This window comes from Dyella sp. C9, assembly GCF_003332825.1.
In the GTDB taxonomy this organism is placed as follows: Bacteria; Pseudomonadota; Gammaproteobacteria; order Xanthomonadales; family Rhodanobacteraceae; genus Dyella.
Genome location: NZ_QIRF01000012.1, coordinates 1 through 97,003, shown reverse-complemented (window position 1 = coordinate 97,003; position 97,003 = coordinate 1). Strand labels below are relative to the sequence as shown.

The 97,003-nt window shown below is 66.4% G+C and carries 74 protein-coding genes, 1 tRNA gene and 1 pseudogene; 38 read left to right on the top strand and 38 right to left on the bottom strand.

Annotation, left to right across the window (positions count from 1 at the left end):
- A partial coding sequence (gene hrpA / locus DVU99_RS19965; protein WP_232823612.1) for an ATP-dependent RNA helicase HrpA occupies positions 1-1,969 on the bottom strand: 1,969 nt, incomplete at its 3' end.
- A gap of 279 nt (positions 1,970-2,248) precedes the next feature.
- Between hrpA and DVU99_RS14070 the strand changes: the two genes are divergently transcribed.
- The 5 genes from DVU99_RS14070 (at position 2,249) to DVU99_RS14050 (ending at position 13,577) form a co-directional block, all read left to right on the top strand.
- Positions 2,249-2,716 carry a Dps family protein gene (locus DVU99_RS14070; RefSeq protein ID WP_114240857.1) on the top strand — a complete coding sequence of 156 codons (468 nt, stop codon included), beginning with the start codon at positions 2,249-2,251 and terminating at the stop codon, positions 2,714-2,716.
- A gap of 392 nt (positions 2,717-3,108) precedes the next feature.
- Positions 3,109-5,733: a glycosyltransferase family 2 protein gene (locus DVU99_RS14065; RefSeq protein WP_114240856.1), complete on the top strand. Its 2,625-nt coding sequence runs from the start codon at positions 3,109-3,111 to the stop codon at positions 5,731-5,733.
- A 116-nt stretch (positions 5,734-5,849) separates the two neighbouring features.
- On the top strand, positions 5,850-7,610 hold the full coding sequence (locus tag DVU99_RS14060; protein ID WP_114240855.1) for an autotransporter assembly complex family protein: 1,761 nt from the start codon (positions 5,850-5,852) through the stop codon (positions 7,608-7,610).
- A gap of 10 nt (positions 7,611-7,620) precedes the next feature.
- A complete protein-coding gene (locus tag DVU99_RS14055; protein ID WP_114240854.1) occupies positions 7,621-11,421 on the top strand; it encodes a translocation/assembly module TamB domain-containing protein in 3,801 nt (1,266 codons plus the stop codon).
- 77 nt (positions 11,422-11,498) lie between these two features.
- Positions 11,499-13,577 carry a M13 family metallopeptidase gene (locus DVU99_RS14050; protein ID WP_114240853.1) on the top strand — a complete coding sequence of 693 codons (2,079 nt, stop codon included), beginning with the start codon at positions 11,499-11,501 and terminating at the stop codon, positions 13,575-13,577.
- Positions 13,578-13,662: 85 nt separating this feature from the next.
- Here DVU99_RS14050 and DVU99_RS14045 read toward each other — a convergent pair whose 3' ends face one another.
- From DVU99_RS14045 to DVU99_RS14010, 8 genes and pseudogenes are all read right to left on the bottom strand, one after another.
- Entirely contained in the window at positions 13,663-14,040 is a 378-nt protein-coding gene (locus DVU99_RS14045; RefSeq protein WP_114240852.1) for a DUF6632 domain-containing protein, read from the bottom strand.
- A gap of 53 nt (positions 14,041-14,093) precedes the next feature.
- On the bottom strand, positions 14,094-14,549 hold the full coding sequence (locus tag DVU99_RS14040; protein WP_114240851.1) for a GNAT family N-acetyltransferase: 456 nt from the start codon (positions 14,547-14,549) through the stop codon (positions 14,094-14,096).
- A 27-nt stretch (positions 14,550-14,576) separates the two neighbouring features.
- Complete coding sequence (gene murD / locus DVU99_RS14035; protein ID WP_114240886.1) at positions 14,577-15,920, bottom strand: UDP-N-acetylmuramoyl-L-alanine--D-glutamate ligase; 1,344 nt, start codon at positions 15,918-15,920, stop codon at positions 14,577-14,579.
- An 11-nt stretch (positions 15,921-15,931) separates the two neighbouring features.
- The gene (gene murL, locus DVU99_RS14030; protein ID WP_114240850.1) at positions 15,932-17,305 is read right to left on the bottom strand and encodes a UDP-N-acetyl-alpha-D-muramoyl-L-alanyl-L-glutamate epimerase; all 1,374 of its coding nucleotides are present in this window, start codon (positions 17,303-17,305) and stop codon (positions 15,932-15,934) included.
- 3 nt (positions 17,306-17,308) lie between these two features.
- Positions 17,309-17,704: pseudogene (locus DVU99_RS14025) on the bottom strand (endonuclease domain-containing protein).
- Between the two features lie 90 nt (positions 17,705-17,794).
- Positions 17,795-20,365 (bottom strand): bifunctional aspartate kinase/diaminopimelate decarboxylase, encoded by a 2,571-nt coding sequence (locus tag DVU99_RS14020; RefSeq protein WP_255412918.1) that lies wholly within the window; start codon positions 20,363-20,365, stop codon positions 17,795-17,797.
- Positions 20,366-20,693: 328 nt separating this feature from the next.
- Positions 20,694-22,208, bottom strand: a complete 1,515-nt coding sequence (locus tag DVU99_RS14015) for a fumarate hydratase (protein WP_114240848.1) — start codon at positions 22,206-22,208, stop codon at positions 20,694-20,696.
- A 128-nt stretch (positions 22,209-22,336) separates the two neighbouring features.
- Positions 22,337-22,942: an outer membrane protein gene (locus DVU99_RS14010; RefSeq protein ID WP_157971446.1), complete on the bottom strand. Its 606-nt coding sequence runs from the start codon at positions 22,940-22,942 to the stop codon at positions 22,337-22,339.
- Between the two features lie 389 nt (positions 22,943-23,331).
- On the opposite strand from DVU99_RS14010, the gene DVU99_RS14005 reads away from it, so the two are divergent.
- The 7 genes from DVU99_RS14005 (at position 23,332) to DVU99_RS13975 (ending at position 35,017) form a co-directional block, all read left to right on the top strand.
- Complete coding sequence (locus DVU99_RS14005) at positions 23,332-25,260, top strand: protease pro-enzyme activation domain-containing protein (RefSeq protein WP_114240846.1); 1,929 nt, start codon at positions 23,332-23,334, stop codon at positions 25,258-25,260.
- 379 nt (positions 25,261-25,639) lie between these two features.
- Positions 25,640-27,565 (top strand): protease pro-enzyme activation domain-containing protein, encoded by a 1,926-nt coding sequence (locus tag DVU99_RS14000; RefSeq protein WP_114240845.1) that lies wholly within the window; start codon positions 25,640-25,642, stop codon positions 27,563-27,565.
- A gap of 140 nt (positions 27,566-27,705) precedes the next feature.
- Positions 27,706-29,031, top strand: coding sequence for an APC family permease (locus DVU99_RS13995; protein WP_114240885.1), 1,326 nt, complete (start codon positions 27,706-27,708; stop codon positions 29,029-29,031).
- 51 nt (positions 29,032-29,082) lie between these two features.
- On the top strand, positions 29,083-29,613 hold the full coding sequence (locus DVU99_RS13990; RefSeq protein ID WP_114240844.1) for a (2Fe-2S)-binding protein: 531 nt from the start codon (positions 29,083-29,085) through the stop codon (positions 29,611-29,613).
- Positions 29,610-31,874: a xanthine dehydrogenase family protein molybdopterin-binding subunit gene (locus tag DVU99_RS13985; RefSeq protein WP_114240843.1), complete on the top strand. Its 2,265-nt coding sequence runs from the start codon at positions 29,610-29,612 to the stop codon at positions 31,872-31,874. The genes DVU99_RS13990 and DVU99_RS13985 overlap by 4 nt, the downstream gene beginning before the upstream one ends.
- Positions 31,875-32,087: 213 nt before the next feature.
- The gene (locus DVU99_RS13980) at positions 32,088-34,349 is read left to right on the top strand and encodes a patatin-like phospholipase family protein (RefSeq protein WP_198670333.1); all 2,262 of its coding nucleotides are present in this window, start codon (positions 32,088-32,090) and stop codon (positions 34,347-34,349) included.
- 83 nt (positions 34,350-34,432) lie between these two features.
- Positions 34,433-35,017: a hypothetical protein gene (locus tag DVU99_RS13975; protein ID WP_114240841.1), complete on the top strand. Its 585-nt coding sequence runs from the start codon at positions 34,433-34,435 to the stop codon at positions 35,015-35,017.
- Between the two features lie 95 nt (positions 35,018-35,112).
- Here the strand turns inward: DVU99_RS13975 and DVU99_RS13970 are convergent, their stop codons facing one another.
- Entirely contained in the window at positions 35,113-36,921 is a 1,809-nt protein-coding gene (locus DVU99_RS13970) for a hypothetical protein (protein WP_232823611.1), read from the bottom strand.
- A gap of 177 nt (positions 36,922-37,098) precedes the next feature.
- Positions 37,099-38,031: a hypothetical protein gene (locus tag DVU99_RS13965; RefSeq protein ID WP_114240839.1), complete on the bottom strand. Its 933-nt coding sequence runs from the start codon at positions 38,029-38,031 to the stop codon at positions 37,099-37,101.
- Between the two features lie 408 nt (positions 38,032-38,439).
- Here DVU99_RS13965 and fusA point away from each other — a divergent pair, with 408 nt between their 5' ends.
- Together fusA and DVU99_RS13955 are read left to right on the top strand one after the other, a co-directional pair.
- Entirely contained in the window at positions 38,440-40,479 is a 2,040-nt protein-coding gene (fusA, locus tag DVU99_RS13960; protein WP_114240838.1) for an elongation factor G, read from the top strand.
- 134 nt (positions 40,480-40,613) lie between these two features.
- A complete protein-coding gene (locus tag DVU99_RS13955) occupies positions 40,614-41,132 on the top strand; it encodes a GreA/GreB family elongation factor (RefSeq protein ID WP_114240837.1) in 519 nt (172 codons plus the stop codon).
- A 161-nt stretch (positions 41,133-41,293) separates the two neighbouring features.
- Here the strand turns inward: DVU99_RS13955 and DVU99_RS13950 are convergent, their stop codons facing one another.
- Positions 41,294-41,761 (bottom strand): SET domain-containing protein, encoded by a 468-nt coding sequence (locus DVU99_RS13950; RefSeq protein WP_114240836.1) that lies wholly within the window; start codon positions 41,759-41,761, stop codon positions 41,294-41,296.
- A 190-nt stretch (positions 41,762-41,951) separates the two neighbouring features.
- Here DVU99_RS13950 and DVU99_RS13945 point away from each other — a divergent pair, with 190 nt between their 5' ends.
- From DVU99_RS13945 to DVU99_RS13930, 4 genes are all read left to right on the top strand, one after another.
- On the top strand, positions 41,952-42,434 hold the full coding sequence (locus DVU99_RS13945) for a hypothetical protein (protein WP_114240835.1): 483 nt from the start codon (positions 41,952-41,954) through the stop codon (positions 42,432-42,434).
- A gap of 40 nt (positions 42,435-42,474) precedes the next feature.
- A complete protein-coding gene (locus tag DVU99_RS13940; protein ID WP_114240834.1) occupies positions 42,475-44,250 on the top strand; it encodes an acyl-CoA dehydrogenase C-terminal domain-containing protein in 1,776 nt (591 codons plus the stop codon).
- Between the two features lie 288 nt (positions 44,251-44,538).
- Positions 44,539-45,012: a GNAT family N-acetyltransferase gene (locus DVU99_RS13935; RefSeq protein WP_114240833.1), complete on the top strand. Its 474-nt coding sequence runs from the start codon at positions 44,539-44,541 to the stop codon at positions 45,010-45,012.
- Positions 45,013-45,082: 70 nt separating this feature from the next.
- Entirely contained in the window at positions 45,083-45,793 is a 711-nt protein-coding gene (locus tag DVU99_RS13930; protein WP_114240832.1) for a DUF899 family protein, read from the top strand.
- Positions 45,794-45,799: 6 nt separating this feature from the next.
- Here DVU99_RS13930 and DVU99_RS13925 read toward each other — a convergent pair whose 3' ends face one another.
- The gene (locus DVU99_RS13925; RefSeq protein ID WP_114240831.1) at positions 45,800-46,201 is read right to left on the bottom strand and encodes an ester cyclase; all 402 of its coding nucleotides are present in this window, start codon (positions 46,199-46,201) and stop codon (positions 45,800-45,802) included.
- Between the two features lie 192 nt (positions 46,202-46,393).
- Positions 46,394-47,158 carry a SapC family protein gene (locus DVU99_RS13920; protein ID WP_114240830.1) on the bottom strand — a complete coding sequence of 255 codons (765 nt, stop codon included), beginning with the start codon at positions 47,156-47,158 and terminating at the stop codon, positions 46,394-46,396.
- 256 nt (positions 47,159-47,414) lie between these two features.
- On the opposite strand from DVU99_RS13920, the gene DVU99_RS13915 reads away from it, so the two are divergent.
- Both DVU99_RS13915 and dxs read left to right on the top strand, forming a co-directional pair.
- Positions 47,415-48,020 (top strand): HNH endonuclease, encoded by a 606-nt coding sequence (locus DVU99_RS13915; protein ID WP_114240829.1) that lies wholly within the window; start codon positions 47,415-47,417, stop codon positions 48,018-48,020.
- Positions 48,021-48,276: 256 nt separating this feature from the next.
- Complete coding sequence (gene dxs / locus DVU99_RS13910; protein WP_114240828.1) at positions 48,277-50,172, top strand: 1-deoxy-D-xylulose-5-phosphate synthase; 1,896 nt, start codon at positions 48,277-48,279, stop codon at positions 50,170-50,172.
- Between the two features lie 31 nt (positions 50,173-50,203).
- On the opposite strand, the gene DVU99_RS13905 is transcribed toward dxs, so the two are convergent.
- The 4 genes from DVU99_RS13905 to DVU99_RS13890 form a co-directional block, all read right to left on the bottom strand.
- Positions 50,204-52,288 carry a TonB-dependent receptor gene (locus tag DVU99_RS13905; protein WP_198670332.1) on the bottom strand — a complete coding sequence of 695 codons (2,085 nt, stop codon included), beginning with the start codon at positions 52,286-52,288 and terminating at the stop codon, positions 50,204-50,206.
- 398 nt (positions 52,289-52,686) lie between these two features.
- On the bottom strand, positions 52,687-53,508 hold the full coding sequence (prmC, locus tag DVU99_RS13900) for a peptide chain release factor N(5)-glutamine methyltransferase (RefSeq protein WP_114240826.1): 822 nt from the start codon (positions 53,506-53,508) through the stop codon (positions 52,687-52,689).
- 134 nt (positions 53,509-53,642) lie between these two features.
- Entirely contained in the window at positions 53,643-55,313 is a 1,671-nt protein-coding gene (locus DVU99_RS13895) for a cyclic nucleotide-binding domain-containing thioredoxin-disulfide reductase (protein ID WP_114240825.1), read from the bottom strand.
- A gap of 130 nt (positions 55,314-55,443) precedes the next feature.
- Complete coding sequence (locus DVU99_RS13890) at positions 55,444-56,364, bottom strand: LysR family transcriptional regulator (RefSeq protein WP_114240824.1); 921 nt, start codon at positions 56,362-56,364, stop codon at positions 55,444-55,446.
- A 127-nt stretch (positions 56,365-56,491) separates the two neighbouring features.
- Between DVU99_RS13890 and DVU99_RS13885 the strand changes: the two genes are divergently transcribed.
- The 9 genes from DVU99_RS13885 to DVU99_RS13845 all read left to right on the top strand — a co-directional run bounded on the left by DVU99_RS13885 (position 56,492) and on the right by DVU99_RS13845 (position 66,869).
- Complete coding sequence (locus DVU99_RS13885; protein ID WP_114240823.1) at positions 56,492-57,721, top strand: acyl-CoA dehydrogenase family protein; 1,230 nt, start codon at positions 56,492-56,494, stop codon at positions 57,719-57,721.
- A complete protein-coding gene (locus DVU99_RS13880; RefSeq protein WP_114240822.1) occupies positions 57,718-58,782 on the top strand; it encodes a phosphotransferase family protein in 1,065 nt (354 codons plus the stop codon). Before DVU99_RS13885 ends, DVU99_RS13880 begins: the two co-directional genes overlap by 4 nt.
- A gap of 3 nt (positions 58,783-58,785) precedes the next feature.
- Complete coding sequence (locus DVU99_RS13875; RefSeq protein WP_114240821.1) at positions 58,786-59,475, top strand: histidine phosphatase family protein; 690 nt, start codon at positions 58,786-58,788, stop codon at positions 59,473-59,475.
- A 290-nt stretch (positions 59,476-59,765) separates the two neighbouring features.
- Entirely contained in the window at positions 59,766-60,536 is a 771-nt protein-coding gene (locus DVU99_RS13870; RefSeq protein WP_114240820.1) for an SDR family oxidoreductase, read from the top strand.
- A 15-nt stretch (positions 60,537-60,551) separates the two neighbouring features.
- Positions 60,552-61,340: an SDR family oxidoreductase gene (locus DVU99_RS13865; RefSeq protein ID WP_114240819.1), complete on the top strand. Its 789-nt coding sequence runs from the start codon at positions 60,552-60,554 to the stop codon at positions 61,338-61,340.
- A gap of 13 nt (positions 61,341-61,353) precedes the next feature.
- Positions 61,354-62,370 (top strand): NADP-dependent oxidoreductase, encoded by a 1,017-nt coding sequence (locus DVU99_RS13860; RefSeq protein ID WP_114240818.1) that lies wholly within the window; start codon positions 61,354-61,356, stop codon positions 62,368-62,370.
- Between the two features lie 176 nt (positions 62,371-62,546).
- A complete protein-coding gene (locus DVU99_RS13855) occupies positions 62,547-64,742 on the top strand; it encodes a TIR domain-containing protein (protein ID WP_114240817.1) in 2,196 nt (731 codons plus the stop codon).
- 57 nt (positions 64,743-64,799) lie between these two features.
- Positions 64,800-65,171, top strand: a complete 372-nt coding sequence (locus DVU99_RS13850; protein ID WP_114240816.1) for a hypothetical protein — start codon at positions 64,800-64,802, stop codon at positions 65,169-65,171.
- 15 nt (positions 65,172-65,186) lie between these two features.
- Complete coding sequence (locus tag DVU99_RS13845; protein WP_114240884.1) at positions 65,187-66,869, top strand: hypothetical protein; 1,683 nt, start codon at positions 65,187-65,189, stop codon at positions 66,867-66,869.
- Positions 66,870-67,174: 305 nt separating this feature from the next.
- On the opposite strand, the gene DVU99_RS13840 is transcribed toward DVU99_RS13845, so the two are convergent.
- A complete protein-coding gene (locus DVU99_RS13840; RefSeq protein ID WP_114240815.1) occupies positions 67,175-67,615 on the bottom strand; it encodes a hypothetical protein in 441 nt (146 codons plus the stop codon).
- Between the two features lie 80 nt (positions 67,616-67,695).
- Positions 67,696-69,906 (bottom strand): TIR domain-containing protein, encoded by a 2,211-nt coding sequence (locus DVU99_RS13835; protein ID WP_114240814.1) that lies wholly within the window; start codon positions 69,904-69,906, stop codon positions 67,696-67,698.
- 437 nt (positions 69,907-70,343) lie between these two features.
- Here DVU99_RS13835 and DVU99_RS13830 point away from each other — a divergent pair, with 437 nt between their 5' ends.
- The gene (locus tag DVU99_RS13830) at positions 70,344-71,111 is read left to right on the top strand and encodes a hypothetical protein (RefSeq protein ID WP_114240813.1); all 768 of its coding nucleotides are present in this window, start codon (positions 70,344-70,346) and stop codon (positions 71,109-71,111) included.
- Between the two features lie 131 nt (positions 71,112-71,242).
- Here the strand turns inward: DVU99_RS13830 and DVU99_RS13825 are convergent, their stop codons facing one another.
- The 3 genes from DVU99_RS13825 to DVU99_RS13815 form a co-directional block, all read right to left on the bottom strand.
- Positions 71,243-71,686, bottom strand: coding sequence for a hypothetical protein (locus DVU99_RS13825; RefSeq protein WP_114240812.1), 444 nt, complete (start codon positions 71,684-71,686; stop codon positions 71,243-71,245).
- On the bottom strand, positions 71,683-72,321 hold the full coding sequence (locus tag DVU99_RS13820; RefSeq protein ID WP_114240811.1) for a DUF5671 domain-containing protein: 639 nt from the start codon (positions 72,319-72,321) through the stop codon (positions 71,683-71,685). Before DVU99_RS13820 ends, DVU99_RS13825 begins: the two co-directional genes overlap by 4 nt.
- A 164-nt stretch (positions 72,322-72,485) precedes the next feature.
- Positions 72,486-75,170: a M1 family metallopeptidase gene (locus tag DVU99_RS13815; RefSeq protein WP_114240810.1), complete on the bottom strand. Its 2,685-nt coding sequence runs from the start codon at positions 75,168-75,170 to the stop codon at positions 72,486-72,488.
- 187 nt (positions 75,171-75,357) lie between these two features.
- Between DVU99_RS13815 and oxyR the strand changes: the two genes are divergently transcribed.
- Entirely contained in the window at positions 75,358-76,317 is a 960-nt protein-coding gene (oxyR, locus tag DVU99_RS13810) for a DNA-binding transcriptional regulator OxyR (protein WP_114240809.1), read from the top strand.
- Between the two features lie 22 nt (positions 76,318-76,339).
- Here oxyR and msrA read toward each other — a convergent pair whose 3' ends face one another.
- From msrA to DVU99_RS13795, 3 genes are all read right to left on the bottom strand, one after another.
- Positions 76,340-76,996 carry a peptide-methionine (S)-S-oxide reductase MsrA gene (msrA, locus tag DVU99_RS13805; RefSeq protein ID WP_114240808.1) on the bottom strand — a complete coding sequence of 219 codons (657 nt, stop codon included), beginning with the start codon at positions 76,994-76,996 and terminating at the stop codon, positions 76,340-76,342.
- Positions 76,997-77,072: 76 nt separating this feature from the next.
- Positions 77,073-77,606, bottom strand: a complete 534-nt coding sequence (locus DVU99_RS13800) for an adenine phosphoribosyltransferase (RefSeq protein ID WP_232823610.1) — start codon at positions 77,604-77,606, stop codon at positions 77,073-77,075.
- Between the two features lie 65 nt (positions 77,607-77,671).
- Positions 77,672-77,953 carry a DUF2007 domain-containing protein gene (locus tag DVU99_RS13795; RefSeq protein WP_114240807.1) on the bottom strand — a complete coding sequence of 94 codons (282 nt, stop codon included), beginning with the start codon at positions 77,951-77,953 and terminating at the stop codon, positions 77,672-77,674.
- A 230-nt stretch (positions 77,954-78,183) separates the two neighbouring features.
- On the opposite strand from DVU99_RS13795, the gene DVU99_RS13790 reads away from it, so the two are divergent.
- The 4 genes from DVU99_RS13790 to DVU99_RS13775 all read left to right on the top strand — a co-directional run bounded on the left by DVU99_RS13790 (position 78,184) and on the right by DVU99_RS13775 (position 83,291).
- Positions 78,184-79,977 (top strand): glutamine--tRNA ligase/YqeY domain fusion protein, encoded by a 1,794-nt coding sequence (locus tag DVU99_RS13790; protein ID WP_114240806.1) that lies wholly within the window; start codon positions 78,184-78,186, stop codon positions 79,975-79,977.
- Between the two features lie 24 nt (positions 79,978-80,001).
- Complete coding sequence (locus tag DVU99_RS13785) at positions 80,002-80,559, top strand: nucleoside deaminase (RefSeq protein WP_114240805.1); 558 nt, start codon at positions 80,002-80,004, stop codon at positions 80,557-80,559.
- Positions 80,556-81,287: a TVP38/TMEM64 family protein gene (locus DVU99_RS13780; RefSeq protein WP_114240804.1), complete on the top strand. Its 732-nt coding sequence runs from the start codon at positions 80,556-80,558 to the stop codon at positions 81,285-81,287. The genes DVU99_RS13785 and DVU99_RS13780 overlap by 4 nt, the downstream gene beginning before the upstream one ends.
- Before the next feature lie 153 nt (positions 81,288-81,440).
- The gene (locus DVU99_RS13775; RefSeq protein ID WP_114240803.1) at positions 81,441-83,291 is read left to right on the top strand and encodes a hybrid sensor histidine kinase/response regulator; all 1,851 of its coding nucleotides are present in this window, start codon (positions 81,441-81,443) and stop codon (positions 83,289-83,291) included.
- Here the strand turns inward: DVU99_RS13775 and DVU99_RS13770 are convergent.
- Positions 83,288-85,036, bottom strand: coding sequence for a type VI secretion protein IcmF/TssM N-terminal domain-containing protein (locus tag DVU99_RS13770; protein WP_198670330.1), 1,749 nt, complete (start codon positions 85,034-85,036; stop codon positions 83,288-83,290). The genes DVU99_RS13775 and DVU99_RS13770 overlap by 4 nt on opposite strands.
- 332 nt (positions 85,037-85,368) lie before the next feature.
- Here DVU99_RS13770 and DVU99_RS13765 point away from each other — a divergent pair, with 332 nt between their 5' ends.
- Both DVU99_RS13765 and phnD read left to right on the top strand, forming a co-directional pair.
- On the top strand, positions 85,369-86,055 hold the full coding sequence (locus DVU99_RS13765) for a response regulator transcription factor (RefSeq protein ID WP_114240882.1): 687 nt from the start codon (positions 85,369-85,371) through the stop codon (positions 86,053-86,055).
- A 100-nt stretch (positions 86,056-86,155) separates the two neighbouring features.
- Positions 86,156-87,229, top strand: coding sequence for a phosphate/phosphite/phosphonate ABC transporter substrate-binding protein (gene phnD, locus DVU99_RS13760; protein WP_255412917.1), 1,074 nt, complete (start codon positions 86,156-86,158; stop codon positions 87,227-87,229).
- A 39-nt stretch (positions 87,230-87,268) separates the two neighbouring features.
- Here the strand turns inward: phnD and DVU99_RS13755 are convergent, their stop codons facing one another.
- Positions 87,269-87,793 (bottom strand): DUF3617 family protein, encoded by a 525-nt coding sequence (locus DVU99_RS13755; RefSeq protein WP_157971445.1) that lies wholly within the window; start codon positions 87,791-87,793, stop codon positions 87,269-87,271.
- Positions 87,794-88,149: 356 nt separating this feature from the next.
- Between DVU99_RS13755 and DVU99_RS13750 the strand changes: the two genes are divergently transcribed.
- Positions 88,150-89,586: a HAMP domain-containing sensor histidine kinase gene (locus tag DVU99_RS13750; RefSeq protein WP_114240800.1), complete on the top strand. Its 1,437-nt coding sequence runs from the start codon at positions 88,150-88,152 to the stop codon at positions 89,584-89,586.
- Between the two features lie 99 nt (positions 89,587-89,685).
- Here DVU99_RS13750 and DVU99_RS13745 read toward each other — a convergent pair.
- The 10 genes from DVU99_RS13745 to ybgC all read right to left on the bottom strand — a co-directional run bounded on the left by DVU99_RS13745 (position 89,686) and on the right by ybgC (position 96,921).
- Positions 89,686-89,761, bottom strand: a tRNA-Lys gene (locus tag DVU99_RS13745).
- 60 nt (positions 89,762-89,821) lie between these two features.
- Positions 89,822-90,508 (bottom strand): 7-cyano-7-deazaguanine synthase QueC, encoded by a 687-nt coding sequence (gene queC, locus DVU99_RS13740; RefSeq protein WP_114240799.1) that lies wholly within the window; start codon positions 90,506-90,508, stop codon positions 89,822-89,824.
- A gap of 210 nt (positions 90,509-90,718) precedes the next feature.
- Positions 90,719-91,411, bottom strand: coding sequence for a 7-carboxy-7-deazaguanine synthase QueE (queE, locus tag DVU99_RS13735; RefSeq protein ID WP_114240798.1), 693 nt, complete (start codon positions 91,409-91,411; stop codon positions 90,719-90,721).
- 7 nt (positions 91,412-91,418) lie between these two features.
- Positions 91,419-92,306, bottom strand: a complete 888-nt coding sequence (gene ybgF, locus DVU99_RS13730) for a tol-pal system protein YbgF (RefSeq protein WP_198670328.1) — start codon at positions 92,304-92,306, stop codon at positions 91,419-91,421.
- On the bottom strand, positions 92,306-92,812 hold the full coding sequence (gene pal, locus DVU99_RS13725; protein WP_114240797.1) for a peptidoglycan-associated lipoprotein Pal: 507 nt from the start codon (positions 92,810-92,812) through the stop codon (positions 92,306-92,308). The genes ybgF and pal overlap by 1 nt, the downstream gene beginning before the upstream one ends.
- A 249-nt stretch (positions 92,813-93,061) precedes the next feature.
- Positions 93,062-94,384 carry a Tol-Pal system beta propeller repeat protein TolB gene (gene tolB, locus DVU99_RS13720; RefSeq protein WP_114240796.1) on the bottom strand — a complete coding sequence of 441 codons (1,323 nt, stop codon included), beginning with the start codon at positions 94,382-94,384 and terminating at the stop codon, positions 93,062-93,064.
- An 11-nt stretch (positions 94,385-94,395) separates the two neighbouring features.
- Positions 94,396-95,340 (bottom strand): cell envelope integrity protein TolA, encoded by a 945-nt coding sequence (locus DVU99_RS13715; protein ID WP_114240795.1) that lies wholly within the window; start codon positions 95,338-95,340, stop codon positions 94,396-94,398.
- Complete coding sequence (gene tolR / locus DVU99_RS13710) at positions 95,337-95,774, bottom strand: protein TolR (RefSeq protein ID WP_114240794.1); 438 nt, start codon at positions 95,772-95,774, stop codon at positions 95,337-95,339. Before tolR ends, DVU99_RS13715 begins: the two co-directional genes overlap by 4 nt.
- 15 nt (positions 95,775-95,789) lie before the next feature.
- The gene (gene tolQ / locus DVU99_RS13705) at positions 95,790-96,479 is read right to left on the bottom strand and encodes a protein TolQ (RefSeq protein ID WP_114240793.1); all 690 of its coding nucleotides are present in this window, start codon (positions 96,477-96,479) and stop codon (positions 95,790-95,792) included.
- A 34-nt stretch (positions 96,480-96,513) separates the two neighbouring features.
- Positions 96,514-96,921: a tol-pal system-associated acyl-CoA thioesterase gene (gene ybgC, locus DVU99_RS13700; protein WP_114240792.1), complete on the bottom strand. Its 408-nt coding sequence runs from the start codon at positions 96,919-96,921 to the stop codon at positions 96,514-96,516.
- Positions 96,922-97,003: the final 82 nt, after the last annotated feature.

Below are 97,003 nucleotides of genomic sequence, written 5' to 3'. Positions count from 1 at the left end.
TACGTTTGCATGACTTATATCTGCCGGGCTGGTGGGCTCGTTGATGTGTATACGAGACAGCCCGCTGACCCCGGCCCTCTCCCCGGAGGGGAGAGGGGGAGGTGGTGGCGGCGTCGAGCTTCCACCCCAGCTCCTGCACCACCAGCAACAGCTGCCGGTGCAGTTCGCGCCATTCGCGCATGCGCAGAAAGCTCAGGAAATGCCGGTTGCACCAGTCGCGCAGCTTGGACTGCGTGAGGTCTTCGTGCGCCTTGCCGTACTCACGCCACAGGTTGAGCACGCCGACGAAATCGGACTTGGGATCGGCGAATGCCGCGTGCGCCGCATCGGCCTGCTGGCGCGCGTCGGCGGGTCGCTCGCGCGGATCCTGGATGCTGAGGAAGGACACGATCGCCAGCAGCTCTCGCAGGCTTTGCAGCTGGTTGGCCTCCACCAGCATGCGCGCCAGCTGCACGTCGATCGGCAGCCTGGCCACGGTGCGGCCAATCGGGGTGAGCCGGCGCGCGTCGTCGATCGCGGAGATCTCGGCCAGGCGGCGGTAACCGTCGGCCACCACGCGCGGATCGGGCGCCTCCAGGAACGGGAACTGGTCCACCTCGCCCAGTTGCAGCGAGAGCATGCGCAGGATCACGTTGGCCAGCGAGGAGCGCAGCAGTTCCGGGTCGGTGTAGGCGGCGCGGCCGTCGTAATCGACTTCGTCATACAGGCGATAGCAGATGCCCGGACCCACGCGGCCGCAACGGCCCTTGCGCTGGTCGGCGGCGGCGCGGGAGATCGGCTCCACGTGCAGGCGCTCGAGCTGGCTGCGCTGGCTGTAGCGCTTGACGCGCGCCTGGCCCGAGTCGATCACGTAGCGGATGCGCGGCACGGTCAGCGAGGTCTCGGCCACGTTGGTGGCCAGCACCACCCGACGCTTGGTACCCGGCTTGAACACCCTGTCCTGGTCGCCGGCCGAGAGGCGCGCGTACAGCGGCAGCACCTCGGTCTCGCGGTACTGGCGGCGCGACAGCAGCAGGTGCGCATCGCGGATCTCGCGCTCGCCGGGCAGGAAGATCAGCACGTCGCCGCGCGGGTCGTCGTGGGTGATCTCGTCCAGCACGGCCGCCACGTGATCGGCGCCACCCTGTTGAAGATCCCCTGCCCGCTGTCCGCGTCGCGCGGCCACGTCGTCCACCGAACGCCAGCGCACCTCCACCGGATAGGTGCGCCCCTCCACTGAAACGATGGGCGCGCCCTCGAAGTGCGCGGCGAACCGCTCGGTGTCGATGGTGGCCGAGGTGACGATGATCTTCAGCGACGGCCGCTTCACCGCCAGCCGCTTGAGGTAGCCCAGCAGGAAGTCGATGTTGAGGCTGCGCTCATGGGCCTCGTCGATGATCAGGGTGTCGTAGGCACTCAGCCAGGGGTCGCCCTGCGTCTCGGCAAGCAGGATGCCGTCGGTCATGAACTTCACCAGTGTGCGCTCGGACACCTGGTCGTTGAAGCGCACCTGGAAACCGACCTGGTCGCCCAGCGGCGTGGCCAGCTCCTCCGCCACGCGGCGCGCCACCGAGCGGGCCGCCAGGCGGCGCGGCTGGGTGCAGCCGATCATGCCGGCCTCGCCCCGGCCGGCGGCCAGGCACAGCTTGGGCAACTGGGTGGTCTTGCCCGAGCCGGTTTCGCCCGCGATCACCACCACCTGGTGCTTGCGGATCAGCTCGATGATCTCGTCGGCACGGGCTGTGATGGGCAGCGACTCGTCCAGCCGGATCGCCGGCTTGGCCTCGGCGCGAGCCTGCCGCCTCGCACGGGAGGCCTCGATGTCGGTGGCCAGCGCCGCCAGCTTCTTCTCGTCGAAGCGGCGCGTGAGTTCGCGCCAGCGTCCAAGCAGGCGACCGTAGTCGCGGCTGGAAACCTGGTCGAGGGCCTCGCGCAGCGGACGCAGTCGCGCATCGGCAGGGGCGTTGTTGGAAGCAGGGGATGGGCTCATCGGACCGCACATGATAGCCGGTGGGCGGCATCACAAGCGCCGGCCACCGAGACGCCGCCACCAGCCCGCCGGTTGGGACCACCCGGCAGCGGGGCCGTGGCAGGTTGTCGCTCACGCCTCGCAATGCCGGCGCATCACCACCAGATATGCAGCCGAAGCCCCCGCACCACCCGATAGCCACCGGCTATCAAAGGCATCGGGAGGATTCATTTCACGCGCATGCCGCGCCTGACTAAGCTGGATCCAGGTTTCATCCCCCGCCATCCAAAGGAGCACACCATGGCCATTTCCATCGGCATCGCCAAGAAGGACCGGGAACAGATCGGTCAGCACCTGTCCAAGCTGCTGGCCGACACGTATTCGCTGTACCTGAAGACCCACAGCTTCCACTGGAACATCACCGGCCCGCATTTCAACAGCCTGCACACGATGTTCGAGACCCAATACAACGAACTGTGGCTGGCCGCCGATGAGGTCGCCGAGCGCATCCGCACCCTGGATGTGTTCGCCCCCGGCTCCTACAGCCAGTTCGGCAAGCTCACCTCGATCAAGGAAGAATCCGGCGTGCCGGACTGGAAGGACATGGTGGGCCAGCTCGTCGAGGGCCACGAGATCGCCGCCCACACCTCCCGCGAGGTGATCAAGGTGGCCGACGCGGCCGGCGACGAAGGCACCGCCGACATGGTCACCGGCCGCCTGAAGGAACACGAGAAGACCGCCTGGATGCTGCGCTCGCTGCTCAAGTGAGGCCTGTGGCCCCTTTCTCCGAGGGCTGAAGAAAGGTGGGGTGGGGAGCGAGCGATGCCCCTCACCGGCATTGCGGCGAAAGCTGGCATCCCGCTGCTGTCAGCGCGAAGGGGGTATTGCGGCCAAAGGCACGGGACTCCAGCTTTCGCTGGAATGACGAAGCTGGAGGCTGTCGCCGGGGAGTTCGCCCGGCCCCCCGCCCCAGCCAAGGTGTTCTCCTCACGACTCCTGAACATTTGCAGCCGGGCCTGCAAGCCGCAGCGCTCCGCGCGGACCCGGACGGCCCTGACCTCGGGCTGACCACTCCATCTCCCCTTTATTGAGCGAAAAGCGCCTGATGGTTAAGCTCCTCATGCTTTTCGGCCTCGTGTGAGGCAGCCACGGGGACCGTTTTGAGCGCGACAGTTACCACCCACGACAGCCGGCACCCGCTGCTTGCAGCCATCCTGCTCGCCCTGATCGTGGCGGCCATGAACATCGGTCTCTGGTGGTGGAGCAATCTGCCGCACGGCCCGGAAGACTGGAATGGCCCGATCGGCGGCTTCGCCCTGTCGGCGTTCCAGCGCTACCAGAATCCGCTCAAGAACGACTTCCCGTCCGATGACGAGATCGACGGCGACCTGAAGCTGATCCACCACTACACCTCGCGGATCCGCACCTATTCGACCCTGCAGAACCCGCAGGTGTACCGCCTGGCCGAAAAGGACGGCCTGCAGGTGATGGCCGGCGCATGGATCGACCGTCGCCTGGACAACAACGAGCAGGAAATCGAGACGCTGATCGCACAGGCGCGGCGCTATCCCAACTCGATCAACCGGGTGGTGGTCGGCAACGAAGTGCTGTTCCGCAACGATATCCCGCCCGAGCAGCTGATGGCCTATGCCGACCGCGTGCGCGCCGCGGTCCGCCAGCCGGTGACGATCGCCGAGCCTTGGCACATCTGGGCCAAGTACCCCGAGCTGGCGCAACACGTCGACTTCATCACGGTGCACCTGTTCCCGTACTGGAACGGCATCCCGGTGACCGGCCCGGGCAAGGGCCTGGAGGCGTTCCCGGCCGTGGCGGATGCATTGGGCAGCTACGAAACGCTGCAGAAGATGTTCCCCGGCAAGCCGGTCGTGATCGGCGAAATCGGCTGGCCCTCGAACGGTGACCGCTTCAAGTACGCCGACCCGTCGGTGTCCAACGAGGCGATCTTCCTGCGCACGTGGTTCAACGAGGCCAAGAAGCGCAACATCGACTATTACGTGATGGAGGCGTTCGACCAGCCCTGGAAGGAAAAGCTCTCCGGCCGTACCGAAGCCTACTGGGGCATGTTCAACGCCGATCGCCAGATGAAGTTCCCGTTCACCGGCCCGGTGACCGAGGACACCGCCTGGCCGTGGAAGGCGCTGGCCGCCAGCCTGCTGGCGCTGCTGCCGATGATCTGGTTCGCCAGCCGCTACAGCCGCTTCAAGCTGATGGGCCGCCTGTTCTTCTGCGCGCTGATCCAGCTCGCCTGCGGCCTGATCGTGTGGTCGGCCACGCTGCCGTTCAACTTCTACCTGAGCTGGGTCGACTGGACCATGCTGGTGCTGCTGTTCCCGGCCCAGATCGCGATCCTCGCCATCCTGCTGATCAACGGTTTCGAGTTCACCGAGGTGCTGTGGCGCCGCAGCTGGGTGCGCCATGCCGGCCTGCTGCCGCCCGATCCGGTGGAAAAGCAGCCGTTCGTGTCGATCCACCTGGCCTGCTACAACGAGCCGCCGGAGATGGTGATGATCACCCTCGACTCGCTGGCTGCGCTCAAGTACGAGAACTTCGAAGTCCTGGTGATCGACAACAACACCAAGGACCCGGCGATCTGGAAGCCGGTGCAGGAGTACTGCGAAAAGCTCGGTCCCAAGTTCCGCTTCTTCCATCTGGAGCCGTGGCCCGGCTTCAAGGCGGGCGCGCTGAACTTCGGCCTGAAGGAAACCGATCCGCGCGCCGACGTGGTGGCGGTGATCGATGCCGACTACGTGGTGCGCGAAGACTGGCTGTCGTCGCTGACCGGCTACTTCCACGACCCGAAGGTGGCCGTGGTGCAGTGCCCGCAGGCGCATCGCGACTTCGAGCACAACCGTTTCCGCCGCATGACCGCGTGGGAATACGACGGCTTCTTCCGCATCGGCATGCACCACCGCAACGAACGCAACGCCATCATCCAGCACGGCACCATGACCATGGTGCGTCGCTCGGCACTGGAAGGCACCGGCGGCTGGTCGGAATGGACCATCTGCGAGGATGCCGAGCTGGGCCTGCGCCTGATGCATGCCGGCTATGAGTTGGTCTATGTCGACGAGCTGATGGGCAAGGGCCTCACCCCGGCCGACTTCAAGGCGTACAAGAGCCAGCGCTACCGCTGGGCCTTCGGCGCCATGCAGATCCTCAAGGGCCGCTGGGACTGGATGACCAAGAAGGGCCCGCTCTCGGGCGGCCAGCGCTTCCACTTCCTCACCGGCTGGTTCAGCTGGTTCGCCGATGCGCTGCACCTGATCTTCACCATGATGGCGATCTTCTGGACCGCGGGCATGGTGGCTTTCCCGACCGTCTTCAGCCTGCCGATGCAGCTGTTCCTGATCCCGGTGATCGGCTTCTTCTTCGCCAAGGCGATCTTCGGCATCGTGCTGTACCGCGCGCGCGTCCCGTGCGGCTGGTACGACACGCTGATGGCATCGCTGGCCAGCATGAGCCTGTCGCACGCCATCGCACGCGGCATCCTGCACGGCCTTACCCGCGAGAAGACCTCGTTCGTGGTGACCGCCAAGAGCCGTCGCCTGGGTGGCAGCAACTTCGCCGCCTTCGCACCGGTGCGCGAGGAACTGCTGATGGCCATCGCGCTGCTGTGCTGCGTGGTCGGCATGGGCCTGCGTTTCGGTACCCACTACGTCGAAGGCACACTGTGGATGTTCATCCTCAGCGCCCAGTCGATTCCTTACGTGTCGGCGGTGATCGGCGCATGGATCGCGCACAAGGCCGGCGACAAGGCGGGCTGATCGCGGTCCGCTGCGCGGGGCGTCGTTCACCGGCGCCCCCACCTTGATCGGCTAAGCTTGGGTCCCGCGTGTCATCGGCACGCGCCAGCCACTTCCAGGACGGAAAACAGGACCGCATGCGCCGACTTCGACGCCTGACGCTGCTACCGCTGCTGCTGGCCCCGCTGCTCGCGCACGCGGGCGTGCAGCTGGTGGTGGACGGGGTGGACGATCCGCTGAAGCTGGCCGTCACGTCCGGCGTGGACATCTCCCAGTACGCCAATCGCGACGTGACCGAGGCGCAGGTGCGCCGCCTGTACGGCAAGGCGCTTGAGCAGGCCCGGAGCGCACTGGAGCCCTATGGCTACTACGAGGCCAACGTCCAGGGCCAGCTCGACCCTGTAGGCAACGACTGGCGCGTGACCCTGCATGTGCAGCCCGGCGCGCCGGTAAAGGTGACCGCGGTCGACCTGCAACTGGACGCCACCGCCGCTGCGATCCCGGCGATCCGCCGCGCACAGAAAGCCATCGAGGATCTCAAGGGCGAGGTGCTCAACCACGGCACCTACGACAGCGACCGCGACGCGCTGAGCGGTGCGCTCACCGCCAACGGCTTCCTCGACGCGCGGCTGGTGACGCACCGGGTGGAGGTGAACCGCGGCGAGCGCAGCGCGGTGATCCACCTCGCCTGGCAGGCAGGCCCACGCTATCGCTTCGGCCAGGTGCACTTCGAGGGTTCGCAGTTCCGGCCGGGCTTCCTGCAGCGCTACGTGCCATTCAAGTCCGGCGACTACTTCGCACAGGACAAGCTGCTGCAACTGCAGCAGGCGCTCAACGGCGCGGATTATTTCTCGGTGGTCAACGTGCTGCCCGACGTGGACGACAAGAAGAACGGCGTGGTCGACGTGAAGGTGGAGCTCGTTCCAGCCAAGCGCTCGGTCTACACCGGTGGCCCGTTCTACGGTACCGACACCGGCGCGGGCATACGCCTGGGCAGCGAGCGGCGCTGGGTCAACGATCGCGGCCACAAGTGGAAGAACGAGCTGGTACTGGCGCAGAACCTCAAGACGGTCAGCACGCTCTACTCGGTGCCCATGCCCGGCCCCAACCAGCGCAGCTTCAACTACGGTGCCACCTACCGCGACTCGGACACCGACACCTCGCACTCCAAGACGCTGGAGATCGTGGCCAACGAAACACGCGAGTGGTACGGATGGGTGCGCACCATCGGCCTGCATGCGCTGGACGGCACCTTCACCGTGGGCCTCAAGAGCGGCGAGCCCGACAATACGCCGGGCGTGGACCACGGCCAGAGCAACCTGTTCTATCCGGAAATTTCGCTGTCGCGCAAATCCGGTGACAACCCGATCTTCGTGCGCAACGGCTGGTCGCTCACCTTCGCCGCGCGCAGCACGGTGGGCTCACTGCTGTCCGACGCCCGCTTCAGCCAGGTCACCGCCGACGGCAAATGGATACGCTCGTTCTGGGGCGACAACCGCCTCATCCTGCGTGCCTCGGCCGGCGCCACCTGGACCAATGATTTTTCCGACCTGCCGCCCCAGCTGCGCTTCTTCGCCGGTGGCGACCGCTCGGTGCGTGGCTATGGCTACCAGAGCATCGGCCCGGAGAACGCCTATGGCCGCGTGATCGGCGGCAAGAACCTGCTGGTGGGCAGCACCGAGGTCGAGCATTACTTCACCCGCAACTGGGGCATGGCCGCCTTCGTCGATGCGGGCAACGCCTTCGACGGCACCGACTATCGTCCCAAGATCGGCACCGGCCTGGGCGTACGCTGGCTGTCGCCGGTGGGTATGATCCGGGTGGATCTGGGCACCCCGGTGAACGACTCGCAGAAGCACGGCGTGGAACTGCACGTGGTGATTGGCCCGGATCTGTGAGATCGACGCGATGACCGACGCGACCAACCCACCCTCCCCGGCTCCCGCGCCACGGCCACGGCGGCGCTGGCTGCGCTGGAGCCTGCTCGGCGTATTCGTGCTGCTGGTCGCGCTGGCGTCGTTCGTGGCGTGGCTGCTCACCACCGCGGGTGGCCTGCGCTTTGCAGTGGCACAGACGCAAAGCCTCACCCATGGCGCGGTCAGCGTGCAGTCGGCGCAGGGCCGGCTGCTGGGCCCGCTGGACCTCACCGGCGTCCGTTACGCCGATGGCGAAGGGCTGGAGGTCAAGGTAGCCCAGGCCCACCTGGAATGGCGCGCAACGGCCGCGCTGCGCAAACGCCTGCACGTCACCGTGCTGGATGCGAGCGGGCTGGAGATCACCCTGCCGCCCAGCCAGCCGGAGCCACCGGAAACCAGCAGCAGTCCGTGGTGGGTGCCACCGTTCGACATGGTGGTGGACCGCGGTCATCTCGCCGGCGGACGAATCAGCCGCGGCCAACACCCGATGTTCATCGCCGACCGACTGGATCTGGCTGGCAGCTGGACCGGCCGGGGCCTGGAACTGCGCCAGCTCACCTTGCGCGCACCGGATGGCCAGGTCGACCTGGATGGCACGCTGGTGGTGGCCGGCAACTACCGCGGCGACAACACCACGCGCTTCCGCTGGATGCTCGATGGCACCACCTACGCAGGCCTGCTGAAGGCGCACGGCGACGGCCATGCGGCGCGTGCCGACGTGCAGCTGAGCGAACCCATGGCCGCCCAGCTGCAGTTGCAGCTCGCGCAAACCGGCAACTACGCGTGGACCGCCCGCCTGGACGCGCCGGGTTTCAACCCCAGGCCGCTGTTGGGCGACAGTTCGCTGACCTCGCTGGCGGTGGCGCTGCAGGGCAAGGGCGACCAGCACAGCGCGGAGATCACCGGCCAGCTCGGCCTCAACGACTACCAGCTGCAGCTGCATCCGCTGCGTGGCCACTTCAGCGACGACTTCGACACGCTCACCGTGGACCAGCTGGCCGCCAGCTCGCCGCAGTTCAAGGGCGATGTCACCGCCCATGGCGTGGTGCAACTGGACGCACAACCGCTGTCCGCCGACCTGGACGTGGACTGGAGCGGCGTGGAGCTACCCGAACAGCTCGCCGGCCAGCCCTTGCTCAGCCACGGCAACCTCAAGGCAAGCGGCAGCGTGGACAAGTTCCACGCCGATGGTGCGCTCGCGCTCGGCATGCCGGGCAAGCTCGCCGACATCACGCTCAGTCTCGATGGCAGCCAGCGGCAGATCGACCTGCGCGCATTGACGGTCAAGCAGCCGCAAGGCCAGCTGCAGGCCCAGGGCGCCCTGGTGCTGCAGCCGGACCTCGGCTGGCAACTGCAAGCCACCGCCACTCGCTTCGATCCCGGGCACCTGCTGGCGCAGTGGGACGGTTCACTGGATTTCGACATCGCCTCGCAGGGCACGCTGCCGCAGGGCCATCCCGACGTCATGCTGGAAGTACGCAAGCTGGATGGCCGCCTGCGCGACCGCGTCGTGCATGGCGACGGCAAGCTGCACCTGCCCCCCGAAGGCGTGGTGGAAGGCCAGCTGCACCTGGTTTCAGGCGGTAGCGATGTACGCATCGACGCCAAGCCCGGGCAAAGCAACAACGTCACCGCGCAACTGGCCGTGGCCACCCTGGCCGACTGGCTGCCCGATGCCGCGGGACGCCTGCAAGGCACCGTGCACCTGCGGGGCACCTATCCGCGCCTTGCGGTCGATGCCAACTTGCAGGGGCAGGCGCTGGCCTACCAGGGCCAGCAGGTCGGCAACCTGCATCTGCTCGCCAACGTGCCGGACATCAGCCATCCCGGTGGCAAGCTCGACCTCACCGCCGGCACCGTACAGGCCGGCGGACTCGACTTCAGCCAGGTGAGCGTGCATGGCGACGGTACGGCCGAGCGCCACAGCCTCACGCTCGATGCCCGCGGGCAACCGCTGTCCGCCGAGCTAGCCCTCAGCGGCAGCCTGAAGGGTTCGGCGTGGAACGGCACGCTGTCCACGCTCAACCTCGACCTTGCCGGCCTTCCCCGCTGGCGGCTGCAGCAGTCCACCGCGCTGTCATACAACGATGGCGCCATGTCGCTTTCCGAGCTGTGCCTCACCGCCGGCGAACCGCTGCTGTGCGCCGCGGCCAAGCAGGACAAGGCGGGCAACCTCGATGCCAGCTATCGCCTGCACGGCCTGCCGCTGGCCTTGCTGATGAGCGCCATCAGCACCAGCAAGCTGCCGATGCGGGTGGAAGGTTCGCTGGATGGCAGCGGCAGTGTTCGCCGCAACGCTGCGGGGGCACTCAACGGCAACGCGTCGATCACCTCGGCCAAGGGCTCGATCGCCTATGTCGACCATGCCGACCAGCCGCTGCTCACCTATGACAACCTCGCGGTCAATGCCCAGCTGAGCCCCTCCAGCCAGCGCATCGACATGCGCGCCGGGCTCACCAACAACGGAAGGCTGGACGGCGAGCTCACCATCAACGGCGCCCAGCAGGCCTTGGGTGGGCACGCCTCGCTGCACGTCACCAACCTCGCCCTGCTGGAGATCTTCACCACCTCGGTGGTCAACCCCAAGGGCGCGCTCAGTGGCGAGTTCGGCTTCGCTGGCACGCTATCGCAGCCAGTCATCACCGGGCAGGCCGCACTCAGCGACTTCGCCGCCGAGATTCCGGCCATGGGGCTGAGGCTCAGCCAGGGTCGCATCACCCTCACCACGCGCGATGCGCGCACCTTCCACCTCGATGGCAGCGTGCACTCCGGTGACGGCGACCTGCTGCTGGCCGGCAACGCCTCGCTCGGCGCGGATGCCCAGAGCGTGCTGTCAGTCAAGGGTGCCAATGTACGGGTGGTCGACATTCCCTCGGCCAAGGTGGCGGTGTCGCCTGACCTGTCGCTGCGCCACACGACCGACGGGCTCGACATCACCGGCGCGGTCAGCGTCGACAGCGCCGAGGTGAATCTCGACAAGCTGCCCGGCGCGGGAGCCACCAAGGCCTCGCCCGATGTCGTGGTGGTCGATGCCCCGCAGGCCGAAGACACCGCCACGCAGATGCCGATCACCGCCACCGTCACCGTGCACCTGGGCAACAAGGCGCACCTGGTGGGCATGGGCCTGGACGGCAAGTTGCACGGTCAACTGGTGGTGAGCGAACGCCCGGGACGCGCCACCACCGGCCAGGGCCAGATCCAGGTCGACGGCACCTACAAGGCCTACGGCCAGAACCTGCAGATCGACCGCGGCCAGCTGCTGTTCGCCAGCACGCCGATCGACAACCCCGGCCTCAACATCCGGGCCATCCGCAAGCTCAACCCCAACGCCACCATCGACGATGGGCAGCAGGTGGGCCTCAACATCGCGGGCACGGCGCAGCGCCCGGTGCTCACCGTGTTCTCGCAACCGGTGATGGAGCAGTCCGACGCGCTGTCCTACCTGGTCACCGGCAAACCGCTGTCGCAGGTACGCGGCGGCGAAGGCAACATGGTGGGTGCGGCCGCGCAGGCGCTGGGCTCGGCCACCGGCAACCTGCTGGCCAAGAGCATCGGCACGCGACTGGGCGTGGACGACATCGGCGTCAGCAACAGCGACGCGCTCAACGGCGGGTCGGCCTTCACCGTGGGCAAATACCTCTCGCCCCGCCTGTATATCAGCTACGGCGTGGGCCTGTTCGACCCCGGCCAGGTGATCACCCTGCGCTACCACTTCAACGCACGCTGGAACTTCGAAGCCCAGAATGCCACCGATTTCAGCCGCGCCAGCCTGAATTACCGCTACGAGCGGTAGCCTAGGCCAAAAGTCATGCCCCACCCGCAAGACCCGAGGGTCTATCGTTGTCCCTTTCCCCACCCAGGAGACCGCCCATGCGGCCATTTCGTTGGATTCTCACTGCCGCCGCGCTGACCACCAGCTGCGCGCTGGCCGCTTCGCCGGCCGCCCCCGCTGCGGCGCAGACCCCCGCGCGCAGCGCCAGCGGCGTCGACCTGGCCGGCATCGACCACAGCGTGCTGCCGGGCAATGACTTTGACAACTACGCCAACGGCAACTGGAAGAAGACGGCCGAGATCCCAGCTGATCGCTCCAGTACCGGCGTGTTCCTGCAGGTGTTCCTCAAGGCCGAGCAGCGCAACGCCGACCTGATCAAGAGCGCCGCCGCCAGCAACGCCCCGGCTGGCAGCAACGAGCGCAAGATCGCCGACTACTACGCGGCCTTCATGGACGAGGCCACCATCGAGAAGCGCGGCCTCGCGCCGATCCAGCCCGAGCTGAAGCAGATCGACGCGATCGCCAGCAAGGCCGATCTGGCCCGCGTGCTGGGCGAAGGCCTGCGCGCCGACGTCGATCCGGTCAATGCCACCAACTTCCAGACCGAACACCTGTTCGGCCTGTTCGTCTCGCATGGTTTGGACGACGCCAGCCACAACATCCCATACCTGCTGCAGGGCGGCCTGGGCATGCCCACCCGCGACTATTACCTGTCGCAGGACAAGGCCATGATCGACACGCGCCTGAAGTACCAGGCCTATGTCGCCGCCCTGCTCAAGCAGGCTGGCATCGCCGATGCGGATACCAAGGCGAAGAACATCCTCGACCTGGAAACCAAGATCGCCAAGGCACAGGTCGACATCGTCGACAGCCAGGACATCCACAAGGCCAACAATCCGTGGGCGCTCGGCGACTTCGCCAAGAACGCACCGGGCCTGGACTGGAACGCCTACTTCAAGGCGGCCGGACTGGACCAGCAAAAGATCGTCGACGTGTGGCAGGTGCCGGGCATCAAGGGCCTATCCGCACTGACCGCCAGCGAGCGCCGGCAGACCTGGAAGGACTATCTCACCTTCCACGCCCTCAACGAGAGCGCCGCCCTGCTGCCCAAGGCCTATGCCGACCTCAGCTTTGGCTTCTATGGCCAGACGCTGTCCGGCACGCCGCAGCAACGCGATCGCTGGAAGCGCGCAGTGGCCAGCACCAACGTCTCGCTCGGCGACGCGGTGGGCCAGATCTACGTGAAGAAGTACTTCCCCGCCTCGTCCAAGGCACAGGTCGAGCAGATGGTGAAGAACATCCTCGCCGCGTTCGACGAGCGCGTCGACCACATCGACTGGATGACCCCGGCCACCCGCCAGAAGGCCAAGGCCAAGATCGCCAGCATCCGCGTCAGCGTGGGCTATCCGGAAACCTGGCGCGACTACGGCTCGCTGGAGATCCGCCCGGACGATGCGCTGGGCAACCTGCAACGCGCGCAGAAGCACGAGTACGAACACCAGCTCGCCAAGCTGAGCCAGCCGGTCGATCGCGGCGAGTGGTGGATGACGCCGCAGACGGTGAACGCGGTGAACCTGCCGCTGCAGAACGCGCTGAACTTCCCGGCCGCCATCCTCGAAGCGCCGTTCTTCGATCCCAAGGCCGACGCCGCCGCCAACTATGGTTCGATCGGCGCCATCATCGGCCACGAGATCAGCCACAGCTTCGACAACCTCGGTGCCGAGTTCGACGCGCAGGGCAACCTCGCCAACTGGTGGACGCCGGAAGACCAGGCCCACTTCAAGGCCGCAGGCCAGAAGCTGGTCGAACAGTTCAATGCGTACGAAGCCCTGCCGGGCCTGCACGTCAACGGCCAGCAGACGCTGGGCGAGAACATCGCCGACGTCTCCGGCCTGACCATCGCCTACCTCGCCTATCACAAGTCGCTTGGCGGCAAGCCGGCGCCGGTGATCGATGGCCTCACGGGTGACCAGCGCTTCTTCCTCGCTTTTGGCCAGAGCTGGCGCGAGAAGATCCGCGATGCGGCACTGCGTGCCCGCGTGATCGGCAACGAACACGCGCCGGGCCGCTTCCGCGCCCAGACCGTGCGCAACCTCGATGCCTGGTACGACGCCTTCCAGCCCAAGCCGGGCGAAACGCTGTACCTGGCACCGGCCGATCGCGTGAAGATCTGGTAAGCCAGGGTTCGATCGAGTGATGGGAGCCACGTCTCGCGAGAGGCGTGGCTCTTTCGTTTGGTGGAGTCGCGCGCGGGGTGCGCTCCTACAACCTCGCCGGCCTCGGTGCCAGCACCGCCAGCACGATGGCCAGGATGAACAACGCCGGCACATCGCCCCACAGATGTCCCATGTGGCCCGGGTGACTCAGCGCCTGGACCGCCATGATTCCCCCATGCACCACACTGGACCACACGGCGAACCAGATCAGGCTGAGGTTGGCCAGCGGGTCGCGCGCCGCGCGTATGAGGAATACGCCGAGCGTGGCGTAGACGCCCACGATCATCATCGGGTAGTCCGAATAGCCCTCGTGCCACACCCATCCTGACGGCCAGACCTGCATCAGCGGATAGACGGCCAGGCACACGATGCCCAGTACCACCAGGGCGATACGCAGCAGCTTCAGACGCGACGTCTCGTTCATGGCACCCACCCACGACAGTGGAGAGGCCGCCAGTGTACGCCGGCGCCCGTGCCTCAGAGTTCCCGCGTCATGAAGACGCTGTAGGTATCCTCGACGTAGTCCCCGAATGGGCCACACGGCACGAAACCGAATTGGGCATACAGCGCCCGTGCCGGCACAAAGGCCGCGGGCGCACCGGTTTCCAGGCTCAGGCGGCGATACCCCCGCCGCTTCGCCTCGTCCAGCACGTGCCGCAGCAGGCGCGCCGCCACGCCCTTGCGGCGGTGGTGCATGGAGGTGCGCATGGACTTGATTTCGCCATGCGTGGCATCGAGCTCGCGGAGCGCCCCACACCCCAGCAGCTGTCCGTCTTCCCACACCGTCCAGAAGGTGATCTCCGGTCGCCGCAGCCTGTCCAGGTCGAGCGCATGGATGCTCTCCGGCGGCGAATGCTGCTTCATGTCATCGAGGTGTTCCTGCAGCAGTGCGGCGATTTCGGGACCGCTCAGGTCATCGACGTGTATGTCCACTTGCTCTCCCATCCCGCGCCATGACGCTCAGGCGACACCCAGCCCTTCGATGCCGACGATCTCGTGTCCATCAAAACCGGCCATCTCGGCAAAACGGCGGCCACGTTCGGCGTAATCGTGGAACTGGTCGAAGCTGGGGGCGCCGGGCGACAGCAGGATGGTGCCCCCCGCAGGCGTCAGCACGCGGGCCCGCTCCACCGCGGTCGCCACGCTGGTGGTTTCCTCCACCGCGATGCCGGCCGCGCGCAAAGCCTGCGCGATGCGTGGCCCATTCGCGCCCTGCGCGAGGATGGCGTGCGGGGCATGGGCCTGCATGGCGGTGACGAACTCGCTCCAGTCCAGGCCGCGATCATGGCCGCCGACGATCACCGTCACCTGCTGCCCGGCAAGGCTGCCCAGTGCGGCGAGCGTCGCCTGCGGCGTGGTGCTGATGGAGTCGTTGATCCAGTAGTGCCCGCCCTGCTCGCCCAACGGCTGCAGTCGATGCGGCAGCGGGCGGAAGCTGGCCAGTGAGGGTGCCGCGGCCAGGGCATCGAAACCCATCGCTTCCAGCGCAGCCAGGGCGGCGCAGGCATTCAGGGCGTTGTGTTCACCAGGTGCACGCAGCAGGCCGGCATCGAAGACGGGCTGGGTGCCGCGATGGATCACGCCACCCTCGACATGCCAACCCGGGGCCTGCCCGAACAGCAGCCGATGCGGATGACCCTGCGTGCGTTGCAGCAGCGAGGCTTGCAGGCCATTGACCAGCAACTGGCGCGAGACATCCATCAGCTTGAGCTTGTCGGCGATGTAGCGCTCGCGCGAACCGTGCCAGTCGAGGTGTTCCTCGTACAGGCTGGTGATCAGGCCCAGCTCCACCGGACCGGCCTCGCCGGTCTGGAAGCTGGACAGCTCGATGGCCCAGAGGTCCGCCTGCGTATGCAGCAGCTCCAGCAGCGGCATGCCGATGTTGCCCGCAAGCACCGTGCGCACGCCCAGGCTGCGCGCCAGATGCGCGAGCAATGCGGTGGTGGTGCTCTTGCCCTTGGTGCCGGTGACGGCAACCACGCGGGCATCCGGACGCTCGGCAAACCACAGCGCCGTACCCGACGTGACGCGCACGCCGGAATCCTGCAGCGCCGGTTTGTAAGCCGAAATGCCGGGCGACTTGACGACCACGTCGAAGGCGGCGAGTGCAGCCGCATCCGGCTCTTCGCCGCGCACCTGCAAGGTCGCATCGAACGCCTGCGCCGCATCCACTTCCCCGGCGCTGCAGAACAGCGTCAACGGCAGTTGCGGCAGGCGCGAACGGATCGCCGTGATGGCCGCGCGTCCCTCGCGGCCAAAGCCCCACACCGCCACGCGCTGGCCGGCGAGATCACCGATCCGCAGCGGCGCATCGCTCACGCGAAGAAGGCCAGGGCCGGCTGCAGGCGCTTGGGGATGCGCTGCTCACCCGAGGGCAGCAGCCAGGGCTCCAGCGCCAGTTCATTCACGTCCAGCTGCGGCAGGATCTCGCTGCGGAAGCGCGCCACCAGCGTGTCTTCCTGCCATTCCGAACGCTGGCTCAGCGCATACATCGCGGCGCGCGCCGCGGCGCCCTCGCCCACGCACTCGAACGGCTTGTGATCCTGGTATTCCAGCAGCGCATCGAAGCCGGGCGCGAGGTTCTCGTCGTCGAGCAGGTTGCGCCCGAAGATGGACAGCAAACGCGGCTTGGCCAGGAACGGCGCCAGCGCCAGAAACACAAAGTGGCACTTCGGGCACTGCCCGCACCAGCGATCAGCCGGCTTGGGGCCGAGCAGCTTGAAGTTGCGGTTGCAGCTGGAGAACACGTCGAAGTACGGCGTGAGCCTGGCGAACGCGCGCGTCACCGCCAGCTCCGAATACGGGCGCAGCAACGAGCAATAGTTGAGGTCGGCTGCCACGTGCTCGTGCAGCCAGTCGCCGAGCAGCTGCTCGAAGGTGTAGCCCTTGCTCCACTGGTGGTTCACCTGCTGGCCTTCGTACTCCAGCGTGGCCGCCGAGGCCGAGCGCTCGTTGGCGAAGGCGATGCTGTCGTAGCCGTAGAGGATGGCCGCCACGGCGAGGATGGCCGAGTTCACCGCGGTCACCGGGATATGGCCGTTCCATGCACCCAAGCGGTTGAGTTCGAACAGCCCCGGTGCCAGCTCACGCTGGATGTTGAGCATGGGCAAGCCCGTGCGCTCGGCGCAGGCGGCGATCAGCGGGGAATTGCCGACCCACACGGCGGTGGCCTCACCACTGATGGACTTGATGGCTTCCACCGCCACCAGCGAATCCTTGCCGCCGCCGATCGGAACCAGGGTGCGGGCAGGTAGGTTGAGCTTGGGCGAGATTGGCCCCTCACCCCGGCCATCTCCCCGCAGGGGAGAGGGAGAAGAGGATCGAGGGAAGGCGATGCGGCCACGCAGGTCCAGCCCGTTGCGATAGGCGAACTCGGCCAGGCCGTGCAGGTACAGCGCGTCCAGCAGGTCGGCGGTGGTGGCGTCCAGCGGACCGTCGACCACTTCGATGCGCGGCGGCACGCCGGCCTTGTAGTAGCTGACGCCGGCGATCAGGTGCAGCAGCTTCAGCGCCTGCTCGAAGGCGGCCTGGTGGCCGGCCGGGATCGCGGGGGCATTGGGAAAGCGCACGCGCTCCACCAGCTCCTCGCCATGGTCGAAGCCATACACCAGCTCGGCCACGCCATCGGCATAGCTGCAGCGCACGAAGCGGAATACCTGGGTCAGGCGGGGTTGGATGTGGGTCGTCACGCCTCAGTCTCCATTGCATGCTCCCTCTCCCCTCCGGGGAGAGGGTTGGGGTGAGGGGCCGGGGCTGGCGAGAGCCTCCAGGATCGCCTCGAGCACGCTGTCAGTGGTCGTCAGTACGTCATTGTTCCAGAAACGCAGCACGCGATAACCCTCTTCCTGGAGTTTTCGCGTGCGCGCCTCGTCATAAATCACCTGCTCGCCATGCTGACCGCCGTCCAGCTCCACGATCAGGCCAGCATCGGGACAGACAAAATCGACGACATACAGCCCTATCTCGTGTTACCTGCGGAATTTCCAGCCTTCCAGCCGGCGATTGCGCAGGTGATGCCAAAGTAGCTGTTCCGCATCAGTTTGAGCTGCGCGCAGGCTGCGAGCTCGATCAACATGTAAACGCTTCATCCGTGAGCGTCCTTGATTGTTGCGTTTGGGCGAGCACCCGCCCCTCACCCCAACCCTCTCCCCGAAGGGGAGAGGGAGTGAAAAGCGGGGTTAGTCGAGGATGATCTCCTCGGCCTCGTCACGCAGGTTGTACGGCGAGGACATCACCTTGCCGTACGCGCCCGCCTGGGCCACCAGCACCACGTCGCCTTCCTGCGGCTCCGGCAGGCGGCGGTCGGTGCCGAGCACGTCGCCGCTTTCGCAGATCGGGCCCACCACCTGGAACAGCGCGGTGGCCGGTTCATCCAGCCGGGTCAGGTTGACGATCTCGTGCCAGGCCTCGTACAGCGCAGGGCGGATCAGGCTGTTCATGCCGGTATCCACGCCGAGGTAGCGGATCTGGCCGTTGCCCTTGCCCTTGGTCTGGGTGACCCGGGTCAGCAGCACGCCGGCGTCGGCCACCAGGTAGCGACCCGGCTCCATCCACAGCTTGTAGTGCGGATAGGCGGCCTTCACCTCGCGCAGCACCTTGTCCAGCGCGGCGATGTCCAGCCGCGCCTCGCCCGGGTGCGAAGGCACGCCAAGACCGCCGCCGATGTCCAGGAAGGTGACGCTGCCGATGCGCTCGGCCAGGCTGGCCAGCTGGCTGTACACCTCGCCCCAGTGGCCGTCATCAAGGATGCCCGAGCCCAGGTGGGCGTGCAGGCCGCGCACGGTAACGCCGTGGGTGTCGGCCAAACGCAGGAACGCGTCCAGCTGCTCCACCGGCAGGCCGAACTTGCTGCCGCTGCCACCGGTGCGCACCTTCTCGTGGTGGCCCAGGCCGCGACCAAGATCGAGGCGCAGCACCACTTCCTTGCCGCGGAAAAGTTCACCCCACTGTTCGAGCTGATAGAGCGAGTCAAGCGACAGCGTGGCGCGCGTGCCGAGTGCCCACGCGTAATCTTCCTTCGGCGCGAAGTTCGGCGTGAACAGCAACGGCGCCGATTCGGGCACCACCGCCATCACCGCCTTCAGCTCGCCCGGCGACACGCACTCGAAGCCGAAGCCCTCCTCGGCCAGCGCCTTGAGGATGGCCGGATGGGTGTTGGCCTTCACCGCATAGTGCAGGCGATCCACCGCCGCCAGCGACTTCAGTTCGCGCGCCTGCTGGCGCACCGTCGGCAGGTGGTAGACGTAGCGCGGCGTGGCTTCGGCACCGAGTTTGAGCAGGTCGGCACGGCGCTCCTCGCGCCACCCCGACGCCGCCGGCGGCAGCACCTCGCCGGTGCCGTACAGCGCCTGCCAGCTGGGGCCGAACAGCGCGCTGTCGTCGGTACGCAAGGCACCGGCGGTGATCAGCAGCTCGTGCAGGTGCGGCAGCAGTTCGTCCACCACGTTTTCATCCACCACGAAGGTGAGATTGAGGTTGTTGGAGGACTGCGAAATCATGTGCACGCGCAGCTGGCCGAACTCGGCCAGCACACCTGACAGCGTGTGCAGCATCGAACGCATGCCGCGGCCCACCAGGGTGATGGCGGCGCACGGGGCGATCACCTTCACCCGGCACACCTTGGCCAGGTCGCTGGCCAGTGCAGCGAGCGCGTCCGAATCGAGCAGGTTCTCGGTCGGGTCCAGCGACACCGTCACGTTGGTCTCGGCCGAGCCGATCATGTCCACCGACAGGCCGTGCTGCTTGAACTGCGCGAACACGTCGGCAAGAAAACCGACCTGCTGCCAGATGCCCACCGATTCCATCGACACCAGGGTGATGCCCTTGCGTGCGCTGATGGCCTTCACGCTGGGCGCATGCTCGCGCACCTCGGGGCCGATCAGGGTGCCTTCCAGCTCGGGCCGGTTGGTGTCCTTGATCAGCAGCGGCACGCGGGGCTCGCGCAGCGGCGACAGGCAGCGCGGATGCAGCACCTTGGCGCCGGTGGAGGCGATTTCCTGGGCTTCCTCGTAGTCGAGGCGCTGCAGCAGGCGTGCGCTGGGCACCTGGCGCGGGTTGGCGGTGAACATGCCCGCCACGTCGGTCCAGATTTCCACGCGCTGCGCCTTCAGCAGCGCACCGAAGTACGACGCCGAGGTATCCGAACCACCACGGCCGAGCAGCACGGTACGACCCTGCGACTCGCGGGCGATGAAGCCCTGCGTGATGAACACCTCGCCCTGCGCGGCCAGCCGCGCGTTCAGTGCCGGATCCGGCTTGGCCTCGACCATCGCCGAGAGCAGCTTGGTGCGCTCGTTCTGGTTCGGCAGCGCGATCGCCGCCAGGCAGTCGCGCGCATCCACCCACTGCGTGGGCAGGCCACTGTGGCTGAGGAACGCCGAACCCAACGCGCTGGACATCAGCTCGCCATGCGCCTGCACCAGCGCCGACCACGCCAGCTCGCCGAGCAGCGCGGGGCCTTCGTCGGCCAGCTTCGCCAGCTCGCTCAGGCGGGCAGCCAGGGTATCCGGAACCGCCAGCTGCATGTGATCGAGCAGCTCGTAATGACGCTGTGCGATCGCCTTGGCAGCCTCGATGCGTTTGCCCTTGTCTTCCTGCGCGCACAGCTGTTTGAGTGCGTCGGTGATGCCGGTGAGCGCGGACACGACCACCAGCACGCGGGCGCCTTCGGCGCGGCGGCTGGCAACGAGCTCACGGATGTTCTGCCAGCGCGGCAGGGTAGCGACACTGGTGCCGCCAAACTTCATCACGATCCAGGATGCGTCAGCAGGAAGCGACGCGGGGCTTTGCGGGTTCACGAGTACCTTCAGTGGTGGTTGGGGAAAACAATCGGGCCAGTGTTGCGCCGCAGCAGGTGGAATGCAACCGCCGCGCGCTCGCGGGCGTTTGGATGGCTAAATGCGGGAGAGTATGGGGTGGCAGTACCGGCACCCTCTCCCCTGCGGGGAGAGGGTTGGGGTGAGGGGTCGGACTTGCCTCAGTGGCTAAGGGAGCGAAAGCCTGCTCTAGCAAAGCGTCCGCAAGCACCCGCCCCTCATCCCAGCCTTCTCCCCGGAGGGAAGAAGGAGAAGTGCAGTCTTACGCCACCACCACAGGAATCTTGCCGATACGCGCCTGCCATTCCTTCGGCCCGGTCTGGTGCACCGAGGTACCGGCGGAATCGACCGCCACCGTCACCGGCATGTCCTGCACCTCGAACTCGTAGATCGCTTCCATGCCAAGGTCGGCAAAACCGACCACGCGGCTGGCCTTGATCGCCTTGGACACGAGATACGCAGCGCCACCGACGGCCATCAGGTACACCGACTGGTGCTTCTTGATCGCCTCGATCGCGGCCGGGCCGCGCTCGGCCTTGCCGACCATGCCCAGCAGGCCGGTCTGCGCCAGCACCTGCTCGGTGAACTTGTCCATGCGGGTGGCGGTGGTCGGGCCGGCCGGGCCGACCACCTCGTCACGCACCGGATCGACCGGGCCGACGTAGTAGATGAAGCGATTCTTGAAATCGACCGGCAGCGGCTCGCCCTTGTTGAGCATGTCGACCATGCGCTTATGCGCTGCATCGCGGCCGGTGAGCAGCTTGCCGTTGAGCAGCAGCACCTCGCCCGGCTTCCAGCTGGCCACGTCCTCGCGGGTCACGGTGTCCAGGTTCACGCGACGGCCCTTGCTGGCGTCGTAGGTGAGCTTGGGCCAGTGCTCCAGCGACGGCGGATCCAGCGCAACCGGGCCCGAACCATCCAGCGTGAAGTGCGCGTGGCGGGTGGCGGCGCAGTTGGGAATCATCGCCACCGGCAGGTTGGCCGCGTGGGTCGGGTAGTCCTTGATCTTCACGTCGAGCACGGTGGTGAGGCCACCCAGGCCCTGCGCACCGATGCCCAGCGCGTTGACCTTCTCGTACAGCTCGATGCGCAGCTCTTCCGCGCGGTTCTGCGGACCGCGCGCAATCAGCTCCTGGATGTCGATGTGCTCCATCAACGATTCCTTGGCCAGCAGCATCGCCTTCTCGGCGGTGCCGCCGATGCCGATGCCCAGCATGCCCGGCGGGCACCAGCCGGCGCCCATGGTCGGCACGGTCTTGAGCACCCAGTCGACGATGGAGTCGGACGGGTTGAGCATGGCGAACTTGGACTTGGCCTCCGAGCCGCCGCCCTTGGCGGCCACGATCACCTCGACCGTGTCGCCCGGCACGATGGACATGTTGATGACCGCCGGGGTGTTGTCCTTGGTGTTGCTGCGCTTGCCGGCCGGGTCGGCCAGCACGCTGGCGCGCAGCTTGTTGTCCGGGTCGTTGTAGGCGCGGCGCACGCCTTCGTTGACCATGTCTTCGAGCGACATGGTGGCGTCCCACTGCACGTTCATGCCGACCTTGAGGAAGACCGTGACGATGCCGGTGTCCTGGCACAGCGGGCGATGGCCTTCGGCGGCCATGCGCGAGTTGATCAGGATCTGCGCCATCGCGTCCTTGGCCGCCGGCGACTCCTCGCGCTCATAGGCGGCGGCGAGGTTGGTGATGTAGTCGACGGGGTGGTAGTAGCTGATGTACTGCAGGGCGTCGGCGACGGACTGGATCAGATCGTCTTGCTTGATGGTGGTCATGGCGGCTGCTTCGACTCCGGGGGAAAGGGCGTCGAAAACAGGGGCGTTGACGACGCACAACCCTCTTATTGTGCCGCAAATGGCTCTCGGCCCCAAAAAGACGGCCGCTTGCGCGGCCGCCGGGGACATCAGAAGCGAAACTCTGCCGTCACGGAGTACGTATTTACGCCGTCGGTGTAACGGCCCAGGCGGTAATAGTCGTAACCCACCCCAAGGCTCCACGAACGCGAAAAGTTGTAGCCCACGCCAAGCCCTGCATACCACTGGGTGCTGTCGCCGCTGGAGCGCCACCGGGTGCCGTCGGCCTCATACTTGTCGGTGACCTTCGCCTGGAACCAGCCAGCACGCGCCGAGATGTACCAGGGTGTCTCGAAGTTGTACTTGACCGTGCCGCCCCACAGCCAGCCCTTGGCAGACAAGGTGTCGCGGAAAGGGGTCTGTACCCCCTGGCCGTTGCCACCGATGGCGGAGTAGGTGCCGCGATAGTCAAGCTGTCCGAGATCCACGTAACCCACTTCGGGCCCGAATTGGAATCCGCCGCTGCGCCACAGATAACCCAGTCGCAATGAGCCCTGTGTGTCGGTCTTGTCCGAGGTCGAGGCCCCCCAGGACGGGGAGGTGAACCTCGATTGCCCAACACTTCCATTGACGAAGAACTGCCCGTCCTGCGCAACGGCTGCGCCCGAACCGAGTAAGAACACGGCCAACGCGGCGGCCGACGTGAGCTTTTTCATCAGTGACGTCCTTGCAAGATGTTGTAGGTGTGGCGCAAGTATCTGCGCATCGCAAGAGTATCCATGCCACCTGAACCAAGATTGACGCGACACCTTTTCGGCCTCCCCGCCAAACCGGGTAGGCCAAACGACGTAGTCGCAACTTATTGCGTCACCTTTTCGCCGCGCTGCGCCATTTCGCCATTTCTTGCGCAGTATCATGCACTTCCGTGTTCTTGCGAAAGCCGCTAGGTTCGCTCCACCAGGTCGGAATTTCTTCAGGGGGCCGCCTGGGCCGTGGGGAAGTGATTACGTCCGTACGACTCGTGGCCTAGCCGGCGCACGGGACGGCCCGATGGTGCCGCCCGCGCCTTGCCGGACAGGCCGCATCTACCCTGGAGAGTCTTCCTATGCACATGAAGTTGCACCGCAAGTCGCTCGCAGCCTCCCTCGCCCTCTTGTTCGCCGCCGCGTCAGCTGACGCCCTCGCCGAGGAGGCCAAGCCCACCGTCGATCTGGGCACGGCCAACAACGCACAAGTCATCAACGTCACCCTGGTACTGAGGCTGCACAACCAGGCCCAGCTTGAGGACTACATCCAGCAGACCGTCACACCCGGCAATCCCCACTACCACCAGTTCATAAGCACCAGCGAGTTCGCCAGCAAGTACGGCGCCACCGATGCCGACATCACGCAGGTACAGGCCTTCCTGAAGCAACAGGGCCTTGGCGCCGGCACGGTGCTGGCCAATCGCATGGCGATCCGCACCAGCGGCACGCTTGCGCAATTCAGCGCGGCCTTCCAGACGCCCATCCACACCTTCGTGTCGCAAGACACAGGGCGCTCTTTCCATCGCCCAACCCAGGCGGTGGTGCTGCCCACCGGCCTCACCAACACGCTGCTGTTCGCCTCGGGCCTGAGCAACGAGCGCAAGTACGTGTCGCATCGCGTCAAGCCGATGGACACGACGCAACCGGCGGTCAGCAGCAAGACGCTGGCCCGCAGCACGCTCAGTGCCACGACCACCACCAGCGGCAACCCCACGGCGACCGGTACGCCCGGCCAGTACACCGTGGGTGACGTGGCCAACCTCTACAACATCAATCCGCTGTACGCGCGCGGCGTCAACGGCAAGGGCTCCACCGTCGCCATCGTCACGCTGTCGAACTTCGACCCGGCGGACGCCCAGACCTACTGGTCCGCCATCGGCCTGCCGACCAAGCCCAACCGCATCACGCAGATCCATGTGGACGGCGGTGGCGTCATCGACGGCGGCACCGGCGAAACCTCGCTGGACGTGGAGCAGTCAGGCGGCCTGGCGCCGTTCGCCGATATCCTGGTGTATGACGCGCCAAACGCAGGCAATGGCTTCACCGATGCGTTCATGCAGGCGGTGGTGGACAACAAGGCCGACAGCATCTCCACCAGCTGGGGCCTGCCGGAGGTCTTCAACTTCGCCGCACTGAACGTGGATGGCGCCAGCCCCACCGATACCACCGATGTGGGCGACCTGCAGACCTTCCACCAGATCCTGCTTGAAGCCGCGATACAGGGCCAGTCGACCTTTGCCGCCAGCGGTGACTCCGGTGCCTACGACACCGTGCGCGACCTGGGCCATGGCCCGGGCGTGGGCACGTTCAATTCGCCGCTGACCGTGGACTCCCCTGCTTCGGACCCGTACATCACCGCGGCGGGCGGCACCACGGTGCCCTTCACCTATCACTTCCGCACCGGCCCGACCAAGTCGCTGACCAAGGAGCGCATCTGGGGCTGGGACTACATCCAGAACTACTTCGACACGTACATCGGCAAGGGCGTGGTCGACCTGTTCTCGGTGGGCGGTGGCGGCGGCGTCAGCGTGTACTGGCACACGCCGCTCTACCAGGTATTCACCCAAGGCATCCGCACCAGCGAGAAGAAGCAGACGCTGGCCTATGACGATCCGGTGGCCGGCGAGCAGACCTACCTGGTGTTGCCCGGCGGCTTCCATGGACGCAACGTGCCCGACATCGCGCTGAACGCCGATCCCGAGACCGGCTATCTCTACTACGCCACCTCCGATGGCGGCTTCGGCGCGGAAGGCGGCACCAGCTTCGTGGCTCCCCAGCTCAACGGCATCAGCGCCCTGCTGACCCAGAGCGCCGGCCATCGCATCGGCTTCTGGAATCCGCAGGTGTACTTCCTGCAGAACGTGTTCGGCTACGGCAAGTGGTCCGCGTTCAACGACATCCGCGACGGCGACAACTGGTTCTACGACGGCAAGCAGGGTTACGAGCCGGGCGCCGGCCTGGGCACGCTCAACGTCACCAACCTGGACCTGTTCCTGCGCAGTTTCTAAAACGAGTTCGACCGCTCGCCAGCGGCCGGCCCCCGAGAGGGTGCCGGCCGTTTTCATTGGCCGTATCGCACCGCAATTTTCCGATGAAGCGCACGCATGCGACGGATCAGTGACGCCACATCTTTCGATCGCGCAGCCCGCGCCACAACATGCTGCGGGCACGAAAGAAGTTGACGTTTTTTCTTTTTATTTCAGGTACTTCCACCAGACACAAAGTGGGGTTAGGGTTAATCCGCCAGTGCGGAGGCATCACAGGGGCGCCTGGGCGATTGGGGAGTGATTTCCGATTCTGCGACCCGCGGCCAGCCGGGTGGCGTGACAGCACACGGGGAGTGCGCCACATCACCTGCAAGACCGTTCCCACCCTTGGAGAACGAACATGCGTAACCCGATGCATCGCAACGCGCTTGCAGCTGCGTTGACGCTGGTGCTCGGTGGCGTATTCGCCACTGCAGCCAACGCCGCCAGCGCCGACGCCACGGACCTCGGAGCCAGCAATGCCAGCCAGACCGTTACTGTTACGTTGATACTCAAGCTGCACAACCAGGCGGCCCTGGAAGACTTCATCCAGCACACGGTCACCCCTGGCGATCCGCTCTATCACCAGTTCCTCACCACCGCGCAATTCAGCGCAACCTACGGTGCGACAGCAAGCGAGATCTCGCGCGTGCAGGCGTTCCTCAAGCAGCAGGGCATCACGGCGGGCGCCGTGGCGGCCAACCATCTATCGATCCAGGCCACCGGCACCATCGCCCAGTTCAATGCAGCCCTCCAGACATCCGTACACGATTACCAGTCGGCGGACGGACGGCACTTCCATCGGCCCAATACGCAACCGGTCATCCCGTCCATCATCGCCGACACGCTGTTGTCCGCCACAGGGCTCAGCACGGACGTGAAGCTGCATCCGAATATTGCGCGTGCGGATCACTTCGGCAGCCTGAAGTTGACCAGCAAGACCGCCACCGCCAACAGCAGCGGCAATGGCACCGCCACCGGAATCCCCGAGGAATACACGGTCGGTGACGTGGCCAACTTCTACAACATCAACCCGCTGTACAAAGCCGGCATCAATGGCAGCGGCTCGACCATCGGCATTGTCACCCTGGCCGCTTTCCAGCCCAGCGATGCGTACGCGTACTGGAGCATGATCGGCCTGCCGGTCAAGGCCAACCGCATCACCGTGATCCCAGTCGATGGCGGCGATACGCCCACCGCGGGTGTCGGCGACGACGAGACCTCGCTGGACGTGGAACAATCCGGCGGTCTGGCACCCCAGGCGAACATCCGCGTCTACGAGGCGCCCAACGTCACCAATGGCAATTTCATCGACGCGTTCTATGCTGCCGTGTCCGACAACATCGCCGACAGCATCTCGACGAGTTGGGGACAGGCGGAGGAAGACCTCTTCCCGCAATTGAATGGTGGCGTCGACGAGACTGGCGTACTGCAGGCCTTCCACCAGATCTTCCTCGAAGCCGCCGCACAGGGCATCTCGCTGTTCGTCGCTTCGGGAGATTCGGGTGCCTACGAATTGGTACGGGAAGGACTGGCCGCCCCCACCTACAGCACGCCGCTGACAGTGGAATCTCCCGCCGACGATGCCTATATCACCGCGGCCGGCGGCACCACGCGCCCCTTCAGCTACAACATCACCTATTTCTTTGGCTCGGGCGGCGGGCCGACCGCGTCGATCAAGCAGGAACAGGTGTGGGGCTGGGACTATATCGCCAACTACCTCAACGCCTACGACCCAACGCCCGGCGGCTGGAAGCAATACCTCTTCAGCTCCGGTAGCGGTGGCGGCGTCAGCATCTACTGGCAGGAACCGTCATACCAGCGCGCCACCCAGGGCATCCGGCGCAGCGAACCGAACCAGTCGCTGGTCTACTACGGTGGAAGCAAGCCGGAGACGATCTTGACGCTGCCGGGGAATTTCGCCGGGCGCAACCTGCCGGACATTTCCCTGAATGCCGATCCCGAAACCGGCTATTCGGTCGTCGACACGGTGGACTTCGCCGCGCCAGGCGTCGCCTATGGCTATGGCGGCACCAGCTTCGTCGCGCCGCAGCTCAACGGCATCACCGCGCTGCTGAGGCAGAGCAACGGTCACCGCATCGGCCTGTGGAACCCGCAGGCGTACCTGTTGCAGAACTTCTTCGGCTACGGGGCGTACTCGTCCTTCAACGACATCAAGGCCGGGGACAACTGGTACTACTACGGCATACCCGGGTACGAGCCGGCCGCAGGCATCGGCACGCTCAACGTGGCCAACTTCGACCTGTTCCTGCACAGCGGTTTCTGACGGCCGCCGCAGGCTGAGCTTGACCGCTGGCCGGCGGCCCGTCGCCGGCCAGCGCCGCGGAACGCCCGCCCGGAACGGAGGGCTTGCCGCTGGACGATCCACCCGCCATCCTCGCCCGAGATTTCCGCAGCGGGTATTCCATGAGCGACACCTCGACGTCCGGCGGCTACGTGCGCCGCCTCCGCCCTTGGGACGCGGCCATGATCGTGGTCGGCGGCATCATCGGCGGCGGCATCTTCCTCAACCCGGGCATCGCCGCCCAGCGCACCGAATCGGGCCTGGCGCTGCTGCTGATGTGGGTGGGCGCCGGCGTACTGACCCTGATCGGCGCACTGTGCTACGCCGAACTGGGCGCTCGCCGCCCGCATGCGGGCGGCAGCTATATCTACCTGCGCGACGCCTTTGGCCCGCTGGCGGGATTCCTGTTCGGCTGGACCATGCTGCTGGTGATCTATTCGGGTTCCAGTGCAGCCGTGGCGACCATCTTCGCCAGCTATGCGGCATCGGTGTTCGGCCTGCCACCGACCATCGCCACGCCACTCGCGGCCGGCGCGCTGGTGTTCGTGGCGCTGATCAACCTGTTCGGCCTGCGCCTGGGCGCACAAGTGCAGAACCTGTTTACCCTGCTCAAGCTGCTCGCCGTCGCCGTGCTGGTGGTGTGCGGCCTGTTCCTGGCGGGTGCCGGTGGCCGCGGACTGCTGGGCACCGACCCGCAGTTCGCGGATGTCGGCTTCATGGGCGCCGCCCTGCCGGTTTTGTTCGCCTACTCCGGTTTCACCTACCTCAACAACCTGGCCGGCGAAGTCGCGGAGCCGCAGCGCACCCTCCCACGCGCGCTGATCATCGGCATGCTGCTGGTGATCGCCGCCTACGCACTGGTCAACCTGGCCTATCTCGCCGTGCTCGGCCATGCCGGCCTGGCTGCCAGCCACACGCCGGCGGCCGACGTGATGCAGCGGGTATTCGGCACGGCGGGCGCGAAGCTGATCGCCATCGGCATCGCCATATCCACGCTGGGCTTCTGCAACATCACCCTGGTGGCCGGCGCGCGCGTGCTGCAGGTCATGGGCGAGGACGGGCTGTTCTTCCGCAGCGTGGCGCGGCTCCATCCGGTGCACCGCACACCCAATGTCGCGCTGCTGCTGCTCTCGGGGTGGGCCGTGGTGCTGGTGCTGTCCGGCAGCTATGGCCAGTTGCTCGACTACGCCACCTTCGGCGACTGGCTGGCCTGTGCCGTAGGCGTCGGCACCTTGTTCTGGTATCGCCACAAGGAGGGCAGCCAGGCCAGTTTCCACGTGCCCGGCTACCCCCTGCTGCCCCTGATCTTCATCGCCACGGTAGGCCTGGTGGTGGTGCAGAGCCTGCGCGCCAGCCCCCAGAACACCGGCATGGGACTGCTGATCATGGCCGCCGGCATCCCCGTCTACGTGATCTGGCGACGCCTGTTCAGCCGCGTCACCTCCTAAGCAGCGCCCTGCAATGCCACAATGGACGGATATGGAAGGAGGCTTTTCCCGATGGCGCACGCGCAAGACCAGATCCTGACGCCCACACCTAGCAACACCATCGTGCCGGAGAAGGTACGCGAAGGCGTGGATCTGGAGATCAATGGCAGGGCCTACCGCCATACCGGCGACGCACAGATGCCCCTGCTGTGGTACCTGCGCGACGTGCTGCGCCTGACCGGCACCAAGTACAGCGGCGAGCACGGCGAAGGCGGCTTCGACCTTGTGCTGGTCAACGGCAAACTGGCTTCGGCCACGACCGTGCCGGTGGCCGAACTGGCGGGCAAGTCGGTGACGACCGTCGAGGGCCTCGTTGCGGCGGACGGCAAGCTTCACCCGGTGCAGCAGGCGTTTGTCGACGAAGACGCCATCGGCTGCGGCTACTGCACGCCGGGCTGGCTGATCGCCTCGGTGGACTTGCTCAACCGCCACCCGCAGCCCAGCGACAGCGACATCGACCAGTTGCCCAACCTGTGCCGCTGCGGCTGCCAGACCCGCGTACGCCGTGCGATCAAGCGCGCTGCCAATGGAGGCCGCGCATGAGCGTCCGCAACGATCACCCCTCCCTCCCCTCGCGCCGCCGCTTCCTGCAGGTGCTGGCCGGCACGGCCGGTGCCCTGATCGTGGGCATTCCGTTGGCGGACGCGGTGGACGCCCCGGTGCCGGCCTCGCTGCAGGGCGACACCCTGTATGGGCTGGGCGCCTATGTGCGCATCGATGCCGACGGCAACGTGGTGATCGGCGCGCGCGATCCGGACACCGGCACCGGCACCGCCACCTCTTTGCCCCGCATCATCGCCGATGAACTCGACGCCGACTGGACCCGGGTTACCGTGGTGCCGCTGGGACTGGGCGTCGAGGACAACAACGGCAAGCCACACTGGACCTATGGCCACCAGACCAGCGGACTTGGCGACTCGATCCCGGCGGCCTGGGGCGACCTGCGCGAAGCCGGTGCACTGGCGCGCTGGCTGCTGTTGCAGGCCGCGGCCCGCCGCCTCGGCGTGCCCGCCGATCGCCTGCGCTGCGAGGAAGGCAACGTCATCGCCCCGGACGGCCGCCGCATCGGCTATGGCACGCTGGCCGATGCCGCCGCCAAGATCCCCCCGCCGGATGCACCGGTGGCGCTCAAGACACCGGATCGCTACACGCTGATCGGACAGCCCGCCGGCGATGTGGACGCGCGCGCCATTGTCACCGGCCAGGCGATCTACTCGTTGGACAGCTACGCCGGCGACACCGTCGTCGCCGTGCTCACGCACTGCCCATGGGTCGATGGCAGCGTGGAGAGCCTGGACACCACTGACACTCTCGCAGTGAAGGGTGTGCTCAAGGTGGTGCAGCTCAAGCCGGAAGCCGGCGTGCCGCTCGGCCAGACCGTGCGCGCGCCCTCGGTGGCCGTGCTGGCGGAGAATACCTGGGCGGCCCTGCAGGGGCGCGCCAAGCTCAAGCTGCAATGGAAAGCCGGCAGCCAGACCGAAAGCAGCGCCTGGTTCGAGCAACAGGCCACCGATGTGATCAACGACAAGGATGCCGCGCCCACCATGCGCGTGCGCGACGATGGCGACATCGATGCCGCCGGCAAGAAGACGGCGCGACGCGTGGAAGCGATCTACGTGCAGCCCTGGCTGGCGCACGCGACGGCCGAGCCGATGAACTGCCTGGCGCGCATCGACAAGGATGGCGCCTCGCTGGTGGTGCCCACCCAGGCGCCTCAGCGTGCGTGGCAGGTGGTGCAACGCCTCACCGGTCTCTCGCCCACACAGATCAGGATCAGCGTGCCCCGCGTAGGCGGTGGCTATGGCCGGCGCCTCGACCACGACTATGTTGCCGAAGCGGTAATGCTGGCCAAGGCGGTGGAGAAGCCCGTCAAGCTGATGTGGACGCGCGACGAGGATCTCACCCAGGACTACTACCGATCCGCCTGCGTGCACAAATTCAGTGCCACGCTGGACGCCAAGCGCCAGGTCGTGACCTGGAGCCAGCGCATGGCCAGCGCCTCGGCGCTCGCACAGCGCGGCATGGCGGACAACCGACTGTGGACTTCCGAGGTGGATGCCCACCAGTTGCCGGCCGGCCTGGTGGCCAACCTGCGCAGCGACTGGTATTCGCTGCCCTCCGTCATGCCTCGCGGCCCGGCCCGCGGCATGCCGCATCTCAGCAACGCCTTCGCGGTGGAGAGTTTCGTTGATGAAATTGCCCACTCGCTGAAGGAAGACCCGCTGGTGACGCGCCTGCGCCTGATCGGCGAACCGCGCATGATCCCGCTCGGCGACGGCCGCACGCTCGACACCGGTCGCCTGATCAACGTGCTCCAGCTGGTAGCCGATCGCATCGGCTGGAAGAACTGGCTGCATACCGTCAACGGTTTCGGCATCGCCTGCTGGCACGTCGATGGAGCCTACGTCGCGCACGCCGTGGAAGCCTCGCTGCAGGGCAATCGCCTGAACATCGAGCGAGCCATTTGCGCGGTCGACGTGGGTCGCGTGATCAATCCCACCGGCCTGGAAGGCCAGGTCGCCGGCGCCACGCTGGATGCGCTGTCCACCGCACTCAACCTGTCCATTACCTACAAGGACAGCCAGGTGCAGCAGCATGGCTGGAAGGATTACCCGCTGGCCAGCATGGCGCAGCTGCCCGACACCACCGAAGTGATCCTGGTGCCGGGCGACCGCGATCCCACCGGCGCGAGCTTCCTCGCCATGCCGACGGCGGCGCCGGCACTCGCCAACGCGGTGTTCCGCGTCAGCGCCGTGCGGGTGCGCCGCTTGCCGCTGATGAAGGAACTGTTGCGCATGCTGTAAGCATCGGGATCTGTCGAATGACAGTCCCCATGCCGCGCTTCCGCGCAAGTCATGCAGGACCTCACGCCAGCATAAAGCGTGAGGGAAATGTGTAGGCAATACGACGAGCCGATGTCCGTCGGGCATCACGTGCGTTGCACCGCCGAACTGACATAGGATGCGTCGGGGCGGCGATTCCCGATGGCCGTCACTCTCGGGCCAAAGGGACCATCAATGCGCCATCCCCTCGCACTGATCGCCTTGCTGTCACTGTGCATCTGCTTGCCCGTGCAGGCACAGCAGCCGACCGAACCGACTGGCGCACACGCAACACCGTGCATCGGACTGGTGCTAGGCGGCGGAGGTGCGCGCGGCGCCGCGCACATCGGCGTGCTGCAGGTGCTCGAGCGCGAGCACATTCCCATCTGCCGCATCGCCGGCACCAGTATGGGCTCGATCGTCGGCGGCATGTACGCCGCGGGATACAAGCCGCTCGAACTGCAGGACATCATCACCACGCTCGACTGGAATGAGCTGTTCTCCGATGACCCGGCGCGCGAAGAAATGCCCATGCGCCGCAAGGACGCCGACTTCCGCTACCTGCTCAATTTCGAGGTCGGCTACAAGAACGGGCACATCATCACCCCCGCCGGCGTGGTGCAGGGCCAGAAGCTGCTGCTTTTGCTGCGCAGGCTGCTGATCTCCACCTGGAACGTGCACGACTTCGACCAGTTGTCCATTCCGTTCCGCGCGGTGGCCACCGACATCGTCGCCGGCAAGCCGGTGGTGTTCGGCTCGGGCGATCTCGCCGTGTCGATCCGTTCGAGCATGTCGGTGCCCGGCGCCTTCGCGCCCACCAATGTCGATGGCCAGCTGCTGGTCGACGGCGGACTGATGGACAACGTGCCGATCGACGTCGTGCGCAACATGGGGGCACAACGGCTGATCGTGGTGAACGTGGGCTCGCCCCTGCTGGAGCGCGAGCAACTCAGCAACCCGGTCGCCGTGCTCAACCAGATGGTCAGCGCGTTGATGGAGGAAAAGACCCGGCGCCAGCTCGATACGCTGGGGCCGGACGATATCCTGATCACGCCACCGCTGGGCAACATGAGTGCGGCCGAGTTCAACAAGGGCGCCCAGGCCATCGCCATCGGGCGCGCCGCCGCCGAGGCCGCGCTGCCGCGCCTGCGCGCGCTGTCGGTGGGCCCGGAGCAATGGGCGCAGTACGAGGCACAACATCGCAAGCGCGACTTCGATCCGGGGCTGGTGGCCTTCCTGAAGGTCGACAGCAGCCATACCGATACTGCCCAATACGTCGACGAACGCCTGGCCAAGGATGTCGGCAAGCCGTTTGATCCCAACCAGCTCGACACCCAGATCGGCAGTATCTACGGGCGCGGCAACTACCAGCAGATCGACTATCGCCTGCAGCAGGACGACGACCAGCGCGGCCTGTTGATCATCCCGCGCGACAAACCGTGGGGACCGGTCTACGGCAAACTGGGTTTCGAGCTCAATGACGATTTCGCGGGCCGCAGCGAGTACCTGATCTCCGGCGAGGTCAACGCCACCAACATGAATAGCCTGGGCGCCGAATGGCGCAGCACGGCATGGGCAGGACGCATCGGCGGTCTCGCCTCCGAGTTCTACCAGCCGTTCTGGCAAGGTGCCGGCGGCTACATCATGCCCTACGCGCTGATCCGCAACGAGGAGTTCCCGGTCTTCACCCCCGACGCCAACCAGCAGTTGGCCGAATACCGCATCAAGCGACGTTACCTGGGCCTGGAAAGCGGCTGGTCGCCCATGACCAACTGGCGCATCAGCGCGGCCATCCAGCGTGGACGCGACAGCGGCGACCTGCGCATCGGCAGCCCCACCGAGTTCCCTGCCAGTGAAACCTCCGAATACAGCATGGCCAAGGTCACCCTGCTGTGGGACAACCTGGACAATGCGCAATTCCCCACCAAGGGTGCGCGTGCCAGCCTGGACTACGAGTGGTACCGCCCGTGGCTGGGCGGCAACTCCACGGCCGACGTGGCTCGCCTGTATGCCGACTGGGTGCCGGACTTCGGCCTGGCCGACACCCGCTACCACCTGCTGCTGGGCATCCACGCGGCGAGCACGCTCAACAACCCGAACAACCAGCAGTTCTTCGAGACACAGACTTTCATCGGCGGCTTCCTCAATCTGTCGGGCCTGCCCGAGCGCTCCCTGTATGGCGATCAGTCCGTGCTCGGTCGCGCCGTGCTGTACCGGCGTACCGGCCAGATGGACGCGTTGTTCTCCACGCCCATCTATGTCGGCGCCAGCGTGGAAGCCGGCAACACCTGGGACAGCAAGAGCCAGGTCCACCTCGACTCCCTGCTGTATGCCGGCAGCCTCTTCCTCGGCATCCAGACGCCACTGGGCCCGCTGTTCTTCGGCTATGGCTATGCCCAGGGCGGGCACAATTCGGTCTATCTCACCTTTGGCTCGCTGCTGCGGCCCTCGCCCTAGCAGCGGTTATCGCGCGTCCTCCACGGGGGATGCTTCACAATGGATCGCCGCCCAAGGGGCGATCGACGAGCGGAGTCCATGTCATGAAATCACTACGCCTGTTACTGATCACCTTCTCCCTGGTGCTTGCGGCCTGCGCCACCAACGTGAGCATCACCAACCAATGGCGCGATACCGCCTGGCCGGGACCGCCGGCCACCCATGTGGTGGTGGTGGGCATCTCGCGCAGCGACACCATGCGGCACGTCTTTGAGGACACCTTCGCGCAGCAACTGCAGGCGGCCGGCGTGCAGGCCTCGGCGAGCTATACGCAGATACCGGCAGGCAGCTCCGGTGGCGTGCAGTTGCGCGACCTGGTGAAGAACAGCGGTGCCCAGGCCGTGCTGGTGACGCGCGTGCAGCGCGTCGAGCAAAAGGTCAACGTGACGTCCAGCGGCCCGATGTACGGCGGATTCTGGGGCTGGTACGGCGGCGCCTGGGCCTCGACGCCCGACGTCACCCAGTACGACGTGGTAACCCTGGAAACCAGCGTGTGGGATGCGCGCAGCGAAAAACTGGTATGGACGGTGACGACCCAGGCCATCGGCACCAAGAACGTCGCCAAGGCGACCACCGAACTGGCGCAGACGCTGATTCCCAAGCTGAAGACCGACGGCATCCTGCGCTGATCTTCATCCCGCTGCGTCGACGCAGTCGCCGCAGCCGAACGCGGGGATGAATCCCGCGAGGAGCATCGCGTGCCGCACGACGCGGCATGCGATCTTCAGTGGAACTGGTCGCTGGCCGGCACCCAGGTCGAACCGCTGTGCGCCGGACCCACCGGCGCCGGCACCACGGTGGCATCGGCTTGGCAGCCAGGCGGCAGCGGACCGCCGGATACCCGGGCCGCGGCGCATTGCGCACTGTTGTCGAGCTTGACCGTCGCGATGGTAGGCGCACCGTTGACGGACGGGGGAGGCACCAGCGGGTTGCTCGGCGCCATCTTCATTTTTTCATAGACCACGTCGTCGACCGGCTTGGCCGGTCCGTCGCCGTTGCCACAGCCGAACAACGCCACCGGGAACAGCGGCATCACCACGCACTCCACGCGCACGCCCCGGGGGAGATGGAACGTGTGGCGCATGGTGGTCTTTTCCACGGCATGGCGCAGGGCGGTGTCGATCGAGCTTTCGCCCAGTGGCGTCCAATCCTTGTCGAAGCGCGTCGGCTGATAGCCGATGTTCGGCGTGCCGTGCGACATCACTTCGGTATCGCCATGCGGCTTGAGCTGCACATAGGTGCCGGTCACGCCTTCGCTCGCGTTGCCCTGCCCCTGTCCACCAGACGAGCCGCTACCCTGCCCCGGCGGCAGCGACAGGTTGAGGCCATTCTTGCCGGCGACGGTTGGCGACTGGTTCACCCCGTTGGGCTGGCCGGGCGTACCCGTATCACTGCCACGCGGCGTGGCATTGGGCGCGCTGCTCACACCCTGTTCGCCGCGACTGGGGCTGGCCTCGCTGGCGGCGCCACTCTCCTTGGCGACCGATGCGTTCTGCGCCTGCGCGGCACTGGATGGCGCGGAGGCATTGGCCTGGTTCGGTGCAGCGGGCGCCGGCGTTTCGGTGGAGATCTGCGGGCGCTCGATCGCAGGCTGGTTGTCCAGCGCGATCGCAGTCGGCGCCACGGTCTGCAACTTGGGCGCCTGCGGGCGCTCCATGCTGGGCTGCGACTGGGGCGGCAACGGCACGGCCTCGAGTTCCGGCTCGTCCACACGAATGGCCGGAGCCTCGACATGGGGTTGCTCGCGCGGCACCACGGCAGTCACCTTGTCGGCCTGTGGCTGCAGGTTGACGGTGGGCGCGGCCTGGGCCGGCAGGGGTAGGGCCTGGATTTCAGGCTCCGCCGGCGCGGCGGGCTCCTCCGGGCGCTGCACCTGCGCAATGCTCGGCTGCGTGTCGGCCACCGTGGGCTTTTCCATCGCCACGGTGGGCGGCGCCACCGTCGGCGCCGATTGCGCCGGCATGTCAGGCAGCGCCAGCGAGGCCTCCGGCGGCGGCGGCTGGTTGCCCTCTGCCTGGGGCTTGCGCACGGGCTCAGGCTGGAACTTGGGCGGCACCGGCTTGGACACCGGTGGCGTTTCCAACGCCACCTCCGGCGGCGGCGGAGCCACTGGCACCGGCGCCAGCTGCTCGGTCGGCGCTGGCTTGGGCAAGGTCACCGGCGGCAGTGGCGCGACCGTGATCTGCGGTTTGGGCGCACTGGCCTTGGCCGCCGTGGCGATCACCGGCGTCTGCAACGCCGGCACCGACAGCGGCGACAACTCGCTGTTGGTGCGCGTCGATGAACTGCTCTGGCGCGCCGTGCGCGGCGCGTTGGACGCGTTGCCGCGGTGCACCGGCCCGACCTGCTTCGGCGGCGTGCCGCGCACCGGTGGCGGTGGCGGTGGCTCTTCCTTGTTCTTCTCGATCAGGCGAGCCACCAGTGGCGCGCTGGATTCGTTGAACTCCTCCATCTCGTAGGCGGGCCCGAGAATGGCACCGAACAGGAACACCAGGTGCACGATCAACGCGCCTACCAGGCCGAGGATGCGCATCCAGCGTTCGCGCGGGCGCTCGGCGCGCCGACGACGATAGACGAACGCACTTTCCGCCGCCGACCTGGGCGATGGAAGCGTCACTGTCAGTCGGTCGATGGGTTCCCTCTCCATGGGCGAAGTGTAGCGGGCTGCGTGGGCGTTCTGAGAAGCCCCGCGCAGCTTTTCGCGGACGGCTCAGTTGCCGCCCTGCGACTCCTGCTGGCCAGCCCGCTCACGCATCTCCGCGTCCACCGAACGGGTCGGCGTGTCGACTGGACAGCCCTGCGGCAGCGGCTTGTCGGCGCGGTAGATCGCGATGCACTCCTCCACGCTCGGCGGCTTGGGCTCGGGGCCGCCCGGCGCCAGCGCGGTGGCGGGCGCCATGTTCAGGCGCATGTCACCGCTCTTGGTCGAAGGCGGAGGCGGCGGGTCGCCACCGCAACCACCGGCAAGCGCAGCCAGCGAAACCTTGCAATGGATACGCACGCCCGGGGCGACGTGGAAGGTGTGCTCCACCGTGGTGCTGTCCACCGCGTGCTGCAAGGCGTCGTCCACCGAACTGCCGCCGCCCTGCGACCAATTCTTGTCGAAGCGGGTCGGCTTGTAGGGCACCGGGCTGCCGTGCTCCATGATCTTGCTGTCGCCTTGCGGCCCCCGCTGCACATAGCCGGGGCCTGCCGGCGCCGGGGCAGTGTTCGCCGAGGGCAGCACGGGTTGGCCCGAGGCGTCGAACAGCTGCGGGGTGGGCGCCGCAGCTGCCGTGGCTGCCGGCGCAGGCGCCGGCGGCAGGCTGACTGTCATGGCGTTGCGTGCCGGTGGCTCGTGCACCGGCGGCGGCCTCACCACCGGGCGCGGCGGCGGGGGCGGAGGCGGCGCCACCACTGGCAGCGCCGGCGGCGGAGGCGCCGCCACGGCCGCCGTACGGCCAGCGCTGTTCTGGCGAGGAATCAGGCGGACCAGCAAGGCGCCACTGCGCTCGGCCTGGACTTGCCTGGATGGCAGCTGCCAGCGCAGCTCGCTCCAGGTGAGCCACGCAAACAAGGCGTGCAGCACCAGCACGATGCCCAGGGCCAGCCAGCGACGCCCCCGATTGGGCGGCGACTTGCGCCAGCGCAGCTGATGCAGCATCGCGCGTGTGGGTCCATCGAGGGGCGCCAGGCCGCGCGTGTATGGCCCGGGTGGCGTCCAACGATGGTGTTCGACCTGCTCGGTATGCTCGATGGGGATTCCCTTCTGTCGTACAGGGGGCTTGCCGCACGGCAGCGTCCTGCCATCCGCACGAGGGTGTGGAGACTTCAGCTGACAAGAAAACCGCCCCAGGGGTTCCCCTTCCCCGCACTGCAGCTTGACCCCGCGCGGCATTAGGGAAAGGCTAGCCAGACGGTCGCCCCGACCGAATCCGCCATGACCGCCCCCGCGTCCTGCACGCCTGGACGACCATGACGGCCCGCCATCGTCAGCCGCCAGCGCGGCTTCGTGCGGCGCCGCAGGTCATCGTCGGCACGAATCCGCGCCTCGCCAGAGGAGGGTCGCATCGTGTCGTACAACACGGAAAACATCCGCAACATCGCGCTCGCCGGACATGCCGGCGCGGGCAAGACCACGCTGTTCGAGGCCTTGTTGCATGCCGGTGGCACCATCCAGTCGCAGGGTTCGGTGGAGCGCGGCACCACCCAATCGGATACCGACGAGCAGGAAAAGGCCCGCGGCCACTCCATCGACACCGCCATAGCCAGCGTTTCCTTCGGCAGCAGCCATATCAATCTCATCGACACCGCGGGTTACAGCGACTTCCGTGGCCCGACGCTGTCCGCGTTCGCCGCCGTCGAAACGGTCGCCGTGGTGGTGAACGCGTCCAACGGCATCGAATACGGCACGCGGCGAATGATGGAGCGTGCCAGCGGGCGTGGCCTCGCCCGCGTACTGGTCATCAATCGCATCGATGCCGACGCCGGCCGGCTGGCGGCGCTGGTAGACGCCCTGCGCGACGAATTCGGCCCCCAGTGCCTGCCGGTCAACCTGCCTGCACAGGGCGGCCAGGAGGTGCTGGACTGCTTCTTCCATGGTGAAGGTGCGACCGATTTCTCGTCGCTGGCCGAGGCGCATCAGCGCATCCTTGATCAGGTGGTGGAGATCAACGAATCGGTGATGGGCCATTACCTGGATGCCGGCGAGGACGACCTGAGCCCGCAAGAGCTGCATGACGCCTTCGAGCAGTGCCTGCGCGAGGGGCACCTGGTGCCGATCTGCTTCCTCAGCGCGCGCACCGGCGTGGGCGTGAAGGCATTCCTCGAGCTGGCCGCCCGCCTGCTGCCCAATCCGGCCGAAGGCAATCCGCCGCCATTCCTCAATGGCGACGACGAGGCCATTACGGTGAACGCCGATCCGCGCCAGCACGCGATCGCCGACGTGTTCAAGATCGTCAACGATCCCTTCGTCGGCAAGCTGGGGGTGTTCCGCGTGTGGCAGGGCACCATCCGCCGCGACACGCAATTGTTCATCGACGACAACAAGAAGCCGTTCAAGGTGGGCCACCTGTTCCGGTTGCGTGGCAAGAACCACGAGGAGATCGAGCAGGCCATCCCGGGCGACATCGCGGCCGTGGCCAAGGTGGAGGAGATCCACTTCGATGCCGTGCTGCACGACTCGCACGACGAGGACCGCATCCACCTTCAGCCCATGCGCTTTCCGCAGCCGATGTTCGGCCTCGCGCTCGAGCCCAGGCACAAGGGCCAGGAACAGAAGCTCTCGCAGGCCTTGTTAAGGCTGGCCGAGGAAGACCCCTGCTTCCGCGTCGAACACCACAAGGAACTCAATGAGACGGTGGTGCGTGGCCTCTCCGACCTGCACCTGCGGGTGATGCTCGAGCGCATGAAGGAGCGCTACGGGGTGGAAGTGAACACGCACCCCCCGCGCATCGCCTATCGCGAAACCATCGCCGGCCGCGCCGAAGGGCACCACCGCCACAAGAAGCAGACCGGCGGCGCCGGCCAGTTCGGCGAAGTGTTCCTGCGGGTGGAGCCGCTCGATCGCGGCGCCGGCTTCGAGTTCGTCGACGAGGTGAAAGGCGGCGTGATTCCCGGCCAGTTCCTGCCGGCCATCGAGAAAGGCATCCGCCAGGCCATGGAGAACGGCGCCATCGCCGGCTACCCGATCCAGGACCTGCGCGTGATCGTCTACGACGGCAAGTACCACCCGGTGGACTCCAAGGAAGTGGCCTTCATCAGCGCCGGCAAGAAGGCCTTCCTCGATGCCGTGGGCAAGGCACGCCCCATCGTGCTCGAGCCCATCGTCGACGTCGAAGTGGCCATTCCGGAGGCGAGCGTGGGCGACGTCACCGGCGGCCTGGCGGGCAAGCGCGCACGCATCCTGGGCACCGATTCGCTGCGCGGCGGTGAGCTGGTGATCAAGGCCCAGGCACCGCTGGCCGAGCTGGTGGACTACCCCACCGAGCTCAAGGCCATGACCGGCGGCCGCGGCCGCTACAGCCTGGACCTCAGCCACTACGAGCCGGTGCCTCCGCCGGTGCAGAAGCAACTGGCCGAGGCCTGGAAGCCCCACGTGGACGAAGACTGAAGCCCGCGCCACCGGCCCCCGCGTGGCACCGGCCATGCGGGGCGCAACGGCGTCCCTGGTGCTTGATGCGCGAGAACGACGCCGCCATGTCATGCATGACGATTGCGTCGGCGTGTCCGGCGCCGGAGGTAACGATGAGCCGCGCCTTTGTGAAGGATGCGGACGAGTCGGTTGGCGAACGCCAGCCCGACATCCCGCTGAGTGAGCATCCGAACTACGTGACACCGAACGGGCTGGCGCAGCTGCGCGCGCGGCTGGTGGCCACGCGCGAACGGCGCGATGCGCTGCGCGCCGCCGCCGACACGCTGCCGCAACAGAGCGAACTGGCGGCGGTGGAGCGCGAGCTGCGCTGGCTCAATGCGCGCGTGGGCAGCGCCATCGAGGTGGACCTGGCGCAACAACCGCGCGATCGGGTGGCCTTCGGTGCGCTGGTGACCGTCGAGGGCGAGGAAGGTGAAGCGCGCTACCGCATCGTTGGCGAGGACGAGGCCGATGTGGAGCACGGATTGGTGAGCTACGTGTCGCCACTGGCCGTGGCGCTGCTCGGCGCGCGGGTGGACGACGAAGTCGTGTGGCAGCGCCCTGCGGGCGACCTGATGCTGGAAGTCGTCGCCATCGACTACCCGCCCGATGACCCGGTTCCAAAAATGTAGGAGCGCACCCTGTGCGCGACTGCAACGCCCATCCAGGACCGCTGCATCCGGTGTTCGCGGGCGCAATGAGTCAACGATTCAACAGGTCGGAGAGAGAGGGGCGCCACCCCTGGCCCTGCGGTCGCGCACGGGGTGCGCCCCCACAGAAGGCGGGCGTGGTTTCAGCGCTTGGACTTCAGCAGCGTACCGGTGCAGTTGCTGGAACCGCACAGGCAGGCCCACAGCTTCTTGAGGCGCGCGGTATGCGGCACGTCCAGCGTGATGCCGTAGTCGTAGGTCAGCTCTTCGCCGGGCTTGATGTTGCGGATGGCCTCGATCAGCACCCGGTCCTTGCGCGGATTGCCGTCGGCGCTCTCCTCGATCACCGCCTGGCAGTTCGGGTCGCAGCTGTGGTTGATCCAGCGCGCCGTATTGCCCTTGCGGTTGGCGTCGATCAGGTACTCGTCGTTGAGCGTGAACAGGAACGTATGCCCCGTCTCGCCGCCATCGCCGTACAACACGTCGGCCTCGGCGTGGGTCATCAGCGTGCCCTTGTATTCGATGATCTCCTCGCCCTTCTTGATCGGGGCGACGGCGAAAACGCCATTGCCATGGATGGGCGAGCGACGGGCGACGATACGACGGGTCATTGGCTGGGACGACTGGATGTGGGAACCGGGGATGATGCCTGCTGCGCTGCGCAATGGGAACCTCTGGCGGCAAGCGGGCTCCATCACGCCAGCGTGATCGCACCCCCGGTGAGATCCATAGGGCGGCAGGACCCCGTGACAGACGGCAAGCCCATCCTGCTAAGATTCAAACAATCGTTTGAGGTGACGCATGCGACGACTGCTCCGCTGTGTAGCGCTCGGTGTCCTGGTGGCGGGCCTGGTGGCCTGTGGTCCGCCGCGCAAGAGCGTGTTCCCGCCCACGGTAAGCATCCAGGAGATGACCACGCTGCCAGACGGCCAGTGGCGGGTCACCCTGCGCATCCAGAACAACAGCTACGGCGAGATGGACTTCAACTCGCTCGACGGCGAGCTGAAGGTGGCCGAACTGATGCCGATCCGCCTGCACGCGCGCTTCGACCTGGACATTCCCGCCTTTGCCGCGGACGTCACCCAGTTCAACCTGCTGCCCACGCCGGAGATGACCGCGGCGCTCAAGGCCGCCGCCGTGAAGGGCAGCGCCGGCAGCGTGCCCTACAGCGTCGCCGGTACCGCCAACGCCAAGCCCGAGCAGGAAAAGGCCGCCCGCGATTTCGAATTCCACGGCAACGACTGGCTCTCGCCCGTGCCGGGTATCCCCAACACCTGGCGCTGATCCCGCAGCGCCCCTGCATCACCACCGAAGGAACTTCGCCATGACGATCTACAAGGCCCCGCTCGACGACCAGCGCTTCGCCCTTTTTGACGTGCTGGACGCCGAATCCACCCTGACCAAGCTGCAGGGCGGCGAAGGCCACACGCGCGATCTGCTCGACGCCGTGATCGAGGAAGCCGGCCGCCTGAGCGAAGCCGTGCTTGCCCCGTTCAACGCCAGCGGCGACGCCGAAGGCTGCGTGTACGACAAGGCCACCCAGACCGTGACCACGCCCAAGGGCTTCAAGGAGGCCTTCAAGGCCTTCGCCGAAGGCGGCTGGACCGGCCTGACCCAGGCCGAGCACTTCGGTGGCCAGGGCCTGCCCAACACCATCGGCACCGCGACCACCGAGATCTTCCAGTCGGGCAACCTGTCGTGGAGTCTGTACCCGCTGCTGTCCGAAGGCGCCTGCCACGCGATGGAGCTGCACGGCACCAAGGAGCAGCAGGACACCTACCTCAAGCCCATCGTGGAAGGCCGCTGGACCGGCACCATGTGCCTGACCGAGCCGCAGGCCGGCTCGGACCTGGGCCTGCTCAAGACCCGCGCCGAGCCCGGCGAGAACGGCAGCTACAAGATCACCGGCACCAAGATCTTCATCAGCGCCGGCGAGCATGACCTGGCCGAGAACATCATCCACCTGGTGCTGGCCCGCCTGCCCGACGCACCGGCCGGCAGCCGCGGCATCTCCATGTTCATCGTGCCGAAGTTCAAGGTGAACGCCGACGGTTCGCTGGGCGCGCGTAATGCTGCCGCCGCCGGCGCCATCGAGCACAAGATGGGCCTGAAGGGTTCGGCCACTTGCGTGATGAACTTCGACGCCGCCGAGGGCTACCTGATCGGCCAGCCGCACAAGGGCCTGGCCGCCATGTTCACCATGATGAACGCCGCTCGCCTGGGCGTGGGCGTGCAGGGCCTGGCGCTGTCCGAGCGCGCGCTGCAGAACAGCTTCAACTATGCGCGCGAACGCCTGCAGGGCCGCTCGCTGTCGGGTCCGAAGTTCCCGGAGAAGCCGGCCGACAACCTGCTGGTGCAGCCGGACGTGCGCCGCATGCTGCTGACCCAGCGCGCCATCGTGGAAGGTTCGCGCACCCTGCTGCTGTACACCTCGCTGCAGACCGACGTGGAAGCCCGCGCCGCCGACGAGGCCACCCGCAAGGCCGCCAGCGACCTGGTCGCGTTCCTGATCCCGATCGCCAAGGGCGTGGTCACCGAGCTGGCTCAGGAAAGCACCAAGGAAGCGCTGCAGGTCTACGGCGGCCACGGCTACATCGGTGAAAACGGCGTGGAACAGTTCGTGCGCGACGCCCGCATCATCACCCTGTACGAAGGCACCACCGGCATCCAGGCCGCCGATCTGCTGGGCCGCAAGATCCTCCAGTTGCAGGGTGCCGGCTTCAAGCTGTTCGCCAAGGAGATCCAGGCGTTCTGCCAGCAGCACGCGCAGGATCCGGCCCTGGCTGGCCTGATCGGCCCGCTGGCCGCGCATACCAAGGAGTGGGCGGACCTCACCTTGTCGCTGGCCCAGCGCGTGATGGCCAACCCGGAGGAACTGGGCGCCGCCGCGAACGACTACCTGTACTACTCCGGCTACATCACGCTGGCCTACATGTGGGCACGCAGCGTGGCGGCCCTGGCCAACAGCAGCCAGCAGGAAGCGTTCAAGCAGGCCAAGCGCGACACCGCGAAGTTCTACTTCGCGCGCATCCTGCCGCGTTGCCTGCTGCACAAGGCGGCCATCGAGGCCGGCGTGGACACCCTGCCGGCGATCGCCTGAGGCGGTGTTCGCTTCGCTTGATGCGTGAACGGGCGGCCCCTCGATGAGGGGCCGCCTTTTTTGTGGGGCGTGCTGCCACGTCGCCCGGCTCTGTGCAGGAGCGCACCCTGTGCGCGATGGCTCTGCGTTTCGATGGGTCGCGCACAGGGTGCGCTCCTACAGGGTGGCCGCCCGCCGGCCGGGCTCCATCAGCCCCCCCCAAGGCCCCTCGCACCGAAGGGACTACCATCCCGCTCCCCCAGGGTGTAGAAACGGCAAACCCCTGTTCGCTAGTCCGGTCCAGCCCGCATGAGCGATGCCACCTACCTGATTCGTCTCGCCGAAGACGACGACGATTTCATTCTTGGCCTGGTGCCCCGCTTCGTGGATTTCACCCTGCCGCCCTGGCGGCGGCGGCACGAATGCATCGAGGGCATCCGCAAGGAGTTGTTGCGGCACCTGGAGGAGCAACCCGCCAACAGTTTCGTGTTCGTCGCCGAGGACGACGACGGCGAGCCGGTTGGTTTCATCCATCTGCAGAAAACCCAGGATTTCTTCACCGGGCGCAGTAACTGCCACATCTCCGACCTGGCCGTGGACGAGCAGTACGAAGGACGCGGCGTAGGCCGGGCTCTGCTCGAGCACGCCGAAGCCTGGGCACGCGAGCACCGCTGCCAACTGGTGACGCTGGCGGTTTTTCCCGGCAACGAACGGGCGCGGGCCATCTACGAGAACGCGGGCTATGCCGCCGACCTGCTGAGGCTGGCCAAGCCCGTCCGCTGACAACGGTCCACAGCAGCGGAAGAGACGCTGGGCCGCGGCGCGCGCGGCCACTCGCTGACCGGAGGCTACGATGAGCCAGCCCCTGCATACCGTGCGTTTCCCCGGGGAAAGCCAGGACTATCGCAACGCCCGCGATCGGCTGCTGCGAGCGGAAATCGAACTGCGTCGCCAGGTCGAGGCCACTGCGGCACTGCGCCGGGCACTGCCACCTGGGGGCCTGGTGCCGGTGGATTATTACTTCGACGACGAAGGCGACGCGCCAACGGACACCGATATCGAACGCCAGCTGCGCCTGTCCGACCTGTTCGAGGGCGGCAAGAACAGCCTGATCATCTACAGCTACATGTTCGGTCCCGCGATGGCGCAGCCCTGCCCATCCTGTACCTCCATCCTCGATGCGCTCGACGGCCAGGTGCCTCACCTGCGCCAGCGCATCAATGTGGCGGTGGTGGCGAAATCGCCGATCCAGCGTGTCCGCCATTTCGCCCGGGAGCGCGGATGGCGCCATCTCCACCTGCTGTCTTCGGCACACAACACCTACAACAGCGACTACCACGGGGAAGCAGCGGATGGTCGCCAGATGCCGGCGCTCAATGTGTTCGAGCAACGCGATGACGGCATTCACCACGTGTGGTGCAGCGAGTTGATGTTCGTGCCGGCCGAACCGGGACAGGACCCGCGCCACGTCGACGCGATCTGGCCACTGTGGAACCTGCTCGACTGTACGCCCGCCGGACGCGGCGGCGACTGGCGTCCCAGTCTGTGGTACGAGCGGCACTGAGGGTGATTACGGCAGGGCCAGGCCCATCTGCCGGAACATCGAAGCGGCATCGCGCACGCCCCAGCGGCGCTCGATATGGCCGCCCTTGACCACGAACCACTCCATGGCAATCAACTCATAAGGCTCGCCGGTCACCGGGCCGCCACGGAACGACGCCACCGACCGACCGCGCTCGGTGTAGCGCACCACGACGGCATCGCCTTCGGCCGCAACGGCGTCCACTTCCAGGCAAACCTGGAAGCAACGCACCAGCTCGCTCCAGATCGGCCGTACCGCATCCACCCCGCCCCAGCCCAAGGCACCATGCACCAGCGCATCCGGCGCAAACAACGCGCACACGCCATCAAGGTCGCCCAGGTTGAAGGCGTCCACGTAGGCCATCACCACACGCTTGTTTTGTTCGGACATGCAGCGGCCCCTTGCGGCAACCGCGAAACGACAGGGGACACGTAGGGGGATACGCCAGATTGCCGCCGGCGGCAAGCATATCGCCCGGGCGTTGCCGGTGGCATGTGCGAGCCTCTGCCGAGATGCCCGCCAGTGCCTTGCGCACCAGCGGGGTGGCGTCGCGGTATCGGACGATACCGCGACGCCCGAACGTCAGTTCTTGACGGCGGAAGCCGCTTCCTCAACCTGCTCACGCTGACTGAGACGCAGCGACACGCGGTCGATGTTGTTCAGCGACAGCAGGTGCGCGTAGATCCAGCCCAGCACGCCTTCGCGCAGGAACTCATGGGTGGTCTTCTCGTCCAGCTGGCGCAGCTTTTCCTCGTTGACCACGAACAGGCCATTGAGGTTGATCGACTTGCCGCCCTTCTCGAGGCGAATGTTGCGCGGCTCGAGAAGGTCATGCTTGCGCAGCTGCTCCATGAACCACTGGGTGCGTGCCACGTGCTGCTGGAACTCGCCCAGGAACTTCACGGCATTGCCGAGCATGTCGGTGTCGGAACCGTCTTCCTTGAACAGGCGGTCACCCTCTTCGGTGCCAAAGCCTTCGTAGGCTTCGTCCAGGAATACGGTGAAGTCGTCGCCCTCGGCACCGACCGGCTTCTCGGCCAGCACGAACGGGTAGCGACGGATGAAGGCCGGGATATAGGTGTTCGCTTCCCAGCGGCCATCCGCGTCCACGAACAGGTTCTCGTTCTGGCGCAGGCCCAGCAGGGCCATCGGACCGGCCTCTTCGATGGTCAGGCCACCAAACAGGATCGGCAGATCGCGCGCAGCGGCCGGAAACTCCACGCCGGTAAGCGGCACCGAGTGCACTGCACCGGCGAACTTCAGGTTCGGCAGCGGCTTGATGCGCAGATCCTTGTGCTGGGTACGGTTGAGCGGAACGGGACGCTCATAAAAAAGAACTTCAGCCACGATTACTACCTCTCCCCTGCCGCGCCGGGGTCGCCACCCAGGCTACCCCTCCCAAACCCGGCTCCGGGTCTACAGATGAACGGACACTATATCAGCGCCCGGCGAGCCCCGCGAAGCCCCCCGTCAACGACAGGTTCCCCCTGCCACGACAACCATTTGCGTGTGTTCTGTCATCGATTTGGTCTATCCTGACCACGTTACGAGCATCGTTGCAGCGCCCGAACGTTCACTCCCCTGGGTTGAAGGACGGTTTTGCATGCTGATGGAAGTACCTGGCCGCGTCGTCGACCTGCATTCGACTCGCGTGCTCTCGCTGGACGCCGCTGGCCGCATTCTCGACTGGATCAGCTGGCAGGAAGCCGTCTGCCTCTACGTCCGTGAGGCCGTGGCCTGGACCCTGGGCGACCCGTGCCTCACCGTACACGGCGGCCACAACCGCATCAGCGGGGTACAGAGCATCCTGTCCCTGCACCCGATCATCGCCAGCACCGGCCACTGCCGCGACCATGCGATCGATCCCTCGCCGGCGCTCACCAATACCGCGCTGTTCGCCCGCGACCGCTACCTTTGCCTGTATTGCGGGGAGCGCTTCAGCCGCGGCGAACTCACCCGCGACCATGTGCTGCCGATCTCCAAGCGTGGCAAGGACACCTGGGAGAACGTGGTCAGCGCCTGTCTCGCCTGCAACCTGAAGAAGGCCAACCGCACCCCGCAGCAGGCCAACATGCCGCTGCTGGCCGTGCCCTACCGGCCCAGTTGGGTGGAGCACCTGATCCTCTCCAACCGCAACATCCTGGTCGACCAGATGGAGTTCCTGGTCAATCACCTGCCTCGTGACCGCCGGGCGCAGATGGCGTCCTGAGCACACGGCCATCCGGGCGCCGGCGTCTCCCAGGATCGGGCCACGCCGACACCACGGCTGGCGGGCGGGGCCAGGGGCGGCGCGCCACGGCACCGCTGCGGCGCGGGAAGGCCGGCTGACTATCGGTGCCCACGCGGCTCGCGCAGCCCGCATCAGCGCGGTGTGGCGCCCTTCGGGGTATGCAAGCTGCCGTTCATCCGCAGGTTTTCACCCTGCCGCCCTTGCCCCGCCCTTCCGCTGGGCCAACAATATGCCAATGACCGACCTGTCCCGCTTCCCCCACCTGGCGAACATCGAGACGCCAGCCGACCTGCGCCGCATCCCGGACGATGAGCTCACTGCCGTCGCCGACGAATTGCGCCAGTACCTGATCGAGGCCGTGGCCAGCTCCGGCGGCCATTTCGGCGCCGGCCTGGGCGTGGTGGAACTGACCGTGGCCCTGCACCACGTGTTCGACACCCCGACCGACCGCCTCGTCTGGGACGTGGGCCACCAGTGCTACCCGCACAAGATCCTCACCGGCCGCCGCGACCGCATCACCACCATCAAGAAGAAGGACGGCCTGGCGCCGTTCCCCCGCCGCGAGGAAAGCGAGTACGACACCTTCGGGGTCGGCCACTCCTCCACCTCGATCTCGGCGGCACTGGGCATGGCCATCGCCGCCCAGCGCAAGGGCGACCCGCGCAAGTTCGTCGCCGTGATCGGCGACGGCGCGATGACCGCCGGCATGGCCTTCGAGGCGCTGAACCACGGCGGCGACGTGGAGCCGAACATGCTGGTGGTGTTCAACGACAACGGCATGTCGATCAGCGAGAACGTGGGCGCGCTGACCAAGATGGCCGCGCGCGCCATGTCCAGCCGCACGCTCAACCAGTGGCGCGAGCGCGCCAAGCGCGCCATTCCCAAGCAGTCGCTGTTCGGCCGCTTCTTCAAGCGCTGGGAAGAGCACGCCAAGGGTTTCGTAGTGCCACCCAGCACGCTGTTCGAGGAACTGGGCTTCCATTACACCGGCCCGATCGACGGCCACAACCTCCCGCAGCTGCTCGCTGCGCTGCGCACGGTCAAGGAGCTGCCCGGTCCGCAGCTGCTGCACGTGATCACCACCAAGGGCAAGGGCTACGCCCCGGCCGAACAGGCGCAGATCGAATACCACGCGGTGGGTCCGTTCGACCCACAGGCCGGCCTGGTGAAGAAGTCCGGCCCGTCCAAGCCCACCTACACCGATGTATTCAGCGACTGGCTGTGCGACATGGCCGCCGCCGACGAGCGCTTGCTGGGCATTACCCCGGCGATGCGCGAAGGCTCGGGCCTGGTGCGTTTCTCCAAGGAATACCCGCAACGCTACTTCGACGTGGCGATCGCCGAGCAGCACGCGGTGACGCTCGCGGCCGGCATGGCCTGCGAAGGCGCCAAGCCAGTGGTGGCGATCTACTCCACCTTCCTGCAGCGCGCCTACGACCAGGCCATCCACGACGTGTCGCTGCAGAACCTGGACGTGACTTTCGCGATCGACCGCGCCGGCGTGGTCGGCCCGGACGGCGCCACCCATTCGGGCAGCTTCGACCTGTCGTACCTGCGCTGCCTGCCGCACATGGTGATCATGGCGCCGGCGGACGAGAACGAATGCCGAATGATGCTCACCACCGGCTTCCAGCATCCTGGCCCTGCCGCCATTCGCTACCCGCGCGGCACCGGCCTGGGCGTGCCGCTGCAGCAGGAGCTGGAAACGCTGCCGATCGGCAAGGCCGAGCTGCGGCGTCGCGGGCACGGCCTGGCCCTGCTCAGCTTCGGCGCCATGCTGGCGCCGGCCACCGAGATCGCTGCCGAGCTGGACGCCACCCTGGTCAACATGCGCTTCGTGAAGCCGCTGGACGAGGAGATGATCCTCGAACTGGCACGCACCCACGAGGCTTTCGTGACGCTGGAAGACAATGCCATCGCCGGCGGCGCCGGCAGCGGCGTGGCCGAGTGCCTGGCCGCGCACGGCATCGTCAAGCCGATCCTGCACCTGGGCCTGCCCGACGAGTACCTCGAGCACGGCAGCCGCGACGAAGTGCTGACCATGGCCGGCCTGGACCTGCCCAGCATCCGACGGGCGATCCGCGCGCGCTTCCCGCACCTGGCGGCCTCGCTCAACCAGGTCACCGCCTGACCCGGCGGGCGGCGCAACACGCCGCCCCGCTTTACTGGAACGGTACGTTGAACGAGACGCCGATGGTGCGTGGCGTGGACTGCTGCACCAGCATGGGGCCGCCTAGCGCGGCAAGAAAGTCGATGGCCTGCGCGTTGAGCGTGCCGATCGCCACGCGACGATTCAACGCGTTGCGCATATAGACGTCCACCGCGACCCCATGCGCAAGGCTTACGCCGGTATTGAGGTCGAGCAGGCCAAAGCCCGGCAGGTGAAAATCCGGATCGCTGGCATCGCCCTCGAACCCGGCATGACGCGAACTGGACAGGCGCTCCGTGGCCCCCGCATAGGCGCCATAACCGCCGAGCTCGAACTGGTACCTTGCCGCCAACGTGCCGGCACTGCGCGCCGAATACGGCAACGGCGCGCCTTTGGCGATGCCGATCTCCTCGTCGGCATCGAGGGTCCGGGCGTAGGTATAGGCCCATGACGCACGCAGGTTCCAGGGACCGTTCTGGTATCGGGCGTTCGCCTCAAGGCCGTTTACCCGCGCGTCGCCCGCATTCTGGATGATGGTGTTCCCCAGCGTGTAGGTGAACAGCTGCAGGTTGTGCCACTCGATGTCATAGACATCCGCGCCGATGTCCAGATGACCGTCCAGATGGCTGCCCTTGTAGCCCAGCTCGTAGCTCTGCAACTTGTCCGACCCGAAGGTATCGGAAGGCGCCGCCGGCACCGGTCCCAGCACGCTGGTCAGCAGCGGCGCCTGCAGGCCCCCCGGCCGATAACCGGTGGACGCCCGCAGGTAATAGCTGTGGCTGTCATCCGGCCGATAGGTCGCGGTGAGCATCTCGGTGGTATCGGAGTTGTGCGTGGCCAGGCGGAATCCGCCCGGGCTGCCCGCCACCGGCCCCTGCTGCTGGCTCGACAGCCGCTGGCTGTCGCCGCTGGCTCGCACGCCGGCCGAAAGGTCCAGCGTCGGCACCAGGTGCCAGGTCAGGTCGCCGTAGCCGGCATATTCATCGAAGCGCGAGCTGTTGGCCTGGCTGATCAGGTAGGTCTGGCCAGGCGCCCCGAGGTTGTCGCCGAGCAGCCCATAGTTGGCCCAGACGTCCTCCCGGTTGAGCCACAGCCCGGCCAGCCAGTCGAAGCGGTCGCCCTTGGGCGAGGTGAGGCGGATCTCCTGCGTGGCCTTGTGCACGTCATAGACCGAGTCAACGTACAGGTCGCTCAGCGGCTGCTCGACGCCCAGCTCAGGACCCAGTTCGTTGAGCAGGTCCAGGAAGCCGTTGGGGTAGTCCTGCACACTGTGGTTTTCGAAGTCCTGGTAGGCGCTGATCCAGTTCAGCGTAGCCCAGCCGAAGTCGTAGCCGACGCGCAGCGAATAAAGCTCAAGGGTCTGCGTGAATGGCTCGCGATGGTTGAGCTCCCGATTGTACGGCCCGCCCGAGATGGGCTGGCCCTGCAGGTTGTAGTCGGCCATCGACAAGCCATCCGCGGCGATGCGCTGCGCCGTGCCGCTCAGGTTGATGCTGAGCCGGTCGGTAGGGGTGACCTGCAGTTCAGCGCGCAGCCCCTGCGTATGCGTGCGATCGGCGCCACCCGCCGCCACCGGGCCGACGGCGTCGTACACCCCGGCGGTGTGCTCGTCCACCACGCTCAAGCGCAATGCGGCGACATCCTTCACCAGCGGCATGTTCAACGTGCCGCGCTCGGTGTAGTTCATGCCGCCGTGCTCGGTATGGGAAATGTCCGCGCCGAACGATCCTGATACGCCGCCGGCATCCGGCGGACGCGTCACATACTTCACCAGGCCCCCCATGGAACCTGCGCCGTAAAGCGTGCCCTGCGGACCATACAGGTACTCGATGTGATCCAGATCGAGCAGCACCGGGTCGAGCAGGAAGGTCGCCGATGCGGCGTAGACCGTGCTCCCGCCCACGGGTACGTCATCGATGTAGAGCGATACGGTCGGACTGGTCTGGTTGCCGGTGGACACGCCTCGCATCACCAGCTCGCCCTGGCCGGTGCCACCCTGCGTGGCGAAGAACACCCCGGGCTGGTAGGAGACATAGTCGTTGAGCGTCTTGGCGCCGATCTGCTGCAATGATTCGGCCGGCACGACGTCGACATGCATCGGCACTTCGCGTGACAACTCCGGCCGGCGATTGGCGGTGACCACTACCTCGCCCAGCGTGACGGTGTTGCGCTGCGGAGGTCGTATTGTAGCCGGCGCGGCCGCCGTGGCTGGGGACGCAGGCTGTGACGGCGCCGCGGCCTGTGCGCCCGCCGGGGCCGCCGGACAACCCAGTACAAGCCCCAGCATCACACCCTGGGCAGCGATGAGGGACGGGGCGCGACGCGATCCACACTCTCGCACGGGCATGACGGCTCTCCCACACTCGGTGGCGGAGGCCCGGAGGGACGCCAGTAACCGGGCCCCTAGCTCGTAACGTGACCAGTCTACGCCGCTGCCGGGAAGTCGCCGAAGCGCCGGATCCGCGCGTTCAGCGATGCGCAGCTTTCGCCCGGCGCTCAGCCTGGCCAGACGCCGCCGCTGACGCGATCGCGCTGCTCCAGGTCCCGGGCAGTGAATACCTCCCGGTAGCCAGCGCCCTTCAGCACGGCGCGCACGGCCTCGCCCTGGTTCCAGCCATGCTCCATCAGCAGCCATCCACCCGGCTCCAGATGCAAACGCGCCTGCGCCACGATGCGACGGATGTCGTCCAGTCCGTCGATGCCCGAGGCCAACGCACTGGCCGGCTCGAAGCGCAAATCGCCCTGCCCCAGGTGCGGATCGCCGGCCTCGATGTAGGGCGGATTCGACACGATCAGGTTGAATCGCTGCCCGTCCAGTGCGGCCAACCAGTCGCCGTGCGCAAAGTTCACGTTGCGCAGGTTCAGTCGCACCGCGTTGCGACGTGCCACGGCGAGTGCGTCGGCGCTGGCATCGGTGGCGACCAGTTGGGCGCGAGGCAATTCTCGGGCGAGCGCCAGCGCGATCGCCCCGCTCCCCGTGCCCAGGTCGGCGATGCGTACCTGTGGCGCAGCCCGTGCCAGCGCCAGTTCCACCAGCAGCTCGGTCTCCGGGCGTGGAATCAAGGTGGCAGGCGTGACTTCCAGTTCCAGCGACCAGAACCCACGTTGACCGGTGATATAGGCCACCGGCTCGCCCGCACGCCGCCGCTGCACCAGCGCCCGGTAAGCATCCCCCTCGAGAGCCGCAAGCACGTCGTCGGCGTGCGCGATCAACCAGCTGCGCGGCTTGCCGAGCACATGGACCAGCAGCAACTCGGCCTCAAGGCGATCACCGAGTTCAGCCGTCGCCTCTGCCAGCGCCTGTCGCACCTCAGCCATGCGCGCGCACTCCATCAGCGGAGACGGACGCTGGGGCGAATCGTGGACAAGGACGCATGTGGACAACCCGGGAATCGGCGGATGGGACGCTATTCTGCCGTCATTGCAGTCGCCGCCGTAACGCGCAACGCCACTCAACCCGCCTCGGGATGCAGGTAGCGATGCACGGCCTGGATCACCACCGACCCCTCGCCCACGCTCGAGGCCACGCGTTTGACCGAACCGGCGCGCACGTCGCCCACGGCGAAGATGCCCGGCAACGTGGTCGCATACGGCGACTCCAGCAAGTGCCCTTCCGCGCAGCGTCCGGTCAGCACGAAACCGTGGTCGTCGAGGGCCAGGCAATCCCGCAGCCAATCGGTGTTCGGCTCCGCGCCGATCATCACGAACATGTTGCCGATGTGGCGGGTGGTCAGCTCGCCCGAATCGCGATGCCGCCAGCTCACCTCGCGCAGGCGTTCGTCGCCTTCCAGCTCCACCACTTCGCTGCGCGTGTAAAGCGTGATGGCCGATGAGCGCGCGATGCGCTGCACGAGGTAGTCGGACATGGTCGCCGCAAGGCCACCCGAGCGCACCAGCATGTGCACATGCGCAGCGATGCCCGACAGGAACACCGCGGCCTGTCCGGCGGAGTTGCCGCCGCCCACCACCACCACTTCCTCGTTGGCGCACAGCTGGCCTTCCATCGCCGTCGCGGCGTAGTGGATACCCTCGCCTTCGTAGCGCGCGTAGCCGGGCACATCGAGCTTGCGATAGCGTGCCCCGCTGGCCACGATCACCACGCGCGCGGTGATGCCCTGCCCATCGTCGAGGCGCAGGTGATAAGGCCGGGCCGAACAATCGACGCTGGCCGCCTGCCGCGACACGGCCAGCCTGGCACCGAACTTCTGCGCCTGCGCCTGCGCCCGGCCAGCCAGGGCCTGGCCCGAGATGCCCGTGGGGAAACCCAGGTAGTTCTCGATCTTCGACGAGGTGCCGGCCTGTCCACCCGGGGCGAGGCCTTCGACTACGATCGTCGACAGCCCCTCGGACGCGGCATACACCGCGGCAGCCAGCCCCGCCGGCCCCGCGCCCACCACCGCCACGTCGTACACGTGCTGGGGATCGATCACTTCGGTGAGGCCCAGCTCATCGGCCAGCTCGCTGGTGCTGGGGTTTTGAAGGAAGCAACGCTCCGGGCAGATGATCACCGGCAACTGTTCGCGGCGCAGCTGGAAGGCCTCGATGAAGCCGCCAGCCTCGGGATCCACCTCGGTGTCGATCAAGCGGTGTGGATAGCCATTGCGCACCAGGAAGCGCTCGATGCGCAACGTGTCGGCGCTATGCCCCGGCCCTACCAGCACCACCCCGCCATAGCCCATGCGGATCAGGCCAACCCGGCGCAGGATGAACGCGCGCATGATGATCTCGCTGATATCCGCTTCGGCAGCCACCATGCGACGGAATGCCTCCTGGTGTATCCGCACCACGCGACTGTCCACGGCCACCCGCGCCGAAGCGAGGACACCGCGCAGGTTGAACAGGTTCATCTCGCCGCTGAACTGGCGAGGGCCGTGCATGGTGAAGACGGTCATCTGGCCGTGGATATCCTGGTCGAACACTTCGATCAACCCATCCAGCACCAGGAAAAAATCCACGCCGCGCTGGCCCCGCTGGAACAGCACGGTGCCGGCGGGCACGAACTCCTCATCGCCATAGGCGGCGATGCGCTGGACCATCGCGGGACTGAGCCGCGGGAACATCTGCTCCTTGCGGTTCATCGGATCGGTGGGGTCGTACACGACTTCGGGCGACGGATCGGACATGCCAGACACCTCGTAAAGGGGCGCGCCGGCAGCAGGGCCGGAGCCATCCTGTGCTCATCGTGATGCGTGCTGCACGGGCGTACCGCCCATGATTGCAGCATCGTGCGCCCGCACACCTGTCACCCGCAAGTCAGCTTCGCGTCGGGCCCATGGCATCGGTCACCGACTTGACGAGACGTTCACGAAACCAGCGATGCGCCTGGTCTCCATCCTTCGACGCATGCCAGTAAGCGCGAATGGAAAAGGCCTTGAGCTGGATCGGCAAGGGCCGCACCACCACGGGCAACAGGCTCGCCAACTGGTCGGCATAGGTCCTGGGCACGGTGAGCAGCAGGTCGGTGGCGGCGGCGATCTGGCAGGCGGAGAAATAGTGCTGGCAGACCATGCGCACCTCGCGGAACATGCCGCTCTGGCCCAGCAGCAGATCCAGCGCATTGGACTCGCCCAGCGGCGAGACCGTGACGTGCCGCGCGCCGAGGTAGTCGGCGCGACGCAGCTGGCGCGCCAGCGGATGCCGCTTGCGCATCACCACGGCGAGCGTCTCGTCCAGCAGGTGCCGATGCGCGATGCGCGGCCCCGCGCGCCAGGGGCGATCCACCACCAGGTCGAGCGTTCCCGCCGCCAGTTCGCGCTCCATCTCATCGGCCGCCACGCGCCGGCTGACCACGCGCACGCCCGGCGCCTCGTGGCCGATGCTCGCCATCAGGCCGGGCAGCACGATGGACTCGAGGATGTCGCGAAAGCCGATCACGAACTCCATCTGCAATTGCGCCGCGTCGAAGCGCGACTGCGCGTGGGTACTGGCCAGCAATCCTTTCAGGTGCGCCTGCACCGCCGGCATCATCGCCTGCGTCTTGTCGGTGGGCAGCAGGCGGTTGCCCTGGCGCACGAACAACGGATCACCCAGTTGGTCACGCAGGCGTCCCAGTGCATGGGTCACCGCCGGCTGGGTGAGGTGCAGGGCGCGCGCCGCCGCGCCCACGCCGCCGTGCGTGTAGATGGCATCGAGTACGCGGAACAGGTTGAGGTCGATGCGACTGTCGCGATCCACGGCGATACTCCATGCGTTCAGCAGGCCGGAAAGTCATTCACACCACGAATGACATGCCATAAAGCATATTCATTTCACTTATCGGATGTCACCGGCGTACGCTGCGGCGGACCCCGGAGAACGCCCCATGGATTTCGCCCCGTCCGAACGTACCCGCGCACTCACCGAGCGCCTCACCCGCTTCATGCGCGAGGAAATCGCTCCCGCCGAGGCGGTCTATGCCGCGCAGCTTAGCGGCAGCGCCGATCATCGCGACTGGCGCCAGCCGGTAGTGATGGAAACGCTCAAGGCACGCGCCCGTGCCGAGGGCCTGTGGAACCTGTTCCTGCCCGATCTCGAGGAGGGTCCGGGCCTGAGCAACCTCGAATACGCGCCGCTGGCCGAGATCATGGGCCACTCCTTCATCGCGCCCGAGGTGTTCAACTGCAGCGCGCCCGATACCGGCAACATGGAGGTGCTGCACCGCTACGGCTCGCCGGCTCAACGTGAACGCTGGCTGCAACCGTTGCTGGATGGCGAGATCCGCTCCGGCTTCGCCATGACCGAGCCGGATGTGGCCTCCTCCGACGCCACCAACATGCGTGCCACCGCACGCGTGGAAGGCAACGAGGTAGTGCTCCACGGCCGCAAGTGGTGGACCACCGGGCTAGGCCATCCGCATTGCCGCTTCGTGATCTTCATGGGCCTGAGCGATGCCGACGCCGATCCGCATCATCGCCACAGCATGGTGATCTGCCCGCTGGATGCACCCGGCGTGCACATCGAACGCATGCTGCCGGTGTTCCACGCCTACGACGAACCCTCCGGCCATGGCGAACTCAGCTTCAACCATGTGCGCCTGCCGCTGGAGAACGTGATACTCGGCCCCGGCCGCGGTTTCGAGATCGCGCAGGGCCGGCTCGGCCCCGGTCGCGTGCATCACTGCATGCGCGCACTCGGTGCCGCCGAGCGCGCGCTGTCGCTGCTGTGCCGGCGTGCGCAGTCGCGCGTGGCATTCGGCCAGCCGCTACTCAGGCTCGGTGGCAACGCGGACGTCGTGGCCAACCTGCGCATGGCGATCGAACAGGCCCGCCTGCTCACGCTCAAGACCGCATGGACGCTCGACACCCAGGGGCCCAAAGCCGCGCTCAGCCTGATCTCGCAGATCAAGGTAGTAGTGCCCGCGGTCGCCCAGCAGGCCGCCGATGCCGCCATCCAGATCCACGGCGGCGCCGGCCTCACCGACGATTTCCCGCTGGCCCAACTGTACGCCTATGCGCGCGTATTGCGCCTCGCCGACGGCCCGGACGAAGTACATCGCGCCGTGGTCGCCAAGCTTGAAGCCAAGGCCCAACTCGCCAAGGAACCCTTCGCATGACCGCCATTCCCGACCAGGCCCGCGCCGTGCGCGAGGAAGACGCCTTCGACGTGGCGCGCGTCGATGCCTTCCTCAAGCAGCACATCGACGGCCTCGCCGGTACGCCATCGGTGAAGCAGTTTCCCGGCGGCGCGTCCAACCTTACCTATCTGTTGAGTTACCCCGACCGCGAACTGGTGCTGCGTCGCCCGCCGCGTGGCGCCAAGGCCAAGTCGGCGCACGACATGCTGCGCGAGGCACGCGTGATGGCGGCGCTCAAGCCCGGTTATCCGTACGTGCCGGCCATCCTCGCGCGCTGCGACGACGAAAGCGTGCTGGGTGCGGACTTCTACGTGATGGAGCGCCTGCACGGCACCATCCTGCGCCGCGACCTGCCGCCCGAGCTTGGCCTGGATCGCGATGGCGTGCACAAGCTGTGCGTAGGCTTCATCGATCGCCTGATCCAGCTGCACCAGGTGGACACGCAGCAGCCCGGCCTGCGCGAGCTGGCCAAGGGCGAAGGCTATATCGCGCGGCAGGTGTCGGGCTGGAGCGAGCGCTGGCGCCAGGCCGCCACCGAAGGCTCCGATCCCTGCGAGGACGTGCTCGCCTGGCTCGATGCCAACCAGCCGGCGCAGGACAACGCCCGCTGCGTGATCCACAACGACTACCGCTTCGACAACGTGGTGCTGTCGCCCGACAACCCGCTGGACATCATCGGCGTGCTCGATTGGGAGATGGCCACCGTCGGCGACCCGCTGATGGATCTGGGTGGCTCGCTGGCCTATTGGGTACAGGCCGACGACGACAAGATCTTCCAGTCGTTCCGTCGCCAGCCCACTCATGAGGCCGGCATGCTCACCCGCGCCGAAGTCGTGGCGTACTACGGCGGGCGCACCGGCATCGACGTCTCGCGCTTCGGCTTCTACGAGGTGTTCGGCCTGTTCCGCCTGATGGTGATCATCCAGCAGATCTACCGCCGCTTTGCACTGGGCCAGACCACCAACCCGCAGTTCGCCGGCTTCGGGGACGCCGCCCGCTACATGGGCATGCGCTGCCGCCGCCTGATCGCGGCGGCCTGAGTCATGCGCGAACTGCTGCTGATACGCCACGGCCAGGCCAGCTTCAGCGCCGAGGACTACGACCGGCTCTCGCCGCTGGGCGAGCAACAGTCGCATCTGCTTGGCGAATGGCTGGCCGCCTGCGGCCCCCGGCCGGATAGCGTGGCGATGGGCCCGCGCGTGCGCCATCGCGACACCACGCGCCTGTGCCTGCAAGCCGCTGGTGTCGATTTGCCGGTGACCACGCTGGCCGGCCTCGATGAAGTGGACCATCTGGAACTGCTGGCCCGGCTGCGCCCCGAGTTCAGCGCACCGGGCTCGCTGCGTGCCGCGATGAAGCAGATGGACGATCCGCATCGAGCGTTCCAGCGTCTTTTCGAGGAAGCGCTGGTGCGATGGACCTCGGGGCGGCACGACGACGAATACCAGCAAAGCTGGCCGGCCTTCCGCGCAGCCGCGCTGGAGGCGCTCAAAGCACTGGCTGAGATGCCCGGCGAGACCGGCTGGGCCTTCACCTCCGGCGGCCCCATCGCCGTGATCGCCAGTGCCCTGCTCGGCGCGCCCCAAACCCATGCCTTCGAGCTGAGCTGGCCACTCGTGAACACCGGCGTGACACGCCTGCGGCTAGGGTCGCGTGGATCGACACTGGTGACCTACAACGCGTGGCCGCACCTGGAGCGCGCGAACGATGCACGACTGGTGACGTTGCGATGAGCCGGCTTTGCCGACACGCAGTTGCGAGACTGGCGGCAGCCAGGATCCCGCGGGGCTGCTCAAACGCACGCCTCCCGTCTCGACGTGCGGGGCACTGGATTCCGGCATTCGCCGGAATGACGGTGAGGACGATAAGCGCTTGAGGACGATAAGGCCCACATGCCGTGCACCCGCCCGTCATGCCAGCGAACGCTGGCATCCAGCGGCTTTCGCGTTCGAAGGTATCCGTCCCTGGCTCATCGACATGACCACCCAACCACACCACCACCCACACTCTTGAGTCAGCGCCCATGAGCACACCCGTCACCTTCGACCTCACCGGCAAGATCGCCATCGTCACCGGCGCCAGCCGCGGCATCGGCGAGGAGATCGCCAAACTGCTGGCACTGCACGGCGCACACGTGATCGTGTCCAGCCGCAAGCAGGCCGACTGCCAGGCCGTGGTCGATGCCATCGCCGCCGGAGGCGGATCGGCCGAGGCGCTGGCCTGCCACATCGGCGAAATGGAACAGATCGAGGCGCTGTACGCCGCGGTCGAGCAGAAGCACGGCCGCCTCGACATCCTGGTCAACAACGCCGCCACCAACCCGTACTTTGGCCACATCACCGACACCGAGCCCTCGGTGTTCCAGAAGACAGTGGACGTGAATATCCGCGGCTACTTCTACATGTCCAGCCACGGTGCCAGGCTGATGGCCAAGGGCGGTGGCGGCTCGATCGTCAACGTGGCTTCGGTCAACGGCGTGGTGCCCGGTTTCCAGCAGGGCATCTACTCGATCACCAAGGCGGCGGTGATCTCCATGACCAAGGCCTTCGCGGTGGAATGCGCCGAGCAGGGCGTGCGCTGCAACGCGTTGCTGCCAGGCCTGACCGACACCAAGTTCGCCTCGGTGCTGGTGAACACGCCGGCCATCCTCAAGCAGGCGCTGGCCCATGTGCCGATGCGCCGCGTGGCGCAGCCGTCCGAAATGGCCGGCGCCGCGCTCTACCTCGCTTCCGACGCGGCCTCGTACACCACGGGTGCGGTGCTGAACGTGGACGGCGGTTATCTCAGCGTTTAACCCATGGAGCAACCCATGACGTCGATTCTCTCCCCACGCGCCGCCGGCAAATGCGCCGTTGTGACAGGTGCCGCCGGTGGCCTGGGCGCTGCCTCGGCGCGCATGCTCGCACGGCATGGCGCCAAGGTGTTCATCACCGACATCCATGGTGACGCCGTTGCGGCGGTCGCCGAGGAGATCAATCGCGAACACGGCGCCACCGTGGCATGGTCGGCCGCCCAGGACGTCAGCGACGAGGCTGCCTGGCAGCGCACGCTGGCCGACGCCGTGAAGGTGATGGGCGCGCTCTCCGTGCTGGTCAACAATGCCGGCGTCGGCTCGCTCGGCGGTGTCGAGCGCATCGAACTGAAGGAGTGGCACCGCGTGATGGGCGTCAACGTGGACAGCGTCATGCTGGGCTGCAAGCATGCCCTGCCCTACCTGCGCGATGCGCAGCCGGCGTCCATCGTGAACATCTCCTCGCTTGCCGCGTTCAAGACCGACCCGGACTACACCGCATACAACACATCCAAGGCTGCGGTCGCATCACTGACCAAGTCGGTGGCGATGGATTGCACGCGCCAGAAGATCGACGTGCGCTGCAACTCCATCCACCCTGCCTTCATCCGCACCGGCATCGTGAAGCCCTTCTTCGACAAGCTGGGCGAGGAGGAAGCCACGCGCAAGCTGGTGCGCGGCATCCCCATGCATCGCCTCGGCGAGCCTGACGACGTGGCCTACGCCGTGCTCTATCTCGCTTCCGATGAAAGCCGCTACGTTACCGCCGCGGAACTCGTCATCGACGGCGGCTCCCGCGCCGTCTGATCCGGAGAACACCATGACCGTCATGAATCGCCAATTGCTGCTGAAGACGCGCCCCGAGGGGCTGGTCAGCCTGGACAACTTCGACCTGCGCGAAGTACCCGTCGCCGAGCTGGCCGACGGGCAGGCGCTGGTGCGCGTGCTGTACCTGTCGATGGACCCCACCAATCGCGTGTGGATGAGCGATATCCCGCAGTACATGCCGCCCGTCGCCATCGGCGAGGTGATGCGCAGCCTGGGCCTGGGCCGTGTGGTCGCCTCCAAGTCGAAGCACTATGCGGTGGGCGACCTGGTGCAGGGACTGGTGGGCTGGCAGGACTACGCCCTGATCGACGAGGGCAAGATGGGCTACTGGGTGAAGCTGCCACCCAAGCCACCGGTCGCACTGCCCACCCTGCTTGGCGCTTGCGGCTTCAGCGGCATCACCGCGTACTACGGTCTCACCGAAATCGCTCCAGTCGAAGCGGGTGAAACCCTGGTGGTATCGGCAGCAGCCGGCTCGGTGGGTTCCATCGCCGGCCAGATCGGCAAGCTGCGCGGCGCACGCGTGGTCGGCATCGCCGGTGGCGCGGAGAAATGCCGCCATCTCGTCGAAGACCTGGGCTTCGACGCCGCCGTCGACTACAAGGCCGAGGACTTCAAGCAGCAACTGGCAGCTGCCACGCCCGATGGCGTGCACGTGAACTTCGAGAACGTCGGTGGCCCGGTGATGCGTGCGGTGCTGTCGCGCATGGTCAATGGCGGTCGCGTGGCGCTGTGCGGACTGATCGCCAACTATGCCAGCGGCGGTCGCCCGTCGGACGACTACAGTGTGATCATCGTCAAGCGCCTCACCGTGCGCGGCTTCCTTGCCTTCGACTACAAGGACCAGGCCCGCGCCGTGCAGGATCTGGTCGGCTGGGTGGTCGGCGGCAAGATCAAGGCCGGTGAAACCATTGCCGAGGGGCTGGAAAACGCCCCCACCGTGCTCAATCGACTGTTTCAGGGAAGTAACACCGGCAAGCTGGTATTGCGCGTCGCGCACGACGATTGAGCCACGCCGGCCAAAAGGCATAGTCAACAAACGTGTGAGCGTGTCACAGCTGGCGTGATACGCTTTCCCGCTACCAGGATGATCGAATCGCCAACTGGCGCCCATCGATCATCGGGTCGGTGTTGGGGACTTTCCTGCAAGGGAATGCTTCAACTCGTGCGGGAGTGCGGTTGGACATGACGCAGGCCTCTCCGGAGCCGGCCTACCGGTATCGCGCGTTCATCAGTTACAGCCACCAGGACAAAGCCTGGGCCGATTGGCTGCACAAGGCGCTGGAGACCTACGTCATTCCCCGGCGCCTGGTGGGCCGCACCACCGCCGCCGGAATCACGCCACGGCGGCTGGCACCGATCTTTCGCGACCGTGATGAACTGGCCAGTGCCACCGACCTCAGCCTGCGAGTCAACGAAGCCCTCGCACAGTCGGCCAACCTGATCGTGATCTGCTCGCCGCGCTCGGCCACGTCACGCTGGGTGAATGAGGAAGTGCTGGCCTATAAGCGCATGGGACGCAGCGAGCGCGTGTTCTGCCTGATTGTCGATGGCGAGCCCAACGCAAGCCACTTGGGCAGTCGCCACGCCGAAGAGTGCTTCGCGCCTGCGTTGCGTTACCGGCTCGATGCCTCCGGCAGGCTGGGCGAAGCGCACACCGAGCCGATCGCAGCGGACGTGCGCCCCGGCAAGGACGGCAAGACCAACGCCAAGCTCAAACTGGTCGCAGGCCTGCTGGACATCGGGCTTGACCATCTCAAGCAGCGGGAACAGCAACGCCGCCAACGACGCATGGCTGCCATCACCGCATTGGCGGTCGTCATCACCGCCATCACGACCACGTTGGCCGTAGTTGCGTTGCGCGCCCAGCGCGTGGCGGAACATCAGCGCGCCCAGGCTGAAGACCTGATCGGTTTCATGCTGGGCAACCTCCATACCAAGCTGGAAGCGGCCAATCGACTCGACATCCTCGACGATGTCGCCGACAAGGCCATGGGCTACTTCAGCTCGCTGAGCGGCGCCGAGGTCACCGACGACTCGCTGGCCGAACGTGCCAAGGCACTCCAGCTCATCGGACGCGTACGCGAGGAACAGGGCAAGCTGCCTGAAGCGCGCCAGGCCTTCGAAGAGTCGATGCGACTGATGCAGCCATTGGTCGCACGCCATCCGGGCAACGCGGAATGGCGGATCGCACTGGCCGACAGTCACTCATGGCTGGGCAATGTCGCCTGGGATCGCAGCGACCTGGCCGAAGCGCTCAGCCAGTTCCAGCAGGCGGCGCCGTTGACCGAAACCGTGGTGCGCCAGCATCCGGAGAACCTCGACTGGTTCAAGCACCTGGGGTGGCTGCACAACAACATCGGCCATGTACTGGAAGCGCGTGGACAGCTGACCCAGGCGCAAGGCCAGTACGCCATCGTGCTTGGCATTTACCAGCAGCTGGCCCAACGCGTACCCGGCAATCGCCGTTATCACACGGAGGTAGCACACGCCTACGACAACCTGGCCGGTATCCATTACGCCCTGGGCGACTTTGCCGCCGCGCAGGACTTCGCCGGAAAAGCCATGGCGCAGTGGCAGGCACTGGCTCGGCAGGATGCCAACGACATGTCGGTGCAGATGTACCTTGCCGTCGCGAGCGCCATGCAGGCCAAGGTGCTGCAGGCGCGCGGCGATACGACGGACTCCACGGCCGCCTACGAGGCCGCCCTTGGCATCGGCAAGCGACTGCTCGCCATCGATCCGACCAGCACGCAAAGCATCGGCAATGTCGCCGTCTTCAGTCGAGGACTGGCCCATCTGCTGCGTCTCGGGGGTGATCCTGCCCGCGCAGGCCAATTGCTGCACGACGCGGCCCAGCTCTACACGCAACTGGTGACCAAGGACCCCGACGAGGCCGCCTGGCAAACCGGTCTTGCAGTAAGCGACCTGGAATCGGGGCGCCTGGCCTGGAAACTGGGTAGCGTCGCCACGGCGCGCAACAACGCGCAAGCGGCGCAATCATTGCTCGCCACGGTAAGGCAGAAGCATCTCGACTCGCTGGCCATTCCACCCTTGCTGGCCGAAAGCCACATCCTGCTCGGCGAACTGCAGGCCGCGAGCGGCGACACATCGGCCGCCGCCGCGCAGTGGCAGGCCGCCATCGGCGCGCTCGAGCACACATCGATCGACACACCCGACGTCGGTTTCGCATGGCTTGGCGCACGCACCGAAGCACTGTGCCTGCTCGGCCGGACGGCGGAGGCCGGCCCATTGATCAACCGGCTCGATGCGCTCGGCTATCGGGACGCGCAATACCTCGCATCCATCCAGGACACGCCATGCCAACCGCTGCGCGAGGCCACTGCCTCGGCGAACGCGATGCATCCATCAAGACATTGACACTGCCCCGGACAGGGCCATGCCGACCCTGCCCGCCACCACAGCTGGGAGATCAACATGACTGGCGATACCACCCTGACCATCACCGTGACGGTTAGCAGCAGCGGCGGCAACTATGAAGTTTCCGTCGATCCCAACAAGCTCAACGTCAACAGTGATGGCACCTTCACCATCGTGTGGCAGGCGGGCAGCGGCGTTTCCTTTACCTTCGATGCCACGAGTCCCGTTTCATTCACCGGTGCCCATACGCCATTGACCACGCCGACATACACCTCCGCCACCAACACGGTCAGCTGCACCGACACGGTCAGCGCCAACGGAGACTATCCTTATGTGCTCACCTTGTGGGTAGGCAGCCAGAAGATCGTCTGGCCATCCGTCACCCATGTCGGCAATGGCGACCCGGAGATCCATAATCATCCGCAATAACCGGTGCGCGCGAACATGACCCCTCTCGTCGTCGGCGTCACCAGCCACCGAAATCTCCGCGCCGACGAAAGCGACGCGATCAGCGAGCGTGTGCGCGCATTCTTCGCACAGTTGAGGCAAGAGTTTCCTACGCTGCCACTGGTGCTGCTCAGCGCGCTGGCCGAAGGTGGTGACCAACTCGCGGCGAACGAAGCGCTCGCCGCGGGTGCACGCCTGGTCGTGCCGCTGCCACTGCCCAAGGAGCTCTACCTGGACGACTTCGTCAATCCTGCGGTGCGCACGAGCTTCGAGTCGCTGTACGAGCAGGCCGACATCGTCCGGCTGCCATTGGCGAGGGGGCAATCGCGCCTGTCCATCGAAAACCACGGCCTGGAGCGCGACCGGCAATACGCCAAGTCTGGCGTGTTCATCGCCAGTCATTGCCACATCCTGCTGGCCATATGGGATGGCAAGGATTCCGGGCGGCTCGGTGGCACGGCGCAAATCGTGAAATACCACCTCACCGGTGCCATGCCGGGCCTGGTCGAACGTCATCGCGTGGCGCGCCACGTGCTGGCGGGTGGCGACGAGCGATTGCTCTATCACATCGTATGCTCGCGCGAGGGCGCCGACGGATCGGTAGCTCCGGGGTTGACCCCACTGGAAACCATGTGGCGCACGGCTGATGCCACATCGACCACCCGCGAACCGCCAGCGGAATTTCGCCTGATGTTTGCGCACATGGCCGAGTTCAATGCCGACGGCGAGAAGTACAGCGAGGACATCGAGGCGGCTGCATCGGAGGATCAGGACGCCATCGCCGAAGCCCCCGAGACCGTCGATCGCCTGTTCCAGTCGGCGGATTGGCTGGCCATCCATTTCCAGAAGCGCGTACTGATGGCCATGCGCACCACGTACACCATCGCCGCGCTGATGGGCATCGCCTTCACGCTCTATGCGCACCTATCCGAGCAGGACAGCCTGATCTACCTGTTCCTGCTGTTGTTCGCCAGCGGCGGAATCGTCGCCTTCCTGGCCCGTCGACGCGACTGGCACCGCAAGTACCTCGACTATCGTGCGCTGGCCGAAGGCCTGCGCATCCAGTCGTACTGGCGGCGCGCCGGCATCTCCACCAGTGCCGACCATGAGTTCGCGCATGACAACTTCCTGCAGCGGCAGAATATCGAGCTTGGCTGGATTCGCAATGTGATGCGCGCAGCCAGCCTGCATCCGCCATTGCGGCCGGCACCCGACGCCTTGGCCAAAGTCATCGCGGGCTGGGTCGGCGAATCGGGCAAGTCCGGACAGCTCCACTATTTCGAGCGCAAGACGGTGGAGCGCACCGGCCTGCACCACATCACCGAGATGATCGGCCTGATCAGCCTGTGGGGAGGCATTTCCATCAGCGTGTTCCTTGCTGCGTTCGCGCTGAGGCTGCCGGAAAACCTGAAGACCACCTTGGTGATGATCATGGCGGTGCTTTCGATTGTGGCCGCCGTACGCGAGGCCTATGCGTATCGAAAGGCCGACAAGGAGCTGATCCGGCAGTACCGCTTCATGCAGCGTATCTTCACCAGCGCCCGGGCCGCGCTCGATCGCACGGACGATCCTGCCGAACAGCGCGACATCCTTCGCGCACTTGGCGACGCCGCGCTGACCGAGCATGCGGAGTGGACCCTGATGCACCGCGAGCGCCAGGTGGAACACAGCAAACTCTAGCCCCCGGAAGGTCGCGGCCACGCCCTGCTCGCGCTTTGATGGTGCATCGACAGGGAATTTCATTGACCGCCCCGCGGCGATACGCTGCCGCGATGCCCGCGTGACACCCCACTGTCCTCGTGGCAGCCCATTGGCCACGGCCCCACATCGACGCGCGCCACGCCGGGGCATCCCCAGTTTCGGCCCTCCGAATGGGCTTGCCCCGGCCCAGACGGAATCGTGGCTCGCCATTGCCCGCCCTGCCGCATGACCCGGTTTTCCGGCACGTTCCGCGGGAAAACCGGACCAGGAGCACGGCGCGCCGGTCAGTTGTTCTTGATCGACGGATTGGGACTGCTGGCCGGTCCGCTGGTGAAGGTCAGGGGTACGCCATACACGTGGCGGCCGAAGCGCGCGAAGAGCTGGTAGTACCAGCGGCCTTCGCTGCTCTTGTCGTGATGATGATTGCGCACCGTCAACTTTTTCCCGTCGACCTTGAGCCCTTCAAAGACCTTCTCTCCGGGCTTCCTCACCAGCCACTGGAACCCTGGTCCGGTGAGACTGTCCAGCTCGCAGAAGACCCCGCTGCTGGCGTTTCCGGAAAGTATCCAGGTAATGGTGTGCACCTGGTCCTGGCCATCCAGCTTGTCGAAGTCCTGGTGGTGATTGCCCTTGTTGATGACGAGCTGGTTGTAGTCGTCGCAACAGCCAAGATCGTGGGCAAGCTCGACTTGCAACTCGATGTGCTTCTCGCATTGCTTGCTCATGGTTGGTTCCAGTGGTTGTGAGTTTGGCGCGCCATCTCGGCTGCCGCCCTTGTTACCCCTGCCTGCCCTGTCCTGCCATTTCAGTGGTCGTCCGTGTCGCTTTGCGCCAGCAACTGCTTTTGCCATGTCGTGTTGACGGGATAGGCAATCCCTTCTTGCTGCAAGACCGCCACCAGCTGCGCATCTCGGAAGCCGCTGCTCCATAGCTGCCGGATCAACCCTTGCACCCCCGTCTTGTCGCCAAGGGCAAGCATCGCTTCGACCTGCAGCGCAAGCAGGCGTGGGTCATCGCGACCGCTGGGCTGCGACTGCGCCGCGCCGATGACGGCACGACGCAATGGCGTGGCGGTGGAAGGATCCGTGCTGATGCTGGCCAGCAGCAACTGCGCATTCATCATCGACAGCAGGGTCGTGCGATCGTGGGGCTGCCGCTCCAGCAGCTGCCCGAGCACGCTCATTGCTGCATTGACCTGCAGCCTTGCCGCTTGCGTGTTGCCCGCAGCCACGGATTGGGCAGCCCACTCCAGCTGCGTTTCGGCCAGCTCTCGTTGCCACCCCGTGGCAGTGGGGCTTTGCGCGACCAACACCTTGGCGAGCGGCAAGGATCGCTCGATCAGTGCCTGCGCCTGTGGCAGATCGCCATTGAGACGCTTCAATCGCGCCAGTTGCTGACTGTAATGAACCAGATCGTCCTGGAAGCCCGTATTGCGTGCGTCCACCTTGATCAGCTCGCAGGCCATGTCCACCGCCTGTTGCAGATGACGCATGCCGATGTCATCCGCACCCGCCAGCGCCAGCGTGCGACCGAGGATGGCGCGTACCGTCAGCGTGGCATCGCGCTGGCTATTGTCCTTGGGGTCGCGCGCCAGCAGGCTGGATTCAATGGCGTCGTCGGCTCGGTATTGCGCAATCGCGGTGGCAAGGTCGCCCTGCAACAGCGCCAGCTTGCCGATGTTGTTGTGCGCGCCGCCGAGTTCGACCCTCCACTCGGCCTTGCTCGGGTCGGCGTCCACCAGTGCTTGTGACAAAGCCAATGCACTGCGGTAAGGCTGCTGCGCCTCGTCGATCTGGCCGCGTGCCTCCAGCACATGCCCAAGATCGTTGTCGATCATTTCCAGCTCGTACTGCAGGGCGAGGTCATGTGTCGCGTGCCGCTCTGCGCCAAGGAGCACGGCCCGCGCCGCATCGAAGACGCGGCCGGCCGCATCGAGCTGTCCCTGGTACCAATAGGTCTGGCCGATGAAGGCAAGGTTTCGCGCATACTGCAGCTGTCGCTCCGTGTCTGCAGGTGCAGATTGCGCCAGCATGGCGTTGAGTTCCGCCGCTGCCTGGAACGACGCGAGCGCGTCCGGCAGACGACCCTGGTTCTGGCGCACCGTGCCGATCTTCTCCAGCGCCTTGGCGCGCTGGGCGAGCGCCTGCGGGGTCACATCCTTGGTCGGCAACGAAGCGAAATAGGACATCGCCTTGTCGTCGACGGCTTGCATGATGTCGATGCGCTGCACCTGGTATAGCCTGTCGTTGAGATCGCCAAGCATGAAGCCGACCAGGTCCTCGGCCTGCCTCTGGTGGCGCTCCGCATCGATGCGCGCGACCTCGGCCGTGTGACGCGCAAACAGGGCGGCGATCGCCAGCATGCTGGTCACGGCCATCACGATCAGCGCCAGCGCGGTGATCGCCGTCATGCGCCGGTGCCGCCGCTGCAGTTCGCGCTGCCTGAGGCTGTCAAAGCCCACGTCGAGCATGCCGGCAATCAACTTGAGCTTGGCCTTGGCCTTGCCGTCCTTGCCCGCCCGCGCGTCAGCTGCGATCGGCTCCGTTGGTTCCGCGGTGGGTTGTCCATGGGCGCCCAAGTGGAATCGCAGCGCCGGCGCAAAGCATTCGAGTGTTTCATTGCCGGGCTGGTCGCTTGCGTTGGGTTCGCCATCGACAATCAGGCAGAACACGCGCTCGCCGCGACCCAGGCGCTTGTAGGCCAACACCTCCTCGTTGACCCAGCGCGATGCCGCCGATCGTGGCGAGCAGATCACGATCAGGTTGGCCGACTGTGCGAGCGCTTCGTTGACCCGTCGGCTGAGATCGGTGGCACTGGCCAGTTCTTCGCGGTCGCGGAAAACCGGCACGAGTCGCTGCGGGATCGTGCCGGCAGAGGTCTTCTCGCCCACCAGGCGGGATGGCACACGATAGGTTTCCAGAGCCTTGTGCAGCCAATCGGCCCAGGACTTGTCCTGGTGGCTATAACTGATGAAGGCGTAGTACCGGTATACCGGCGCCACCGGGGCCTGCGTCATCACGCACTCCGCTACCAAGGGCGGCAGCCGTCCCTAGCCGGGAACTCCCCTTTGCCCTGGACCGGCCCTCAAGCGCCAGCCCGTCGAGAACCCGCAACCGCAGCGTTCAGAATCAACAAGATAGCATAATTAATGTGATGCACATCACATTAATGAGGCATCGAGCCGCTGCGGCATGCCGTAGGTGACGCTCCACGGAGACTCGTTGCGCGAAGCCGGTTGCCTCGGGATGGAACGCGAACGGGACGGAGGGAAATGGCCGGCGCCCACGGCCCTCGTCGCGGATGGCATCGACCGGCCACGGCATCCAGACGTGTGGCCCGCCTGGCGGGAGCCACCCTTGCTGTCCCGACCTCCCGGATGCGACGCTGTCGCCCCAAGGACATCCCGCTCCGGCGCCGTGCCGGGCTTGGGCCACCTACCAGCGAGGGCATTTCATGGGCTTCGTCACGGACCACCCGGTAGTGCTGGCGGTCGTGTCGGCCATTGCCATGTGGATCATGGGCCGGCTTGGCATCGCCCTGTCGCGATGGCAGCGCCCTGGCGAAGCAGAGGTCCGCGAGACCTTCAACGTGGTGCAGGGGGCCACGCTCACCCTGCTGGGCCTGATCATCGGATTCAGCTTCTCGATGGCGATCAGCCGCTACGACCAGCGCAAGAACTACGAAGAAGCCGAAGCCAATGCCATCGGCACCGAGTACGTGCGGCTCGACTTTCTGCAACCGGCCGACGCTGGCAAGGCGCGCGCCCTGCTGAGCGAGTACCTTCGCCTGCGCATCCGCTACTACGGGCCACTGGGTCCAGAACAACTGCGCCAGCTGGATGTGCAGAAGAACGCCGCCCAGGCCGCCCTATGGTCGATCGTCACGCCGCCTGCGCAGCAACAGCCGAACCCGGTGATGGCGCTGGTGGTGTCGGGCATGAACGACGTGCTCAACTCCGAGGGCTATACCCAGGCTGCGTGGTGGAACCGCATTCCCACCGCCGCGTGGATCCTGATGTTCGCCATCGCGCTGGCCTGCAACCTGATGCTTGGCATCGGCGCGCGCGGCTCATCGAGGGAACCTGTCCTGCTGCTGGTGCTGCCAGTGATCATCGGCATCTCTTTCATGCTGATCGCCGACATTGACAGTCCGCGCGGCGGCCTCATCCGCGTGGTACCGCAGAACCTTACCGCCCTGGCCAATAGCCTCGGCCCGCACTGATCAGCCTGAAGCGAAACGCCGGGCGGCACGCTCCGCCCGGCGCTCCGGGCATTGATACCAATCAGCGCCGTACATTTCGCAGGAATACACAAACCCCATGCCAAAAGGATGGTGGAAACCCGTCCCGCGGATCAGTAGATGCCCGCCCCAGCCTGACGTACATCCGTCACGAAGCAATGCATGCCCTGCGGATGCTTCCAGCGGCCAAGGTTGGGAGGGATGAATGCGCCAGCACGGTAGCTTTCCTGCTCCGAGGCCGTATCGAACTGGGCGCATAGTCGATAGGTTGTGGCGTCGACCAGGCCATACCCGTAAGGCTGACCACTCACTGGATCACGATGATGGCTGTCCGAAGGGTCGATGCTTTCCAGCGTTGGCGGCAACGCCTTGTGGGCCGCCCAGTAGCCGGAGATGCCAATGGCCAATTGCCCCAGGTTGCTTGTGCGGATCGTATCCAATCGCAACGCACGCTGGTGCATCGGTGAGCCAAGCACCGACAGGCCCGCGAGAACGGCTGCAAGCACAACCACCGAAACGCCCGCAGACAGCCAGCGGATACCGCGACGCGGACTCATGCGGCACGCTCATCACGGCGAAGGTCCCACAGGTAGTAGCCGAACACCACGGTGGCGATCGCCGCGACCACCAGCACCTTCAATACGAAGCGCGTAGTGATGTCCCCACCCAGCAAGCCATCAACCAGGGTGATCAGGTCGCAGATAAGCACTACGGCAGCGACGAACAGGGTGAGATAAGTCAGCCAGCGGCGCACGGCGGACAGTCGCTTGATGGGCTGTTGCGCCAATTCCTTCCCGATCTTCACCGACAGCAAGAGGAATACCGGGAAGGCGATGACGACCGACGATACCGACCAGCGGATGCTGCGTGAAACGCCGTTGTTGTACGGCGATGCGGCATCGGGAAACGCACGGTTGATCAACTCGAACAGCAGGCTGCCAAGGTGATATGCGGTGAGGTAAAGCGTGGTGAACAGCACCAGGTAGAGGAAAGCCTCACGTGCCGACACATAGGGCCGAGGCCTTGGCACGGGCACAACGAAGTCTACATCGGCATAAGCGGCCATCGCGCCGCGTGTTTGCTCGGGCTCCCAACCCGCATCGCCCAGGGCTTTCTCGATACTGGGCCGTGAACAGCCCCGCCCGAGGGCGTCGCGCACAAATTGCTCCAGATCCTGCGTGCTGCTGGCCATGCATCCTCCGGTTGAATGTCCGCCTTCGACGCTACCGTGCATCCCGCCGCAGCATGCGAGGCGAGAAGCCGCCGCGCAAGCATCCCAACTCGTTCGGACAATGACGGGACAAAAAAAAGGCGCCGGGCGGCTTTCACCGCCCGGCGCCTTTCACTTCGTCACGCTCAGCGCAGGATCGCTGCGGCGTCCTGCTTGGACACCAGCGCCGAACACAGCACGGTGGATTCGCTGGCCTGCGCCAGGCCGCGCTCGGCACCGCTCACCTGCTTGGCGCGATCCTTGAAGAACGCCTGCAGGCGATCAGCCTCATCCTGCGAGCAGCCACCGCCGCCCACCATGTCAGGCAGGCGACCGCCGGCGAAGCTGCCGGTGCGCTCCACGATCTTGTCGTAGTTGCCGGTAGCCCACTGCCACGAGGCATCACGCTGTGCGCGAGTGTCACGACCGCCACGCAACAGCATGGCCATCTCGCCTACCTTCACCTTCTTGTCGAGGGCGAAGTCGCGCACCTGGTTGGCCTGGGCCGGATCGTTCACCGAGCTCAGGCCATCGAGCATGGCGTTGCGCAGGGCCGGATCGCTGGTCTGCGGCAACTCGGCGATCAGTGCATCCACGGCCGGCTTGCCGCGTTCCTGCACGGCCACGCCGAGCGCAGCGCCCAGCAGGTCGGAGTCGGCGGCGGCGAGGTCGAGACGGCCATCGGCCTTGCGCTTGAGCGCGGCATCGCCCTGCTTGAGCAGTTCGGCCCGCACTTCCGGCAGCTTCACCGTCAGTGCGAGTTCGTCCGCCAGCGTGCTGCGCAACAGCGAGTCGCTGTCGGCCTCATTGGGCTTGCGGTGGTAACCGAGCCCGGCCAGGCGCGGCAAGTAGGCGGCCTTGGCCCAGGCGGCCAGCTTGGCGCGCTGCGCGTCGGTCTGTGCCAGGTTGCGGTAGATCCAGTTGAAGCTGGTCAGCGGCGCGGTGGCCACCTCACGCGTCTTGGATGCCGTCACCGGCTTGAGCGCGGCGAGCACATCGCCGGCGTCGAGGTCGCCGTGCTTGAAACTGGCGTACACCGCGTCGGCATAGGCCAGCTGCTCGGCGTCGTCGAGCTTGCCGATCTGCTTGCCCAGCTTGGCCAGGTCGTTCTTGGCCATGGCGAAGCGGTAGTAACCGGTGCCGTTGGCATTGGGCAGCACCCAGGTACCCTTGCTGGCGCCTTCGAGCACCATGCTGCCTTCGGCCTTGTCGAACAGCTCGCAGCTTACCTTGGTGCCGCTGGCGGTGGCGTAGCGCACGCACATCGGCACGCCCCATACCTGCTTGTCATCGCCCTTGCTACCCACCGGCAAGTAGCGGCTCTGGCTGAGGTGCAGCACGGTCTTGCCGTTCTCTTCGCTCAGCTGGGTCTGCACGTACGGCACGCCCGGCTGGTTGAGGAAGCTCTTGAACGCCTGCTTGAAGTCGTCGCCCTTGTCGGCGGCCTTGGCGATGGCGTCGATCAGGTCGTCGGCAGTGGCGTTGCCGAACTTGTGTTCCTGGATGTAGGCGCGCATGCCCTTCTGGAACACCGGCTCGCTGACATAGCCTTCGAACATGCCCAGCACCGCCGCACCCTTCTGGTAGGTGATGCCGTCGAACGCGGTCTCGATGTCGCCGTTGCCGGTGATCGGCTGGCGGATCTTGCGCGTGGTGACCAGGCTGTCGCCGTTCATCGCACCCTGCGCGCCGCGCACGCGGTCGAGGTCGGCGCGGTATTCCGGATGCACCTTCTGCGTCACCTTCTGCTGCATCCAGGTGGCGAAGGCTTCGTTGAGCCACAGGTCGTCCCACCAGGCCAGCGTCACGGTGTCGCCGGTCCACTGGTGCGCCAGCTCATGCGCGGTGACGTTGAACGAGCCACGCACGTAGTTGGCCGGGGAATCCGGGTCGAGCAGCAGCAGCCAGTCGCGGAAGGTGACCAGGCCCGGGTTTTCCATGGCGCCGGCGGAGAAGTCCGGCGCGGCGAGCAGGTCGAGCTTGTCCCACGGATAGCCGAAGCCGTAGTAGTCCTCCAGCGTGTGGATGATGCTCGGGGTTTCGCCCAGCACGTGCTGCATGCGGTGGCCCTCGCCCTTGGCGGCGATGCCGCGCAGTTCCAGGTTGCCCTCGCGGTAGGCGGTCGGCGAGATGTCCGGACCCTTCACCACGTCCCACGGACCCACGCCGAAGGCCACCAGGTAGGTCGGCAGCGGCTTGGTGGTGGAGAAGGTCAGCGTCTTCCAGCCATCGCTGGCCTTCTCTTCCTTGATCTGCTTGGTGTTGGCCACGCCCACTTCGTCATTGGGGATGGTCAGGCGGATGTCGAACGGCGTCTTGAAACCGGGTTCGTCGAAGCCGGGGAACGCATAGCGCGCGCTGATCGGCTCCATCTGGGTCATGGCATAGGGCTGGCCCTCGTGGCTCACCTTGTACAGGCCCTGCAGCTGCTGGTTGAGCGGCGCGGTGTACTCGATGGCCAGGGTCAGTTCCTGCGGCTTGAGCGTGCTGCCGAAGTCGATGCGCACCACGCCTTCCTGCGGTGCCACGTCCACGTACTTGGCCGCGCGGGCCTTGCCGGCCGCGTCGGTCACAGTGACCTTGCCCACCTTCAGCTCGCGGCCATGCAGCCACAGGTGGTCCGAAGCCTGGTCCAGCTTCAGCTTGATCACGGTGGTACCGGAGAAGTCCTGCTGGCGCGGGTCGACCTTGAAGTCGAGCTGGTAGGACTCCGGCACCGCCCAGCGCGGCAGCTTGCCGTGCGGCTGGTCATCGGTGGCCGGTGCGGCCAGGGCGGCGCCGCAGCAGGCGGCCAGGGCGGTGAGGACGAGTGGACGTACGAGACGATGCATGCGCGAAAGGCTCCCCTTGGGACAGACAAACCTTCACGCTAGGTGCTGCCATGACGAACGACACAGTGCCAAAAGGCATGCGGCTGGGACTTGGCTTGCGCCGGGCCGTCGCGAAATACATTGCTCACACCGATGGCAGACCCCATTATGATTGACATGAGCTATCAATCAGGTGGGACGGTGTTCGATGAACCTGCGTGACCTGCACTATCTCGTGGCCCTGGCCGAGCACCGGCATTTCGGCCGGGCGGCGGAGGCGAGCTTCGTCAGCCAGCCGACCCTGTCCACCCAGATCAAGAAGCTGGAAGACGAGCTGGGCGTGGCCCTGGTCGAGCGCACGCCGCGCAAGGTGCTGCTCACCGAGACCGGCCGCGAGATCGCCCGCCGCGCCCGCGGCGTGCTGTCGGAAATCGACGAGATCAAGGCGATCGCCCAGCGCACGCGCGACCCGGAGTCCGGCACGCTGCGCCTGGGCATCTTCCCTACGCTCGGCCCCTACCTGCTGCCGCACCTGGTGCCGCTGGTGCGCAAGCATTTCCCCCGCCTGGAGCTGCTGCTGGTGGAGGAGAAGACCGAGCAGGTGATCAGGATGCTGCGCGAGGGCTCGCTGGACGTGGGCATCCTCGCCCTGCCCCTGCATGAGGACAGCCTGCACACGGAATTCCTGTTCGAGGAACCGTTCGTCCTGGCCGTACCCGAAGAACATCCCCTGGCCCACAAGCAGAAGCGCCTGAAGCTGGACGATCTGGAAGACGAGAGCCTGCTCCTGCTGGAGGACGGCCACTGCATGCGCGACCAGGCCCTGGAGGTTTGCCAGCTGGCCGGTGCCGGCGAGCGTTCCGGCTTTCGCGCCACCAGCCTGGAGACGTTGCGCCAGATGGTGGCGGCGAACGTGGGCATCACCCTGTTGCCCACGCTGGCGATCAAGCCGCCCGTGGCGCGCACCGACAACGTGCACCTGCTGGAATTTGCCGGACACGCACCCAGCCGACGCATTGCGCTGGTGTGGCGCAAGAGTTCGTCACTTGCGCCGTTCCTGACCCGCTTTGCGGAAGTGATCCGCTCGCTGCCGCCCCGCCTGCTGCAGCCGGACCTCGCCGATGCACCGAAGGCCACGGGCGCCGAAAACAAGCCGGCGGCGCGCTGACGCCGCCGGCCATACGCAGGGATCAGCCAGCCCTGGCCACGCCGATCGGGCAGCTCACGCCGGTGCCGCCGAGGCCGCAATAACCATCGGGATGCTTGGACAGGTATTGCTGGTGCTCGTCCTCGGCGAAGTAGAACGGACCGGCCAGCGCAATCTCGGTGGTGATGGGCCCGTAACCCGATCGCGTCAGCTCCTGCTGGAACCGCTTGGCCAACGTTTCCGCCTCGGCCAGCTCCTTGACGTCGCTGACGTAGATCGCCGAACGGTACTGCGTGCCCGCGTCGTTGCCCTGGCGCATGCCCTGGGTGGGGTCGTGGTTCTCCCAGAACACCCGCAGCAGCGTGTCGAGGTCGACCTTGGCCGGGTCGTACACCACGCGCACCACTTCGGTGTGCCCGGTCTGGCCCGAGCACACTTCGCGATAGGTCGGGTTGGGCGTATAGCCGCCGGCATAGCCGACCGCCGTGGTCAGCACGCCGGGAATGCTCCAGAACTTGCGCTCCGCACCCCAGAAACAGCCCATGCCCACCACCAGCACCGCGGCGCCAGGGAAGGCTTCCGCCTGCAGGGGCGAACCGAGCACATGATGTGGGGCGTTGGGCACCATCGGACGGTCGCGTCCGGGCAAGGCATCTTCACGATGCGGCAGGCGTTGCTTGAAAGCGCCAATACCAAGCATGGGGAAACTCCGGTTCAGGAGGATGCAACGGATATGGCGGCCGGTGGCCGCCTTATCAACGCCGCCGGACGCCGCTTCAGTAGTGCAGCAGCGCATACAGGGGCGCACTGTCGCCCCAGCGCGCACGCCCCTGCAGCGCAACCAGTTCGATCACCACGCTGGCGCCCACCAGCTGCGCGCCCAGGCGATCCACCACCAGGCTGCGCGCGGCCGCGAGCGTGCCGCCTGTCGCCAGCACGTCATCGACGATCAATACCCTTTCGCCGCGACGCAGGGCATCGTTACGCGCCTCCAGGCGATCGACCCCGTATTCGAGCTGGTAGTCCACCGAGACCACCGGCGGCGGCAGCTTGTTGGGCTTGCGCAGCGGCACGAAGCCCGCGTGCAGCTTCTGCGCCAGCGCCGCGCCAAAAATGAAACCCCGAGATTCGATGCCGCATACGGCCTGCACCCCGCTGCCCTGCCACGGCTCGGCCAGCGCGTCGATGCAACGCGCGAAGCCGCCGGCGTCGGCGAGCAAGGGAGTGATATCGCGGAAGGTGACACCGGGCTTGGGGAAATCCGGCACCGCGCGGATCAGTGCCTGGATCTGCTGCAACGAATCTTGCATGGGGTGCTCCCTACTGCGCGGGCTGTGCGCCCCGGGGAGCATAACGCCCTGCATCACCGGCCCGGCTAGCCCAAGGCCGGCCAGCAGGGTGCGTCCGGATCATCCTCGGTCTCGCCCAGTACCTGCCGGGCCTCGACCAGCGAAGCCTCGACCTCGCGCACCACCTGTTCTGCCAGCGGCAGGCTGGCCTCGGGCACCAGCACCGCAATGTAGTCCAGGGCCGGCAGCTGGCCGACCGCGCCAGTGAGGTACTCCCCGGCAACGAAGGCGGGAATGTCGGCGCGCTCCAGCGCATCCTTCACCAGATGGGCGTCGATCAGGCTCTCGGCTCGGTAGGCGATGCGCATGGGCTCACGCTAGCGCGGCGGCGGATACGGGGCAAGTTCTTGCCGCCGCTGTGTTTGTGGGGTGAAGACAGCGCCCTGGCTACCACCGCGGGTGCCCGGGGCGCCCGCCGCAGTGGCCCCGGGGCATGGCCAAAGGCACGGTGCCGCGGCTGAAAAACGGACGAAACACCCCCACCTTGGACAAGGTAAACTTGGTCGTTTCCGTCACTGCGTACGAGCTTCGAGTCCCGATGTCCACCGAAAACGCCGCTGTTGCCCCCGCTGTCCCGTCCGCCGCGACCACCTCGAGTCCCGGTGCGGCAACGCAGGCCGAGGGCCAGCGCGACTTCATCCGCCAGATCATTCGGGACGACCTGGCCAGCGGCAAGCACCACGCCATCCGCACCCGCTTCCCGCCCGAGCCCAACGGCTACCTGCACATCGGCCACGCCAAGGCGATCTGCCTGAACTTCGGCATTGCCCAGGAGTTCACCGGCTGGTGCAACCTGCGCCTGGACGACACCAACCCGGGCAAGGAAGACCCCGAGTTCGTCGAGGGCATCAAGGACGACGTGCGCTGGCTGGGCTACGAGTGGCACGACCTGCGCCATGCCTCGGACTACTTCGAGGTGTTCCATGACGCCGCGATCAAGCTGATCAAGGACGGCCTCGCCTACGTGGACGATCTCAACCCGGAGGAGATGCGCGCCTACCGCGGCACGCTGACCGAGCCGGGCCGCAACTCGCCGTTCCGCGAGCGCAGCGTGGAGGAGAACCTCGAGCTGTTCCGCCGCATGCGCGCGGGCGAGTTCGCCGACGGCGCCAAGACGTTGCGCGCGAAGATCGACATGACGTCGGGCAACATGAACATGCGCGACCCGGCGATCTATCGCATCCGCAAGATCGCCCACCAGAACACTGGCGACGCGTGGCCGATCTACCCGATGTACGACTATGCGCACTGCCTGTCCGATGCACTCGAAGGCATCACCCATTCGCTGTGCACGCTGGAATTCGAAGACCACCGCCCGCTGTACGACTGGTTCGTGGACAAGGTCGACCTGGTCAACCATCCGGAGCTGTGGCAGCACCTGCGCGAAGGCGGCTTCCGCACCGAGCCGGCCAAGCCGCGGCAGATCGAGTTCTCGCGCCTGAACCTGTCCTACTCCATCACCAGCAAGCGCAAGCTCGCCCAGCTGGTGAACGAGAACCTGGTGGACGGCTGGGACGATCCGCGCATGAACACGCTGCGCGGCCTGCGTCGCCGCGGCTTCACGCCGGCCGGCCTGCGCCTGCTGATCGAGCGCCTGGGCGTGAGCAAGCAGAACAGCATCATCGATTACTCGATCCTGGAAAACTGCGTGCGCGAGGATCTCGACGCCACCGCGCCGCGTCGCATGGCCGTGCTCGACCCGCTCAAGCTGGTGATCACCAACCTGCCCGAAGGCCACGAGGAACAGCTGACCTTCTCCAACCACCCGAAGGACGAGAGCTTCGGTACACGCAGCGTGCCGTTCTCGCGCGAGCTGTGGATCGAACGCGAAGACTTCGCCGAGGTGCCGCCGAAGGGCTTCCACCGCCTCAAGCCCGAGGGCGAGGTGCGCCTGCGCGGCGTCGGCATCGTCAAGTGCGACGAACTGGTGAAGGATGCCGACGGCAACATGGTGGAACTGCGCTGCACGCTCGACCTCGATACGCGCCAGGGCATGCCCGGCGCCGACCGCAAGGTCAAGGGGACCATCCACTGGGTCAGCGCCAGGCATGGCGTGTCCACCGAAGTGCGCGTGTACGACCGCCTGTTCAACGTGCCCGCGCCGGACGACGAAAGCGATGGCAAGAGCTGGATCGAGCACATCAACCCGGACGCCAAGCGCGTGGTGCGCGCATGGCTGGAGCCGGCCGCGGCCAGCGCCGAACCCGAGCAGCGCTTCCAGTTCGAGCGCCTGGGTTATTTCGTCGCCGATCGCGTCGAGCACACCAGCGACAAGCCCGTCTTCAACCGCACGGTCACGCTGCGTGACGCGTGGGCGAAGCAGGCCGGCTGACGTCGGCATCACAAGGAGAGTTACATGCTGCGTTTGCAGATTCACCTGACCCTGCCGCCGTGGATCGGCGACATGGTCGACACCACCAAGCGCTATCTCACCGACGAGGAGCGCGTGGGCCTGGCCATCGAGCTGTCACGCCAGAACATCGAACATAATCATGGTGGCCCGTTTGGCGCCGCCGTGTTCGACGCCGAAGGCCGCGTGGTCTCGGTGGGCGTGAACCGCGTGGTGCCGCAGACCTGTTCGGTGGCCCACGCGGAGATGATGGCCTACATGAGCGCACAGCAGCGCCTCGCCGCCTTCCGCCTCAATGGCGACGGCAACCGCTACACGCTGGCCACCAGTGCGCAGCCGTGCTGCCAGTGCTATGGCGCCACCGTGTGGGCGGGCGTGGACGAACTGCTGATCGGCGCCCGCGCCGAGGACGTGGAAGAACTCACCGAGTTCGACGAAGGCCCCCTGCCCGCGGACTGGGCCGGCGAGCTTGAACGCCGTGGCATCCAGGTGCGTCGCGACGTCCTGCGCGAGCAGGCACGCGCCGTGCTGGCGGCCTACGGCCAAAGCGGACAGCACTATTGAGCCGCCTGCGCGCCGCGCTGCCATTGATCCTGCTGGTGCTGGCCGGCATCGTGCTGTTCAGCTCCGGCGTGCTCGATCGGCTGCACCCCGAGCATCTGGTGCAGCACCAGGCCCAACTCCGCACCGAGATCGAAAGCGCGCCGTGGCTGGCCCGCGTGGCCTTCATCGGTCTGCTGACGCTGGCGATGTCCACCGGCATCCCCGGCACGGTAATCATCATCATGGCTGGCGGCTTCGCCTTCGGCACGTTGGAGGGCACCATCTACGCCTCCGTCGGTCTGACCCTGGGCACGTTGATCCTGTTCCTGGCCAGCCGCTACGCCTTCGGCGCCGGCAGCAAGCATCCCCCGGCCATCGTGGACAGGCTGCACCATGGCTTCGAACGCCACCCGGTGGCCTACACCATGTTCGTGCGCTTCGTGCCGGTGGCGCCATTCGGGCTGGTGACGGTAGCGCTGGCGTGGCTGCGTTGCCCGCTTTGGCTGTTCCTCGGCGCCAGCTGGCTGGGCGGCACCGTCTCGCTGATTTTCGAGACCTCGATCGGCGCGGGGCTGGGCAAGGCGCTGGCCAGCAGCAACGGCCATTTCGGCCTCGGCCTGCTGATGCAACCGGCGGTCTGGCTGCCGCTGTGCGCCATCGGCGTACTGGCCCTGCTGGCCGTGCTGGTGGAGCGCCTGCTACATCGCCGCCACCGCCCGCATTCACCATCGCCGGACAGCAAGGCCTAAGCCAGCCGGCTCGGCCAATGGGCTAGCTGCCCTACACACCGAATCGCGCTAGGCTGACACGACACTGGCGCACGGAGCGCTGGATTGGGGTGGCGGCCAATGGTTGCAGGGGCGAACTCCCGGGCGGTGCGGTGGTGGAGGCGCACGTCGCTGATGCAGCGGCTGGCGCTGGTGGCGCTCGTGCCCACGATCGTGACAGCCACCCTGCTGGTGACCATGCTCACCCAGCACCAGCTCGGCAGCCTTCGCGGCATGGCGCAGAACACGGCCGACGCCATCGCCACCCAGGCAGCCTCGGTCTCGGCAGCCCCCCTGCGTGACATGCAACGACGCGAACTGGTGCGCATCGCCGAGTCGATCGGCGAACTGCCGCACGTGGCTCGCGTACAGATTCGCGCGGCGGATGGCGAGATCCTCGCTGACGATCTCGGGCGCAGCGGCACCTCCGGCAACGACACGCTGACCGTGATGCGTGACGTCGTCGATACCGATCAGCCGGGTCATCCGGTGCTGGGCTCGGTCATGGTCGATGTCAGCCTTGCCGATGCGATCGCCGCACAGCGAGCCAGCCTGCAGCATGCACTGATTGCCCTGGTGGTCAGCCTGCTGGTGGCGACCGTCATTGCCTGGCAGGCCGCGCGCTGGATCAGCGCCCCGCTGCGCCGGCTGGTCTCCGCTGTGCACCAGTTGGGACGCGGCGACCGCCATGTCGAGGTGCAGGTCACGGACCAGAGCGAGATCGGCGAACTGCAGCGCGGTTTCAACAGCGCGGCGCTGGCGCTGTTTGACGTACAACGCAGCATGGAGCGCGAGATCGAACAGGCGACCGTGGAGCTGGCGCGCAAGAATGCTGCGCTGGAGGCGGCGAGCGTCGCCAAGGCGCGCTTCCTGGCGGCGGCGTCGCACGACCTGCGCCAGCCGCTGTACGCGCTGACGCTGTTCTCCTCCTCGCTGGCGGTCGACGAGAGGGATCCGGTCCGTCTCGATCGCATCGCCCACATCCAGGAATGCGTGGAAGCACTCGACCACCTGTTCAGCGAACTGTTGGACCTGTCGCGCCTGGAGACCGGCGCCATGCAGATCGAGATCACCGAATTTCCGCTTGACCAAGTGTTCGAAGAGGTCAGCCGCAACTTCCGCATGATCGCGGAGCAGCACGGCCTGCGCCTGATCATGCGCGCCACCGACCTGTGGGTGCGCAGCGACCACACCATGCTCGCCCGCATCTTGAACAACCTGGTCAGCAATGCGCTGCGCTACACCAGCCGCGGCGGCGTGCTGGTGGTGGCGCGCCGCCGCCTCGATGGCAGGGTGCGGGTGGACGTATGGGACACCGGCAGCGGCATCGCCCCCGAACACCAGGCGCGCGTGTTCGACGAGTTCTATCGAGTGGAATGCCACAATGGCGGCGAGCACGACACCGGCACGCGTCGTGGCCTGGGCCTGGGGCTGGCCACGGTGCAACGACTGGCCGATTTGCTGGACACCCAGGTGCAACTCAAGTCCACGCCCGGGCGCGGCAGCGTCTTCAGTTTCCAGCTGCCCGAGGTGCCGCCACAGCAGGTGCCCAGTACATCAAGCGACGAGGCGCCGCAGGACGTATCCGGCATGCGCGTGCTGGTGATCGACGACGAACCAGCCATCCTCTCCGGCATCCGCTATCTGTTGCGCAGCTGGGGCTGCGAGGTCGCCGTCGCCGAGGACCGCGTGCAGGCCCTGCTCGCCGCGGAAGAATGGACGGCGCCTCCGGACATCGTCATTTCCGACCTGCGCCTGCGCGATGGCGAGAGTGGCCTGGACGTGCTTGCCGCGCTGGAAGAACACTACCAGCGCGATGGCTGTGCGCCATTCTCGCGCCTGCTGATCACCGGCGAGACGCGCAGCGACCGTCTCCGTGAAATCATGGCGGCGCGGATTCCGGTGCTGTACAAGCCGGTGTCCCCCGAGCAACTGCGCGAGGCCATGATGGCTGCCTGGAACATCGCGCGCGCGGCCGCGGCCTAGGCGCGCTCCTCCACGGGCGGCGCGACCCTGCGCGCCAGCAACCAATCAGCCGGCAGGAAGCGACCGAACAGGTCGTCCACGAAGTCGCCGCCCGCGGCATCCGCGTGCGGCCTCGCGGTGAGATAGACGCCACACCAGTGCAACCGGCGGGCCACCACCACCTCGCGTGCCAGCAGATGACCGAGAAAGGCCTGCAAGCCCCGCTGCAGTGCGTCCAACGACTGCAGGAAGGCGAAGACCTCGCGCCGGCCACGGGCATCGTGGCGCATGGCCAGCGCGGCCATGGCGGCCACTCGCAGGCGCTCGATGATGGTCGAGAAATGGATGTCCATGCGCCAGGGTGCCGAGGCATTGGCATGCGCGCCAGTTGCGCGCCAACCCACGGCGCGGCGCAAGGTCGCTGCCGGCAACGCCGCACGGAAAGCGGCGTATCCGGGCAACGTCTCCAGCCCGGTCACCACCACGTACAGGGGAAGCTGCAGTTGCAGGCGCCGCGCGGTTTCGTTCGCCAGGTCGTGCAGGCGGGCGAGTGCGGCGAGGATCGCCGCTGGCGACTCCAGCAGGTGATCGGCACCGATGCAGATCGCCACGCCATCCAACGGCAGCTTGCGGCGTTCGCGCGCCAGGATCGACAGCGCGCGGGCCCAGGCCGACTCGTCGTCGCGCGGGTTGTCCGGCGCCCGCACCAGCGATGCACCAGGTTCGATCGCGACCAAGGCACGGAACATCCACCAGTGCCATGGCTTGGACGCATCACCGCCGGACATGGCGCGTGCATGGGGAACCTGGGTGGCCGCCTGCAGCAGTCCGCGCACATGGGTGGCACTGTCACCGACGAACAACAGCCAGGGATGCCGCGACAACCGCCGCCACTGGCCGCGACGGCGGAACGGATGCAGCATCGCGCCGCGCACATGGCGTGCCGCATCCGCTAGCGCAGCCCACACGTCACCGACGCCGTAGCCCGCGTCGGGATGGGCGGCCACCCGTGTGTGCACGCGCTTGAGCACCAGCTCCCGCCACGCCACGCTGCTGCTCCATGCCAGCACGCCCATCACGGCGATCAGCACGCCGGCCATGTACCAGGCCTGGGCCGGCACGGAACTGCTGAACACCGGTATCACGAACGCCACCAGCACCAGCAGGACCAGCAAGCCCGCCACCAGGGGCGCGGCACGCCGTCCGCCCCACGGTGCCTGCAAGCGGTGACTCGGCGTGCCCGGCACCTGGTACGGCTGTGGCGTGATCGCCTCGCGCTGCAGCGACTGCAGCACCGCGCCGGCGGTCACGCAGGCCTGGCAATGCAGCGCCTTGATCCGACCCAGCTCGCCGCCATCGCCCTGTTCGTAGTAGTACTGCCCCATGAAACCCAGCAGCAAGGCCATGGCATACACCTCGCGCACCTCATCAGCGTCAAGCGCGAGGCCCGCAAGATGGTCGAAGAACTCGGTCGCCGCACTGCCGGTATGGAAGAGTTCCAGCTGCAACGGACGCACGCTCTGGCCCCTGGCGCTTTCGTGCCGCGCGACGATCTCGTCGAACCAGGCCACCACGGCGAAGCCCGCCATCTCCACGTCGGTCAGCGGCTTGCCCATCGACAGGGCCAGCAGGCGTGCCTGCTCGACCAGCACGCGGGCATGCTCGTGCACCTGGGGCAAGGCCATCGGTGCGGCAAGCCCGGCTGCCTGTTCGTCAACCAGGAGGCCATAGGAGAACAGCGGCGCAAAGCATTCCAGCAGGCGCATGCGGCCTAGCATTGCACACGGCAGGGGACGAAGCTGAACTCCGGCTGCCTGGTGGCAAGCCGGCGGGCGTCCACGGCGGGGCGCACCCCGCGCGCGGGCACACGCCAGGTGCAGCGCCGGCCCAGCCACTGCCTCGCCTGAAACATGGTACGCATGGCTGCTCCCCCATCGCAGTGGGCAGATTCTCACGGGCGGTTCAAGTGGACGGCCATATGACCTTATGGCTAGGCCGTTCGTAGGCGCCACACGGTTGCCGCGCGGGCACGCTGGGGCTATGTTTCACAAGCGGGTATGCAGCGATGGGATCGCCGCATGACGCCATGGGGAACGACATGCGCATACTGATCGCAGACGACCATCGACTGATCGTCGAGGGAGTCAAGCTCAAGCTGGGCGAGCTTGGACCTGACACCGAATTTGTCATCGCCATGGACATGGCGGAACTGCGCGACGCCATCCATGCGCCGGAAGCCGGCGCGCTTGCGCTTGCCCTGATCGACCTGGCCATGCCGGGCGTGCAGGGCAGCGAGCACCTGGCCGAGGTGATCGAAAAGCTGCCGCAGGTGCCGGTGATCGTGCTGTCCGGCTCCGAAGATCCCGTACTGATGAAGGGACTGCTGGCGATGGGCGTGCAGGGCTTCATCCCCAAGGCCTATTCACCCGACGTGATGCTCTCGGCGGTGCGCCTGGTGCTTTCCGGCGGCATCTACGTGCCGCCGCTGCTGCTGCAGGAACGCGGCGACGGCGCCGCGACCGCGGCCGTCGCCACGGCGGCCAGCGCGCCCCCGCCTGCCACCCCCGGTGACTCGCTCGAAGAGCGCCTGCGCAAGCTGCTCACCGAACGCCAGATCGACGTGTTGCGGCTGCTTTCGCAAGGCAAGCCAAACAAGCTGATCGCCCGCGACCTGGGCATCAGCGAAGGCACGGTGAAGATCCACCTGGCGGCGATCTTCCGCGCACTCAACGTGCGCAACCGGGTCGAAGCCGTGGTGGCCTCGCGCCGCATTAGCGGCCTGTAATCCACTGCCTGCATTCACTCCGCGCTGACGGACGCAGCGTATCCTGCCGTCGAACGGGGCCGCCTGCCGGCCCCAGTCCAACGACAACCAGGGGGTTGGGGTGGCACCGAGAGGGCGGGCATCCAGCGTCTTGCGCTGGCCGTCGTGGCCGGTTCCGCGGTGCCTGTGGCTGCCCTGGCTGCTCGCGGCTTCGTTGCTGGCGTGCGATGCCATGGCTGCAGGGCAACCCGGGCCCGCTGGGGGCAATACCCATATCAGCGCCCTCACCTTCGGCATCCTGCCTATCGGCGGCCCGTCGGAATCGCTCGCCGCGTGGCGGCCAATGCTGGATGACCTCAGCCACACGCTGCGCCTGCCCATCCGCAGCCTGTCGGTCAGCACCTATGAAGGGCTGGCCCAGGCCATGGCCGAGGAGCGGGTGGACTTCGCCTTCGTCTCGGGGCGCCTGGCCCTGGATGCGGTGCTCAACGACCGCATGCAGGTGATCGCACAACTCACCCGCGGCGACGGCTCGCGCGGCTATTACGCGGTATTGCTGGTCGCCAAGGACTCGCCCCTGCGCAGCGTGGATGACCTGTTCCGCCGCCCCGGGCAATTACGCTATGCCCGCGGCGAAGTGCTGTCCGTGTCCGGTTACCTGGTGCCGGAGACGCAGCTGTTCGCCAATCGCCGGCTCGACTCGGACACCTTCTTCGCCAGCGTCACCGTGGATAACCACCAGAACAACGCGCTGGCCGTGGCCAACAATGAAGTCGACGTGGCCACCAACAACACCGCCGACCTGGAGCGCTTTGCGCAACGCTTTCCTGACCAGTACGCGCGGCTGCGGGTGCTGTGGACTTCCAGCCTGATCCCCCATGCCGTGGTGGTGATACGCACCGACCTGCCCGCCGATTTGCGCCAGCGGGTCACCGCTGCGCTCACCGCCTACGGCAAGGGCAGGAATGCCGCGGCGGAGCTGGCCAAGCTGCAGATGATCCATGACGTGAGCGGCTTCACTGCAGCAGGCAACGAGGCCCTGGTGCCGTTCGCGGACATGGAGTTCAACCTGGAACGCCGGCGCGCCTACAGCGCGCAATGGGTCAGCGACACCGCCATGCAGGCACGCCTGCACAAGATCGATGTGGAGCATGAGGCGCTGGTTCGCCGGCTGATGGCCCCACCCCTGCCCTGATCCACAACGCATGACGCCTGCGGCGCGCTGCGCCGCCGCTCAGTGTTGCTGCTGCATTTCCTTGATGTTCATGACGGAGCCATCGGGCATCACCATGTCACCCGGATGCTGGCCGGCCGGACATTCGCCCACCCAGCGTCCCGAACTCGTCATGGCCATCTCGCTCTGCCCCATCATGGCGGGGTCGTACTTCATGTGGCCCTCGGTGTGATAGGCCGTGTCGCCATCGAAGCGCGTTTCGCTGTGGCTGCTCATGTTGACGGTGCCGTTGGGGCCATCGATGCGGCATACCGCATCCGATACGACCGTGGTGCCCTGCACGCTGATATTGAACTTGCTGCACATCTGGCCGCTCATCTGCGCGCCCATCTTGTACATGTCCTGGTCGGTGTTGGCATCCAGGCACAGCTTCATCACCTGCGGGCGCCCCCCCATCGCCGAAGTCTGCATCTCCCACAGGCCCGGCTTGCGCTTGGGCAGGTTGGCGGGAAGATCCTGGGCCAGCGTGGCACCGGTCACGCCCACGAGGGCAACGGCAAGCAACAGACGACGACGTGCGGACATGATGGTCTCCATTCGGCCTGACAGGCCATGCGGTGGTGGACGTTAACCCCAAACGCAAGCGGCGTCATGCCCGCCGACCTTCCGCCACCTTGCGCCAGGCTGGCGACGCCGATAGGCCGTTAGCACTATGGCGGCTGGCGCTAGAACGAAGTGCGTATCGTGCGGTCACCACCGTTTCATTAGAGTGCCTGACAGGGCCCGCTTCCAGGGTGGCGCGTCCGCCTGGGCTGTTTCCATCGCTTCCTGCCGCGGGTTCTCCCACTATGCAGCCGACGCACGTCATGTTCTGCCTATGGACCCCGATGCCATGCGGGGGACAAGGCACGCCATGCCCGCGAACAACGGAGGCATGATGCATGGAAGCGCGCGCCCACTTGCTGCCCCGGCTGTTCATCGACGTGGTGCTGCCAGGCACGATTGCCGCACTGGCGCTGGTGCTTGCGCTGTGCATCCAGCAGGCCCACCACCTGGGCGAACGCAACGAGGCGGCGATCAGCCTGCGCATGGAGCGGCTGGTCAACCAACTGGGGGATGACATCACCCATTCGCCCCAACCGATCCTGGACCGTGCCCTGCTGGAGGGACAGGCGGAGCAATGGCAGCGCGTGGAGCTGCACCGGCGTGACGGCAGTTTCTGGAGCAGCGGATCGTCCACCTCGCCCACCCGCACCACTTATCGCAGCGCGCTTGCCGGTGACGGCCACGGGACATCCTGGCTGAGCGTCGAGGTCGACACCCGCGCCCTGCAACACGCGCAAGGGCTGGTATGGCTGCTTGGCGGCCTCTGCGCCGCCGGCATTCTTATCCTGGCGTGGCTGGCACGCGTGACCTTGCGCCACCGCATCATGGAACCGCTGTCGCAGATCCAGGCCGCATTGCGCGAACTGACGCACGCCCGCCATCCCGCCCTCGACGCTGCGCCCACCAGCGCCGAGTTCGCCGACATCCGCCAGTCGGTGGAACAGCTCGCCACCCAACAGGACGAGCAGCGCCGGGACTGGGCCACGCTGCAGCAGGAGAACGCCGCGGAAGCCCTGGACCGGCTGCGCCAGAGCCAGGCCGCCACGCGCAGCAAGTCCCAGTTCATCGCCCTGGTCAGCCATCACTTCCGCCAGCCGCTGCAGGCCCTCGAACTGTTCGCCGGCAGCATCGACAACAGCGGCGACGCCGACCAGCAGTCGCTGTTTCGCCAGATGCGTACCAGCATCGCGGCGATGACCCGCCTGCTCGATGCCTTGCTGGAGATCTCACGCCTGGATGCCGGCGTGGTAGCGGTGAAGCCGGTCGGCTTCACCGCCGCGGAGCTGTTCATGCGCGACCGCACCTCGCTCAACCATGAAGCCGCGCAGCAACACGTCACCCTGATATGGCGCGGCAGCCATCACCAGTTGCATGGCGATGCCGACGTAGCCGCCAACCTGCTCTACCAGCTGGCCAGCAATGCCATCGCCAATGCACCACATGGCCGGGTGCTGATCGCGGCCCGGCGCCACGGCCAGGCCATCCGCATCGAAGTACGCGACAACGGGCCAGGCATCGCCGTGATCCACCAGCAGCGGATCTTCGAGGAATTCGTGCAGCTGCAGGGTGGCGAGAACGAGCGGCGCAGCGGCTATGGCCTGGGCCTGGCGATCGCCGAACGACTGGCGCGCCTGCTGGGCACCCGCATCGGGCTCCGTTCCGAACCCGGCCGCGGCAGCACCTTCTGGTTCGAGCTGCCCCGCATGCCGGTCCTGGAGCGCCACTCCTCCCCACACCCGCCTTCAAGCCCGGCCTGGCGCCAGGCGGGCTGAGCAGGCACACCCTCCGGCCTTGCCTGGGCTCTGTCCACGCCCCCTCCCGCGAATCGCGACCAAAAAAAAGCCCGCGTCGCCGCGGGCCTTTCGATGCTTTGGTGGGCCGTCCGAGATTCGAACTCGGGACCAATAGATTAAAAGTCTACTGCTCTACCGACTGAGCTAACGGCCCATCTTCAAAGGCAAGCCCGCAATTTTAGGGTTTGCGGGCCGGACGCACAAGCAAAGCCGTTCAGGCATAACGGGTGGGGTCAGGCAGCCCGGCCGCCTTGAAACCCTCCGAACGCAGGCGGCAGGCGTCGCAATGCCCGCAGGCACGGCCCTGGGCATCGGCCTGGTAACAGCTCACCGTTTCAGCGAAATCCACACCCAGGCGCTGTCCCTCGCGGGCGATGTCGGCCTTGCTCATGCGCATCAGCGGCGCGTGAACGCGGATGCCGGCCCCTTCCACGCCCGCCTTGGTGGCCACGTTGGCCAGGGTTTCGAAGGCCTCGATGAAGGCCGGGCGGCAATCCGGATAACCGGAGTAGTCCACTGCGTTCACACCGCACCAGATGTCGGTGGAGCCAAGCACCTCCGCCCAGCCCAGCGCGATCGACAGCATGATGGTGTTGCGCGCCGGCACATAGGTCACCGGAATGCCCTGCTCGCCGGTCTGGTCCAGCGGCACGTCGATGTCGGCGGTGAGCGCCGAGCCACCGATCGCACGCAGGTCCACCTGCACGGTCTTGTGCTCGACCGCGCCGAGCAGGTGCGACACGCGCTCGGAGGCTTCCAGCTCCGCGCTGTGGCGCTGGCCATAGGCCACGCTCAGTGCATGCACCTGGTAGCCCTGTTCACGGGCGATGGCGATGGTGACCGCCGAATCCATGCCGCCGGAAACGAGCACGACGGCCTTGCGGGGAGAGGTTTGGGACATGGTTGCTGCATCCACTCTGGGGTTCAGGCCGGTGATCCGGTCGAGTTGCGCCACCAGCAAGACAGGCTGGCACGCTGTAAAGCCTATTGTCGGGGGTTTGGCGCTGCGGCGAAAGTTTCAGCGGCGCGGCACACCGAGTGGCGCACGGGGTGCGCTGCTGCACGTCGAACCTGCATGCGGGGCCACGCCCGGTTGGCGCAACCCGATGCCTCAGTGCCCCGGCGCGTCGTTCCACAGCAGCTTGTGCAGCTGCAGCTGGAAACGCACGTCGAGCTTGTCGGCGATGATCCATTCGGCCAGCTCGCGTGGCTGGATGGCGCCATGCACGGGCGAGAACAGCACCATGCAACGCTCCGTGATGGCGTGGTCCGCCACTACTAGGCGTGCCCACTCATAATCGGCACGACTGGCGATGACGATCTTGACCTGGTCGTGCGGCAGCAGGTGATCGAGGTTGGACCACAGGTTGCGCGCGGACTCGCCGGAGTCGGGTGCCTTGAGGTCCATAACCTTGCGCACGCGTGGGTCGACCTGCGACACATCGAGCGCACCGGAAGTCTCCAGCGACACGTCATGACCCGCATCACACAGGCGCTTGAGCAGGATCAGGCAGCGCTTCTGCGCCAGCGGCTCGCCACCGGTCACGCATACGTGGCGCGCGCCATGCGAGGCCACTTCGGCCACAATGTCGTCGATCGCGCGCCAGTCGCCGCCGTAGAACGAATACTCGGTATCGCACCACACGCAGCGCAGGGGGCAGCCGGTCAGCCGCACGAATACCGTGCGCCAGCCGATCGCATCGGCCTCGCCCTGGATCGAGTGGAAGATCTCGGTAATGCGCAGGCGCTCGACAGGCACCTGTGCAGGCGTGGTGGAAGCCACGCTGGTGTTGCTACTACTCACGACAACCTCAACCTGCCGGCTGCGTTTGCAGGCGGCGCAGGCGCTCCTGGGCCAGGCTGGCTGCCTTGGAACCCGGGTATTTGGTGGAAACGGTCTTCAGCGTGGCCTTGCCGGCATCGACCTGCTTGAGCTCGATCTGGCTGTAGCCGACCTTGAGCATGGCGTCCGGCGCCTTTTCGCTCTGCGGGAACTGGCTGAGCAAGGTCTGGAAGGCTTCCAGCGCCACCTGGTAATTCATGGTGACGTAGTACGACTCACCCAGCCAGTAATAGGCGTTCGGGGTGAGCGAATTGTCCGGGTACTGCTGGATGAAGCCGCGGAACCCGCGTGAAGCGGTGACGTAGTCGCCCGCGCGCAGCGCCTTGAAGGCCACGTCGTAGGCCGCCTGCGCGCCCGCTGCATTGGCCGGGGCAGCTGCGCCCTTGGCCGCAGCAGCAGCACCAGCACCAGCACCAGAAGCGGCTCCGGCAGCAGCGGGCTTGCCCGCGTCTGCGGCGGGTGCCGGTACCTGGGCAGGTGCTGCGGTGGCGGCAGCGGGTGGCGGAGTGGCATTGCCTGCTGCGCCATTGGCACCGCCTTCGAGGCGGCCCAGCCGCGAGTCGAAATCGGTGGCCTGCGCCTTGTTCTTGTCGTTCGCGTCCTGCAACTGATGCTGCAGTTCTTCGATCTGGCCCTGCATCTGCTGCAACTGCGATTGCAGCGCCTGCACCTGGTTCACCAGGGTCGTGCCGCCCTGATTCTGGTTCTGCGCCTGCTGCTCCAGCCGCGACACGCGGTCGGCGAGGCTGAGGCGGGAGTCCTGCGCAAATGCCGGGACGCAAAAAAGCATGGCGGACGCGATTGCGCCCGCCATGCCCATCCTGGCCGTGAAGCTGTTAGCCAGTTGCTTCTTCATTACTTCGCCGTGTAGACGATCTCGACGCGACGGTTCTTGCTCCAGCAATCTTCGTTGTGCTCACGGCACACCGGCTTTTCCTTGCCGTACGAGATCACGTTGAGCTGGCTGGCCGAACCACCGTTCGACTGCAGGGCGCTGGACACGGCGTTGCCGCGACGCTCACCCAGGCCGAGGTTGTACTCGCGGGTACCACGCTCGTCAGCATTGCCTTCGAGGCGGATCTGAGCCGTCGGGCGATCCTGCAGGTACTTGGCGTGGCACGCCATGATCTGCTGGAACTCCGGCTTGATTTCATCCTTGTCGAAATCGAAGTAAACGACGCGCTGACGCAGGCAAGCGTCGGTGTCGAGATCAGCCGGGGTGTACTTGTTGCTGGTCGGGGTCGGCGTGGTGACCGGAGCCTGCTCCGGAGCCGGCTGCGGCTTGACTTCCTGCTTCTTCGAGCATGCGGCCGCGCCAACGCAGAGCAGGGCGACCAGGGCGACGCGAACGGTCTTATTCATGGTGGACGTTCCTTCAAACAGGTTTGAGTTCCGACAGTCAATAATGATTGCGGTTTCGGGACAGTGATCGCCGGTAAACCGGCTGTTATTTTGACATTTTGCTGCCGGCGGTGCGCTGTCTCGCAACCGCCTGGCCCGCCATCCGCGACGGATTGCCACGGACGGCAAGCTGTTTGATCCGGTGTGTCGTTTGCGGCTTCACGCCCGGATCACATGGCCGTGACGCTCGCGCGCCACGGCATGAACTGGTCAACGCTGACGATAGGGACCCCAAGCCGGCTCACGAACGTCGCCATCGGCAAGCACGAGGCGCTGGCGCACGAGTCCATCGGCGGACACGGCGTACAACACGCCGCGCCGGCCTTCGGAGGCGGCGTACAGCAGCATGCTTGCATTGGGCGCGAAACTCGGAGTTTCATCGATCGGACCCGGCGAGATGAAGCGCACCTGCCCACCCAGACTGCGATCCATAATGGCAATACGATACACGTTCCCGTTGCCCTGCACCATCGCGATCTGCTGGCCGTCGTAGCTGATCGAGGCGTTGGCGTTGAACTGGCCCTGGAAGGTGATGCGCTCGGCCCCGCCACCGCTGGCCGACATCTGGTAGAGCTGGGGCTTACCGCCACGGTCGGAGGTGAAGATGATGCTCTGGCCGTCCGGGGTCCAGCGCGGCTCGGTATCGATGGCCAGGTTGTTGGTCAGGCGGGTCTCCGAACGGGAGCCCAGGTCCATCACATAGATCTCGGGGTTGCCCTGGTACGACAGGGCCAGCGCCAGCTTGCTGCCGTCCGGCGAGAACGACGGCGCACCGTTGATGCCCTTGGCGCGTGCCGACACCAGCTGACGCGAACCTGTGGTGATGTCCTGCACGTAGATGGCCGAGTTGCCGCTCTCGAACGACACATAGGCGATCTTGCGGCCATCCGGCGACCACGCCGGCGACAGCAGCGATTCGCGGGAACGCGCCACGACCTGCGGGTTGTAGCCATCCGAGTCGGCCACGATCAGCGAGTAGGTGGTGTTGTTGCCCAGGCCCACGGCGGTGATATAGGCGATGCGCGTCCAGAACGCGCCGCGCACGCCGGTGATCTTCTCGTAGATGGCATCGGCGATCTGGTGGGCCACGCCGCGCAGATCACCGGCCGGAGCGGTATACGCCTGGGCCAGCAGGCTCTGCTGACGGTTCACGTCCCACAGTTCGTACTCCACCCGCATCATGCCGCCACCGGCATCACTGATGCGACCGACGGTGATGTAGTCCTGCTTGAGCAGGCGCCAGGTGGCGAAGTTGATGTCCGAACCCTTTGACGGGTTCTCCACGATTTCGCTCTTGGCCAGCGAGCGGAACTTGCCCGAACGATTGAAATCGTTGCGCATGACATCGGCGATGTCGGTCGGCAGCGGCGCACCGCCCGCCTGCGCGAACGGCACCACCACGATGGGCGTGGCCGACTTGGTCACGCCTTCGACGGTACCGGTCAGGGTCTGCGACTGCGCCGACGCAAGGCCTGCAAACAAAAGGCCCAGAAGGCCAAGCAATAGGATTAGATACCGGGACGGCTTCTTCATGAGGTGCTCACCTATGGCTTGAAATACATATCAACGTTGCGGCTAAAGACACTTTCAAATCCCTTGTATGGCAACGTATTGGCCCGCATTGCGGCGTCTTCGACCGACTTTCTTCCAGCGTCGTCGAAAGGACAGCTCGAGTCGACCTTGGCACTCACGACCTGCCCACCCTGGAGCTGGACGATGTGGAGCAGGCACTGCTGATTGGGGGGAATGTTATCCGGGCCGACCCAGTTCTGTTTGAGCACATTCTGAATAGCTGCCTGGTACTGCGCCCTCAGGCCACTATCCGGACCATTCTGGCCGGTCTGGCGCTGGGCCGCATTGGGCAGGTCGGGCAGCCCGTTGTCCTGGGCGTTCTGCAGGTCCTGCATCTGCTGCTTGGCCTGCTTGGCGCGGGAATCGGCCTTCTTGGTCTGCTGGTCGGCCGCGTCCATCTTGGCGAACAGCTCGTCGATCTGCTTCTGCCGCTCCAGCTTCTGCTTGGCCGCCTGGGCGTCCAATTCGGCGGCGCGCTGCTTCTGCTTCTCTTCCTGTTCCTTCTTGGCCTCCTCGGCCTTGAGCGCGGCATCGGCCACGACCTTCTCCTGGTCGATGACGTCGGGATGCTCGGGCGGCGGCGGCAGCGTCTTGACCTTGGGGGTCTCCTCCGACGGCGGTGGCGGCACGCTCGGCGGCGGCGGCACGGTGGCCTGCACCGGCTTGACCGGCGTCGACTTCGGCGGCGGAGCCGCCGTGGGACCCCCCAGGGTGGCCTCGATGATCTGGCCTTCCAGCTGGAGTGGCTTGGTACAGGTGATCGGGTTCCAGCTCTCCGGCAGGTGCAGGGCCGCAAACACCGTTTCGTAGAACGAGCACGGCACTATCGCGAGCCATAGAAAGCCCACGATACCCAGATGCAGGACAGCGGAAAGGACAACCGCTTTGGAGGTGCCCTTGGGGGAGTCGGCCCTCATTTCTTGTTGCTCGACTCCGGCGCACTCATCAGACCGACCTTGGCCACGCCGGCCTGCTGCAGGTCGGCCAGCACCTGGTACACGCCGTCGTACTTGCCGTCGCGGTCGCCCGCGACGAGCACGCTGACGTCAGGATTCGCCTTGACGAACGCACCGACCTTGACCTTCAGGCTCTCCACGTCGATCGGCTGGCGCTTCTCGGTACCCAGGGTCAGGTACAGCTGGCCGTTGGCATCGATCGCCACGATCACCGGGTCCTTCTTGTCCTGCATCGACTTGGCGTTGGCCTGCGGCAGGTTGATGTCGACGTTCTTGTTGATCATCGGCGCGGTGACCATGAAGATGATCAACAGCACCAGCATCACGTCGATGTAGGGAACGACGTTGATCTCGGATTTGAGCTTCAGGCGCTTGTGGCGCGCAGAACTACGCATCGTTCAGGCCCTCGCTCAGGCGGCCGCGTCGTCGGACTGGATCTGCCGCTGCAGCACCGAGGAGAACTCCTCCTGGAACACCTCGTAGCGGGAGGCGACGCGCTCGACCTTGTTGGCGAAGCGGTTGTACGCCCACACCGCCGGGATCGCGGCGAACAGGCCCATCGCGGTGGCGATCAGCGCTTCGGAAATGTGCGGGGCGACCACGGCGATGGTCACGTCCTTCATTTCACCCAGGCCCTGGAACGCACCCATGATGCCGATCACGGTGCCGAACAGGCCGACGTAAGGGCTGATCGAGCCGACGTTGGCCAGGAACTCGAGGTTGCGCTCCAGGCGGCCGATCTCGCGGGTGCCGGCCACGCGCATGGCGCGCTCGGAGCCCTCGATCACGATGCGCATGTCATGCACGCGGCGCTGGCGCTGGCGCACGAACTCGCGGAAGCCAGACTCGAAGACGTTCTCCATGCCGCCGTTCTCCGAGCCGCGGTTGCTGACCTCGCGGAACAGCTGGGCCAGGTCGGCGCCGGACCAGAAGCGCTCCTCGAAGTTCTCGGCCTCTTCCATCGCCGCCTTCAGCTGCGTCACCTTGCGGATGATGATGACCCACGAGAGGAAGGAGAGCACCAGCAGCACCGCCATCACGAGCTGCACCAGGATGCTCGCGTCCGCGATCAGCTTGAAAATGTTCAATCCACCGTTCATTGCTCGAAGGATCTCCAGCGCACGTACACGAAATTTAGGGGGAAAGGCCGGGGATGAAATCGGCCGGGATCTGCACCGGGCGCATGCGGTTGACGTCGACACACGCCACTCGCACCTGCGCGCGGATCAGCTCCGCGCCATCCGCCCGGCGGATCGTCTGGGCGAAAAGGATACTGGCTGCGCGCCGTTCTTTGACTTCGACGCTCACCGACAGTTCATCATCCAGCAGGGCCGCGCGCAGGAAGTCGATCTGCATCTCGCGAACCAGGAAGGCCAGGCCGGTGGCCTCCTTGTAGGCCGACTGGCTGATGCCCATGGCGCGCAGCCACTCGCTGCGGGCGCGCTCCATGAAGCGCAGGTAGCTGGCGTGGTAGACCACCCCACCGGCGTCGGTGTCCTCCCAATAGACGCGGACGGGCCAGGTGCTGTCTCCTATACACATATGCGAGCCCACGAGCCAGGCAGAACGTGCTGATGGCGTCATCCGCCACCAAAATGATGCTGGGGGGGGGGGGGCGGGGGGG

Coding starts and splice junctions, on each gene's coding strand:
- DVU99_RS13855 (WP_114240817.1), top strand. CDS start 62,547: ATGACGCAGGCCTCTCCGGAGCCGGCCTACCGGTATCGCGCGTTCATC.
- DVU99_RS13830 (WP_114240813.1), top strand. CDS start 70,344: ATGGGCTTCGTCACGGACCACCCGGTAGTGCTGGCGGTCGTGTCGGCC.
- DVU99_RS13750 (WP_114240800.1), top strand. CDS start 88,150: ATGGAAGCGCGCGCCCACTTGCTGCCCCGGCTGTTCATCGACGTGGTG.
- DVU99_RS13785 (WP_114240805.1), top strand. CDS start 80,002: ATGCTGCGTTTGCAGATTCACCTGACCCTGCCGCCGTGGATCGGCGAC.
- tolQ (WP_114240793.1), bottom strand. CDS start 96,479: ATGAACGGTGGATTGAACATTTTCAAGCTGATCGCGGACGCGAGCATC.
- DVU99_RS14050 (WP_114240853.1), top strand. CDS start 11,499: ATGCGGCCATTTCGTTGGATTCTCACTGCCGCCGCGCTGACCACCAGC.
- DVU99_RS13775 (WP_114240803.1), top strand. CDS start 81,441: ATGCAGCGGCTGGCGCTGGTGGCGCTCGTGCCCACGATCGTGACAGCC.
- DVU99_RS13840 (WP_114240815.1), bottom strand. CDS start 67,615: ATGAGCAAGCAATGCGAGAAGCACATCGAGTTGCAAGTCGAGCTTGCC.
- DVU99_RS13800 (WP_232823610.1), bottom strand. CDS start 77,606: ATGCAAGATTCGTTGCAGCAGATCCAGGCACTGATCCGCGCGGTGCCG.
- DVU99_RS13925 (WP_114240831.1), bottom strand. CDS start 46,201: ATGTCCGAACAAAACAAGCGTGTGGTGATGGCCTACGTGGACGCCTTC.
- DVU99_RS14060 (WP_114240855.1), top strand. CDS start 5,850: ATGCGCCGACTTCGACGCCTGACGCTGCTACCGCTGCTGCTGGCCCCG.
- DVU99_RS13940 (WP_114240834.1), top strand. CDS start 42,475: ATGACGATCTACAAGGCCCCGCTCGACGACCAGCGCTTCGCCCTTTTT.
- msrA (WP_114240808.1), bottom strand. CDS start 76,996: ATGCTTGGTATTGGCGCTTTCAAGCAACGCCTGCCGCATCGTGAAGAT.
- DVU99_RS13850 (WP_114240816.1), top strand. CDS start 64,800: ATGACTGGCGATACCACCCTGACCATCACCGTGACGGTTAGCAGCAGC.
- DVU99_RS13880 (WP_114240822.1), top strand. CDS start 57,718: ATGACCGCCATTCCCGACCAGGCCCGCGCCGTGCGCGAGGAAGACGCC.
- DVU99_RS13755 (WP_157971445.1), bottom strand. CDS start 87,793: ATGTCCGCACGTCGTCGTCTGTTGCTTGCCGTTGCCCTCGTGGGCGTG.
- DVU99_RS14045 (WP_114240852.1), bottom strand. CDS start 14,040: ATGAACGAGACGTCGCGTCTGAAGCTGCTGCGTATCGCCCTGGTGGTA.
- DVU99_RS13860 (WP_114240818.1), top strand. CDS start 61,354: ATGACCGTCATGAATCGCCAATTGCTGCTGAAGACGCGCCCCGAGGGG.
- DVU99_RS13845 (WP_114240884.1), top strand. CDS start 65,187: ATGACCCCTCTCGTCGTCGGCGTCACCAGCCACCGAAATCTCCGCGCC.
- DVU99_RS13995 (WP_114240885.1), top strand. CDS start 27,706: ATGAGCGACACCTCGACGTCCGGCGGCTACGTGCGCCGCCTCCGCCCT.
- DVU99_RS13820 (WP_114240811.1), bottom strand. CDS start 72,321: ATGGCCAGCAGCACGCAGGATCTGGAGCAATTTGTGCGCGACGCCCTC.
- DVU99_RS13905 (WP_198670332.1), bottom strand. CDS start 52,288: ATGCATGTCGACGTCGTGCCGGCCGAATCATTGCAGCAGATCGGCGCC.
- DVU99_RS13930 (WP_114240832.1), top strand. CDS start 45,083: ATGAGCCAGCCCCTGCATACCGTGCGTTTCCCCGGGGAAAGCCAGGAC.
- DVU99_RS13975 (WP_114240841.1), top strand. CDS start 34,433: ATGAAATCACTACGCCTGTTACTGATCACCTTCTCCCTGGTGCTTGCG.
- DVU99_RS13790 (WP_114240806.1), top strand. CDS start 78,184: ATGTCCACCGAAAACGCCGCTGTTGCCCCCGCTGTCCCGTCCGCCGCG.
- ybgF (WP_198670328.1), bottom strand. CDS start 92,306: ATGAAGAAGCAACTGGCTAACAGCTTCACGGCCAGGATGGGCATGGCG.
- DVU99_RS14015 (WP_114240848.1), bottom strand. CDS start 22,208: ATGACCACCATCAAGCAAGACGATCTGATCCAGTCCGTCGCCGACGCC.
- tolR (WP_114240794.1), bottom strand. CDS start 95,774: ATGCGTAGTTCTGCGCGCCACAAGCGCCTGAAGCTCAAATCCGAGATC.
- oxyR (WP_114240809.1), top strand. CDS start 75,358: ATGAACCTGCGTGACCTGCACTATCTCGTGGCCCTGGCCGAGCACCGG.
- DVU99_RS13895 (WP_114240825.1), bottom strand. CDS start 55,313: ATGTCCGATCCGTCGCCCGAAGTCGTGTACGACCCCACCGATCCGATG.
- dxs (WP_114240828.1), top strand. CDS start 48,277: ATGACCGACCTGTCCCGCTTCCCCCACCTGGCGAACATCGAGACGCCA.
- prmC (WP_114240826.1), bottom strand. CDS start 53,508: ATGGCTGAGGTGCGACAGGCGCTGGCAGAGGCGACGGCTGAACTCGGT.
- DVU99_RS14055 (WP_114240854.1), top strand. CDS start 7,621: ATGACCGACGCGACCAACCCACCCTCCCCGGCTCCCGCGCCACGGCCA.
- pal (WP_114240797.1), bottom strand. CDS start 92,812: ATGAATAAGACCGTTCGCGTCGCCCTGGTCGCCCTGCTCTGCGTTGGC.
- DVU99_RS13965 (WP_114240839.1), bottom strand. CDS start 38,031: ATGCTGCATCAGCTGCGCTGGCGCAAGTCGCCGCCCAATCGGGGGCGT.
- DVU99_RS13770 (WP_198670330.1), bottom strand. CDS start 85,036: ATGCGCCTGCTGGAATGCTTTGCGCCGCTGTTCTCCTATGGCCTCCTG.
- DVU99_RS14005 (WP_114240846.1), top strand. CDS start 23,332: ATGCACATGAAGTTGCACCGCAAGTCGCTCGCAGCCTCCCTCGCCCTC.
- DVU99_RS13885 (WP_114240823.1), top strand. CDS start 56,492: ATGGATTTCGCCCCGTCCGAACGTACCCGCGCACTCACCGAGCGCCTC.
- DVU99_RS13935 (WP_114240833.1), top strand. CDS start 44,539: ATGAGCGATGCCACCTACCTGATTCGTCTCGCCGAAGACGACGACGAT.
- DVU99_RS13970 (WP_232823611.1), bottom strand. CDS start 36,921: ATGCGCATCCTCGGCCTGGTAGGCGCGTTGATCGTGCACCTGGTGTTC.
- DVU99_RS13815 (WP_114240810.1), bottom strand. CDS start 75,170: ATGCATCGTCTCGTACGTCCACTCGTCCTCACCGCCCTGGCCGCCTGC.
- DVU99_RS13825 (WP_114240812.1), bottom strand. CDS start 71,686: ATGAGTCCGCGTCGCGGTATCCGCTGGCTGTCTGCGGGCGTTTCGGTG.
- DVU99_RS13875 (WP_114240821.1), top strand. CDS start 58,786: ATGCGCGAACTGCTGCTGATACGCCACGGCCAGGCCAGCTTCAGCGCC.
- DVU99_RS13870 (WP_114240820.1), top strand. CDS start 59,766: ATGAGCACACCCGTCACCTTCGACCTCACCGGCAAGATCGCCATCGTC.
- DVU99_RS13990 (WP_114240844.1), top strand. CDS start 29,083: ATGGCGCACGCGCAAGACCAGATCCTGACGCCCACACCTAGCAACACC.
- ybgC (WP_114240792.1), bottom strand. CDS start 96,921: ATGTGTATAGGAGACAGCACCTGGCCCGTCCGCGTCTATTGGGAGGAC.
- DVU99_RS13915 (WP_114240829.1), top strand. CDS start 47,415: ATGCTGATGGAAGTACCTGGCCGCGTCGTCGACCTGCATTCGACTCGC.
- DVU99_RS13715 (WP_114240795.1), bottom strand. CDS start 95,340: ATGAGGGCCGACTCCCCCAAGGGCACCTCCAAAGCGGTTGTCCTTTCC.
- DVU99_RS13795 (WP_114240807.1), bottom strand. CDS start 77,953: ATGCGCATCGCCTACCGAGCCGAGAGCCTGATCGACGCCCATCTGGTG.
- DVU99_RS13765 (WP_114240882.1), top strand. CDS start 85,369: ATGCGCATACTGATCGCAGACGACCATCGACTGATCGTCGAGGGAGTC.
- DVU99_RS14010 (WP_157971446.1), bottom strand. CDS start 22,942: ATGAAAAAGCTCACGTCGGCCGCCGCGTTGGCCGTGTTCTTACTCGGT.
- DVU99_RS13950 (WP_114240836.1), bottom strand. CDS start 41,761: ATGACCCGTCGTATCGTCGCCCGTCGCTCGCCCATCCATGGCAATGGC.
- queC (WP_114240799.1), bottom strand. CDS start 90,508: ATGTCCCAAACCTCTCCCCGCAAGGCCGTCGTGCTCGTTTCCGGCGGC.
- DVU99_RS14000 (WP_114240845.1), top strand. CDS start 25,640: ATGCGTAACCCGATGCATCGCAACGCGCTTGCAGCTGCGTTGACGCTG.
- DVU99_RS13955 (WP_114240837.1), top strand. CDS start 40,614: ATGAGCCGCGCCTTTGTGAAGGATGCGGACGAGTCGGTTGGCGAACGC.
- DVU99_RS13865 (WP_114240819.1), top strand. CDS start 60,552: ATGACGTCGATTCTCTCCCCACGCGCCGCCGGCAAATGCGCCGTTGTG.
- DVU99_RS13985 (WP_114240843.1), top strand. CDS start 29,610: ATGAGCGTCCGCAACGATCACCCCTCCCTCCCCTCGCGCCGCCGCTTC.
- DVU99_RS14070 (WP_114240857.1), top strand. CDS start 2,249: ATGGCCATTTCCATCGGCATCGCCAAGAAGGACCGGGAACAGATCGGT.
- DVU99_RS13980 (WP_198670333.1), top strand. CDS start 32,088: ATGCGCCATCCCCTCGCACTGATCGCCTTGCTGTCACTGTGCATCTGC.
- DVU99_RS13945 (WP_114240835.1), top strand. CDS start 41,952: ATGCGACGACTGCTCCGCTGTGTAGCGCTCGGTGTCCTGGTGGCGGGC.
- tolB (WP_114240796.1), bottom strand. CDS start 94,384: ATGAAGAAGCCGTCCCGGTATCTAATCCTATTGCTTGGCCTTCTGGGC.
- DVU99_RS13835 (WP_114240814.1), bottom strand. CDS start 69,906: ATGACGCAGGCCCCGGTGGCGCCGGTATACCGGTACTACGCCTTCATC.